This window comes from Mesorhizobium sp. RSR380A, assembly GCF_054719385.1.
Window position 1 is genome coordinate 4,522,289 of record NZ_JBTTIB010000001.1, and the last position, 110,371, is coordinate 4,632,659.

Here is a 110,371-nt window from a genome sequence, read left to right on the forward strand (position 1 = left end):
TGCGCGCTGACGCAGTATCTTGATGGGACAGCGCAGAAGGGGTGAGGTTGTTGAGAGGCCGGTGCGAGGCACCCCCCTCTGCCGTGCAGGGCAGAGGGGGGTGCCTCGCGCCAACCCCTCAATACGGGCTCGCTACATCCCCGGTCTCGACATACACCGCCTTCAGCTGCGAATAGAGCGCTAAAGCCGCCAGCGAGTTCTCGCGCCCGATGCCGGATTGCTTCACCCCGCCAAACGGAATTTCCACCGGCGTCAGATTGTAGGCGTTTATCCAGCAGGTGCCGGCCTGCAGTTCGGCGATCACCCTATGAGCGCGCTGCAGGTCGCGGGTGAAGACGCCGGCGGCGAGGCCGAATTCGGTGTCGTTGGCGCGGTCGATCACCTCGTCCTCGCCGTCGAACTTCAGCACGCTCATCACCGGCCCGAAAATCTCCTCGCGCGCAATGCGCATCTTATCGGTGACACCGGTGAACACGGTTGGTTCTACAAAGAAGCCGCCATCGAACCCTTGCAGCGACGGCACGTTGCCACCGCAGGCGAGCGTTGCTCCATCCTGCCTGCCGGCCGCGATGTAGGAAACGACCTTCTCCTGCTGCGCCTTGTTGACCAGCGGCCCCATCTGCGTCTCAGGATCGAGCGGATCGCCGATGCGGATCTTTTTCGTCCGCTCGACCAGCCGGTCGACGAAGCGGTCATGGATGCCGCTTTGTACGAAAACACGCGTGCCGTTGGAGCAGATCTGCCCGCTCGAATAGAAATTGCCGAGCATGGCGCCGCCGATGGCGTTTTCGAGATCGGCATCGTCGAACACGATCAGCGGCGACTTGCCGCCGAGTTCCATCGTCGCATGCTTCATCTTCGAACCGGCGAGCGACAGCACCTTGCGGCCGGTCGGCACCGAGCCGGTCACCGAAACCTTGGCAACGACATCATGGCCGACGAGGCCGGCGCCGACTTCGCCATAGCCTTGCACGACGTTGAACAGCCCGTCGGGCAGGCCCGCCTCTGAGTAGATCTCGGCCAGCGCCAGCGCCGACAGCGGCGTGTTCTCCGAAGGCTTGAATACCATGGCGTTGCCCATGGCGAGCGCCGGGGCGGATTTCCAGCCGGCGATCTGGATCGGATAGTTCCAGGCGCCGATGCCGACGCACACACCGAGCGCCTCGCGGCGCGTATAGGCAAAAGGTCCACCAAGATCGATCGCCTCGCCGTTGAAGGCGGCAACCGCGCCGCCGAAATATTCGAGGCAGTCGGCGGCCGATAGTGCATCCGCCACCAGCGTCTCCTGGATCGCTTTGCCCGTGTCGAGCGTCTCGATCCGCGCCAGATCGGCGTTGCGCGCGCGCAAAATGTCGGCGGCGCGGCGCAGGATGCGGCCACGCTCGACCGGCTTCATCCGCGCCCAGGCCGGTTGTGCGGCCCGCGCGGCTTCGATGGCGAGCTCCAGCACGTTCGGAGTCGCCGAATGCAAAGTGGCGATGACCTCACCGGTCGCCGGATAGATCACCGGCAGCGGCGCGCCGCCTTCGTCCTCGATGTAGCGGCCGTTGACATAGTGCGATGCCGTTGGCTGGGCGCGCATGCTGTTCTCCAGATGTATTCGCTATTGCGGAGCAGTCCGCCGGACAATGCCCTATCGATCCGCCACCTGCCAGCGCGGATTGATCCAGGGTTCCTGGTTGGATGGCGCCAGCGGCGTGCGGCCGAGAATGTGGTCGGAGGCCTTTTCGCCGGTCATGATCGAGGGCGCGTTGAGATTGCCATTGGTGACGCGCGGAAAGATCGAGGAGTCGGCGACCCGCAACCCGTCGATGCCGATGACGCGGCACTCCGGATCGACGACGCTCGTGATGTCATCGGCCCGACCCATCTTGCAGGTGCCGCACGGGTGATAGGCGCTCTCGGCATGATCCCGGATGAAGGCGTCGAGATCCTCGTCCGACTGGACATGCGAACCCGGCGAGATTTCCTTGCCGCGGAAGCCGTCAAAAGCCTTCTGGCCGAAGATCTCGCGGGTCAGCCGGATGCAGTGGCGGAACTCGGTCCAGTCGTCTGGATGCGACATGTAGTTGAAGCGGATGACCGGCGTCGCTTTCGGGTCGGGCGAGCGCAGCGTCACCGAACCGCGCGACTTCGACCGCATCGGCCCGACATGCGCCTGGAAGCCATGGGCCTTCGCCGCCGCCTTGCCGTCATAGCGCACCGCAGCCGGGATGAAGTGATACTGGATGTCGGGGTAGTCGACGCCGGCCTGCGAGCGCACGAAGGCTGCGGCCTCGAAATGGTTGGTGGCGCCGAGGCCGGTCTTGAAGAACAGCCACTGCGCCCCGATCAGCGCCTTGGAGAATGGGTTGAGAACCGAATTCAGCGTGATCGGCTGGGTCGATTCCTGCTGGATGTAGAGCTCCATATGATCCTGCAGATTGCGGCCGACACCGGGCCGGTCGGACACGACCTGGATGCCGTTCTCCTTGAGATGCGCGGCCGGGCCGATACCGGATAGCATCAGGATCTTGGGCGAATTGATCGATGATGCGGCAACGATCACCTCACGTCGCGCCTTAACGACCTGAATCTGTTTGTGAGCTTCGATCTCGACGCCGACAGCGCGCTGATTCTCGATGATCACACGACGGGCGAAGCCTTTGATCACGCTGACATTTTGCCGCTTGAGCGCCGGCTTCAGATAGGCTGATGCGGCCGACCAGCGGCGGCCGCCGCGTATGGTCTGCTCCATCGGCCCGAAGCCTTCCTGCTTCGAACCATTGTAGTCGTCGGTCAGTTCGAACCCGGCTTGGCGGCCGGCCTCGACAAAGGCGCCGTAGAGCGGATTCTTGCGCGGGCCACGCTGGACGTGCAGCGGGCCGCCGTGGCCGCGCCAGCCGTCCTCGCCGCCGTCACTGTCCTCCATGCGCTTGAAATAGGGCAGCACGTCGGCGAAGCCCCAGCCGGCCGCCCCCTGTTCGGCCCAGTGGTCGAAGTCGCGTGCGTGGCCCCTGACATATACCATGCCGTTGATCGAGGATGAGCCGCCGATCACCTTGCCCCGTGGCGTCGCCAGCACGCGGCCGCCGAGATGCGGCTCTGGTTCGCTGGCAAAGCCCCAGTCGTAAAGGCTCATGTTGAGCGGGATCGACAGCGCCGACGGCATCTGGATCAGCGGCCCGATATCGGTGCCGCCGAACTCGATGACGATGACCGAATGCTTGCCGTCTTCCGACAGCCGGTAGGCCATGGCCGAGCCGGCCGAGCCGGAGCCGATGATGACGAAATCTGCTTCAAGCATGGTTCACATGCGCCCATCGTTCATATGCGAAATAAAATCGGCGAGAGAGACATTGCCGCCGGTAGCCATGACCAGGACGGTTTTACCCGCCACATCCACCTTGCCGCCGAGCAGCGCCGCCAGCGACGCGGCGCCTGACGGCTCAAGCACCAACTTCATCCGCTCGAAGGCGATCTTCATCGCTTGCCTAACCGATTGGTCGTCGACGGTGATGCCGCGCACGCCGGCGGTCTTGACCGCCGCGAACGGCGCGTCGCCCGGCCGCCGCGACATCAGCCCGTCGCAAATCGATTTCGGCGCGATCGGCATGGTCTCGATGGCGCCATGCGCTAGCGATGAACCCATGCCGTTGAAGCCTTCCGGCTCGACGCCGATGATCTCGGTTCCCGGCGACAGATAGTGGAAGGCGAGCGACATGCCGCCGATCAGTCCGCCGCCGCCGACCGAGCAGAACAGAAGGTCGGCGCTGGCGTCCTTTGCCTCGAGTTGTTCGAGCGCTTCGAGCCCGGCGCCGGCCTGGCCGGCAACGATCTCCGGATCGTCGAATGGATGCAGCAACGCCAGCCGTTCGGTCTCGGCAATCTCGCGGGCCTTGGCGGCTGCGACCTCTTCACGGGCGCGCTCGCCATGATCGGTCAGCACGACGCGCGCGCCATAGCCTGCGGTCGCATCGCGCTTGGCGGCCGGCGCGTCGAGCGGCATGACGATGGTGACGGGAATGCCGAGCGCCTGGCCGGCGGCTGCCAACCCTTGCGCGAAATTGCCGGAGGAGTAGGCGACGACGCCTTTTATGGCCTCATCCGGCGACAGCCGCTTCAACCGCCAATAGGCGCCGCGCACCTTGAACGATCCCGCCCATTGCAGCGATTCCGGTTTGATGAAGACGCGGGCCGCACCCGTCTCCTTGGCCAAGGCTGTCGATTCCAGCAAAGGCGTGATCTGCGTCGCCTTCGACGTCACGGCATAGGCCTGTCTGAGGTGCTCGAGGGAGGGGACAATTGTCATCATTCGCCTCGCGGAAAGCGTTTCTGTTCCTCGAGATTGTCGAGGTTCATGTGGTTGCGCATGTAGCGTTCCGACGCCTTCTGCAGTGGCTGGAATTCCCAGGGGTAATGCGTGCCGTTGCGCAGCGCGGGATAGACCACCCAGCGCCGCGCCTGGCTGGTACGCACGGCGGCGTCGAAGGCGGCCATGTCCCAGCGCGCTCGTACGGCTCCCGTGAAGGCCGCCACCAGATCGGCATGCGCCGGATCGGTGGCACGATTGGTGCGTTCTTGCGGATCGGCTTCGAGATCGAACAGAAGCGGCGGGTCGATCTCGCAATGGATGAATTTGTAGCGGCCGTCGCGGATCGCCACCAACGGCGCGGTGGAGCCCTCGGCGGCATATTCCATCAGCACCGGCGCGCTGCGCGGCTCGCCATCAAGCAGCGGCAGCAGCGACTGCCCGTCGGTCCACGGTGCGATGGCGGAGATGTCGATGCCGGCGAGGTCGCACAATGTCGGCGTCACGTCGAGGTTGGAGACCGGCGCCTCGATCAGCCCTGCAGGAATGCCTTTGCCGGCGATCATCAAAGGTACTCGCGCCGAGCCCTCGAAGAAATTCATCTTGAACCACAGGCCGCGCTCGCCAAGCATGTCGCCGTGGTCGGAGCAGAACAGGATGATGGTGTCGTCCAGCATGCGCGTTCGCTCCAGCACTGACATCAGCTCGCCGACCTTGTCGTCGAGATAGGAGATGTTGGCGTAGTAGCCGCGCCGCGAGCGGCGGATCTGCTCCGGCGTGATGTTGAAACTGTCGTAGTCGCTGGCCCGGTAAAGCCGTTGCGAATGCGGGTCCTGATGGGCATAGGGGATGAATCCCACCTCCGGCTCAAGCGCCGGACAGTCTTCATAGAGATCCCAATATTGCCGCCGAGCGACATAGGGGTCGTGCGGATGGGTGAAGGAAACCGTCAGGCACCAGGGCCGGCTGGCCTCGTCCTCGGAGGTGCGGGCAAGATCGTAGAGTTTTTGCACCGCGTGGAAGGCGACCTCGTCGTCATACTCCATCTGGTTGGTGATCTCGGCAACGCCGGCGCCGGTGACCGAGCCCAGATTGTGATACCACCAGTCGATGCGCTCGCCGGGCTTGCGGTAATCCGGCGTCCAGCCGAAATCGGCGGGATAGATGTCGGTGGTCAGCCGCTCCTCGAAACCGTGCAACTGGTCCGGCCCGACGAAATGCATCTTGCCCGACAGGCAGGTGTAGTAGCCGGCGCTGCGCAGATGATGCGCATAGGTCGGGATCGAGGAAGCGAATTCGGCGGCGTTGTCATAGACCTGGGTGCGCGACGGCAATTGCCCGCTCATGAAAGCGGCGCGGCCCGGCGCGCAAAGCGGCGAGGCCGTGTAGTTGTTGCCGAAGCGCGCCGAGCGTGCGGCCAGCGCCTTGAGATGCGGCGCATACAGGAAGTCCGCCGGCCCGTCCGCAAACAGCGTGCCGTTGAGCTGATCGACCATGACGATCAGGATGTTGGGTCGCCTTGATATCACTGAGGCTGTCACTGTGTCTGTCGCCCGCCGAGTTTGATTTCGAGATAATCTTCGACCAGCGCGATCGCGGTTTGAGCATCCGGCACGCCGTCCTTCAGCGCGCGCCTGATGTACAGCCCGTCGATCATCGCCGCGACCGCTTCCGCCGCGCGGTCGGCTTCGTTGCGCGGCAGTATGCCGATCAGTCCGCTCATCAGGTTGGACTGTAGTCGCCGCGCATAGACCCTGAGCAGCCGGCGCAAGGCCGATGATTTCTGGGCCTCGACATAAAAGGCGAGCCAGGCGGCAATGGTTTCCGGTCGGAACTGGATGTCGGAGAAGTTGACGGCCACAACCGCCGAGACGCGTTCGCGCGGCGAGCCGGCCGATTGCAGGGCGCGCCGCATGTCGATGGTCAGCTCGGCCAGTATGTGCCGCATCGTCGCCAGAAGGAGCTCGTCCTTGGCGCCGAAATAATGATGGGCGAGGGCTGAGGATACACCGGCACGGCCGGCGATCTCCGACATGGTCACATCAAGCGAGCCGCGCTCGCCGATCGCCGAGATCGTCGCGTCGATGAGCGCCTTGCGGCGCAACGGTTCCATTCCGACTTTCGGCATTGGGAGATCCAGATCAAAACAGAGATTATTTTTTATTGACGGATCAATCAATAAAAAACTCGCGCTCGGATCAATCGATCGTGTCGCTCTGGCCCATCCCTTGGACTGGAAAACGGTTCACTGTTGAACAATATTAGAGGGTGATGCCGCGCTATGACATGTTAGGCTTGCGGCGAACGGAGGTTGCCATGACCGGATGCATCGTCGGCTGGGCGCATTCGCGCTTCGGCAAGCTTGAAGGCGAGACGCTCGAGGGCCTGATCACAAAGGTCGCGGTCGACGCGCTCGACCATGCCGGCATTGGCCCGGACGAGGTCGACGAGATCGTGCTCGGCCATTTCAACGCCGGCTTCTCCCCTCAGGATTTTACCGCCAGCCTGGTGCTGCAGGCCGATGACCGGCTGCGCTTCAAGCCGGCGACGCGGGTCGAGAACGCCTGCGCCACGGGTTCGGCAGCGGTCCGCCAAGGCATCCGCGCCATCGACGCCAATGCCGCCCGCATCGTGCTGGTGGTCGGTGCCGAGCAGATGACGACGACGCCCGGCCCCGAGATCGGCAAGAACCTGCTCAAGGCTTCCTATCTGCCGGAAGAGGGCGACACGCCGGCCGGTTTTGCCGGCGTCTTCGGCAAGATCGCACAGGCCTATTTCCAGCGTTATGGCGACCAGTCGGATGCGCTGGCGATGATCGCCGCCAAGAACCACAAGAACGGCGTCGACAATCCGTACGCGCAGATGCGCAAGGATTTCGGCTACGAATTCTGCCGCCAGGAAAGCGAGAAGAACCCCTTCGTCGCCGGTCCGCTGAAGCGCACCGACTGCTCCCTGGTTTCCGATGGCGCCGCCGCCCTTGTGCTGACCGACACCTCGACGGCGTTGAAGATGCGCCGCGCCGTCGCCTTCCGCGCCAACGAGCATGTCCAGGATTTCCTGCCGATGTCGAAGCGTGACATCCTGTCCTTCGAAGGCTGCGAGCAGGCCTGGAACCAGGCTTTGAAGAAGGCCGGCGTGACGCTCGACGACCTCTCCTTCGTCGAGACGCATGACTGCTTCACCATTGCCGAACTCATCGAATATGAGGCGATGGGCCTGGCCAAGCCGGGCGAGGGCGCCAGGCTGGCGCTGGACGGCACGACGGCAAAAGACGGCAGGCTCCCGGTCAATCCTTCGGGCGGGCTGAAGGCCAAGGGCCATCCGATCGGCGCCACCGGTGTGTCGATGCATGTACTGACCGCCATGCAGTTGACCGGCGAAGCAGACGGCATCCAGGTGCCGGACGCAAAGCTTGGCGGCATCTTCAACATGGGTGGCGCTGCCGTCGCCAACTACGTTTCCATCCTCGACCGGATCAGGTAGAAGCGGCCCGTATATTTCGGGGTGGTGATGACAAATCCGGTTCTGGTCGAAGTCTTGCGCGGCGCGATCGTCGAGAGCGCCCATCGCGGCGCTGTCGCAATCTTCGACGGTGACGGCAAGCCTGTCCTGGGGATCGGCGATACGGCGCGGCCGGTGTTTCCGCGCTCGGCGGTCAAGGCGATCCAGGCGCTGCCGCTGGTTGAAACGGGTGCCGCCGATGCGTACGGCTTCGGCGACCGCGAACTGGCGCTGGCCTGCGCTTCGCATTCGGGCGAACCCGCGCATGTCGAACTGGCGCAGGCGATGCTGGCCAAGGCCGGGCTCGACAAGTCGGCGCTGGAATGCGGCGCGCATTGGCCGTCGAGCCACGACGCGACGATCGCACTGGCCCGCACAGGCGTCTCGCCGAACGCACTGCACAACAATTGCTCGGGCAAGCATTCCGGATTTCTCTGCACCTGCGTGCACTCAGGGATTGCCCACCAAGGCTACGTCAAGGCAGGCCATGGTTTGCAGGAGATGGTGCGCGACGCCATGCAGGCGGTGACCGGCGCTGCCCACGATGCGGATCACCGGGCAACCGATGGCTGCTCGATCCCCACCTATGCCGTGCCGCTGAAAAGTTTTGCCCTTGGCTTTGCCCGCATGGCGACGGGCAGGAGCCTTGGCCCTGAGCGCGCCAAGGCGGCCAAACGCCTGCTGTCTGCCTGTATGGCCGAGCCTTTCCTGGTCGCCGGCACCGGCAAAGTGGATGTGGCGCTGATGCAGGCCGCGCCCGGCCGCATATTCGTCAAGACGGGCGCCGAGGGTGTCTATTGCGCTGCCGTTCCGGAGCTTGGCCTCGGCATCGCGCTAAAATGTGATGACGGCGCCGGCCGCGCCGCCGAGGTGATGATTGCCGCTGTGCTGGCAAAACTTCTCAGCGCCGACGGCGCACTGGAGGCGAACCTTCTGGAGCGGGCCAATCCGCCGATCGAAAGCCGCATCGGCGCCAAGGTCGGCTCGCTGCGGCCGACGACGGCGCTCAGCTGACCCTGTTTCGCTCGACCGTCAGATGCGCATAGCCGCTTACGCTTGACCGCGCGAGGTCGCCGGTCGCCGGTTCGGCCCAGCGCTGGCCGATGATGGCGCCGTTCTTGGCGCCGTCGATGACGTTGTCGGAAATGATGGCGTTCCCAGCGCCTTCTACCACAGTGACGGCGATGCCGGTTCCGGCCTGACGGATGATGTTTCCCGTCGCCACAACATTGCGCATATAAGCGCCCCAGCCGATCTGCATGCCGTAGAGCGGCGCGTTCTCGATGACATTGCCCGAGACGGTGGTGTCGGCCTCGACGCTGATACCGACGCCGAAGCCCGGCGCGTCGGCGGGGTAAGGGCCGGCGGTCGAGAGGTTGCGCACGATGTTGTTCGAGCAGACACCCATACGGCCGCCCTCGTTGAAATTGACGATCGAGATGCCGTTAGCGGCACCATCGACGATGTTGTTGCCGATGATGGCGCCTTCGAAGGAGAATTCGGAATAGAGCGCCGTTTCGCCCGACCGCGAGCAGGTGTTGCCGGTCATCTGCAGATTGCTGGAACTGTTGGCGCGGATTGCCGAGAAGGCGCAGTCCGAGACGATGTTGCCGGTGACCGAGACATTGCCGGCACGGAATGCGTTGATGCCATTGCCGTTCTGCCCGGTGCCGCCGCTGCGCGCGCCGATCCGCTGCACGCGGTTGCCGCTGACGATCGTGCCGTCCTCGGCCTGCTGCCAGCGATGGACAAGAATGCCGCCATTGCCACAGTCGGATACGGCATTATCGGATATCGCCAGGCCAGCGGCCTCGACGGAGTAGATGCCGGCGTCCGCAGCCCCCGAAATCTCGGAGCGCTCGACGCGGCCCGACGCATGCTCCAGCGCCAGCCCATGCTTGCAGCTGCCGGTGATCGTGCAATTGTCGATGACGAGATGGGCGACGCGGCGCAGGTCGAGCAGGCCTTGCGCATCGTCGGCCAGCCCGCCGTTGGCGCCGTCGAAGACCAATGCGGTGAACTCTATATGCTCGGCCTGTTCGGCCGTCAGCAAATGGCCATTGCCGCCATAGAGGATGCGCGAGGCGCCCGGCACGCCCGAAAGCCTGACGCGGGCGGGCAGGGTCAGGTTGGACACGACATAGGTGCCCGGCGGCAGGAACACCGGCGCATTGCGCTGGCTTGCCTCGGCTAGCATCCTGGCGAAGGCCCTGCTCTGGTCGTCCGGTGCGTCCGGCTCCACGCCAAGCTCGGCGGCATTGATCGAGCCAAGCGCTGCCGTCTTCGCCAAGGCGTTGTCCAACGAAAGGCCGAGCACCGCAAAGCCGACAGTCCCCTTGAGAAGCGTTCGTCTGTTCAACATCGGCACAGATCCCTGCGATGAAACGGTTCTTCGCAGGAATTGGGCCAGCCGCATAGGCTCCGCTCCGCCGTAGCCCGGTCAATGATCGGTCAGGCAACTGGCTTGTACAGTCGCCGAAGCGGGCCTAAGTTTATCCGATGAGCAGGGCTTTTACCCGCGAGGAAGACAGCGAAAACGCCATTGCCGGCATCGGCGAGCGGCCGATCAGCCAACACCGCAATCTGGTGACGGAGCGCGGCCTGGCGATGATCGAGGACAATCTGGCCGATCTGCGCGACATCTTGGCGAAAGCCGAGCGAAAAGCCGATCGCGAGCGCATTGCCGTTGTCTCGCGCGACCTGCGCTACTGGACAGCGCGCCGCGAAAGCGCCGAGCTTTCCGTGCCGGAACCGGGCAGCGATCAGGTGCGCTTCGGCATGGGTGTCACGCTGGAAGGCGATGACGGCAAGAAAGTGCACTGGAAGATAGTCGGCGAGGACGAGGCCGACCCCTCAAAGGGCAGCATCTCACACGTCTCGCCAATGGCCGTGGCGCTGTTCGGCAAGAAGGTCGGCGACGTCGCAAGCGTCAACGGCAAGGAATGGGAAATCCTCAAGCTGTCGGACGCCTGACGCCAGCTCACCCTATTTGCACAGCCAGCTTTCGCAACGCGGGCTCATACTTGTCCATGACATCGCGAGCAGCACGTATTTGCCGTTCGACGTCGTCACACGGCACCGGCCTTAGGATGATGCCGTCGTCGGTTTCGATGATCTGGAGTTCATCGCCCATTTGCAGGCCCAAGCTGTCGAGAGTTTCCCGCGGCAGGATTACAACGCCCGATCCGTCCTCAAGTCCGTGAATGATGGTGTTCATAGCTATACCATAGGTTGCGCCCGATATTGTAACGCAACTTTGATAAGCAGTGCAACTGTTTCAATCAGCTCGCCAGCAGCCGGTCCAGCAACCGATCCGCAGCCTCCGGGATAACCGTCCCTGGCGGGAAGATTTCCGCGGCACCCGCTTCCAGCACTGCGCCGTAATCCTGCGGCGGGATGACGCCGCCGGCGACGATCAGTATGTCGGCGTGGCCGAGCTTCTTCAGCGCGTCGCGTAGTTCGGGGATCAGTGTCAGGTGCCCCGCCGCCAGCGACGAGGCACCGATGATATGGACGTCCTGCGCGACCGCCAGTCTCGCGATCTCGTCGGGTGTCTGGAACATCGCGCCGACCGTGACGTCGAAGCCGAGATCGGCGAAGGCCGTGGCGATCACCTTCTGGCCACGGTCGTGGCCGTCCTGTCCCATCTTTGCGACCAGGATGCGCGGCTTGCCGCCGGACTTCTTCTCGAAAGCTTCGAGCTTCTCCAGCAATCGGTCGACCGTCAGATTGTCGCCAAGCGCATTGCGATAAACGCCGGAGATCGTTTGCACCGAGGCGACGTGACGGCCAAAGACCTTTTCGAGCGCCAGCGAGATCTCGCCGACCGTGGCATAGGCGCGCGCGGCGCGGATGGCAAATTCCAGCAGGTTTTCGTTACCCTGCGCAGCGCGGGTCAGCGCATCGAGCGCGCTCTCGACCGCGCCGACATTGCGCGTGCCTTTCAGGTTCTGCAGCTTCGACAATTGCCGGGCCTTGACCTCGGCATTGTCGATCTTCAGCACGTCGACGTCGATGTCGTTCTCGGGGCGATGCGCGTTTACGCCAACCAGTATCTGCTCGCCGGAATCGATACGCGCCTGCGTGCGCGCCGCCGCTTCCTCGATGCGCAGTTTTGGAATGCCCTGTTCGGTTGCCGCCGCCATGCCGCCAAGCGCCTCGACCTCTTCGATATGGGCGAGCGCACGCGCCGCCAGATCGTGCGTCAGCCGTTCAATATAGGCCGAGCCGCCCCACGGATCGATGATGCGGGTGGTACCGGATTCCTTCTGCAGGATCAGCTGCGTGTTGCGGGCGATGCGGGCCGAGTGGTCGGTCGGCAGCGCCATCGCCTCGTCGAAGGAGTTGGTGTGCAGCGACTGGGTGTGTCCCTGCGTCGCCGCCATCGCCTCGATCATGGTGCGGGTGATGTTGTTGTAGGGGTCCTGCGCCGTCAGCGACCAGCCGGAGGTCTGGCAATGGGTGCGCAGCGACAGCGAGCGTTCGTCCTTCGGTGCAAAATTCTTCTGCATCAGGGTCGCCCACAACAGGCGCGCCGCGCGGAGCTTGGCGATCTCCATGAAGAAGTTCATGCCGATCGCCCAGAAGAAGGAAAGCCGCGGGGCGAAACGGTCGATGTCGAGCCCGGCGGCGACGCCGGCGCGGGCATATTCGATGCCGTCGGCGATGGTGTAGGCGAGCTCCAGGTCCGCGGTCGCGCCGGCCTCCTGCATGTGATAGCCGGAGATCGAGATCGAATTGAACTTCGGCATGTGCTGGGAGGTATAGGAGAAGATGTCAGACACGATCCGCATCGAGGGCTTCGGCGGATAGATGTAGGTGTTGCGGACCATGAACTCCTTCAGAATGTCGTTCTGAATGGTGCCGGCGAGATCCTTCTGCGCAACGCCCTGTTCTTCGGCCGCAACGATATAGAGCGCCATGATCGGCAGCACCGCGCCATTCATGGTCATCGACACCGTCATTTCGTCGAGCGGGATGCCGTCGAACAATTGCCGCATGTCGAGGATGGAATCGATGGCCACGCCCGCCATGCCGACATCGCCTGATACACGCGGATGGTCGCTGTCATAGCCGCGATGGGTGGGCAGATCGAAGGCGACCGAAAGGCCCTTTTGGCCGGCGGCGAGATTGCGCCGGTAGAAGGCGTTGGATTCCTCGGCCGTCGAGAAGCCGGCATATTGCCGGATCGTCCACGGCTGCTGGACATACATGGTCGGGTAGGGACCGCGCACGAAGGGCGGCATTCCCGGATAGGTGTCGAGATGCGGCAGCCCCTTGAGATCGCCCTGGCTGTAGAGATGCTTGACGGCGATGCCCTCCGGCGTCAGTCGCTGGCCTTTGACCTCGACCGGCGCTCGCCGTGGAGCCGACCAGCCAATATGGCTGAAATCCGGGATCACTGTGCGGCCCCGATTGCCTGGTCGATGCGGACGGGAAACAGCGCCTCGCACACCGCCACGCCCTCTGTGAAAGGCGGCCGCCGCTCAGCCGCCAGCGTCTCGACCGGGGCATCGTTTTTCAGCGGGTAAAGCGTGGTGCCGATGATTGCCCGTTCACCCGACCGGTAGGCCCCGGCGCGGCGCTCGGATGCTGCCTTCACGCGCTTCTGGATATGCCCTTGCTGGAGGCTTGCCAGAACGCCGCCTTCCGCTTCGATCCGCTGGAACTCTTCCCACGCCGCTTCGCACAGGCCCAGGGTCACCGCCTCGACTGCGCCCGACCCAAATGCTGGGTCGGCGACATGGTCGATATGGCTTTCATTGGCCATGATCAACTGCGCATTGCGGGCGATGCGGCGGGCAAAGCCGGCCGGCAGCCCGAGGGCGATGGTGTGTGGCAGGATGGAGATCGAGTCCGCGCCGCCTGCTGCCGCTGCAAAGCTGGCGATGGTGGTGCGCAGGATGTTGGTTTCGGCATCCGCCGCCGTCATCATGCGGAACGACGTCTCGGCATGGATGTTGGCTGTCGATGCCGGGATGGAACAGGTTTCCTGGATACGTGCCCACAGCCTGCGCAACGCCCGGACCTTGGCCATGGACAGGAACTGGTCCTGGTCGACGCTCAGCGCAAAGCCGATATGGGGAGCGGCATAGACAAGCGGCTGGCGCGCATCCTCGAACATCCTGAGGTAGGACACGGCGGAAGCGAGCATGGTGCCGAGTTCCTGCGCCTCCGTGGCGCCGGCATTGTGGAACACCCGCCCGTCTGCCTCCAGCAGCACACCCGGCACGCCCAGCGAGAAGAAATGCGCCAGCGATTGCGGCATCGATGCCTGCAACGCCTCGATCGACATGCGCAGCCGGCCGGTTCCGGCAAAGATTGCCGCCGGGTCGATGCCGAAGGAAAGGTTCAGCTTTGCCGGGTCGGAGCGGCGCTTGCTCAGGAACGCCACCAGCCAGTCGGCAACGGCACGGCTCCAGGGATGGGCGTCGATGCGGATCTGCGTGCGGTTGAGCGGTACGCCGTCCAGCACCGTCTCCAGCGCCTGCGCCGTCCTCGGCAGGCCATAGCCGAACGCATTCGGAGCACCCTCGAAGACAAGCGACAATCCCGTCGCGCCTTGTGCCACATCGTCCAGGGCCTGCGCCTTGGCGCGGCCGATATCGGGATCGTCAATGCGCTGGCTGACAATCCAGGGCAATTTGGGGTTGGCGCGCACAAGCGGCTCGGCGCCGCCGGCGCGATCGTAGAGCGGTTCGATGCGAATCTGATCGTCAGTATGCGAGACCAGTTTTTCCTCGAAGGAGGCGCCGGCGAGCGCCTTTTCGGCCAAGGCCAGCCAACGCTGGCGCTCGACATCAGCGGGTTCGACAGTCCTGGTCAAGGCTCCGGCGCCCATCCATGTTCCTCGTTTTTATGCGGCCGCACCAGCGTCAGCCGTCCAGTCTACGGTTCCCTGCCAGATATCGCAATGCAATGCGCTTGCGCGGTTGGGATTCGCTTCCCTGACATAGGGCAGCCTGCGTGGACGAACCATGGAACGATTGCCAAACAGCGGCAAAATCCGCAAGTTCCAAAAACCGATTTGGAGGATTGGTTCAATTTAGACGATTGGCCCAATCTGGATGAATAGCCAACTGGATGGATAGCCCAATTGGAGAATAGCATTGTCGCTGCGCAATGGCCTGACTATACCCTGCGGCACGGCCACAGGCTTTTAACACATCAGTTTGCGGAGACATGGTCATATGGCTGACGACACCAGCATTTTCCTCGGCGCCAGCCGCAAGCCCGACGACAGCTATCAGCGCGCCGAACAGCTCTTGCTGCAATATGGGAACCGCCATGGCCTGATCACCGGCGCCACCGGCACCGGCAAGACAGTCAGCCTGCAGATCCTGGCCGAGGGGTTTTCCAATGCCGGCGTGCCTGTGTTCTGCGCCGATATCAAGGGCGACCTGTCCGGCATTGCCATGATGGGCAAGGCGCAGGATTTCCTGGTCAAGCGGGCCGAGCAGGTCAAGCTCGACCCTTATGACTTCCAGGAATTCCCGGTCATCTTCTGGGACCTGTTCGGCGAGCAGGGCCATCCGATCCGCGCCACCGTCTCGGAAATGGGGCCGCTGCTTCTGTCGCGGCTGATGAACCTCTCCGAAGCGCAGGAAGGCATCATGAACATCGCCTTCCGCATCGCCGATGAGGATGGCCTGCTGCTGCTCGACATGAAGGACCTGCAAGCGCTGCTGGCCAACATCGCAGCGCGCGCCGACGAGATCAGCTCGCGCTACGGCAATGTCACCAAGCCGTCGGTCGGCGCAATCCAGCGCACGCTTCTGGTGCTGGAACAGCAGGGCGCGGCGCATTTCTTCGGCGAACCGGCTTTGCGCATCGCCGACATCATGCGCACCACCCGCGACGGCCGCGGCGCCATCAGCGTGCTCGCTGCCGACAGGCTGATGATGAACCCCAGGCTCTACGCCACCTTCCTGCTCTGGCTGATGTCGGAACTGTTCGAGCAATTGCCCGAGGTCGGCGATCCCGAAAGGCCGAAGCTGGTGTTCTTCTTCGACGAGGCGCATCTGCTTTTCGACGAGGCGCCGAAGGTGCTGATCGACCGCGTCGAGCAGGTGGTTCGCTTGATCCGTTCGAAAGGCGTCGGCGTCTATTTCGTCACGCAGAACCCTTTGGACATCCCTGAAAAGGTTCTCGCCCAGCTCGGCAACCGTGTGCAGCACGCGCTGCGCGCCTATACGCCGCGTGAGCAGCAGGCGGTCAAGACCGCCGCCGACACCTTCCGGCCCAATCCCGATTTCGACTGCGCCACCGCCATCACCCAGCTCGGCACCGGCGAGGCGCTGGTCTCGACGCTGGAGGTCAAGGGCGTGCCGTCCATGGTGCAGCGGACATTGATCCGGCCGCCATCGTCCAGGCTTGGCCCGATCACGGCGGACGAGCGCCGCAAGCTGATCGACCAGAGCCCGGTCGCCGGCCAGTACGACCAGACCATCGACCGCGAATCGGCCTTCGAGATGCTGCAGAAGAAAGCCAGGGATGCGCAGGACGAGCAGGCGCAGCAGGCCGACAGCGGGCGCTCGCGCTGGACCACTCCGGGCTTCGGCAATGACGATCCGCCGCCGCAGCAATCAGGCGGTCGCCGCGCCCCGGCGCCGCGCCCGTCCAACCGCCAGACGGTGGCCGAAGCCGCGATCAAAGCGGTGGTGCGCTCGGTCGGCTCGTCGGTCGGCCGCGCGATCGTGCGCGGGATTCTGGGCAGCCTGTCCAGGGGGCGGTGAAAAGTGTCAGCCAGCCCGCCTCGGACATGATCAGCGGCCAGAACATCGCCATCGACGGCGGTTGGTAAGGGATGGCCGGCCTCCTGGAACTGCGCGACGACCGCGCCCGTCTGGTCCTGGCGCCGCAAAAGGGCGCAGGGATCGCCCGCTTCGACGCACTGGTCTGCGGCGCAACGGTGCCGCTGCTCCGCCCCGACGATGGCACCGGCGCCTCCGGCTGCCAGCTTCTGGTTCCCTGGTCGAACCGCATCTCAGGCGGCGGTTTCGCCTTCGACGGCCGCTTCCATGCGATCGAGCCGAACGTGCCGGGGGAGGCCTTTCCAATCCATGGCGACGGCTTCCAGAGGGAGTGGCGGATTGCCAGCCACAGCGCCACCGAGGCGGAACTGGTCCTCGACGCCGGTGAAATCGGCCCCTACCGATATAAGGCGCGGGTCGCCTATGCGCTGCATGACGGGGCCTTGCATGCCACGCTCACGGTGGAGAATCGCACCGGCATTCGCCTGCCTTACGGGCTCGGCTTTCATCCCTGGTTCCCGCGCAGCGTCGGAACGACGCTCGAGGCGAAGGCGGCGCGGGTCTGGCTGGAGGACAAGCATCATCTGCCGGTCGGCGTCGCGCCGGTGGCCGATTACCCCGCGTGGAATTTCTCGAACGCCTCCCTGCTGCCGCGAAGCTGGGTCAACAACGCCTTCGACGGCTGGGACCGCCGCGCCAGGATCACCCGGCCCGAGGACAGGATCGCCATCTCGCTCACCGCCTCGCCATTGCTCGACGTCTTCATCCTCTATTCGCCGTCGCAGGATGCCGATTTCTTCTGCTTCGAGCCGGTGTCGCATACCGTCGATGCGCATCACGGCAAAGGGCTGACCCCGCTTGAGCACGGCGCTACGCTGAGTGCAAGCATGCGCCTCGATTGGCGTTCCGCTGCTTCGCTCTGATGCGTCATGTGCACACCCACTCGCGGATCTTGCATTTTTGTCCGTTCCGCTCGCACGCCTGCAGTGTCAGGTCTTCGGCATCCCGGCGTGTTTGCGCCGTCTCGGCGCCCCAACTGGTCAGCCGCCCTTCCGGCTTCTCGCCTACGGCGAGGGCGCCGCAATGCTTATAGGGAAAGCCGGTATTGTCGTCATCGTCCCAATGGCGATGATTGCGGAATACGCTGACCACGGCGCAGCTGCCGCCGCCGGCGTTCTGGCAATGCTTCAGCGCGATGTCCATCGCCTCCTGCCGCTTGTCGGCGCCCCAAAAGAAGCCGTGCTTCTCGTCGGGGCTCGAATAGGCGATCGCCGCCCAGATGCCTCTCTCCTCCTGGGCCGGCGGCTCGGGCACGTCCACCGCCGGGGCGAGGTCCGCCGCGCCCAGCCGTCCGGCGCAAAGCAACAGCATGCCGATCGCCGCGATGGCGGAATTAACCCTCATTGTACGCCTCCTTGTTTACCTGCTGCCGAGGCCACGGAAATGACGACGCAGCTGTTGCCGGTTGGCAGCAGCATCGCGTTGCCCCCTCCATTGGCCAGTTCATAGACGCTGATTTGTCCAAGATTGTTGGCGAGCTTGCTGTCTTTCGGAAGCAGGGCCGGAACATCGGCGCAATTGGCCGCGAATGGCGCCACCCTGACCATCGTACCTTCGCAAACGGATGCGGTGGGTGCCGCGAACACCAGGCCTGCCGCCGGGCCGCTGTAGCCCTGTGTGGCGTAGTTCATGCCGACCAGGGCTTCCACGAGGTGTTTGTCGGGGGCCTCGTTGTTCCAGATCGACTGGACGCTGTACGTCGTGCCGGTTGTCAGCATCTGCCCAAGGGCTGGGAAAATGTTGGAACAAGACTGCAAGCCTGCCTCTTTGGCGTGTTGCAGAAATGGCGTCTCGGCCAGGGCCGGATTGGGCTGGTTGGTCTCCGCGACCGCCGGCTGCGGCAATAAATTGTGGAGCAGGTCGTAGCGCATGGCCGCGAAGCCGGCCGTGGCGACGACGGCAATGGCGAGCAACGAGAAGACAGCGGTCCTCGCGCGGTTTCGTTGCGGTCTGCTCCGGTCTTCGATGCCGACCCGGACAGCATCCTTTCCCTGGTTGCGGGACATTATCCGGTCATGGATCGATTGCTGGTTCATCGCGATTGCCTCGTCAATTGATCGCCGCAACGGCCGCGGCCAAGCCCTTGAGGGTCGCGGTTACGTTGATCGTCCTGCCATCCGTGGTCGGGAAGGAGATGACGGATGCCGCGGCCTTCGAAATCTGTTCGCGCATGATCGGACCAACCGGCAGCATGCCGACGCAGACGGCCTGATTGCATCCGTCGAGTTGAATTTTTATCGGCTCCTTGCGCCCCTCGAATGTCAGCGAGACAGGAGCGTCGCTCTTGGCGATCGGCGGGGCGCGCAAGATCATGTAGGGGTTGCCTTCCTTGGTGGCGGCAAGCGACCAGCTGAACGCAACCTGTCCTGCCTGATCCTCGATGATCTGGGTGACATTGCAGACCTTTTGGCGCGCCTTCAGGTTCTCGTCGCAGATCAGCGTCCAGTTCTCGAACGGACGGGTGGTCCGTTGATATTCGCCAAGCTTCGCATCCGCAGGGATCGCTACGTCGGAAGGTTTTACCCTGTAGTCGGAAGGGATCGCTTCCTGCCCGGCCGCTAACGAGCCGGACAGGAGCATTGACGTCATGGATATCGCGACAGCAAGGACTGCCTGCCTGATCATGGCCGGGCTCTAGTTCAGCGTAAGACTGACGCCCGCGCCGACACCCCAGTGTCCGCCTGCCGTCGTACCGGACAGGTTCGCTCGAACACGTCCTTCCTCGCTGGTGTAGCCGGCGCCGAAGGCCAGGGCGCCTTCACCGCGCCAATAGCCTCCGCCGGCGGCCACGCTCAGCTTGCCGGGACGATCGTCGTAGCGCAGCGAGCCGGCCGCCAAGCCGATTGCCGCAGCCTGGCGCGCCTCGCCCCTGACCTCTCCCATGTCCATGTTGAGCTGGCTGAGTTTGGAGTCCGCATACGCATTGGCTTGCTGCAGCGTGGTGGCCGCCACCTGGTTGGTGTAGTTCTTCGAATTGTCCAGGTTGAGCGCTAACCCGCTGTTGAACTGCTGAACATTGACCGCATCGGTGTTGGCAACGCCCGGCCCGACATTGTGGATGACCACCGGCGTGTTGGGATCGCCACCGGCAAGCGTTATCGAGTTGGACTTGTTGCCGTTCCCGTCCTTGTCGTACTGGACGGCGAACTGGTTGAGGTCGCCGACGCTACCCTGCATGGCTTCGACCGCCTGGTTGGTGGCGAAGAGCTGGCTGCCGTTGATGGCGTCGGTGGAGGTGCCGCTGATCCGGCCCGCCGCGACATTGGTGACGGTGCGCTCGTTGCCGACGGTGCCGACGCTGACCGTGCTCGTCGGAGCTGTTCCGGCGAAGGTATAGGCAACGCCGTTGATCGTAGTGCCGGTGGTGGCGACCGCCGCCGCCGTCGTCGAGCCCGCGCCGAGCGCGACGCTGCCCGGCTCGTTGGCCTTTGCGCCGGCGCCGAGCGCCACCGCCTGCGCTCCGTTGGTGGTCGCGTTGGTGCCGAGGGCGATGCTGTCGGCCTGGTTGACCGTCGAATTCTGGCCGATCGCGATGCCTCCCGGCGCCGTCTGCTGCACGATGGCGCCATTGCCGATGCCGATGCCATTGTCGCCATTGACGGTGGTGCGCGGACCGACCGCAACCGAATCGACGCCGACCGCAAGCGAATCCGCGGCCGTCGAATTGGCGTGGAAGTACAGGCTCCCCGTCACCGCGAACGAGCTCAGCGCGCCCTTCAACTGGCGAAGCGTGACCGCGTCCTGGTCCTGCGTGCCGTCGGCCACGTTGATGATCTGGCGATAGGAGGTGGAGGTGCCGACCGAGACGGCGCCGAGCAGGCTCATGTCCGCGGTGTTGTAGGGAATGAGGCCGGTGCCCGAGAGGATCGATCCCGATACGGGTGCGACCGCCCGATCCGAAACCGAGCCGGCGCCGAGCGCCACGCCGCCGATGACGCTGGCCTGGGTGTCGCGGCCGAGCGCCAGCGCATTGTCGGCGCTCGCGGTCGCCTGGTAGCCCAGGGCGGAAGAGCCGATCCCTTGCGCGAAGGAGTCCGCGACGGCAAGCGTCCTGTCGTTGGTGCGCACATAGCGGATGCCGTCGCCATTGGCGTCGGTGTAGGCCAGCGAGGTGTCGCCGGTAATATTGCTGATCGAATTGCCGAGATTGATGATGTCAGCAGTATTGGCAGCGATATCGGTGGTGTTCTGCGTCACCTGCTGGTTGGTCGCAAACAGCTGCGAGCCGTTGACCGCATCGGTCGAGGAGTTGCTCAACTGCCCGGCCGCGACGTTCTGGATCTGGCGTTCGGCGCCCACCGAGCCGACCGAGAATGCACCCGCGGGCGTCGCGCCGGCGAAGGTGTAGGCAACGCCGCCGATCGTGGTGCCGCCGACCGCCGTGGTCGCGGTCGACACCGCATTCGCGCCGATCGCCACGTCGCCGGCATTGTTGGCCACAGCATTCGGGCCGATGGCAACGGAATCCGTCCCCAGCGCCTGCGAATCCGCCAGCGTCGAATTGGCGTGGAAATACTTGATGCCGCCGCCCGTGCTGATGCTGTTGATCGTGTTGCCGAGATTGGTGATGTCGGCGGTGTTGGCGGCGATGTCGGTCGTATTCTGCGTCACCTGCTGGTTGGTGGCGAAGAGCTGCGAGCCGTTGATCGCGTCGGTCGACGAATTGCTGAGCCGGCCCGCCGCGACATTGGTGATGGTGCGTTCCGCGCCGACCGCGCCGACGCTGACGGTGCTTGCCGGCGTCGTGCCGGCGAAGTTGTAGGCGACGCCGCCGATCGTCGTGCCGGCGGTGCCGACCGCCGCGGCGGTTACCGAGCCCGAGCCGAGCGCCACGTCGCCGGCGTTGCTGGCGTTGGCGAGGGCGCCCAGCGCGATTGCATTCTGGGCGCCGGCATTCGCTCCTACGCCGAGAGCGGTCGCTTGAAAGGCGGTTGCAAACGCGTTCTGGCCGATCGCGGTGCTGGACGTGGCTGTGGCATTGGCGTTGGCACCGACGGCGGTGCTGTATTGGCCCGAGGCCTTGGAGATGTATCCCATCGCCGTTGCGTCAAGCGCCGATGCGACGGCGCCGCTGCCGAAGGCCGAGGCGTTGGCGTCGGAGGCGCTCGAATTGGTGCCGGCCGCGATGGCGTTTGTCCCCGTCGCGGTCGCGACTGGTCCGATAGCAACGGAGTCCGTGCCCGTTGCGGACGAGTCCGCCGCCGTCGAATTGGCGTGGAAATACTTGATGCCGCCACCGGTGCTGATGCTGTTGATCGTGTTGCCGAGATTGGTGATGTCGGCGGTGTTGGCGGCGATGGCCGTCGTGTTCTGCGTCACCTGCTGGTTGGTGGCGAAGAGCTGCGAGCCATTGATGGCGTCGGTCGACGAATTGCTGAGCCGGCCCGCCGCGACATTGGTGATGGTCCGCTCCGCGCCGAGCGCGCCGACGCTGACAGTGCTCGTCGGCGTCGTGCCGGCGAAGCTGTAGGCCGTGCCGCCGATCGTCGCGCCGCTGGTGCCGACCGCCGTCGCGGTCACCGAGCCCGAACCGAGCGCTACGTCGCCGGAGCTTGCCGTCGCCGTCGCGCCGTTGCCCAGCGCGACATTGCCGGCAAGGCCGGCTGCACCCGCCGTCGAGCCATTGCCCAGCGCCACGGAGCCTTGCCCGACGGCCTTGTTGTTGTTGCCGATGGCAACCGCGCCTGCGGCCTGGTTTGCGGCTGTGGCGGTTGCCGTGCCGTCGCTGTTGGCGATGTTGTTGGCGCCGCCGGTGAAGGCGCCGGTGCCGCTGGCATAGCTCGGATCGCCGATGGAGACCGCGCCGTTGCCGTAAGCCGTGTTGCCCGAACCGATGGAGACGGCCTTGCCGCCGGTTGCCACCGCATTGGTGCCCATGGCGACCGCTTCGGCCGAATCCGCCTTGGCGTTGTTGCCCACGGCGATGGCGCTCGTGGCGCTGGCGGTGGAGAGGGCGCCCAGCGCAACCGCATTCTGGGCGCCGGCATTCGCTCCTACGCCGAAAGCGGATGCTTGAACGCCGGTTGCAAACGCGTTCTGGCCGATCGCCGTGCTGGACGTGGCGGTGGCGTTTGCGTTGGCGCCGACGGCGGTGCTGTATTGGCCCGAGGCCTTGGATATGTACCCCATCGCCGTTGCGTCAAGCGCCGACGCGACGGCCTCACGTCCTACGGCAGCGGAATCAGCGCCGCTGGCGACAGATCCCCAGCCTGCGGCTGTCGCATAGTTGTTGCTGGCCGTGGAACTGGTGCCGAGGGCTGTGGAATTGCCTCCCGAAGCAACGGACAAGGTGCCCAAGGCATTGGCGCCTGCCCCGGTGGCACTGGCCTGGACGCCGAGGGCAACGGAATTGACACCGCTCGAGATCGTACCTTGGCCAAGTGCCATCGCTCCGCCTGTACCGGAGGCTGCCGCATTCAGGCCGATTGCGACGCCGTATTGGGTCGACGCACTGGCGTTGCTTCCCATCGCAACGGCATCGGCGGAAGATGCTTTCGCGGCGGTGCCGAGCGCGACGGCAGAAGCGCCGGAAGAGACCGAATTCGTGCCGATCGCGATGCTGTTGGGCAGTGCGGTGTTGGCCTGAACACCCGCCAGTGCGCCGACGCCGAATGCGATGGACTGGTTGCCCCAGGCACTGGCGGTGTTGCCCATCGCCGTTGCGCTCGTTCCGGTCGCTTTGGTCAGGACGCCTATGGCAACGGTGTTTTGCTGATTTGCCGTGACATCCGTACCAAGGGCGATGGCGCCCTGCGAGAGCGCGCCTGATCCCGCGAGGGTGCGCCCGCCAATGTTGATGGAGTTGATGCTGGTCGCGGTCGCCTGGAATCCAATGGCGACGGCATTCTGGTTGCTTGCGACAGCGCTGTTACCTTGGGCAATCGAATCCACGCCGGATGCCGTTGCCCGAACCCGAGCGCGGTGGCGCGCAATCCGGTCGCCCGGGTAACAGGGCCGATCGCGGTCGAGTTGACTCCGTCGGCACGCGCATTATTGCCAAAAGCGGCCGCGCTTGTGGTTGCAACCGAATTGACGCCAATAGCGCTTGCTGCGTCCCCGTTGGCCTTGGCGTTCCCGCCCACGGCGAGGGCATTGACGCCGGTTGCGCCTGCGAAGACACCTATGCCTATGGAATTGAGGCCATTGACACCCATCGCATAGCCGATGGCGATCGTGCCGTCGCCCGTTGCACTGTTGGAACTGCCCAACGCCACGCTGTTATTGCCATTCGTCGCGGCGCCGTTACCGATGGCGACGGCGTTGCCGCCGGTCGCCGAACCGCCGCCAGCCTGATATTGTGCCTGGGCCGGTGTGGCGAGGCCGAGCGCGGCGATCGCGGCCAGGCCGCCGAGCACGCTGGCCGGGCTCACGCCACAGGCCAGAGCCGAACGCACGCTGGTGCCGCTTCCCAATGTTCCCAGACCCATATTCTTGCGACCGAATCCAAGAACCCGGTGAGCCATGCGCAGCACCGCCATCAGGCGGCGCCGCACCGAGCGGCTGTCGGCCGCGCCCGCGATCCAGTTTCCGACAAAGCTTGAAGAAAGTTCGATCCTTCTCCGCCCCTCGACGCGTTTGGTCATGCTAGTTTTTCCTCGCAATTGCCGAGGCGCTCTGATGTGCCGCACCATTCGCCTCGGTGGCCAAAAAATCTTCGAAATTGCGCGTCTTCTCCCGCAACGAGAGACCGACCTTCGCGCCTTGTTTTTCAATCAGCTGATAGGCGCTCGCGACCCATGGCTGCGTCGGTTCTGGAACCGTATGCAGTGCAGCCTCCGTCCGTTCCGGCGGCAGGCTTACCGCCACCAGCGCGCGGCAGAGATCGAAATGAAATCCCGGATCGCCTTCACCACAAGCCGGAGAGGTCAGTCCAAGCACGAAACAGGCCAGGAGATGGTCGAGTTCCGCAGCGCTGATCCGGCTGGCGTATTGGCGTTGCAGTGCAGCCCAGGCCGCTTCGGCCTTAGGCGCGAAGACCTCGATTTCCGCGAATTGAATGTCCATGGGACAATCCGACATGCTGTATCATCTGGTTGCTCCCCCGCCCCAAATGACTTCCATCGCGACCATGAGCACATTCGCGGTGCAGGTATTTTGGAATAATCCGGAATCTTTGTAGGAAAATCCGGTATTTGGTCCCTGCGCGACGACTGTGACTGCTCTGCCACACAACCTTCGACTATACTGAAGATCAATCGAGGTATCGCCACGGACAATCATGCGCGCCGCAACAAGCGTTAACGTTGCAGCTTCACCTGCCTGGGGGTTCTGTTCCGGTATCTGGACATGGTGACTGTCAAGTGGCTCTGGTCCGAGAATCCACTGAGATGAGCGACTTCCGCAATCGACAGGTCGCTCTCGATGAGAAGTTTTTCGGCGAAATCGAGACGCAGCCGCAGCAGATATTTGTGCGGCGGCTCGCCAAAAGTCTTGGTGAATGCCAGGATGAAATGGCTCGGCGACAGGCCACAGAGTGCGGCCAGCTCGGCCACCGCGATCTTGCTGGAAAAATTTACCTCCAGGAATTCCCGCACCCGCCGGGCGCTGCGGTTCGACAGACCGCCCTTTGGGGCTTGTGGCAACTTTCGCGCTCCTGCGTAGTTCCGAAGCAAATGGACGCCGAACATGGTGACCAACGAATCGACATAGAAGTCGTTTGGAGTTTCCCGATCCGTCAGTTCCGCCTTTAGCAACTGCGCGAGTTGCAGCGCCTGGAAGTCGACGGTCCCGTACGGCGGCGGTTGAAGCTCGGCATGGCCGGTGTCGAATTCACGCGTTGCCAGCTCGAAGAGACTCTCGGGGGTGAGCGCCACGATTGCGCTTTCCGTGGTGGATGACCGGGTCACCTTGCCGCCGAGATCGGCTGGGACGACCATGATCATACCGACGTCGCCGTCGTATTCGTGGACTTTGTCGCTGCCCAGCGATGCCGCTATCCCTGGTGAGGGTGCAAGCAGAACCGAAGCGAAATGTTCCGCCGCTTTGAATGTGTGTGATCCCGGCCGATGAACGACATGAGCCGCGCCGCCTCGAAACGTGACCAGGTAGCGCCCCGCGCTTTCCGGAATTCCGTCGAAGATGCGACGATCCGCGCGCCGCCGCTCTGTCCCGGCGCTTTCCTGGACGTTGCCTCTATGTTGCATCTTCGTCTCTGCCACTGCTGCGCCGATCAATCCAATCCTGTGCTGTATCGAGGCGCCCAGAATTCACGTTTGCTCCTGGGCGTTCCTTCGAATCCTACAGATGCTGCTTTATATTGCAAAGAAGAATTTGAGCTCAAGCGAAAATTTTACCAGGATTTTGACTATAAATTTACAGGTTTGAATTTTTAGCCAAGGCTACCTGACTATTTTCCGATCTTATCTTACCATTTTTAGCCTAGTTATTGTGCATAGTGCGCCGTCACAATCCAGCGTTGTATTCTGAATATAGATCGCGCGGCCATTGACAGAGCTGGTCGACTATCTGTCATCGCCACGGACGATCCAGCAGCAGTTATCGCCCGAACCATGGCTTCTTTCCCTTGTGCTTCTTCATGGCGGTGGCCAAATGGCCTTGATCCGAAAATCCCGCGAGGTAGGCGACTTCGGCGATGGCGACCCTCCGGGAGCGATCCAGGGCTGCGGACAGAGCATATCCCGCTCCCCCGCATGGTTGCTCTTCTGGGATTGGCATTTTCGGGGATTGTGTCGAGGGCGTGCCGATCGACCCGATCGGCGCCTGCGCTGCGTTCCTGAACCTCGCCCGCATTTTTCATTCAGCCTTGCCTCAGCCGCTTTGCCAGCCCATCGAAATTCCGTGCCGTGCAAACAGCCAACCCGGAAATCCGGACGGTAATTTGTATCCCCCATAGTCCTGCCCAAAGGCAGCGTAGCGCATCCCGCGGATAGAAAAAACATTGTAGGTGAAGAAAAAAGTTCGCGCGAGAAAAACATGGCCTGGCTTGGCCGGCGCTACGGAATTATCCGGCTCACGCAGGCCTGCTAAAGATCGCCTCGGCGTTTCTCGTACAGATCCCAGGACAGCTCGACCATGGCCAGAAGAACGTCTTCCTGGCTCCACCCGGCGGCAACCGCCGCCTCGACAATTCCGCGGACGAGCGGCAGCAATTGCCGCTCGCATTCGGCCGACAGGTTGGCCTCGGCGCCGTCGGCAGGCGGACTATCGAAATCAAATCCCACCATCGGCGTTCCCCCGCCATCAATGATCTAATGAAATGTATGTCTCTGCAATCATACACCCGTCTAATATACATCAATCGGTAACGAAACACAGCAGCGTCGAGATTGACAGGGCATGGCCGCCCCGATTGCAGCGGCTCCATGGTTCGTCTGGACGTCTTTTTTGGCCTCCTGTTGCCGGCATTGCATATCTTGGATGCGAACCCCAGGCATTCGCGTAAAGCTATCGGAATCCTGGCGGGGGTTTGCCGCATGGAGCGGCGAACCTGCCGCTTCATGACATCGATGAAGTCGATCAGGTCACCGGGCCGAGCAGGACCGAGCCATCCGGCACCCCGCCATCGATCGGGATGGCTCTGCGGTTTGCGCCCGCCGCCATCGGCTGGCCGATGTCGGACGTCACGATGACCGGGCTCTTCGACGGCACGCGGTCGTAGAGGTCGATGATGTCCTGATTTATCAGGCGCACGCAGCCTGACGAGACGGATTTGCCGATCGAGTTCCATTCCGGCGAGCCATGCAGGCGGTAGAGCGTGTCGACGTTGTCGTGGAACAGGTAGAGCGCGCGGGCGCCGAGCGGGTTCTTGAGGCCGCCGGGCATGCCGCCGTTCTTGGCGCTGTATTCTTCCAGTTCAGGCTGGCGGGCAACCATCTCATCGGGCGGCGTCCATTTCGGCCATTTCTGCTTCCACTGGACGACGGCGTCTCCCGACCATTCGAAGCCGGCGCGGCCGAGGCCGACGCCGTAACGGATCGCCTGGCCGCCTTCGCGCACCAGATAGAGGAAATGGTTGGTCGTATCGACGATGATGGTGCCTGGCCGCTGGCCGGTCGGATCGGGAACGATCTGGCGCAGGAACTGCGGGTCCATCTTCTTGATCGGGATGGCCGGGAGCTCGAACCCGCTGTCGGAAATCGGGCCGTACATCGTCGCATAGTCGCCGAGCGGCGGCTCGTCATAGGTCGGCGGTGGCGGTTCGACCGGCGCCGGCGCCGGTCCGGTGGTGGTGCAGGCGGAGACCGCAATCGAAGCGGCGCCAAGGGCTGCAGCATTCAGAAAGCCGCGACGGCTCAGGCGATAGGGGTCGATTTCGGTCTTCAACATGGTTGCCTTTTTTAAGTCTCGAATCGCAAGAAAGCGTGAATGCCTTCAAGCGGCGCAGTGGTCGGCCTCCCCCAATGCCTGACGCGATAGGCGGTTCCGATTCTGGCCTGAGGGTGGACAAACAAAGGCGAAGCTGTGACCGCCCTGCCACTGTTGCTCGAAGGCAACAGAGTGATCAGCCGCCGGTCAGCAGGCCTTCAAGCGACGGCAGGATCAGCGCCGGCGGGAAATCCCGGTATTCCTCGGGCTGGTTGGCGCGGTTGATCCAGACGGTGCGAAAGCCGAATTTGGTGGCGCCGGCGATGTCCCAGCGGTTGGACGACTGGAACGAGACGGCGCCCGGATAGAGCCGCCAGCCCGTCGCCACCATGTCGTAGGTCGACGGGTCGGTCTTGAAGCGCCTGACGGCGTCGACCGAAAAGATATCGTCCAGCACCTGGTCGAGGGCGGCCGACTTGACCGCCGCTTCCAGCATCTCGGGCGAGCCGTTGGACAGGATTGCGAGCTTGGCGCCGGATGCTTTCAGTGCCTTCAGCACGGCCGGCACTTCCGGATAGCAGTCGAGCCGCCAATAGGCTTCGAGCAGCTTGGCCTTCATTCCCTTGTCGGCGGAGGGAACCTTGCGCAGGGCGAAATCGAGCGCCTGTTCGGTGAGCTGCCAGAAATCGGCATAGCCGCCCATCAGCGTGCGCACCCAGGAATATTCCAGCTGCTTGGCGCGCCAGATTTCCGAAAGCAGCGGGCCGTCGGGGCCGATCTCGCCGTCGTGACGGCGCACGGCGGCGTGCACGTCGAACAACGTGCCATAGGCGTCGAAAACGTAAGCCGCGTAATGCATGGCGACAGTTTTGAGGGCAGGCGGCGCAAGGTGCAAGCATCGATTGTAGTCTTGATCGCTTTCTTGGGGCGCTCTGGCCTCAACAAAAACCGCTCCATGCCGGTTGACGGCGCCGGTCAAAGCATCTTCCAATGCTTGGCACAGGCAGCTTTGAAGCGGAACCGAACAATGACACTGGCGACTGCGGCGCTATCGGCGACATGGACCTTCGTCGACGGCGACTGGTACGAAGGCAACGTCGCCATTCTGGGTCCGCGCAGCCACGCCATGTGGCTCGGCACCAGCGTCTTCGACGGCGCCCGCTGGTTCGAAGGCGTCGCCCCCGATCTCGAGCTGCATGCCGCTAGGGTGAACGCATCGGCGACCGCGCTCGGCCTCGCGCCGTCGATGAGCGCCGATGAGATTGTTGGACTGACCTGGGACGGGCTGAAGAAGTTCGACGGCAAGACAGCGGTCTACATCAGGCCGATGTACTGGGCCGAGCATGGCGGCTACATGGGCGTGCCGGCCGATCCGGCCTCGACCCGTTTCTGCCTCTGCCTCTACGAATCGCCGATGATCTCGCCGACCGGCTTTTCGATCACCGTGTCGCCGTTCCGGCGGCCGACCATCGAGACCATGCCGACCAATGCCAAGGCCGGCTGCCTCTATCCCAACAATGGCCGCGCCATCCTCGAAGCGAAGGGACGCGGCTTCGACAATGCGCTGGTGCTGGACATGCTGGGCAATGTCGCCGAGACCGGAACCTCGAACATCTTCCTGGTCAAGGACAGCCACGTGTTGACGCCGGCGCCCAACGGCACCTTCCTGTCCGGCATCACCCGCTCGCGCACCATGACGCTGCTTGGCGATTACGGCTTCAAGACCACGGAGAAGATGCTGTCGGTGCGCGACTTTCTCGAAGCCGACGAGATATTTTCGACCGGAAACCATTCCAAGGTCGTGCCGATCACCCGCATCGAGGAGCGCGATCTGCAGCCCGGGCCGGTGGCCAAGAAAGCGCGCGACCTTTATTGGGAGTGGGCGCATTCGACTTCCGCCGGTTGAGCCGCTAAAAGGCAATTGGCGCTTCATTCCGGAGTTGTTCCAGATCAATGCAGCCCTATCTTAATCCGGTATCCGCACCGGATTTTTCCATGAGGAGTATGACCGATGGCTTTTGAATTGCCCGCCTTGCCCTACGACTACGAGGCCTTGCAGCCTTACATGTCGAAGGAGACGCTGGAGTATCACCACGACAAGCACCACAAGGCCTATGTCGACAACGGCAACAAGCTGGCCGCCGAAGCGGGCCTTGGCGATCTGTCGGTCGAAGAGGTGGTCAAGCAGTCGTTCGGCAAGAATGCCGGCCTCTTCAACAACGCAGCCCAGCACTACAACCACATCCATTTCTGGAAGTGGATGAAGAAGGGCGGCGGCGGCAACAAGCTTCCGGGCGCCCTGCAGAAGGCTTTCGACGCCGACCTCGGCGGCTACGACAAGTTCAAGGCCGACTTCATCGCCGCCGGCACCACGCAGTTCGGTTCGGGCTGGGCCTGGGTCTCGGTCAAGGACGGCAAGCTGGCGATATCCAAGACGCCGAACGGCGAGAACCCGCTCGTCCATGGCGCATCGCCGATCCTTGGCGTCGATGTCTGGGAACATTCCTATTACATCGACTACCGCAACGCGCGGCCGAAATATCTCGAGGCCTTCGTCGACAGCCTCATCAACTGGGACCATGTCCTTGAAATGTACGAAGAGGCGAAAGCCTGATCGACCCAGAGAAGCCCCGGTACTCCGGGGCTTTTCTTTCTCAGCTGAAGCAGCAGGCACACAAAATTCGGCAGAATCCGGCCGGCGGACAGGGAATAATCCCGGCCCGCCCTCCGTTAACGTTAGGTCGCGACCCCTCATCATCCTGGAGCCAATTGAATGAGAAAGCTTGTTATCGCCATCTCTATGCTCAGCCTCGCCGCCTCGGCGGCTTTTGCCGACCCGATCCTCGACCGACAGGGACTGATGAAGGAACGCGGCAAGATTGTCGGCGGCCTGTCGAAAATCGCCAAGGGCGAGGCAGACTTCGATGCCGCCGCCGTGCTGACGGCGCTGCAGGCGCTGCAAGTCAATGCCGAGAAGTTCGATGTCGACGCGCTGTTCCCGGCCGGCAGCGACAGCGGTGATACCACCGCCTCGCCCAAAATCTGGGAAGACATGGCGGGCTTCAAATCGACCGAGGACAAGTACCTCGCCGACGTCAAGGCCGCAGTCGCCGCCGCACCCGCCGATGTCGATGCGCTGAAGGCGCAGATCGATACGCTCGGCAGTGATTGCGGCACCTGCCACAAGACCTATCGGGTGAAGAAGAGCTGATCCCGGGCAATGCCCTTGTGGAAAAAATTTGTCGGCGCCGCCCTTGTCCTGGGCGTCGTCGGTGCCGGCGCCGGCTGGTTCCTGTCGGCGCCGGTCAAGCTCGACACTGGCACCCTGGCGCAGCTCGGCCCCGGCGACGCCGCCAGGGGGAAGCGCATTTTCAATGCCGGCGGCTGCACCTCCTGTCACGCCAAGCCGGGCTCGCAAGGCGACGGCCGTTTGCAACTGGTCGGCGGCCTCGAGCTCAAGACGCCGTTCGGCACCTTCGTGCCGCCCAACATCTCGCAGGATCCCAAGGACGGCATCGGCGCCTGGACGGTCGAGGACCTTGCCAACGCCATGCTGAAGGGCGTGTCGCCGTCGGGCGAGCATTTCTATCCGGCCTTCCCCTACACATCCTACGCCCGCATGAAGCCGGCTGATATTGCCGATCTCTATGCGTTCCTGAAGACGCTGCCGGCGGTGGCCGGCAAGGCGCCGGACAATTCGCTGAGTTTCCCCTTCAACATCCGTCGCGGCCTCGGCCTGTGGAAGCGGCTCTATCTCAGCAAGGAGCCGGTGATTGCCTTTGCCGATGGCACGCCTGATCCGGTACTGGCCGGCCGCTATCTGGTCGAGGGACCCGGCCATTGCGGCGAATGCCACACGCCGCGCGACTTCACCGGCGCCACTAGGAAGAGCCAGTGGCTGGCTGGCGCGTCGGCAGCCGAAGGCAGCGGCGTCGTGCCGAACATCACATCGGGCGAGGGCGGGCTCGGTGACTGGTCGGAAGCCGACATCGCCAACTATCTCGAAACCGGTTTTACCCCTGATTTCGATTCGGTCGGCGGCGCCATGGTCGACGTGCAGCGCAACATGGCCGAACTGCCGCCGGAAGATCGCGCGGCAATAGCCGCCTATCTCAAGGCGGTGCCGCCGCATCCCAACGGCTACCCGGTGCGCAGCAAGCCGGCCAAGTGATCCCGGCCACAGGTGGCGATCTACAGGTGGCGATCGCCGAGGAAGTCGAAGCCCGTCTCGAAGAAATGGCTGTAATTGCAGGTCAGTTCCTCGCCGGGTGCGATGTCGCGCAAGGCATAGGTTTCCTCGGGCGAGGAGACGTCGCAATTCGGTTCGTCGTCATGGTTCATGTAGCGGGCGTCGTCGGCTTCGAAGACGATGTAGTGCGGATCCCGGCGGTCTGGATAGGAATAACGGTCGAGATAGTTCTTCACCGGGCCGCTCTCGCCTTCATAGGTCTCGACGTCGATGATCCGGTCGAATCTGGGGTCGAGCTTCCAGACCAGCGTGCCCTTGGCAATGTGGTTCCTGGCGAAAACACCGATGCCCTGGATCGGGGATTTCTCGAGATAGGTGTCGACGAGCAACATAGTGGCCCCTTTGCGTATGTCATGGTCTGGAAGGTGGCGCGCATTGGGTAGCGCGCAGCCATTGCAAATGCGAGTGAAAATGAGCAGCCCGGAATTCAAAAAGTGACGACCGGCGCGCCTCGACGGGCGCGCCTGGCGCTTCGACATCAGCGCTGCTGCAAGGCCAGACGGACGCCTAACGCGCAGTAGATGCCGCCAACCACCTTGCCTTGCCATTTCACCACCGACGGATTGCGGCGCAGGAACGTGCCGAGCCGGCCCGCACTCACGGCAAAGACGACTGTGCTGAAAAGGCCGAGCAGAACAAAGATTATGCCCAGCGTCATCAGCTGGAGCATCACCGATCCGTTTTCAGGCCGCACGAACTGGGGCAGGAAGGCGAGGAAGAAAAGCGCCGTCTTTGGGTTAAGCACTTCGGTCAGGACAGCTTGACGAAACGCCTTGCTGGCGGAGATCGCGAGTGCGCCGGCAGTAGGGTCGGCCGGTATTCTCTCGATGATTGCGCGGATGCCGAGGTAAACGAGATACGCCGCGCCGATATATTTTACGACGCTGAACAGCGTTGCCGAAGTGGCGATGATCGCCGAAATGCCGACCATCGCCATGATGGTATGGAACACATCGCCAGCCGCGACGCCCGCGCCCGTCGCGACGCCGACCCTGGTTCCGGAACTCGTCGCTCGCGTGACCGTCAAAAGCGTGGCTGGGCCTGGAATAAACACAAAGCCAAGCACAACCGCTATGTAAGCCGTCAAGGTGGATAGATCGATCATTGCGACGCCTCCGTTGCATTCTCAGCCTTGCCCGTAACCTCGGGTTCGGGCTTGGCCGTAACCTTGAGCGCGAAGGAGTAGGTATAGGCGATCTCCTCCAGCCTTGAAAAGCGGCCGGAGGCGCCGGCATGGCCGGAATCCATGTTGATCTTGAACAGCACCGGATTGTCGCCGCTCTTGCGCTCGCGCAGCCGCGCCACCCATTTGGCCGGCTCCCAATAGGTGACGCGCGGATCGGTGAGGCCGGCCAGCGCCAGGATCGGCGGGTAGTCGTGATCGGCGACATTGTCATAGGGTGAGTAGGCGGCGATCGTTTGGTAATCTTCCGCCGACGCGATCGGGTTGCCCCATTCCGGCCACTCCGGCGGCGTCAGCGGCAAGCTTGCGTCGAGCATCGTGGTCAGCACGTCGACAAAGGGGACCTCGGCAACGATGGCGCCGAAATTTTGCGGCGCCATGTTGGCGATCGCACCCATCAGCATGCCGCCGGCCGAGCCGCCTTGCGCGACGATGCGGTCGTGTTGGGTGTAACGCTCGGCGACGAGATGCTGCGCGACGGCGATGAAATCGGTGAACGTGTTCATCTTGTGCGCCCGTTTGCCGTCGTCATACCAGCCATAGCCCTTGTCCTTGCCGCCGCGGACATGGGCGATGGCAAAGACAAAGCCACGGTCGACCAGCGAGAACCAGTTGGTGTTGAACGCCGCCGGAATGGCAATGCCGTAAGAGCCGTAGCCGTAAAGCAGGCACGGTGCGGAGCCATCGAGCGGCGTGTCGCGGTGGTGCAGCAGCGAGACCGGCACCAGTTCGCCATCGGCGGCCGGCGCCATCAACCGGCGCGTGACATAATGATCCGGATTGTGACCGGACGGCACTTCCTGGGTCTTCAGCAGCACACGCTCGCGGCTGCGCATATTGTAGTCGAAGACCTGCGCCGGGGTCGTCATCGACGAATAGGTGAAGCGCATGATCTCGGTGTCGTATTCATAGGACCCCGACAGGCCGAGCGAGAACGCCTCTTCGTCGAACGAGATCAGATGCTCCTCGCTGCTGCGGCGATCGCGCACGACGATGCGCGGCAGCCCTTCCTTGCGTTCGAGCCTGACCATATGATCCCTGAAGCCGACCACCGACAGGATCAGCCGGCCTGGCTCGTGCGCCACCAGCTCTTCCCAATTGGCGCGAACCGGGTCATCAGCCGGCGCCGTCATGATCTTGAAGTCCTTGGCGCCGTCGGCATTGGTGAGGATGAAGAAGATGTCGCCGCCTTCTTCCAGATCATATTGCAGGCCGGTCTCGCGCTTTGCCACCAGCTTTGGCTCGGCGAAAGGCTCATCGGCGCGCATCAGGTGATATTCCGAGGTTTCGTGATCGTTGATCCCGATCATGATCCATTCGTTGGAGCGCGTGCCGCCGACATCCATGAAGAAGCCGGGATCGGTTTCCTCATAGGTCAGCCGGTCATTAAGTGGGCTGCCGCCGAGCGCGTGGAACAGCACCTTGGACGGACGATGATTGTCGTCGAGCCTTGTGTAGAAGAAACCGTCATCGGCGGCATTCCAGACGCCGCCACCACTGGTGGCCTCGATCTGGTCGCTCAGTTCCTTGCCGCTGGTGAGATCGCGCACGCGAAGTGTGAAGAATTCAGAGCCCTTGTCGTCGAACGCCCACAACAGCTTGCGGTGATCGGCCGAATGGTCGACGCCGCCGAGGCGGAAATAGGGCTTGCCCTCGGCTTCCGCGTCGCCATCGAGCAGGATCTGCTCATCGCCGCCATCGCGCGGCATGCGGAAATAGCGGGGCTGTTCGCCGCCAAGCTTGAAGGATGCGCCGTAAGCATAGGGGCCATCCTTCATCGGCACCGTCGAATCATCTTCCTTGATGCGCCCCTTCATCTCGCCGAACAGCTGCTTCCGAAGCTCTAGCGTATCGGCCATAAGCACTGCTTGATAGGCGTTTTCGGCTTCGAGATGGGCGCGGATGCGGCCCTCAAGCAGGGAAGGGTCCCTGAACATCGCCTGCCAGTTCTCGGCCCTCAGCCAGGCATAGTCATCTGTGCGGGTAATGCCGTGATGCGTGTCGAAGACGGGGTGTTTCTCGGGGCTCGGCGGGCTGGCGGTCGGAAAAGCTGAGGTCTTGGTCATTGCGTCTCACTGAAGAAATTACTTGAATGGCAAATGAACACGCCGATCAGCACGGGTTCAAGGGCCGGGATGTATTGGTTGCGGCGGGCTCGGGAGATGAGCCAAAAGGAGAGGATGATGAATTTCCATATCAACACCGCTGCGGCTCTCGCCGTCGTCGCTTCGACCGTTCTGGCTTTCACCGGCCAGTCTCATGCAACCGCGTTCGCCGCTTGGCAAGTGGCTGGCGTGCCGTTCGGCGACACGCTCAACGTTCGCAAATATCCGTCCGGCACCTCGCAGAAGCAGGCCGCCTATCCCAACGGGACGATCCTGCAGATGACCGGCAAGTGCACCGGCGGCTTGAATCTTCTGGAGATCGCCGGCCAGCCGCACTGGAAACAGAAACAGGCAATTCGCTATCAATGGTGTCAAGTTTGGCACGACCCGGCGCAAAATGGTGGTTTTGTTAGTGGCTGGGTCTATGGAAAATACCTCACGCCGTATTGAATCCGGTCAGACCGAAGATCTTCTTCGGCGGGTTTCGCCAACCCTTTGCAACTTGCGGTTTGGTACGAATCCGACAATCAGCTGCCCAAACCTTGAAGCATAGACCAAGCATCGCTGCCCACTTTATGAGTCCTTGCTGATTTTAGCGATGGCGTGACCTTACGTCATGCTAGTCCTGGTCCGACCAGAAAATATCGCGAAGTTACAGAGTGCACGAAAGATTGAAGCTGAAGAGCGACTATTCGATGAATATCGTTGAATATAGCGCAAGATGCGAATTGACTTACTTTGTCTGTGGGCTCATTAAGATGCCCGGACGCGAATCCATGAAGCTCTTCCCGCGTGAAATTCGCGCCATGCCCGATCTTCCAAAAAGGGCGCAAACAGAAACATCCTTCGTTGGGGCCTAAACCATGGATATCGTCGAAACACCTTCCAGAAATAGCGATGCGCTGATCGAACTGACCGCCGATGTGGTGGCAGCCTATGTCAGCAACAATCCCGTGCCGGTCGGCGAACTGCCGAACCTTATCGCTGATGTCCATGCCGCTCTCGGGCGCGTGGGCGGAGCAAGCGAACAGCCTCCGGCCGACAAGCAGAAGCCTGCGGTAAACCCGAAGCGCTCTGTCCACGACGACTACATCGTCTGCCTTGAAGATGGCAAGAAGTTTAAGTCGCTGAAGCGTCACTTGATGACCCACTACGGTCTGACGCCCGATGAATACCGCGAGAAGTGGAATCTCGACGCCAGCTATCCGATGGTTGCCCCTAACTATGCCGCTGCCCGTTCGCAGCTGGCCAAGAAGATGGGCCTCGGCCGCAAGCGCAAGGGGCGGTAACACCGCTCCAAATGGACAAGATCAACGGCGCCCCTTACGGCGCCGTTTTTGTTTCTAGAACAATTCCAGGAAAACTGCCGAGCGCTTTCTCTTGGGAATTGCGTCGAAAGAAGAGAAGATAGAGCAATCAAGCAGTCTGCTTGAGAGCCATCTCGGCGTCGCGCTTGATGCGCTTGACCATCGAGCGCAGGCCATTGGCCCGCTGCGGCGACAGATGTTCGTCGAGGCCAAGCGACCTCAGCGTCGCCTCTGCGTCCGTTTCAAGGATCTGGCTGGCAGTCCGTCCCGAAAACAGCGCCAGCATGATGGCGACCAGACCGCGCACGATATGAGCGTCTGAATCGCCTGTGAAGGTGATGACCGGATCGGCGCCCGGCGCTCGGCTCGTGGTCAGCCAGACCTGGCTGACGCAGCCCGGCACCTTGTTGGCGGCGTTGCGTTCGGCGTCGGGAAATGGCGGCAGCGCTTCGCCGAGCTCGATGACATAGCGATAGCGGTCTTCCCACTCGTCGAGCAGGGAGAAGTCGTCGCGGATCGTCTGGATCGTCGTGGCCATTGCTCGGGATATAGTCATCCGCAGCTGCGGCGTCACGGAAAAAGAAGAAAAGCACCGCAGGCATCGAGAGGTCCGACCGGCCTGCGGTGTCGCTGTAGATACAGCTGAAACGGTGTTTAGTTCTTCGCCACCAGCTTGGCAGGTATGTTGACTGTCGCCGGCAGCACGATGTCCTTGGCGACGCTGCCGGTGGCCAGCGATGTATCGGGCGAGGTCTCGGCGCTCTTGTCGTCCAGCATGGCGGCGGCGATCTTGGCGGTTTCCTTGGCCCGGGCGCTGATCGTGTGCATCGCCGACTTGCCGGTTTCGCAGACGTCCGGCTTACGCTCGCAAATGCCGGCGATGTCGCCGACCGCTTCGCGCGCCGCAAAAAGCGCCTGGAACGGCCCGACGCTCTCGCGGCCATCCTCGTCGGGGCCGACGGTCAGCGGCAGCGCCAGCAACACCAGCGAAAACCAGAACGCCATTCTTATCAAAAAGCCCATCGATCTGCCCTCTCGTCCAATGACCGGATCATGCGTCCATGCGCAATGACCTCTTTATATCAGCGACAATGGCACATGAAGCGCAAAGGACGGCTTTCCTGCTCAGTGAAAATTTTCCTCAAATTTTAGGCAAATTCGAAGCGAGGCGTTTTGCAGTGCATTAGCCTCAAATGACGACAATTTTCTTAACCTTGCAGTAACCATCTAAGCGATTGTTGCGCATGGATATCTTCAGAAGAGCAGGCATGCCGGCTCAGGGTTTCGCAGCCACGGGCACGCCCTTTGCACATAACGCTCCGTTTACTATGGCTACAAATGGCGGTGCATTCCGGTGCCGGCGCTCCAATTTTTGCCGCAGCGCGCTCGTTGTTCCGGTCAGCCTTATTCATTCCTTAAACGCTGGATGCGAGTTTCAAACAAGCAAAAGCGACCTGCAAAGCAGGGGCAGTCACGACCGGGTGCGAGTGCGTTGAGTTTGACAACTGCCAGATATATTGAACTGCCTGGCGCGCTGGCGGCCGGTTGCGAACGCATGGTCCATCCGGCCATCATCGGCCAGGGCGATCGCCTGCGCCAGCGCCGGTTCATCGGCATCATGCTTGCCGCTCCGTTCTTCGCCGCCGGTGCGGCGGTGACACTGGTCACCTCGGGCATGGGCGCCGCCGTCACTGTCGCAACCATTTTCGCCGCCTTCGGTCTTTGCTGGTTCGCCGCCTTGCTGGTGGCGGCGTCGGGCAAGATGACGCTGGCAGCCCAGGTTGCCCTTGCCGCCGGCGGTCTTGCGCTTGCCGGCGCCGTCGCGGCAGCAGGCGGCCTGGCGTCGCCGGTTGCGCTGCTGGCCCTGGCACTGCCATTCGAGGCCTGGTGGATCGGCGGTTCAAAGCGCGCGGCTCTTTGGGGCGGCCTCTCAGCTTTGGCCGCAATGCTGCTGCAGCCCTTTGTCGGCTCTGTCGTCCCGCTCGGCGGGGCGCAAGTCGCGGCGTGGCACTGGCTGCTGCCGCTCGCCTGGGGCCTAATGCTGGTACCCCGGCTCGCAGCCCTCGGCGATGCCGCACGCGCGCAGCCCGCGCTGCTTCCAAACGACCGCCTTGAAGACATGATCGACGCCGTTGTCCTGCATGTCGCCCGGCATGGCGAGGTCCTGGATGCCTCGGCCAAGGCGCGCACCATCCTGAAGCTGCCCCCGGAACTGCTTTTCGGCGCCGGGCTGTTCGACCGCATCCACCTGTCCGATCGCGTCGCTTATCTCAGCGCGCTTGCCGACATGCGCGATGGCGCCTTGGCGCGCCGGCTCGATCTTCGGGTTAGGCTGCCGCAGGACGGCAGCGCCTCGACGGCCGACAATTACCGGCCATTTCAGCTCGAACTGATGCGCGCCGAAGAGCAGCAGGAGACCTTCACTCTGCTGCTGCGCGAGAACGACGAGACTGCCGAATTGCGCGACGAGCTTGCTGCCGCCACTGAGGCCGCAGCGTCGGCCGAGGTGGCGAAGGGCCGCTTCCTGGCGGTCGTCAGCCATGAGCTTCGGACGCCGCTCAACGCCATCATCGGTTTTTCCGACATGCTGCTGCATGAGATGTTCGGCGGCTTCAAGGACCCGCGCCAGAAGGAGTATGTCAGCCTGGTGAAGGAGTCGGGTCAGCATCTGCTTGCCGTCGTCACCTCCATCCTTGATGTCTCGAGGATCGAGGCCGGCGCCTACGCGACCGAGCCCGAGCCGTTCCGCTTTATCGAAGCGGTCGAGATGTGCCAGTCGATGATGCAGCTGCAGGCCAATGCCAAGAACATCGGTCTCCAGGCGCAGATTGCGCCGGACGCCGGCGAGATCAATGCCGACCGTCGTGCCGTGCAGCAGATCCTGATCAACCTCGTCTCCAATGCGGTCAAGTTCACGCCCGATGGCGGCAATGTCGTCGTCGGCGCCAAGCGGATCGGCTCGCGGCTGCATTTCTGGGTCAGGGACACCGGCATCGGCATCGCCGAGGAAGATTTTGTCAATCTCGGCAAGCCGTTCATGCAGATCCAGAACGACTATACGCGCCGCTTCGAGGGCACCGGGCTCGGCCTGTCGCTGGTCAAGGGCCTGGTGGCGCTGCACGACGGCACGATGTCGATCGAAAGCATGCCGGGCGAGGGGACGACGGTCACGATCAGCCTGCCGGTGAACGGGCCGAAGAGGAGCGCGACCGACAGGAACGGCGTGCTGCCGATGCCCGCGACCAGGACGAAAGGCGACGCGAAAGGGGACAGGAATGGCTCGCTCCGCAAAACAGCCTAAGGCGGTCAAGCGCCGCAGCGGCGCGTTCGAGGCCGGCGCGATTGCGCTCGGCGGCGCGATCTCGCGCAATCCGGTCCTGGTCGGCGGGTCGACCGCCTTCCTGGTGACGCTGTTCTACGTTTCCGCCAACGCGCTGTGGTACCAGCCGTTTCCGCATGCCGGCGCCTTCTTCGCCACCCGCAGCATCGAGGGTTTTCCGCACCCCGGCGCGGACGAACCCGAAACCACCATCAACATCCTGCGGCCCGGCCCGGCACCGGTCAAAAGCGACCCGACCGTCGAGCAGGTCCAGGGCATCCTGAAGGATCTCGATTTCTACACGGGAACGGTCGACGGCATTTCCGGGCCGAATACCCAAAAGGCGATCCAGGCATACCAGCAGAAGGTTGGCCTGCCGGCGTCCGGCGAGATCGATGCTGTGCTGCTCGACCAGCTCGGCGCCAAGCAGACCACGGCTGGCATCCCGCATCCTGTGCCGAGGCCCGTGGATATGGCCGCTGCTCCCGTCGCCGCGCCCGAGGCCGCGCCTGCGCCCATCCCGGTTTCCGCGTCGGTATCCGCCCAGGCGCCCGATGCCCGCATCGTCAAGATCCAGGCCGGCCTGAAGGCATTCGGCAATGACGACATGCAGCTCGACGGCGTCGTCGGCGCCCGCACCAAGGCGGCGATCAAGGAATTCCAGTCGCTGTTCGGCCTGCCGGAAACGGGCGAGCCCGACGAGGTCGTCTACGTCAAGATGCGCGAGATCGGCCTGACCAATTGAGTGGTCAAGACGACCGCTCGCGGATAGACGAAAATCCGGCTAAGACGCCGCGCATGTCCTCCGGAGCCTCGTCATGCGCGTAACCACCGAGTTTTGGGTGTCGGCCCTGCTGCGCCGTGTCTTCGGCGCCGGCGGCTTTGCGGCCGTCGTCAAGCGTGGCGCGACCGAGGCCGGCGCTGTCTTCGTGCTCTCCCGCGGCAGGCTGGGCGACGTCTCCCTGTTCGGCCCGGCGCCGCAGACGAGCTACGATTCGGACAAACCGGATGATCGCTTTTTCACGCTGCTCGGCGCCGGCGACGATGCCGCCGCGCTTGACGCCAGGCTTGAGCGGGAGAAAAAATTCGATCCCGACATCTGGGTGGTCGAGATCGAGGCCGGAACGGTTTCCGTCGAGGAGCTTCTCTCCGTCAAGACGCCTTGAGGCTGGCCCCTAAGCTGGCTTTGTCGACGTCCGGCGCTTGGTCGCCATTCGCGGCGACAGGGGTGTTGCCGCGCACCGCTCGCGACAATGTTTCGGCCTTCCAGCCGCGCACCTTGTCGAGCGCCGCCTCGTGATGCAGCAGCCGGTAGCGGTCGAGGAAGATGCGGATCGCCTGCGGGTGCGGAAACTCCCGGGGGTACACCGCGACCACGATCAGGAATGCCCTGTCCTCACTGAGGTCGAGCGCCCGCAGCGCGGCGAGCAGCGAGACATAGCTCGAATGCTTGGTCAGCGACCGCGCCGTGGAGAAGTCGATATCGAGCGCGTCGGCAAGCGCGGTCTGGAAGAAGGCGGCGTTGCCGGTCAGCGCCGTCTCGCGCAGCTTGCTGTAAGTTGCTGAGCCGGCGAAGGGATTGACCGATGTCGCCTCGCCCTCGGCGAGCATCATCGAGCGCAGGCGGCGCCTGGCGGTTTCGGCGGCGCTGCCGGGCAGTTTTGGTGCGCTGGGAGCGGCGGCAGCGGCTTCGGCGTCGGCGCCCGCCACGTCGGCGATCGGCTCGGGCTGCCGCACGCGCACCAGGGTCGGCTTTTCCAGCGCCTTGATCAACTGCGCGATGGTCGGGTTCAAATCCTTGCGGCGGGCAATGGCGCGCGCATGCGGCAGGCCGTGGCGGCCGATCAGCGCGATCAGGTCGATATCGCCCAGCGCCCGCGAACGGACCAGCAAGGGCGCGCAGACATCGACCGGCTCCTCGCAAAGCCGCCGCACCAGGGCGGCCGGCGCATATTCGCATTCGGACAGGGCGGCGGCGACATAGCGGCGCGATTCGACCGGCACGCTGTCGAACAGCGGCAGCGTCAGATCCTCGAGCTGGGCGATCTCGCGGCGCGACGGGCGGGTCAGCGAGCAGAACGCCGACACGGCGGCGCGAAACAGCCTTTCGGCTTTTCCCGATTCCGTCCGTATGGCGATTTGCCTGAAATCCGAAGCTGACACGGAAGATACGCCCGATACTCGACACAACCCGGACCATGCTCAACCGCAACTGTGTCGGTTTCGCGCAAGGCCTGGAACAAACATCAAATTAGCCGCGATCCGTTAGCGCTCCGTTAACCCTCTGCCGGCCTTAATCACATTTGGAGGCGTTGCGTTGTGCTCCGGGGCAACCGAGAGGAATACGCGAACCATGGGCATGGTACTGTCTTTCGTGCCGCGATCGGCACCAGTCAATCGAGCAGTTCAGGACACCGGTACGCCGGCGGCGGTGATCATTTTTCCCGGCGTCCGCTACGAGCATCGGCCATTGGCGGGCCAGGCGCGACCGGCGGACCAGCCGGGCACACCACGGACGCCTGTTCCGCACCACTGAATTTGCTGGTCGTCGGGCTGAGGTCAGTAGTCCTGCAGTTCGCAGGAGCTCTGGTCCAGGAACTGCGACACAACCGGCTTCCAGCTGTCGTCAGGCACGAAGGCGCGGATGACGAAGATGCCTTCCTCGATCGGCGCCTCGACGAAGATCGCCCCTTGCAGGTCTTCGGGAAGCTCCCTACGCACGTCGATCATCTGTGCCGGCGTCAGCACCACGGTGTCCAGCTTGTTGCCGGTCGCCGTGCGGTCGTTGAATGAATAGAAGTTGTGGCCGTTGCGGTCATAGACCGACACCGACCAGAACGGCACGCTGCCCGGCGCCTTGATCCGCACCATGCCTTCGGCAAGGTCGAAGCGGCAGGCGGCGGCGTAAAACAGCGGATCCACCGACTTCACCACCGGCGCGCCGCCCGCCTCGGCATCCAGCCTGGTCATCTTGTAGAGGTCGGACGCCATCGCCAGCCGTGACCAGGCATCGCGCTCGGTAAATTCCGGCACCAGCAAAAGCACCACGATGTGGATGATGCCGGCGCCGACCAGGCCGAGCAGGATGGCGTGCAGCAACCTACGCATTGCAGCCAGCCTTGACGATCCGGGGCAGCGACACGTCGGAAAGGCCGGTGCTTGAGGCAATCGGCGTGTCGTAGAAGGTGAGCACGAAATACATCCGACCAGAACCTTCGGTCAGAAGCCAATTGCCGGGGGCCGGACGGTTGCCGACGGCAATGATCACCGAATTGTCGGGCTGACGCAGCACTTGGTAGGATTGCAGCGCCGCCAGCCTTGGCTTGCCGGTGTCGACCACGCCGAGCGATTGATCCGCGGCATAGAGCGTCCAGAACCGGGCGGTGGGGAAACTGCCCTCGATCCTGTAGTCGCATTGCCGCTGAAGCTCATCGCCGGCCGCATCGCGTTCGGCGATGAAGGACAAGCCCTCGGCCTTGCCGAGCGCCAGCACGCCCTCGCGCGCCACGCGCGCCTTCGAATAGGGGTCGGCATCTTGCGTGCCGATCTCGGGGAAGGCGGTCCATTGGCCGATGCTGATCGCGCCGACGCCGCTCTGCGCCTGCAGCGCATACCAGACGCTGCCGCCGCCGAGGCCGATGGCTATGGCAAGCGAAAGCAGCGTGAAAAAGGCGGTCTTGAGCATGAAGAACCGGGACGAGAGAATTATCGTTCGGGGATATAGCGGGGCAGGCCGCAGAGCAAGCAGCGCTGTGGAATCAAAGCGCCGACAGGGTCTCCGGTGTCTGCGGCGAGCCGAGCACGGGCGCGGCCTGGAACACCTTGGTCATCTCGCGCAGCGTCTGTGTCGTGCGGCTGGACAGCACCGCCGGGCGCTCGGCCGCGGCATCGGCGGCTGCCTGATCGGCATTTTTCTTCTCCGCTTCCTCGGCCTTGGCCGCGATCTCTTCGTCGACGAAGGGCTTGTCGAGGCCGGGGATCGGCTTCAGGTCGATATTCTGGTGCGCGTAGACCATCAGCCGCTGCCACACCATCGCCGGCAGCGTGCCTCCGGTCATGTTGCGGGTCGGGGTGAAGTCGTCATTGCCGAGCCAGACGGCAGCCGTGTAATTGCCGGTGAAGCCGACGAACCAGGCGTCGCGATAGGATTGCGTCGTCCCCGTCTTGCCGGCGACGACGATGTTGGGCAGCTGCGCGCGCCGCGCGGTGCCGATCGCCGGCACCGCAGCCAGCATGGTGTTCATGTATTTCAGAGCCTGTTCCGACAGAACCCGATGCGGCGCCGGCGCATCCTTGGCAAAGTCGTAGACGACGTCGCCGGTGCGGGTGACGAGCTGGGTGATGCCGTGCCGCGAGCCGGCGAAGCCGTTCTGCGCGAACACACTGTAGCCCGTCGCCTGGTCCATGACCGTCATGCCCGATGTGCCGAGCACCATGGTCTTGTGCGACTCCAGCGGCGATTCCACGCCGAATGATTCGGCCATCGCCTTGATCGGGCCGATGCCGAGATAGTCCTTGGCCAGCCGTACCGGCACGGTGTTGATCGATTTGGCGATCGCCGTGATCAGCGTCACATTGCCGGCCGAGCCGCCATTGTAATTGTGCGGTGACCAGCCGCCCCAGCTGATCGGCCCGCCTGAGACGACGGAGTCCGGGGTGAACCCGTGCTCCATGGCGGTGGCGTAGACGTAAGGTTTGAACGAGGAGCCGGTCTGGCGCAGCGCCTTGGTGGCGCGGTTGAACTGGCTTGCGCCATAGTCGCGGCCGCCGACAATGGCCCGCACCGCGCCATTGGTCTCGATCACTACAACGGCGCCCTCGGTGACGTTGTATTCCTTGCCGAACTGGCGGAGATGGAATTCGACGGATTCCTCCGCCGCTTTCTGGATGTTGGCGTCGAAAGTGGTGTGGGCGACCAGCGAATGCTGGCCGGGCTTGGCGATCTTCTTGACCTCATCGAAGGCCCAGTCGAGGTAATAGTCCGGGCTCTTCTGCTCGCCGCGGTCGACGATCTCGGCCGGATGCAGCCTTGCCTGCAGCACCTGGCCTTCGGTCATGAAACCGGAATCGACGAGGTTCGACAGCACCACATTGGCGCGAGCACGGGCGGCGGGCAGGTTGATGTGCGGGGCGTATTTGGTCGGCGCCTTGAACAGGCCGGCCAGCATCGCCGCCTCGGCGAGGTTCAGATCCTTGACGCTCTTGCCGAAATAGAAATCCGCCGCCGCCTCGATGCCGAACGTGCCGCCGCCCATATAGGCGCGGTCGAGATAGAGCTGCAGGATCTCCTTCTTCGACAGATTGGCCTCCAGCCACAGCGACAGGAAGGCTTCCTTGATCTTGCGCTGGAAGGTACGCTCATTCGACAGGAACAGGTTCTTGGCCAGCTGCTGGGTGATGCTGGAGCCGCCCTGGACGACGGAATTGGCCCGCACATTCTCGAAGATGGCGCGCGACAGGCCGAGCACGTCGATGCCGTAGTGCTCGAAGAAGCGCCGGTCCTCGGTCGCCAGCACCGCTTTGATGACATGGTCCGGCATCTCGTCGACAGGCACGGAATCGCGCTGGATGATGCCGCGCTGGCCAATCTCGTTGCCGTAGCGGTCGAGGAAGGTGACGGCGAAATCGCCCTGACTGCGCCAGTCGCCGGTGGTGATCTGGAAGGCCGGCATCGCGAGTGCGAGCAGCACGACGACGCCGCCGGCGCCCATCGTAAAACCTTCGCTCAGCACCTCGATGAGGCCGCGTCGCCAGCCGGTGACTCGGAAGCGCCGCGAAAAAATGGTTGCCGATTCCCAGAACTGGCCGGCCTTGAAGCCGATTTCGTAGAGCGAGGAATCGATCCACGCGTCCACCGCCAGCAGTGCGGCGGCGATCGGACCTCTTCGTCTTGGACGTCGTTCTAAAGGACTGGCCATTCCCGAAACTCACCCAACCCACCTGAGAACCGCAAGCGGGCAATTTCAGGGCGGGCATACCCGGCGAAGACTATTCTTCCATTTCAGCCCGGCTCACAAGGGCAGCCAGGCCACACCGCACGGTTTGTTGAGCGCCGCCCGCATCGTGACGCTGGAGTTCTGCTCCGTCGATGCCGACGCCAGTGGCTTCGAGCCAGACTGGCACAAGGGCCGGCGGGTCGGATTCGTCACCTCAGGCGGCTATGGCTACACAATAGGCAAAAGCGTCGCGCTGGCGTTGCTGGACGACGAATTCGCCGGGGAGGGGACCGCGCTTTGGGTGCACATTGTCGGCGGCGTCGAGCGGCCGGCGCGAATTATTCCGGCTCGCCATACGGCCCGAGGGCAGGCGATGCGGCAATGAGGAGTTTTGGCCATGGTCGATGACATCATAAGGGAGACCAGGCGCGAGCGCCGGCGCGGGCACACCGGCGTGGCCGGCAGCGGGTCAAGCCGCCACCCGAACTATCGCTCGCTCAAAAACCCGTTCCTGCCGCAGCCGGTGTTTTCGGACGACCAGGTCGCGGCCATCCACGGCACGGCGTTGCGCGTGCTGGAAGAGCTCGGCATCAAGGTGCTGCCGCCGGAGGCACGGGCGATCTACGCCAAAGCCGGTGCGCTGGTCGATGAGGACAGCCAGATGGTGCGCATCGGCCGCGATATCGTCACCGCCGCACTGGCCTCGGCGCCGAAATCCATCCGGGCGCTGGCGGGCAACCGTAGCCGCGATCTCATGCTGGAGCTCGGCTCGATGACGTTCCTCGCCGGGGCCGGGGCGCCCAACGTCACCGATCTCGAACGCGGACGGCGTCCGGGCACGCTCGCCGCTTTCGAAGAACTGACCAAGCTTGTTCAGAATTTCGATGTGCTGCATATGCTCGGCCCCTGGATCGAGCCGCAGGATGTCGACAACCATTTGCGCCACTATGCCGTCAACCGTGCGCAGCTGACCCTGTCGGACAAGTTTCCCTTCGTCTTCGCCCGTGGCACGCCGCAGGTCGAGGACGGGTTCGAGATGATCCGGTTGGCGCGCGGCCTCTCGCAGGACGAGTTCCTTGCCGGCGTCCATTGCTATACCGTCATCAACACCAATTCGCCGCGCCAGCTCGATATCCCGATGGCGCAGGGCATCATCGACTTCGCCAAGGCCGGCCAGGTGTCCATCATCACGCCCTTCTGCCTGGCCGGCGCCATGGCGCCGATCACCGTCGCCGGCGCATTGACGCTGCAGCATGCCGAGGCGCTGGCTGGTCTCGCGCTGGCGCAGATGGTGCGGCCGGGCGCACCGGTGGTTTACGGATCCTTCTCCTCCAATGTCGACATGAAGTCCGGCGCACCGGCCTTCGGCACGCCCGAGCACGTCAAGGCGACGCTGGGCGCCGGTCAGCTGGCCCGCTTCACCGGCCTGCCTTGGCGGTCCGGCGGCGGCAGTGCGGCCAACATTTCCGATGTGCAGGCGGCGCACGAGACGCAGTTCGCGCTGTGGGGCTCGGTGCTTGCCGGCGCCACCGTCTGCATCCATGCCGCGGGCTGGCTGGAGGGTGGCCTCAGCGTCTCCTACGAGAAGCTGATCACCGATGTCGAGGCATTGCAGACGGTTGCCGAACTCTGCGCTAGGACCCCCGGCGACGAGGATTCTATCGGCTTCGAGGCGATCGCCGAAGTCCAGCCGGGCGGGCATTTCTTCTCCGCCGGCCACACCATGACGCGCTACCGCACCGCCTTCTACGAGCCGCTGGTCGCCGACTGGTCGAATTTCGGCAGCTGGACGCAGTCCGGTTCGAAGTCGGCCACCGAGCGCGCCACCGGCATCTGGAAGCGGACGCTGGCCGAGTTCCAGCCGCCGGCGTCGGCCGTTGCCACATCCGATGTGCTCGACGAGTTCATTGCCCGCCGCACCGAAGAGGGCGGAGCGTTGCCGATGTCGTGAGGTTGGCAGCCGTCACATCGGCCGCTTGTCGCCGGTCTTCGACGGCTCGCGGCCAATCGGCCCGGCATCGGCCTGCGTGTGCTTGTCGGCGGCGATCCGGCGGATGCGATCGAAGCGGCTCTCCTCCGCCGGCTTGGTCGCGGATACAGCGTTTGGCTTCGGGGCAAATGTGATCATCTGTCGATCTCCCTGTCGTTGCTGACTGGTCTTGACTGACTGACGGAAATTCCTGGCTCGCCGGGGAAATGTCCCCGGCAGCCTGTTCTGATTTATGCCCGCCCAGATTCCCAGGCGGGCAATTTTCGGGCGATGGTCAGTAGCCGCCCATGCCGCCACCGCCGCCCGCAGGCGCCGCATCCTTGGCCGGAACGTCGGTGATCATCGCTTCGGCGGTGATCAGAAGCGCTGCAATCGAGCCGGCATCCTGCAGTGCGGTGCGCACCACTTTCGCCGGATCGACGATGCCCGCCTTGATCATGTCGACATAGACCTCGTTCTGGGCATCAAAGCCCTGATTGTGGTCCTTGCTGTCGGACAGCCTGCCGACGACGATCGAGCCTTCGACACCGGAATTCTCGGCGATCTGGCGGATCGGCGCTTCCAGCGCCCTGAGCACGATCGAAATGCCGGCGGTCACATCGTCATTGGCGCCGGTCAGGCCGGCCAGAGCCGATCTTGCGCGCAGAAGCGCCACGCCACCGCCGGGCACGATGCCTTCTTCCACCGCCGCGCGCGTCGCATTCAGCGCGTCGTCGATGCGGTCCTTCTTTTCCTTCACTTCAGACTCGGTGACGCCGCCGACGCGGATCACGGCGACGCCGCCGGCGAGCTTGGCCAGCCGCTCCTGCAGCTTCTCCTTGTCGTAGTCGGACGTGGTCTCCTCGATCTGGCCCTTGATCTGCGCGATGCGCGCCTGGATGGTCGCCTTGGTGCCGGCGCCGTCGATGATCGTGGTGGTGTCCTTCTCGATCAGTACGCGCTTGGCGCGGCCAAGCATCTCGATGGTGACGTTTTCGAGCTTGATGCCGAGATCCTCGGAAATCATCTGGCCCGATGTCAGCACGGCGATGTCTTCCAGCATCGCCTTGCGGCGATCGCCGAAGCCCGGCGCCTTGACGGCCGCGACCTTGAGGCCGCCGCGCAGCTTGTTGACGACCAGCGTCGCCAGTGCTTCGCCTTCGACGTCTTCCGAGATGATCAGCAACGGCCTGCCGCTCTGCACCACTGCTTCGAGGATCGGCAGCATCGCCTGCAGATTGCCGAGCTTCTTCTCGTGGATGAGCACGTAAGGCTCTTCCAGTTCGACGCGCATCTTGTCGGCATTGGTGACGAAATAGGGTGAGAGATAGCCGCGGTCGAACTGCATGCCTTCGACGACGTCGAGTTCGGTGTCGGCGGTCTTGGCCTCCTCGACGGTGATGACGCCGTCATTGCCGACCTTGTCCATCGCCTTGGCGATCATGGCGCCGACGCTGGCATCGCCATTGGCGGCGATGGTGCCGACCTGCGCGATCTCGGCCGACGACTTGACCTTCTTGGCCTTCGCCTTGATGTCCTTGACCACGGCGGCGACAGCCTGGTCGATGCCACGCTTGAGGTCCATCGGGTTCATGCCCGCGGCAACCAGCTTGGCGCCTTCGCGCAGGATCGATGCGGCCAGCACCGTGGCGGTGGTGGTGCCGTCACCGGCGAGGTCGTTGGTCTTCGAAGCCACTTCGCGCACCATCTGCGCGCCCATGTTCTCGAACTTGTCAGCAAGCTCGATTTCCTTGGCCACCGTCACACCGTCCTTGGTGATGCGCGGCGCGCCATAGGCCTTGTCGATGATGACGTTGCGGCCCTTGGGGCCGAGCGTGACCTTCACCGCATTGGTGAGGATCTCGACGCCGCGCAGCATGCGGTCGCGCGCGTCGGTGGCGAATTTGATTTCCTTGGCAGACATTTTTTTCAATCCCGTTGGTGTGGTGAAGCAAGCGGCTCGCCGGAGCCTGGCAAAGCCAGGCCGGTCAGGCAGCCTTCTTGGCTTTGACGCTCTTCTCGGTGACGACCGTCCCGCTCTTGCCGATAGCGGCCGTCTCGCTCTTGCCGATGACGCCCATAATGTCGGCTTCCTTCATGATCAGCAGGTCCTCGCCGTCGATCTTGACCTCGGTGCCCGACCATTTGCCGAACAGGATGAAGTCGCCGGCCTTGACGTCGAGCGGAACAAGCGCGCCGTTTTCGTCGCGTGCGCCCGGCCCAACGGCGATGACTTCGCCTTCCTGCGGCTTTTCCTTGGCATTGTCGGGAATGATGATGCCGCCCTTGGATTTGACATCGCCTTCGGCGCGCCGGATGACGACGCGGTCGTGGAGTGGCCGAAACTTCATGAGAACTTCTTTCTGGGGCCGGCATAGGCGACCGCGCCGTTCTTATAGGCGTGTTGGCACTCGATAGATAGGAGTGCCAAAAATTATTCGTGGCCAAAATTAAATATTAAAAAGTATTATGATGTCTGCAGGGTTCGAAACGTCGCGAGGCGCCTAGATATTTCAAAAAATTGAATTTCGAGGCAAAAGTGACTATTTATATCGTAAGTTCGATTTCACAATTTCAGGCACGAAGGAGATTTAGGCGATGGCCGAAGGCAATCAGAGCATCATGGAAAAAGCTGAAGCCCGCTTCATGGACAAGCAGAAGAAGACGGCCGAGCGCAACAAGGCAACCTCCGACTACATGTCCGAAGCGAGGGCCAGGGAGATCAAGACGGCAAGGCTCAGGGAATTGCGCCTGGCCAAGGAAGAGGCCGACCGCGTCGCGGAAGCCTTGAACCCGACACCGAAGAAGAAGCGGGCTACCGTCAAGAAAGCCGCCGCCGCCCCGAAGGGGGGCACGTCATGAGCCTGACATTCCCCAATCCAAGCCGCTTCTATGACGAGGCCGGCAAGCGCATCCGCTTTGTCGGCCATGACGGCATGTTCCAGATTTCCTTCTCTGTCGCCGCCGATGCCCTCTCGAAGGCGCCATCAGGGACGGCGACCGCGGAAGCCACCTATCTGGCGGCCTTCGATACCGCGTCCAGCTCCATCCATGACATTGCCAGCAAGGCCTACGCCCGCACCCGCAAGAGCATTTATGTGCTCACAGCGGCGGATTTCGGCTAGCGCGCGTTCGTCTTGCATCAGAGTGGCTGAGATCAGCGTGCGTCAGGACTTGCGGTCGGCTTTTGCCCGCCGCTTGACGTCCCGGCTGTTCAGGCGGTCGGCCATCGCTTCCGCATCGCGCAAATTCATGGCCACCATTACCTGTTGCTTAAGCTCGACAGGCTGGCCGGTGAAGATGTCGAAGATAGTCCAGCTCTCGGGCTCGTCCATGCGCAACGCGTAGCGGTTTGCCATATCGGCATCAGGCCCTTGACATGAAAAATGCCGCCGCCAGGATCAGGATTGTCCAGGCCACCACCGACAGCTTCAAGGCCAGGCCGCCATGCATTGAAAGTATCTCGCGCATGCGCAGGGCCACGGTCCTCTTCGACAGGGCGGGTGCTGCCGCAATCGCGACCGGGGGCTTGACGCCAAGCTTTCCAAAGGCCGGCAGCAGCGGTGGCGTTCGCATGAAATGACCTCGAATTGCCGGAGAAAACAGGGCTCCTCATAACACCCTTCTTGAAACTCCCCGCATGCCAAATAGAACCCGGTCCGTGAAAGGGCCATGCCGCCCGATTCGCCGCCTTCCATCAGGCGGATCGTCATCTGGCGCAATCCGTGCAACGCGGTTAGGTTGCGCGCGAAACTGAGGTTGTTCAAAGCGTGACAGGCGAACGGAGACGACGATGACGGCGCCCGGCGATTTGCTGCAAGCCTTGTTCATGAGATTGAAGAGCGATGCCTCGCTGACGGCGCTGCTCGGCGGCGCCGGGTTGCGCGAGCAGGCGGCCGACAGTGCCGCCTTCCCTTATGTGACCTATGGCAGGACCAGCGCATTCGATCTGGACACCGGCGCCGACAATGATGACGACCAGCTCATCACGCTGCATGTCTGGTCGAAGGCGCAAGGCGAGGCCGAGACGCGTCTGATTATGGACAGCATCCGGGCGCGCCTTGACGGCGCCGCTTTCGCCACCGGCTCGCGCGACCAGACCCGCCTGTCGCTGGAGTTCGCCGAGGCCCGCTACGACGAGGACCTGGCGCTCTACCACGGGGTGCTGCGGATACGCGCTCTCACCGAACAAAGTGATTGAAGCAACCTAGATCTGCGCCTGGATCTCGGCCTTGTCGATGACTGACCACACCTCGCGGATGCGACCCTCTCCGAATTCGTAGAAAACATTCTCAGCGAACGACACGCGCTTGCCGTTCACCGGCAGGCCGAACAGCACGCCCTTGGGATGACAGTCGAAATGCAGGCGCGCCGCCACGCGCGGCGGCTGGCAGACCAGCAGTTCGATGTTGAAGCGGAGGTCGGGAATCGCCTCGAAATCGCCTTCGAGCATACGGCGATAACCCGACAGGCCGAGCAATTCGCCATTGTGCTGCACCTCGTCGCCGACAAAGTCTCCAAGTTTCGCCCAGTCCTGGGCATTCAGGCAAGCGATATAGCCCCGGTAAAGGTCGGCAAGGTCTTTATCCGTCATGGCGCACTCCGATGATTTGGCGTTTCCCGCGCTATTTAGGGCGGCCCTTCAGAATGGTCTCGCCTTGACCTGTTCCCAATCTGGCTGCGAATTGAGAACCTGCGCGCAAACACCATAGCCGCGCAGCCGGTTTTCCGGTTATGAATCCATTGCCCGGTCTGAGGGACTGGGCGGTAGGATCGCATTCATTCGTTGCGCGCGCAGGGGGTATTGCGGGGATGGATTTTCACCCGTTCACCGTTCATTTCACGTTCAGCACAGTTGCGTTACAACGCCGACCATGAAAACGCTTCGCTCTCATGTCAGAACCGCGATACTGGCGCTCACAGCGGCCGGCCTGTTGGCGTCGCAAGCGACGCCGGCAGCCGCGGCGGATTGCTACGCGATCGGCCAGCAGGTTGCCGAGCAGAATGGCGGCACGCTGGCCAAGGCTTCGCAGACGACGCGTGGCGGCCAGGAGGTCTGCGTCATCGTCGTGCTTGTGCCGGGCAAGGACGGCCAGCGTCCGCGCCGCTCCGAGATCGTCGTCCCGGCGAACTGATCCAATCTTCCCCCTTGCAGGGCTCGTTTCCCAGACCACCGGAATCGGCCTATATCTGACACATCAACAGGCCTGACCGATCATGCGCGTACTCGTCGTCGAAGATGACAAGGATCTCAACCGGCAGCTGGCCGACGCGCTGGTCGATGCCGGCTATGTGGTCGACCGCTCCTATGACGGCGAGGAGGGGCATTTCCTCGGCGACACCGAGCCCTACGATGCCGTCGTGCTCGACATAGGCCTGCCGCAGATGGACGGCATCAGCGTCGTCGAGCGCTGGCGCCGCAACGGCCGCAAGATGCCGGTGCTGATCCTGACAGCGCGCGACCGCTGGAGCGACAAGGTGTCGGGCATCGATGCCGGCGCCGACGACTATGTCACCAAGCCGTTCCACATCGAGGAGGTGCTGGCCAGGGTGAGGGCGCTGATCCGCCGCGCCGCCGGCCATGCCTCGTCCGAGCTCACTTGCGGGCCGCTGCGCCTCGACACCAAGGCCTCCAAGGCCGATGTCAACGGCGTGCCGCTGAAGCTGACCTCGCATGAGTTCCGCCTGCTGGCGTATCTAATGCACCATATGGGCGAGGTGGTGTCGCGCACCGAGCTGGTCGAGCATCTCTACGACCAGGATTTCGACCGCGATTCCAACACCATCGAGGTCTTTGTCGGCCGGCTGCGCAAGAAGATGGGCATCGACATGATCGAAACCGTGCGCGGCATGGGCTATCGCATGCGTGAGCCGGAGGCGTAAGGCGGAACCGCTCCCCATACCAGCAAGGAAGCCTTTTTCGGCGCGGCTCTGGCCTCGCTCGCTGGCCTTCCGCGTCATCGGCTTTTCCACGATCTGGGCGATCCTCACCCTGATCGTCATCTTCACTCTGATCACCACGCTCTACCGCCAGGCCAGCGAGCGCGGCTTCGACAGCCTGCTGTCGGCGCATCTGTTCAATTTGATCGGCTCCGTCGGCGTTTCCGAAACCGGCCAGCTCACCGGCGCTCCCGACCTTGGCGACCTGCGCTTCTCGGAGCCGAATTCGGGCTGGTACTGGTCGGTGGAGCCGGCTTCCGAAGGCGTGCACGGCAACCTTCATTCGTCCTCGATGACCACGACGATCCCGTCGCCGACCGTTGCCGAGGTGCCTTTCAATTCCAGTTTCCAGCGCAGCTATTCCACCGACGGCATCGGTGACGAGGAACTGCAAGTGTTCGAAAGCGAATTCGTCCTCGATGCCAAGAACCGCGCCGCGCGCTTCCGCGTGATGGGCAACAAGACCGAGCTCGAGCACGAGATCGCCACCTTCCAGGGCCGCCTGTTGACCTATCTCAGCCTGTTCGGCGTCGGCATGATCGCCATCAATGCGATCGCTATCCTGCTCGGCCTCCAGCCCTTGCGCCGGGTTCGCAACGCGCTTGCCCAGGTGCGCGAAGGCACGGCGCAGCGGCTCGATGGCCGGTTTCCCGCCGAGATCGAGCCGCTCGCCAACGAAACCAATGCGCTGATCGAAAACAACAAGCGCATCGTCGAGCGCTCGCGTACGCAGGTCGGCAACCTTGCCCATTCGCTGAAGACGCCGCTCGCCGTGCTGATCAATGAGGGCCGGGCTCTAGGCGGCGCCAAGGGCCAGCTCATCGCCGACCAGGCGGCGTCGATGCAGAAACAGGTCGACCACTACCTGCAGCGGGCACGGGTCGCGGCGCAGCGCGACAGCGTCGTCTACCGCACGCCGGTGACGCCGCTGGTGCAGCGCATGGTGCGCGTGCTGCAAAAACTCAAGCCTGATGTCAGCCTGTCGCTTACGCTGCTGGCGGCCGACATCGTCTTTGCTGGCGAGCGCGAGGATTTGGAGGAACTGCTCGGCAACCTTCTCGACAATGCGATGAAATGGGCGAAGAGCACTGTTGCCGTATCCGTCACGCCGGCCGCAGCCGGCCTGTTCGAGCTATCGATCGAGGATGACGGTCCCGGCATCCCCGAGGACAAGGCCCGCGATGTCTTGAAACGCGGCCGGCGCCTCGACGAGACAAAGCCGGGAACCGGGCTCGGACTTGCCATCGTTGCCGACCTCGTCAACGAGTATGGCGGGGCGCTGGCGCTGGAACGCTCCACGATGGGCGGGCTGAAGGCGGTTGTGCGCTTGCGGAGCTTGCAATGATGTACTGCCCAGGGCCAATCGACACGGCCGAATGCCTGTGTTATGGCGGCCCCTCGATTGCACAAAAGCCGTTAAAAACGGCCAAATTTCCGACAAATGTCAATAGTATGACGTCCTGACGCCCCCGATGACGCGGCCCCCAGCGCATCCCGTTCAAGAAAACCGGTTGTTGGCATGAAGATTCGCGTTGCGCTCGTTTCCGCACTGCTCGCTCTTTCCGGCTGCGGAACGCTGGGCAAGGGCAGTGGCCCGGATATCTCCATCACCAATCCGCCCGCGTCACCTCCCTCGGGTGCCAAGGTCGCGACGACGATCATCTCGGCCATGGCTGGCGGGCTCGTCGGCGGGTCGATCGGCAGCGGCCTGACCAGCACCGAGAAGCGCAAGGCGCTCGAGGCGGAGTACAAGGCGCTCGAATATACCGCGAGCGGCCAGAAGGTGACCTGGAAGGGCGACAGTTCGGCCCATTCCGGCGAAGTCGTCGCGGCCCAGCCCTACCGCGTCGGCTCGCAGGATTGCCGCCAGTACACCCATACGGTGTTTACCGGCACGGCCGGCCAGACCGCGCGGGGCACCGCATGCCGCAACGCCGACGGCAGCTGGACGCCGCTGACCTGAACATTGGGCCGGGGTCGGAATCCCGTCAAAGCGTCGCAGCACCCTCATGTTGTGAGAGCAGGGCTCTCGCTCTATTGGAAGAACCATGCTGTTCTGGGTCATAGCCGCAATCCTCACGCTAGGCGCAAGCCTGACGGTGCTGCTGCCGCTGACCAGTGGCGGCAAGGACGCTCCGACCAGCAGCGACCACGACCTCGAAGTCTATCGCGACCAACTGGCCGAGCTTGAGCGTGACGCCGCGCGCGGGCTGATCCAGCCGGCGGAAGCCGAGGAGGCGCGCGCCGAAATCGCCCGCCGCATCCTTCGCCTGGGAGATGTTGGTCAAGCCAATGTCGGTCAAGCCGATGCGCCTGGCACGCGGCAGCCGTCAAAGGCGGCAAGGCTGGTGGCAACGGCTGCGGTACTGGCGGTCCCTCTGCTCAGCTGGGGCCTTTACAGCCAGCTCGGCTCGCCGGATCTGCCGTCGCAGCCGCTTGCCGAACGGCTGGCCAAGAATCCGGCCGATAGTTCGGTCGACGAGTTGGTGGCGCGCGCCGAGGCTCATCTTGCCGCCAACCCTGGCGATGGACGCGGCTGGGACGTGCTCGCCCCGATCTATCTGCGCCTGCTGCGCTTTCCCGATGCCGTGACCGCCTATCGCAATGCCATCCGCCTCGATGGCGACACGGCCGCCCGCGAGGCCGGCCTCGGCGAAGCGATTGCCAATGCGGCCGGCGGCATCGTTTCGGCCCATGCGCAATCCGCTTTCGAACAGGCGCTAAAACTCGACCCGGGAAACGCGAAAGCCTCGTTCTATTTGGCGATGGCGCTGGCCCAGGAAGGCCGCATACCCGAGGCAACCACGGCTTGGCAGAAAATGCTCGATTCCCTGCCGCAGGATTCGCCATGGCGCGGAGCTGTCCAACAGGCACTGGCCGAGGCCGCCAACCGCAGCGTCGCGTCAGGAGAGCCCGCCAAAGGCCCCGACGCCGCAGCCGTCGATGCCGCCTCGTCGATGGCGCCGCGGGACAGGCAGGCCATGATCGAAACCATGGTCGCCGGCCTCGACGAAAAATTGCGGCAAAATCCGCGCGACACGGAAGGATGGATGCGGCTCATTCGTTCCTATGTTGTGCTGGGCAAGGCTGACCAGGCGCGCGACGCGCTGCATCGCGGTATCGCCGTGTTTGGCGCCGACAGTGAGGAAGCGAAGAAATTCACCGCCTTTGCCGCCTCGCTCGGCCTGACGGCGACGGAGTAGGACATGACGCGCAAGCAGAAGCGATTGTCGGTGATTGTCGGAGGTCTTGCCTTCCTCGGCGCCGCCACCGGGCTGACCTTCTATGCGTTGGGCCAGAAGGCCTCCTATTTCTATATGCCCGCCGATCTGACCACCGCCAGCTTGCAGCCGGGACAGCGCATCAGGCTCGGCGGCCTCGTCGAAAAGGGCACGGTCGTGCGCGGGCAGGGCGCGACGGTTGCGTTCTCGGTCACCGACACGCACAAATCGGTCAAGGTCAGCTATACCGGCATCCTGCCCGATCTGTTCCGCGAGGAGCAGGGCGTCATCACCGAAGGCAGCTTTGGCGCCGACGGCGTTTTCGTCGCCGACAGCGTGCTGGCCAAGCATGACGAGCGCTACATGCCCAAGGAAGTCGCTGACGGGCTGAAGGCCAAGGGCGTGTGGCAAGAGAGCAAGAGCCAGTAATGGTTGAGACCGGACACTTCGCGCTCGTCCTCGCCTTTGTGCTGTCGCTGGTGCAGACGCTGGTGCCGCTGATCGGCGCCCGTACCGGCAACCAGAGGCTGATGGCTGTCGGCGGTCCCGTCACGGTCACAGGCTTCGCGCTCACGGCGCTGTCGTTCGCAGCACTCGCCGGCGCCTATGCAAGTTCCGATTTCTCGGTGGCGAGCGTGTGGGAAAACTCGCATTCGCTGCAGCCGCTGATCTACAAGATCACCGGAACCTGGGGCAATCACGAAGGCTCGATGCTGCTCTGGGTGCTGATCCTGACCTTCTTCGGTGCGCTGGTCGCTGTCTTCGGCTCCAACCTTCCGGCGACGCTGCGCGCCAATGTGCTGGCCGTGCAGGGGGCTATCGGCGCCACCTTCTTCCTGTTCATCCTGACGACATCCAATCCGTTCACCCGGCTCAATCCGGCACCGATCGAGGGCCGCGATCTCAACCCGGTCCTGCAGGATCTCGGCCTCGCCATCCATCCGCCGCTGCTCTATCTCGGCTATGTCGGGTTTTCTATCTGCTTTTCCTTCTCGGTCGCCGCCCTCATCGAAGGCCGCATCGATGCCTCCTGGGCGCGCTGGGTGCGGCCGTGGACGCTGGTCGCCTGGATGTTCCTCACCGGCGGCATCGCGATGGGCTCCTACTGGGCCTATTACGAGCTCGGCTGGGGCGGCTTCTGGTTCTGGGATCCGGTCGAAAACGCCTCCTTTATGCCGTGGCTGGCCGGCACGGCTCTTCTGCATTCGGCGATCGTCATGGAGAAGCGTTCGGCGCTCAAGATCTGGACGCTGCTGCTTGCCATCCTCACCTTCTCGCTGTCGCTGCTCGGCACCTTCCTGGTGCGCTCCGGCGTGCTGACCTCGGTGCATGCTTTCGCCACCGATCCGACCCGCGGCATCTTCATCCTGTGCATTTTGACGCTGTTCATCGGCGGCTCGCTGGCCCTGTTTGCGCTGCGCGCCTCGCGGCTGACGGCCGGCGGCCTGTTCCACCCGATCTCGCGCGAAGGCGCACTCGTCCTCAACAATCTGTTCCTGACCACAGCCACGGCCACCGTGCTGGTCGGCACACTTTATCCGCTCGCGGTCGAGGCGCTTTCGGCCGGCAAGATCTCGGTCGGCGCCCCCTTCTTCAACCTGACATTCGGCCCACTGATGGTGCCGCTGCTAGTCGTGGTTCCTTTCGGACCATTGCTCGCCTGGAAGCGCGGTGACCTCTATGCCGTCGCCCAGCGCCTGATGGCGGCTTTCGGCGCCGCTCTCCTGGCGATGCTGGTCACCGGGCTGTTCATCGACGGCGCGTCGGTGTTCGCCGCCCTTGGTGTCGGCCTCGCCTGCTGGCTGGTCTGCGGCGCGCTCACCGACCTCGCCGTCAAGTCCGGCTTTGGCAATGTGTCGCCCGCCATCATGCTGCGCCGTTTCGCCGGCCTGCCGCGTTCGGTGTTCGGCACTGCACTTGCCCATCTCGGCCTCGGGCTGACGACGCTCGGCATTGTCGGCACGCTGTGCTTCGGCACCGAAAGGATACTGTCGATGCATGCCGGCGAGAGCGTCGAACTCTCCGGCCACACGCTGCGTTTCGACGGCCTCTTCCCGGCGCAGGGTCCGAACTACAGCGAGCAGCGCGGCCGCTTTTCCCTGATCGGCGCCGATGGCGGCGTTTCAGCCGAAATCACCTCGGCAAAGCGCTTCTTTCCGGTGCGGCAGACGACGACGACCGAATCCGGCATCGAGACGATCGGCTTCAGCCAGCTCTATCTGTCGCTGGGCGATGAAGGCACCGATGGATCCGTCGTGGTGCGCCTGTGGTGGAAGCCGCTGGTGACGCTGATCTGGGGCGGAGCTCTGGTGATGATGGCGGGAGCCGCAATGTCGCTGCTCGACCGTCGCCTGCGGGTTGGCGCACCCTCGCGCCGCCGCAAGCAGGCAGCCTCCATGCCGTCGGCAGGCGCGCCGTGAGCACCAGGTTCTCGTTGGCCTCGCTCACCCTGCTTCTGGCGCTGCTGTTTGCCGGCGCGGCGCAAGCGGTGAAACCGGACGAGGTTCTCACCCATCCGGCGCTCGAGGCGAGGGCGCGGCTACTGTCGGAAGGCCTGCGCTGCATGGTCTGCCAGAACCAGTCCATCGACGAATCCGATGCAGACCTCGCCCGCGACCTGCGCATCCTGGTGCGCCAGCGCCTGGTTGCCGGCGATACCGACCAGCAGGTGATGGACTATATCGTGTCGCGCTACGGCGAGTTCGTGCTGTTGAAGCCGCGCTTCAGCCCGCGCAACGCCTTGCTTTGGGGCACGCCGGTGCTTCTGCTTCTAGTCGGCGGCATTTTCATTGTGCTGACCACACGCTCCTGCCGCTCGTTGGCAACCAAGGCGCTGAGCGCCGAGGAACAGGCGGCGCTGGACAAGATGCTGAGCGACTAGCTCGGCCATTCCTCCAAAGGCCAGTCCCGCGACGTGTGGATGGCGCGCAGGATAACAATGCTCTGACGGCCGGCGATCAGGCGCAATTCATAGGCAATGATGTAGGGCAGGCGGCCGATGGGCTTCTCATAAGTGCCTGTTACCCGGCCAGGTCGGCCCGTCGCCATATCACCAAGGCCCCGGCCCGGATACGGTCCGCGAGGCGTCGGGCGGCGGCAGGATTGTCCTGAGCGATAAAGGCAACTTGCTGCGTGAGATCGTCCAGCGCTTTTCGCGACCAGGTGACGAACAGCTTCACGCCTTGCCTGCGCGCCTGGCTTTCGCTGCTTCGATCACCGCGTCGAGCTCCGCCATGGCGTCGTCGTGGGGCACGACACGGCCAGCCTCTGCGTCGGCCATGCCACGTTTTATGCCTTCGATGATATCCAGCTCGCGATCGACATAGGCTGAGACCGCCTCGGCGGCGAGGAACGATTTACTACGCCTGGTATCGGTAGCGATCTGCTCCAGCTTCAGCTTGGTCTCGGACGAGACTCGAATGGTCATGGTGGTGCTTGCTGTCATTGTGAAAGCCTTGTGCTGAGTTGTGTACGCCATAGGGCAGCAGGCGAGCGCAACCAAGCGATTTGTGCGACCGCCCAACATTACAAAACTTTCATGCACCGGAAATGGCGCCGTAATGTGCGCCTCTCTATTTCTCTTGTCCGAGGATGCTCTGCCTGAGCCGCATCCAGTGAAAAGAGGATATGAGACCCATGACTATCGCCCCCAACCCATATTCCCGGACCCGCAAGCGCCTGTTGGCCGCCGCCGCTTCGCTGGCCATTGCCGGCGGCATCGGTTTCGGCGCCGTTGCCACTGGTACAGCTCCCGTTCTGGCCGACGCCGTGCGGGTCGAAGCGCCCCAGGTGCCGGGCTTTGCCGATGTCGTCGAGCGCGTTTCGCCGGCCGTGGTCAGCGTCAAGGTCAAGGCCAAGATCGAGCCTGCCGCCGATGACGGCTCCGACCAGTCCGACGATCCGGACGGCATGAACAACCTGCCCGACAATCCGCAGCTGCGCCAGTTCTTCAAGCAATTCCGCGGCTTTGGCGATCAGAACGGCCATGACGGCGGCAATCGTCGCTTCAGCCACCGCGACCATAACAACGACCAGCCGCGTCCGGTGGCGCAGGGTTCTGGCTTCTTCATCTCCGATGACGGCTATCTCGTCACCAACAACCATGTCGTCGAGGAAGGCTCCGCCTTCACAGTGGTGATGAATGACGGCAAGGAGCTTGACGCCAAGCTGATCGGCACCGATCCGCGCACCGATCTGGCGGTGCTCAAGGTCGATGGCGTCGGCAAGTTCACCTATGTCGATTTCGCCGACGATTCCAAGGTTCGCGTCGGCGACTGGGTGGTGGCCGTCGGCAATCCGTTCGGCCTCGGCGGCACCGTCACCGCCGGCATCGTCTCGGCCCGTGGCCGTGATATCGGCGCCGGTCCCTATGATGACTTCATCCAGATCGACGCTTCGGTCAACCGCGGCAATTCGGGCGGCCCGACCTTCAACCTCAACGGCCAGGTCGTCGGCATCAACACCGCGATCTTCTCGCCGTCGGGCGGAAGCGTCGGCATCGCCTTCGACATTCCGGCCTCGACCGCCAAGCAGGTGGTGCAGGATCTGATGAAGAGCGGCTCGGTGCAGCGTGGCTGGCTCGGCGTCGAAATCCAGCCGGTTACATCGGACATCGCCGAATCGCTGGGCCTGAAGTCGCAGAACGGGGCTCTGGTTTCGGGCGCCCAGGACGGTGGCCCCGGCAAGAAGGCCGGCATCACCGCCGGTGACGTGATCACCCAGGTCGAAGGCAAGGACGTCGCATCGCCGAAGGAACTGGCTCGTCTGATCGGCGCGTACCCACCCGGCAAGTCGGTCGACGTCACGGTGTGGCGCGACGGCAAGAGCCAGACCATCAAGGTCGATCTCGGCACGTTGCCATCCACTGACAAGCAGGCCTCGGCCGACCCGCAGCAGCCCGCGGCACCGGCAAAGCCCGCCGCGCTGGCCGATCTCGGCCTCACCGTCACCAAGTCGGAAAACGGCAAGGGCCTGGTGGTGACCGATGTCGATCCCGACAGCGATGCCGCCGACCGCGGCATCCAGCCCGGCGATGTCATCACCTCGGTCAATTCGACGGAGGTGAACGGCACCGAAGACGTCGCCAAGGCGATGGCCGATGCGGTCAAGTCCGGCCGCAAGGCGGTGCTGATGCAGATCACCCGCGACGATTCAAACCGCTTCGTCGCGCTGCCAGTCGCCAAAGGCTGACATCACACAGTTTCCAGTGCGGCGGTTTCAACACCCCCGAGCCGCCGCACGGGAAGCAAGGGGCCGAACGCGTTAGTCAGTCATCGTGTTCTGCCCCCGGCGGCAGCGGGCCCCCATCGCCCGCTGCCGCTCTAACATCGAAGCATGTCGCCCAAAAGTGCACGGCGGTTTTTGCAAAACGACATGCTTGAACGAAAGCTTTTGCGCTCATGGCGGCCCCTCAATCTTCCGGCGAAATCGCGTATAACGGCTCTATGAAGATTCTCGTCATAGAAGACGATCGCGAGGCGGCCGACTATATGCAGAAGGCCTTTGCCGAGGCTGGGCACACCGCCCATGTCGCCGGCGACGGCGAAACCGGCTTTGCGCTGGCCGATGCCGGCGACTATGACGTGATGGTCGTCGATCGCATGATGCCACGCCGCGACGGGCTCTCCGTCATTGCCGGCCTGCGCTCGCGCGGCAACACCACGCCGGTGCTGATCCTGTCGGCGCTGGGCGAAGTCGATGACCGCGTCACCGGTCTGCGCGCCGGCGGGGACGACTATCTGACCAAGCCCTATGCATTTTCCGAATTGCTCGCCCGCGTCGAGGTGCTGAACCGCCGCGCCAGCGCCAGGGAGGCCGAAACCGTCTACAGGGTCGGCGATCTCGAGCTTGACCGGCTGTCCCATTCGGTCAAGCGCGCGGCGCGCGAGATCACGCTGCAGCCGCGCGAATTCCGCCTGCTCGAATATCTGATGCGCCATGCCGGCCAGGTGGTGACGCGCACCATGCTGCTCGAAAATGTCTGGGACTATCATTTCGATCCGCAGACCAACGTCATCGACGTTCACGTCTCGCGCCTGCGTGGCAAGATCGAGAAGGGTTTCGACAAGCCGATCCTGCATACGGTTCGCGGCGCCGGCTATATGCTGAAGAGCGGCTAGAGCATGATCCCAAAAAGTAGGTACCGGTTTTTGGAGAAGATCATGCTCCAACAAAGGGGTAGGTCATGATGAGATTTCAGCCAAATCTCATCATGAGCTAGAACTCGATGGCCCTTTCCCTGCCGGCCATCATGAGGACGACGGCGGCGCGGCTTTCAGCGCTTTATTTCCTGCTTTTCGCGCTATGTGCCGTGTTGCTGGTCTTCTACATGACGTCGTTGTCGGCCCGCATGCTGACCGGCCAGACCCAGCAGACCATCAATGACGAGGTGCTCGGCCTCGCCCGTGCCTATCAGAGCGGCGGCCTGCCGCGGCTGGTGCGCGTCGTCGAGCAGCGCTCGCGCCAGCCCGGCGCCAACCTCTATCTCATTGCCGATGTCAACGGCCAGATCCTCACCGGCAACGTGCAGAGCCTGGCACCGGGGGTGCTCGAGACCGATGGCTGGACGACCGAACCCTTCTCCTATCGCCGTTTCGGCGAAGGTGAGCTTGAACGGCAGCGCAACCAGGCTTCTGACCCGAATGGCGCGCAGCCCGGCGAGACCGAAATTCAGTCCGAGGGCGAGAAGGGCCACAACGCCATCGCGCTGGTGCTGCGGCTGCCCAACCAGATGATCATGCTGGTCGGCCGCGATCTCGGCGAGCCCGAGCGCTTCCGCGCCGTCGTCCGCCGCGCCCTGATGCTGGCGCTGGGCATGATGGGCCTGGGCGGGCTGCTGATCTGGTTCCTTGTCGGCCGCGCCGCGCTGAAGCGCATCGACAGCGTCTCGGAGGCAAGCCGCCGCATCATGGGCGGCGATCTCACGGGACGGCTGCCGGTGACCGGCGCCGGCGATGAGTTCGACCGCCTGTCGGAAAACCTCAACACCATGCTGGCCAGGATAGCGACGCTCAACGAAGGGCTGAAGCAGGTCTCCGATAACATCGCCCATGATTTGAAGACGCCGCTGACCAGACTGCGCAACCGCGCCGAGGCGACACTTTCGGGCAAGCACAAGACCACCGACTACCGGCAGGCGCTGGAAGGCACCATCGCCGAATCCGACCAGCTGATAAAAACCTTCAACGCCATCCTGATGATCTCCAGGCTGGAGGCCGGCTATTCCTCGGAGAGCACCAGCAAGGTCGATCTCGCCGCAGCGGTGCATGACGTTGTCGAGCTTTATGAGCCGGTGGCGGAGGAGGCTGGCGTGGTGCTTGAAACTGCCGCGGACGGGATTTTTTCCGTCGATGGCAACCGCGAGCTGATCGGCCAGGCACTGTCGAACATCGTCGACAACGCCATCAAATACTCGACCGATGCGACGGAAAAGCCTGCCGTGCGCGTAGCCCTGCAGCGCGTCGGTCACGAAATCCGCCTTTCCGTTTCCGACAATGGCCATGGCATCCCCGATGACGCCGACCGCGCCAGGGCGACCGAGCGCTTCGTGCGGCTGGAAAAGAGCCGCTCCCAGCCGGGATCAGGCCTTGGTCTCAGCCTCGCCAAGGCGATCATGACTTTTCACAATGGCCGGCTTGAACTTCTGCCTGCCAATCCCGGATTGTCCGTTATCATGAGCTTCCCGGCGCGGGAGGACCATTGATGGCGGTGAGGATGGCTGCGAAACGGATCGAGACCGAATGGCGCCTGCAACTGGCGGCGCAGCTCGCGCCGCTGGATGAGACCCGCGCCCGGCGTGAACTGTCGGAGATCGCTGGCGATGCCAAGGACGAGAACCTGCCGCGTCTGGCGAAATTCCTAGGGGGCAAGGGCGCCGCACAGGAGTTTCTCGCTGCCGTCTTCGATCTCTCGCCCTTCCTCCGCGATGTCGCGCGCCGCCGGCCGCAAATCCTCGACGCGCTGTTCGATGACGGTGTCGAGGCCAGGCTGACCAGCATTGCCGAAGCGATCGGCAAGGCCGCCTTTGCCGAGACCGTTTCCGAATCCAGCCTGATGATGGAACTCAGGCAGTGGAAGGGTGAAGCTCACTTCCTGATCGCACTTGCAGACCTCTCCGGCGAGGCCGATACCGCGCTGACGGTAAGGCGCCTCAGCAATCTCGCCGATGCCTGCACCTGTGCGGCGGTCGACTTCCTGCTGCGCGAGGCGCACAGCCAAGGCAAGCTCAAATTGCCCGATCCCGAAAATCCGTCACGGCAATCCGGCTGGATCGTGCTCGGCATGGGCAAGCTTGGCGCGCATGAACTGAATTTCTCCTCCGACATCGACCTCGTCGTCTTCTTCGATCCGGATGCGCCGGCGATCGTCGATCCGCTCGAGGCCACAGAGCTGTTTGCGCGCCTGACCCGCAGGCTGGTCCGCATCCTGCAGGACCGCACCGGGCACGGCTATGTCTTCCGCACCGATTTGAGGCTTCGTCCCGATCCAGGCTCGACGCCGCTGGCGATCCCGGTCGAGGCAGCACTTCGCTACTATGAGGCGCGCGGCCAGAACTGGGAGCGCGCCGCCATGATCAAGGCGCGTCCCGTGGCCGGCGATCTCGATGCCGGGGACGCGTTCCTGCGGGAATTGCAGCCCTATGTCTGGCGCAAATACATGGACTATGCGGCGATCGCCGACGTTCATTCGATCAAGCGCCAGATCCATGCCCACAAGGGTCATGGCGAGATCGCGGTCAAAGGACACAACGTCAAGCTCGGCCGCGGCGGCATTCGCGAAATCGAGTTCTTCGTCCAGACCCAGCAACTGATCGCCGGCGGCCGTTTTCCGGAGCTGCGCGGCCGCGAGACGGTGCCGATGCTGGGTGCGCTGGCGGCGCGCAACTGGATCACCGCCGATGCACGCGACGCGCTCACGCAGCAATATTGGTTTCTGCGCCGCGTCGAACACGCCATCCAGATGGTCGCCGACGAGCAGACGCATATTCTGCCCGACGATGATGAAGGGCTGGAACGCATCGCCCATATGCTGGGCTTTGCCGATGCCGCCAGATTTGCCGAAACCTTTCGCGCGGCTTTGCATGAGGTCGAGCGCCATTACGCCGCGCTGTTCGAGACCGCGCCTGAATTGTCGGCCGGCGTCGGCAATCTGGTCTTCACCGGCGATGTCGACGATCCCGACACGCTGCAGACCTTGCACGGCCTTGGCTTCCAGCGGCCAAGCGACATCTGCCGCGTGATTCGAGGCTGGCATTTCGGCCGCTACCGCGTCACCCAGTCTGCGGAAGCGCGCGAGCGGCTGACCGAACTGACGCCGGCGCTGCTCAAAGCCTTCGGCCAGACGCGCCGGGCCGACGAGGCGCTGGTTCGCTTCGACGAATTCCTCGCCGGCCTGCCCGCCGGCATCCAGCTGTTTTCGCTGCTGCAGTCGAATCCCGCCCTGCTGAAACTAATGGCGACGATCATGGGCGCCGCGCCTCGGCTGGCGGCAATCATCACAAGGCGCCCGCATGTCTTCGACGGTCTGCTCGACCCGGCGCTGCTCGCCGAACTGCCCAACCGCGCCTATCTCTCAGCGCGGTTGGCCGCTTTCATCGAAGGCGACCGGGCTTATGAGGACGTGCTCGACCGTTTGCGCATCTTTGCCTCCGAGCAGAAATTCCTGATCGGTGTCAGGCTGCTCGCCGGCTCGATCGACCCGGCGCGCGCCGGCCGCGCCTTTTCCGATCTCGCCGACCTCACCATCGACGCCGCATTGCAGGCGGTGACCACCGAAGTCGCGCTGCGTCATGGCCGCATCGCCGGCGGCACCGTGTCGCTGCTCGGCATGGGCAAACTCGGCAGCCGCGAGCTCACCGCCGGCTCCGATGTCGACCTCATTCTGCTCTACGACCACGACGCGAATGCCGACGAGTCCGACGGCGACAAGCCGCTCGCACCATCGCACTACTATACCAGGATGACGCAGCGGCTGATCGCGGCTGTCTCGGCGCCGACCGCCGAAGGCGTTCTCTACGAGCTCGACCTGCGCTTGCGGCCATCCGGCAACAAGGGGCCGGTGGCCACCCACATCGATGCCTTCAAGAAATACCAGCGCCAGGAGGCCTGGACCTGGGAGCACATGGCGCTGGCCCGGGCGCGCGCCATCGGCGGCGACGCGGCCCTTTGCGCCGAGGTCGAGGCCGAGGTGGCGGCACTTCTGGCCTTGCCGCGCGACGCCGCCAAGGTGAGGGCGGAGGCATCCGAGATGCGCGCGCTGATCGAGAAGGAAAAATCGCCGCGCGATCTCTGGGACATCAAGCTCATCTCCGGCGGCCTCATCGACCTCGAATTCATCGCGCAGGTGGCGGTTATAACCGGGCAGGTCAAAGCCGGCCGCAGGGTGACCGCGACCGGCGAAATTCTGGCGCATCTGTCGCCGGATTTCGCCGAGGCTGACGTCAGGCAGCAGCTTTGCGAAGCCTACCAGCTCTATCTGGCGCTGACCCAGATGACGCGGCTTTGCCTCACCGGCGCATTCGAACGCGATGACGTTCCGCCGGGACTGTCGGATCTGCTTCTGGCGGTGACTGACCTGCCGGATTTCGGTGTGCTGGAAGCACACCTCAAGGAGACGTCGCAAAAGGTCAGAAAGGATTTCGACCTTTTGCTTCGTACGAAACGGTTGTGAGGGCGTGAAGCGCTGGCGGCTGTTTCGGATCGCATCGGGGGTGACGATGCAACAGGAGAATACCCATGAGAAAGACAACCGGACTTGCCCTTGCCTTCGTCGCGCTTGCCGGCGCCGTTGGCACCACCGCCTATGCCGAGAACAATGCCAGCGCCAGAATGCGCGAGGGCGCGATGATGCGCCTCGACAAGGCGATGAAGGATTCCAACGGCACCATCAGCTTCGACCAGTTTTCCGACGCCATGAACGCGCGGCTGAAGAAGCTGGTCGCCGACAATGGCGGCAAGCTGACCGTTGCCCAGCTCGCCGACGCGCTGGAAAAGGCGCGGTTCGAGGAAATGGCCAAGCGCATCGTCGCCCGCTACGACACCAAGGGCGACGGCACGCTGACCACGGACGACATCACCGGGCGTGAGAAGAAGGTGTTCGCCATGCTCGACCGCAACAATGACGGCAAGATCGAGCGCAACGAACTACCAAAGAACGGCCGCATGGGCCGCCACCACCAATGGGACGGCGGCGACGACAGCATGGAGTGAATGGCGATATGTCTCCGGCGGCGAAAGCCGCCGGAGCCCTTACATGACCGCGCCTACCCAGTCCTTGAACGCAGCGGAGAGCACCGCTCGCATTGGCGGGCCGTCAGGCCGCCGCCTTCACCGCCGGTTGCGCCTTCTTCACCGGGATGCGCACCGACACGATCGTGCCGACGCCTTCGGTCGAGCGGATTTTCAGCGCTCCTCCTTGCAACTCGGCCAGCGAGCGCGAGATGGCAAGGCCGAGGCCGGAACCGGCGTGGTTCTTCGAAAACTGGTTCTGCACCTGTTCGAAGGGGCGGCCAAGCTTGCTCAGTGCCTCCTTCGGAATGCCGCAGCCATTGTCCTCGATGGTCAGCACCAGCGCGCCTGACGTGTTGCGGGCGCGCACCGAGATATGGCCGCCCTGGCCGGTGAACTTCACCGCATTCGACAGAAGGTTGATGGCGATCTGCTTGATCGCCCGGCGGTCGGCGAACAGCGTCATCGTATCGGCGATGCGGGTTTCGACCGTGATCGATTTCTCCGCCGCCTGCAGCGAGATTACCCGCACCGTCTCGCGGATCAGCGGGCAGAGATCGATTTCCTCGCGGTCCATCGAGAACTGGCCGGCCTCGATCTTCGACATGTCGAGTATGTCGTTGATGACGCCCAGCAGATATTTGCCGCTGCCGTTGATGTCGTTGGCATATTCCTCGTAGCGCGGCGAACCGAGCGGCCCGAACAGGCCTTGTTCCATCAGTTCGGAGAACCCGATGATGGCGTTGAGCGGCGTGCGCAGCTCGTGCGACATGTTGGCCAGGAATTCGGATTTGGCCCGATTGGCGGCCTCGGCGCGCTCGGTTTCCTTCATATATTCGCGGTTGAGCTCGACCAGTTCCTTGGCGCGCTCTTCCTCGGCCCGGCGGGCGAGGCTGAGGTCGTGGATGGTCGCCATCAGCCGGCGCTCGCTGTCGACCAGCTTTTCCTGGTGCAGCTTGATCTGGGTGATGTCGGAGCCGACGGAGACCGTGCCGCCGTCCCGGGTCCTCAGTTCGTTGACCTGCAGCCAGCGGCCGTCGGAGAGCTGCCGCTCGAAGGTTGCGCCCCCTTGCGGCCCGTTGGTGTTGGCCAGCCGCCGTTCAGAGGCGAAGGCCAGCATGCGCTCTTCAAGCACGGCGCGCGCAGCGCCCGGCATGACGTCGCGGTCTGACAGGCCGTTGTCCTTCTGGTATTTGGAATTGCACATGATCAGGCGCTGGGCGGCATCCCACAGCACGAAGGATTCGTTGATGTTTTCGATCGCGGTCCGCAGGCGCAGGTCGGCCGCCTCCGAGCGCAGCGCCAGATGCCGCTGCTCGGTGACGTCGACGGCAATGCCGATCAGCTGGATCTCAGGCGCTTCCGGGTCGATCACCTGGGCCCTGGCGCGCATCCACACCCACTGGCCCTCGGCGTGACGCATCCGGAACACCTGGTCGATATGGTCGATCTCGCGCTCGACGATTTTGTTGGCGAGCTCGAACAGGTCGCCGTCTTCGGGGTGGATGATGTCGTCGACCTCGCCGAACGACAGCATCGAGTTGCAGGGCTCGTAGCCCAGCATGTCGTACATCGAGCGCGACCAGTACATCTTGCCGCGCACCATGTCCCAGTCCCACAGGCCGCAGCGACCGCGCACCAGCGCCATGTCGATGCGCTGATGGGCTTCGAGATAGATGCGGTCGGCTGTCTGGGCGCGCGATGCCTGGCCGAAATAGGCGTAGAGGATGATGATCAGCACGCCGGCTGTCAGCACAAACAGCGTGACGTTGAGCGAGACGGTCTTGCGCCAGTTGTCGAACACTGCTTCCTGCGGCACCAGCACGGCGGCGGCGTTCTTGCGGTCCCGGGTCAGGCTCACCGCCGCGTACCAGTCCTGGCCGCCGATGCTGACATCCATGACCCCGGCGCGGTCGCCGAACATGAACAGCGGCTGGCCGTCCAGCACCAGGCTGTCCAGCGATCGACCTTGCCAGCCGGTCGACAGCGGCGAGACGGCAATGATCTTGAAGGCGCTGTCGGTGATCACAAGCACATGGCTTCTGCCCATGGCGCCCTGGCGGCTCGTGCTTTCCAGAAGATCAATTGCACCGCTGGATGCCGCGGTCGGGTCGGCCGAGATTGCGTTCGCCATCTGGCCGGCGGCGAGACCCAGCACCGCCTTGCCGTCGCGCTCGGCCTCGTCGCGCTCGTTCATCAGCGACAGCACGCGCAGTGCGGCGATGACGATCAGGAAGATGATGATGAGAGCCGGTATCGAACGGCGCAGAAGGGGTTCGGCAGCCAGGAGCCGCCGGTAGGCTGGTTCAGCGATGAGCCGCGTATTGCCGGCGAGGCCGTCGCCTCGCGCCTTGCGCCGCTCAAAAGCCGTCCCTTCGGGCGCGCCCCACGCGTCCGCCTTGGCCATAAATGGCACTCCCCGAATTTCCGTACGCTTGACGATCCGGCAACACCGCACATCCGAATCGTCTGTAAAGAATCAAAGGTGATTCGCCTTGTCCAGAGGCGCGGCCGAAAAACATTAAAAATTGATTGAAATAACGCTGAAATCCCTCCCTTGAGGGCATAGGCGCTAAGATAGCTTTGGCATGGACTGAAACTTGCGCTTTCGTGGTGGTTCGCGCCAGCGATATCGCAAGGCATGGAGATTTTGGCGCAGGGCCGCCAAGGAAGGTTGAGTAAAGATGGTCGCGATCAGAGAGGCGACGATCTGGCGGGTGGCGCGCCACAGCAGCGGGCGCCCGTCGCTCAAGGGGGAGAGACACCCAACTCCTGCGAGAGGGGTTCGGTCACGAGCGCGATGAGGAAGTGTGCAAGGATCCAAGGCCTTGCGATCCTTGGGTCTTTGGCGGGAGGAGAGCGCAGCCCGATCAGGCTCTTCAGGCGCTTGAAGGCGAGTTCGATGCGCCAGCGCATGCGGTAGAGCTTGAGGACCGTATCGGCGGGAAACTCCTCCCGGTCAAGCGAGGTCACAAGCAGGACGAAGCCGGCCGCAATCAGCGTCTGCGGTTGAACCTTGTTGCCCTTGGCCCTGGCTTCCTTGTTGATTTTGCGCCGCGCTTCTTGTGCCGCGGCCTCGGATTTGCGCAAGGCGATCAGGCGCATCTTCACAGGCTCGCCCTTCTTGAGTGCCAGCCGGGCAGGCGTTTCGCAGACTTCCTCCCGGCAGCTCTCCAGGTAGCCGATGAGATCGAACGCCCTGCCGTTGGCGTCGAGCCATCGCGCGTTTTTCCACGACGCGCGCACAACAACATCGCCGCCTTGCGCCATCACCTTGGCGATCCGCTCGGCCTGCAGATAGGCGCGGTCACCGATGCGGATCTCGCCCGCCACCACCGGCACGCGGTCGATCAGCTCGGCCTCGCTCTGGTCGGTGATCTCGATGAAGTCGAACTGCTCGCGCTCAAGCTCAAAGGCGCAGTGCATGCGCCAAAGACCATTGTTCTTCTTCTCATACGCACCGGCCTTGGCAACCGCTGTCGCATCGAGGATGCGGATCAGTCGGCCTTTGGCCAAACCTGCATCCTCGCGCTTCAAAAGGTGCCCAATCAACTGCTGCAGCCATGGTCCTGCATTGCGCAGCCGGCCAAGCAACGCCACGTCCGAAATGTCGGCTATCCCGCTCGCCGCCGCCCAGGCCACGACGCCCCGCATGCCAACCTTGCCAAGGCAGTAAGCCAGTGTCAGGCGCAACAGGTCGCTCGCCGACCTGACGCCGCGCGGGCGCAGGAACGCCTTCGTCTCGCGGGCACTTGCTGCGATCAACTCTTCGCCGCCCAGAAGCTCAATCGTCTCGGCCCAGCCGTCATCAACAAGCGATTCGTGTGTCATCGCAGTGTAGAATCACACCCGATTCCGCAGGGCAATACCTATCTTAGCGCCTATGCCCTTGAGGGGAGGGTGGCCCGAAGGGCCGGGTGGGGTCCTCGGCGAAGCGCTCGACTCTCTCAATCACGGTCGAAGTTGGTCGAGGTCGCGCACTGCCGCAACGACCCCACCCGTCCATCCGCCTTCGGCGGCTGTCCACCGTCCCCTCAAGGGGGAGGGATCAGGCCAGCGTTCGCTCCACAATGTCCCGCAAATCCGCCGACAGGTTCTCGGCACCGGCGATGGCCAGCAGCGCTTCCCTGGCCTTGGCTTGCCTGCCCGGCTCCAGCGAGCGCCACGAGCGCAGCGCTGTCGCCAGCCTGGCCGCCACTTGCGGATTGCGTTTTTCAACCTCGAGTACGGTCTGGGTAAAAAACCGGTAGCCTTCGCCATCGGCGCGGTGGAAGCCGGTCTGGTTGGCGCTGGCGAATGTGCCGACCAGCGAGCGCACCCGGTTCGGATTGGCCATCGAGAAAGCTGCGTGACCAGTCAGCTCGCGTACCGTGTCGACTGTCCGGCGTCCCGGCACGCTGGCCTGGATCTGGAACCATTTGTCCATGACCAGCGGATCGGCGCCATAACGCGCCTCGAAATCGGCCAGCGCCTTGATCGCCTCCGGCGAACCGTCATGGCGGTGCGCAAGGACGGTCAGCGCTGCGGCGCGGTCGGTCATGTTGGTCGCGGTTTCGAAATGCCGGGCGGCGAGCGCAGCACCTTTCGGCAGCAGCGAGAGGTAGTCGAGCAGGATGTTGCGCAGCGCGCGGCGTCCCGCACTTGCCGCGTCGGGGCTGAACGGCCCGTCGCCGGCGAGGCGGCCGTATAGGTCGGTGAACGTTTGCTGATTGGCGCGCGCGATTGCCAGCGCCAACGCCTCGCGAGCGGCAAAGATGGCGTCGGGATCGATGTTCGTGCCGATGTCGCGGGCAATGTCGGCCTCGCCCGGAAGTGACAGCGCCAGCGCCCGGTAGGCAGGTTCCAGGGTCTCGTCGCCGGCGATCTTGCCGGCAAGTCCGGTCAGCCTGGCGGTGAAAGCCGGCTTCGCGCCGCCGAGGATCTGGCGGAAGGCCGCTATCAGCGCATCGGTGAGCAGCGTGTTGAACGCCTGCCAGCGCGCGAAGGCATCGCTGTCATGGCCGGCGAGGAAGAACTGGTCGTCGGCCTTCTGCTCGACCGAAAGTGTGATCGGCGCCGAAAAGCCGCGATTGAGCGACACCGCCGGCCGCTCGGCGACGCCTGAGAAGCGCACCATATGTCGGCGCTTGCGGATATGGATGACACCGTCTTCGACGGTGGCGCCTTCGACGCCGCCATAGGCGACCGGTTCGCCGCCGGCGCCGACCAAGCCGAAGGCGAGCGGAATGTGCATCAGGCGCTTGCGGCTCTCCGACGGTGTCGGCGGCACCGACTGCTCGATCTCGAGGGTAAACTCGCGCGTCGCCGGATTGTGCGTCGAACTGACGGTCAGGTTCGGGGTGCCCGCCTGGTGATACCAGAGCGCGAACTGAGACAGGTCGCGCCCGGAGGCGTCCTCGAACACCTTCAGGAAGTCCTCGATCGTCGCGGCCTCGCCATCATGGCGCTCGAAATAGAGGTCCATGCCGGCGCGGAAAGCCTCGGCCCCGAGAATCGTGCGGATCATGCGCACGACTTCCGAGCCTTTTTCGTAGACCGTCGCCGTGTAGAAATTGTTGATCTCGCGGTAGCGGCGCGGCCGTACCGGATGCGCCAGCGGTCCCTGGTCCTCGGGGAACTGGTGCGCCCTAAGCGTGCGCACTTCGGCGATGCGCTTGACCGCACGCGAGCGCTGGTCGGCGGAGAATTCATGGTCGCGAAAGACCGTCAGCCCTTCCTTAAGGCAGAGTTGGAACCAGTCGCGGCAGGTGATCCTGTTGCCGGTCCAGTTGTGGAAATACTCATGCGCGATGATCGCCTCGATATTGGCGAAATCGGCATCGGTGGCGGTTTCCCGGTCGGCCAGCACATACTTGTCGTTGAAGATATTGAGGCCCTTGTTCTCCATGGCCCCCATGTTGAAGTCGGAAACGGCGACGATGTTGAAGACGTCGAGGTCGTATTCGCGGCCGAAGGCCTGCTCGTCCCATTGCATCGAGCGCTTCAGCGCGTCCATGGCGTAGCCGGCAAGCCCCTCCTTGCCTGGCTCGACATAGATGCCGAGTTCGACCTCGCGCCCGGACATGGTGACGAAACTGTCCGCAACCTTGCCGAGATTGCCGGCCACGAGCGCAAACAGATAGGACGGCTTGGGGAAGGGGTCGTCCCAGACTGCAAAGTGCCAGCCGTCGGCAAGCGCGCCGCTTTCGACCGGATTGCCGTTGGAAAGCAACAGCGGCGCTTCGTCCAACCTTGCCTCGATACGCACGGTATAGACCGACAGGATGTCGGGGCGGTCGAGGAAATAGGTGATGCGGCGAAAGCCCTCGGCCTCGCATTGCGTGCAATAGACATTGCTGGAGCGGTAGAGGCCCATCAGCGCCTCATTGCTGGCCGGCGCGATCTCGGTCTCGAGCAGCAGCTGGAAACGGGCCGGCGGCCTCAAAATGGTCAGCTGGTCCGGCGTGGCGAGATACTCGGCCGGGGCAAGCTCGCGACCGTCGATGGCAATGCGCTTGAGCACCAGCCCGTCGCCGTCCAGCACCAGCGACGTCGAGACGGCGGCGCCATCGCGGCGTTCGATCGTCAGCACTGCGGTGACACGCGTTGCGTCTGGCGAAAGGCGGAAGGTGAGGCCGGTTTGCGGGATGGAAAAGTCGTTGGGGCGGTAGTCTTCGAGCTTGAAGACCTGGCCGGTATCGGTTCGCATTCCCTTGGGTTTCCCTGTCGCTATCGGAGCCGCTGACGTGTCCTGGCCCATTAAATCTAAAGTTGCGCGCTCTTTACACGAAACGGTCACTCGACAAAACTGCGCCAATGCCTATTTCGGGGCGTTCCCCTTCCGCCATTATCGTGAGGCCTTGATGACCGTCGTCACATCGAAGTTCGGCATGGGCGCCTGTTTACCGCGTCGTTCGACGCGCATCTCAGCGGAGATCCGGGAAGCAACAAAACAGTGAAAGCCGGGCCTGGAGACGAAGCGGGCGGGAAACTGTCCGATCATCCCGGCGCGCATCGGCCCAAAAATCAATGTCGATTTTTGGAAAGCACGATGCGCAGATTTAAAGTGTCAGAGCGTCCTTTACGCGTCGAAGACGACGCGCGGCGCTCTAATGTTCTCACCGGGATCATGCTCAAGGTCATGTCGGTGGCGGTCTTTGTCGGCATGCAAACCTGCATCAAGGCCGCCGGCACTTTGCCGGCCGGCCAGATCGTCTTCTTCCGCTCCTTCTTCGCCATCTTCCCGATCATCGTCTTCCTGGCCTTCACGAGAAAACTGGGCACGGCGTTTGCCACCAAACGCCCGCTGAACCACATCGCACGTGGTGTCGTCGGCGTCTGCGCCATGGGGCTCGGCTTCTTTGCGCTGACCCGGCTGCCGCTGCCGGAAGCGATCACGCTGAACTATGCCCAGCCTTTGCTGGTGGTGGTGTTCTCCTCGCTATTCCTCGGCGAAGCCATTCGCGTCTATCGCTGGAGCGCGGTTGCGGTCGGTCTGGTCGGCGTGCTGATCATCTCCTGGCCGGAGCTGACGCTGCTCACGTCGGGCGTCGCGCTCGGCGACCAGGAGGTGCTGGGCGTCATCGCTGCTCTTGTTTCTGCAGCAATCTCCGCCAATGCCATCCTGCTCGTGCGCAATCTTGTCCAGACTGAACGAACAGCGACCATCGTGTTGTGGTTCTCGGCGACGGCGAGTGTCATGGCGCTGCTTACGCTGCCCTTCGGCTGGCAGGCGCTGACGCCGCTGCAGGCCGGTCTGCTGGTCGCAGCAGGGTTCTGTGGCGGGCTGGCGCAGATTTTGATGACGGCGGCGTACCGCCATGCCGAAGCTTCGGTGGTGGCGCCGTTCGAATACACCTCGATGATCCTCGGCGTCGTCGTCGGCTATTTCGCCTTTGGCGATATCGCCACCATCAACACGCTCGTCGGCGGTGTGATCGTCGTTGCCGCCGGCATGTTCATCATCTGGCGCGAGCGCCAACTCGGCCTGGAACGCACCCGAACGCGCAAGGCAGCGCCACCACAGGGGTGAGGAGGTCCGCGGGGTTGCTCAGCTGGCTTCCGCACGTTCCTTCGCCAGCCGCACCAGCACCGCTCGCGTCTGCTCGTCGGCCGGGAAGAAAGACTCGATCGCCAGTTCCGACAGCGTCACGTCAAGCGGCGTGCCGAAGACGGTGATGGTGCTGATGAAGGACAGCACCTGGTCGCCATGCGCCAGCCGCAGCGGATGGACGATGCCGTTGGGCTCGACCGGCACCGGCCGCGCACCCTTGAGCCCGGACGGATAGGTTCGCAATTCGCGCTCCAGCTCGACCAGGACGGGATCGCCGGCGGCATCGTTCTGGTGTTTCAGCCGCTCCAGCAGATGCGCCCGCCATTCCGCGAGATTGACGATGCGCGGTGCGATGCCGTTCGGGTGCAGGCTGAGGCGCAGCACATTGACCGGCGGCTGGAGCAGCGACGGCTCGGCAACATCGGCCAGAAACGGGCCGATGGCGGCATTGGCGGAAATCAGGTTCCAGTGCCGGTCGACGGCGAGGGCGGGGAACGGCTCATGCCCTTTGAGCACGCTCTCGACCGCGGCAAGCGCCGGCGCCAGCGTCGTATCTGTGAGTGGCCGCTCGCTGAAGCTCGGGGCAAAGCCGGCAGCCAGCAACAGCTGATTACGCTGCCGCAGCGGAATCTCAAGCTGCTCGGCCAGATGCAGCACCATCTCGCGCGAGGGCGCGGTGCGGCCGCTTTCGACGAAGGAGAGATGACGCTGGGAAATCTCAGCCTCCATTGCGAGATCAAGCTGGCTCATGCGCCGGCGCGTGCGCCATTCGCGGATCAGGCTGCCGGCGGAGGTTTGGGCTGTTGTCATGGGGGATGAGTAGGCCGGGGAGAGGCGTATTTCAATTACCTGGGAGGTCATTGGCGCGGTTCTCCCTTCTCCCCCTGTGGGAGAAGGTGGCCGAGCGAAGCTCGGTCGGATGAGGGGTGTTCCAGGGAACGCCAACGTCTCACTCCGCTGGAACACCCCTCATCCGTCTCGGCGCTGCGCGCCGATCCACCTTCCCCCACAAGGGTGGAAGGAAGAGGCGCGCTTCACCCCACCTCCCGCAACTTCGCCTTCACCTCGAGAAAATCCCGCCAGGCCAGCTTCTTGTGCGCAGGGGTCCGCAAGAGATAGGCCGGATGCAGCGTCGGCATCGCCGGAATGGCGACACCGGAAGCCGTGGTGTGGACGCGCCAATTGCCGCGCAGGCGCAGGATGCCCTCGGTCGTGTTGAGCAAGGTTTTGGCTGATGGGCCACCGAGATTGACCAGCACCTTCGGATTGACCAGCTCTATCTGCCGCTCGATGAAGGGACGGCAGATTTCGGTCTCGTGCGGCGTCGGCGTGCGGTTGCCGGGTGGCCGCCAGGGAATGACGTTGGCGATATAGACCGAAGTCCGGTCAAGCCCGATCGCAGCCAGCATGCGGTCGAGCAGCCGGCCCGAGCGGCCGACGAAGGGCAGGCCCTCAATATCCTCGTCGCGGCCGGGCGCCTCGCCGACCAACATCACCAAACCTTCCGGATTGCCGTCGGCAAAGACCAGGTTCTTGGCGGTGAATTTGAGGTTGCAGCCATCGAACGACGCCATGTGCTGGCGCAGTTCGTCGAGCGTCGAGGCACTTGCCGCCATTTGCCGGGCCAGGGCCGCCTGTGCCTCGTCGGGCACCGTCGCCATGGCCGGAACGGAACGCGCCGGCGCGTCCGGCACCCGGCTTGCGTCCAGCCCGGGGCTGGCGGCGGCTTGTTCCGGAAACTTGTTTTCGCGAGGCGGCGCGGCAGGCGCCGTTGTGCGCTCGGGGCGCTTCGGTGCTGCCCCGGCAAACCGGTTCACCGGCGCGTCCTCCAACGCTTCGTCGACACCGGCAGAGGCGTAGAAGGCGAGCAACTCGGCCAGGTCGGATCGGTTGTTGGGGGAGGCGGCAGTCATGCCGGGCACATTCGTCCGCCGAGAGACGATTTGCAAGGTTGGGCGGTTAGTAATCTCCCCCTTAAGGAGGGAGATTACGCGCTCGTCGGCTTTCGCCAATCACGAAGGGCATTTCGTGGCGATTTTCACGGCGTCTGCCGCTTACCCCGTCGGTATCCGCGGATCCTGCACCAGATAGAACGTCCAGCGCGGCGTGTAGTCGGTGATCAGAAACTCGAAGCGTCCCCTCTTCAGCGGGTCGATCTGTCCACTCTTGAACAAGAGCCGGTCATAGGGTTCGAAATCGCGGTCGAAATCGGCGTACGCGCTCGACAGGATGTTGTCGGGCGTCTTGTTGCGCTGGTCGAAGGACAGGCCGTCGCCGAACACGCTCGGCTGGTTGAGTATCTCCTGCAGCTCGAACTGGAATTCGACCCAGGCCTGGCCGCTGTTGTTGAGCACCTCGATACGCATGTACAGGATGCCGTTGGCGAATTCGCCGTTGGTGCTGAACGGCTGGATCGGTTTGGTGGTGCGGATGGTGAGCGTCACCGGCGTCGACGAATTCAGCTCCTCGGAGATGACCAACGGATCTTCCTTGGTGCCGGTGCCCGAGGCGCCGGTGATGTGGAAACCGCCAAGCTCGTCGGAAAAGGAATAGGCGCCGGTCGCCCACACCTTCACCGGCTCGGCCTGAGCGCGAACCGGCGTAAGCATTGAAAGGGCGAGAAGGATCGCTCGGCACGTCCGGCCGGGCGGAAGGGGGAAGCGCGTCAATGAATAGCCGGACGGCGTGCGCATGGAAATAAGTATGGCCGATAAGAGAGCCGTCGAACAATTAAAATATGGGACGCTGAGCGCGGCCGCGCGCAAAACGCTTGCGGCAGAGTTGTCATCCGCGACTTTTTGTCGAAATCGGCATTGTCACGTCAGCGCCGGTTTCCTGTCGCGGATTGATGCGCTATGCAGCGCAGGAGCCAGCAAAATGCCGGAAACGGTTGGCCAGTGCGGAGGGGTTGATGAGCGAGATCGAACGCGAGAGCATGGAATTCGACGTGGTCATCGTCGGGGCCGGCCCGGCGGGCCTTGCCGCAGCGATCCGTCTCAAGCAGGTCAATCCCGAGCTTTCCGTCGTGGTGTTGGAAAAGGGCGGCGAGGTTGGTGCACACATTCTGTCAGGCGCCGTCGTCGATCCAATAGGCATCGACCGCCTGTTGCCGGGCTGGCGCGAGGAAGATGGCCATCCCTTCAAGACGCCGGTTACGGCCGACGATTTCCTGGTGCTCGGCCCCGCCGGCTCGTTCCGTCTGCCCAATATACTGATGCCGCCGCTGATGAACAATCACGGCAACTACATCGTCTCGCTCGGCAATGTCTGCCGCTGGCTGGCAACCAAGGCTGAAGCGCTAGGCGTCGAAATCTATCCGGGCTTTGCTGCCGTCAGCCTCGTCTACAACGATGCCGGCGCCGTCACGGGCGTCGTCACCGGCGACATGGGCGTCGAAAAAGACGGCACACATGGCCCGGGCTTTGCGCCGGGCATGGCGCTGATGGGCAAATACGTGCTGATCGGCGAGGGCGCGCGCGGTTCGCTGTCCAAGCAGCTGATCGCAAAATACAAACTGTCCGACGGGCGTGAGCCCGGCAAATACGGCATCGGCCTCAAGGAGCTGTGGCAGGTCAAGCCCGAGAACCACCGGCCGGGCCTGGTGCAGCACTCCTTCGGCTGGCCGCTCGACCTGAAGACAGGCGGCGGCTCCTTCCTCTACCACCTCGAGGATAACCAGGTCGCGGTCGGCTTCGTCCTGCATCTCAACTACAAGAACCCCTGGCTGTCGCCCTTCGAGGAATTCCAACGGTTCAAGACGCATCCGGCGATATCGCGCACCTTCGAGGGCGCCAAGCGCATCGGCTATGGCGCGCGCGCCATTACCGAAGGCGGCTGGCAGTCGGTGCCGAAACTCTCCTTCCCCGGCGGCGCGCTGATGGGGTGTGCGGCGGGCTTCGTCAACGTGCCGCGCATCAAGGGTTCGCACAATGCGGTGCTGTCCGGCATGCTGGCGGCCGAGCATGTCGCGCAAGCGATCGGCTCCGGCCGCGCCAATGACGAACTGTCGTCTTATGAGGACGCCTGGCGCGCGACCGATATCGGCAAGGATTTGAAGAAGGTCCGCAACGTCAAGCCGCTCTGGTCGCGCTTCGGCACCATTATCGGCGTCGGCCTCGGTGGTCTCGACATGTGGCTGAACACGCTGTTCGGCTTCTCGCCCTTCGGCACGCTGAAACATGGCAAGGCCGATTATGCCACGCTTGAGCCCGCGGCCAAGCACAAGAAGATCGCCTATCCCAAAGCGGACGGCGTGCTGACCTTCGACCGCCTGTCCTCGGTGTTCCTGTCCAACACCAATCACGAGGAAAACGAGCCGGTGCATCTCATCGTCGGCGACATGGAGTTGCAGAAGCGTTCCGAGCATGATGTCTTTGCCGGGCCTTCGACCCGCTATTGCCCGGCCGGTGTTTACGAATGGGTCGACAAGGACGGCAACGCCGCCGCCGATCCGTCTGCCAAGGATGTGCGCTTCGTCATCAACGCGCAGAACTGCGTGCACTGCAAGACCTGCGACATCAAGGATCCCAACCAGAACATCAACTGGGTGCCGCCACGAGGCGGCGAAGGCCCGGTCTATCAGGGCATGTGAGCCCCACCGACCGGGGCCGTCTCGACCAGCAAAAATGGCGGCGATGGCCGGGTTTACCAAGGCATGTAAGGCGCTCGGCGCCAAAGATTGTTGAAACCGTCGTCTGCTTGTGGTCTCATTGCCGCGTCCATGGGGAAAATGGCATGCGCGTGTTGGTCTTGTTTTGCGTCGCCGTCATAAGCGCGGCCTGCGGCGTCGTCGGGACGGCGTCGGCGGGGGTGAAAACCGTCGTCAAGACGCGAACCTATGACATCACCGGCACGACAGGTGCCGGTCTGGTTATCGCCATGAACCGCAGGGGCCCCAAGCACGGTTTCATGACCCACGCCATCGCGCAGACAAGCTACACCGCCGACTGGAGCCTGGACGTGGGTCAGGTCAACGGCGTCTGCCGCCTGCGCCAGGCCAATGGAACGCTCAACATCGCCTACACCTACCCGCGCGTCGCCTCGGCCGTCACGCCGGCGCTGCGCAAACGCTGGAACCGGTTTTTCACAGGCGTTCTCGCTCATGAAGGAACCCATGGCCGTATCGCCGGGCAGATGATGCAGGCTGCCGAGCGGTCGGTTCGCGGCCTGAAATTTGCCAACGATCCGCAATGCAACAAAACGCGCGTCGAAGCCACGCGGCGCTTGCAAGCCACTTCCAAGCTCTATGAGGCAAAACAGATCGCGTTCGACGCGCGCGAGCACAGTGAAGGCGGCCATGTCGAGCGCATCATCGAGGCCTTGGTAGGCTTGTGAAACCGTAAGCCCCGTGGCGTACGATCTAGCCGCCCATGCTGGGCTGGATCAGCGACACAGTCGCGGTAGAATCCTCGTCGACCGGCTTGGTCTCGTCGCGCATCAATGAAAATTCCACCATCACCGGCAGATGGTCGGAGCCGGTCTCTTCCATCTGCGTCGACGACAGGATGGTCACCCCGCCCTTCGAAAACACCTGGTCGATCGGCAGGCCCGCATAGCGCCGCAGGAAATCGGGCAGGGTCCGGTGGATCCAGGTCGGTCCGGCCGACGGCATCACGGTCAGTCCGCCGAGCGAGGCAACGCGCCGTACCGCGGCGCTCCACGGCACGGCATTGCAGTCGCCGGCCATGATCGCCGTCTCGCCGAGCGAGGTGAGCGTCTCGGTCAACTCGCCGATCTGCCAGTATTGTTCCTTCGGCCACGGCCAGCTCAAATGGATCGCCGCGACATCGACCGGAGTGCCGCCGAAATCGACGGTGGCGGCCGCCATCGCGCCGCGCGGTTCGCAATGCGGCTCGGTGCCGGCCGCAAAGGGTCGCCGGGACAAAAGCGCCACGCCCCACACGCCGTCGGGATGGGCGCACAGGATGCGATAGGGATAGGCGTTCTGGATATAGCTGAGTTCGGTCGCCCACATGGCCGATACTTCGTCGAGCGTGATCACGTCTGGGTTGGTCCTGCCGATCAGCGAAAGAACCTTCTTGGGTGTCGGATTGTTGAAACGCAGGTTCATCTGCAGCAGCCGGTAGACCGGTTCGTTGCCGGGCGCGGCGTCATTGGCGGCCCGCACCGGCCACAGGCGCGGCAAGGTGCTCAACGTGCTGGCGAAGGCGGCCACGGCCAGCAGCAGGCCCACGCCCGCCTGCAGGCGAAACGAGGTGGCGAGCAGCGGCAGCGCAATCAGCCCCATCAGCACGGCAAAATGGATGCGGAAATGGGCGAAGGAATCGAAGGCCGGATGCAGTGCGCCAAAGAACCCGGCTACAAGCGCGGCCGAGAGGCCGAGCATTGCCAGGAACGCCATTGAAGCCATCATCTTTCGCACGCGTGCCATCAGACCGGGTTTTGCCCATAGACCGGGTAATACATTGCCGAGGTATCAGGCCTTTATCGGCTGAAATGCGGCCCAATCAAGATGACGAAACGCCTCGCGGCAAACATTTACGGCAAGCCGGTCTACTGAAAGGCCGTCTCCGAAAAGCTTCTCAGCTTGCGCGAATGCAACCGTTCCATCGGCATTTCCGCCAGCTTCTCCATCGCCTTGATGCCGATGGTCAGATGCTGCGCCACTTGCCGCTTGTAGAATTCGGTCGCCATGCCGGGCAGCTTCAACTCGCCATGCAGCGGCTTGTCGGAGACGCAAAGCAGCGTGCCGTAGGGCACGCGGAAGCGGAAGCCATTGGCGGCGATCGTGGCCGATTCCATATCGAGCGCGATGGCGCGCGACTGCGACAGCCGCTGCACCGGTCCGCGCTGGTCGCGCAGTTCCCAGTTGCGGTTGTCGATGGTGGCGACGGTGCCGGTGCGCATGATGCGCTTGAGATCGTAGCCGGAAAGTCCGGTGACTTCGGCGACCGCCTCCTGCAGCGCCACCTGGATCTCGGCCAGCGGCGGTATCGGCACCCACACCGGCAGGTCATCGTCCAGCACATGGTCTTCCCGGACATAGGCATGCGCCAGCACATAGTCGCCCAGCGCCTGAGTGTTGCGCAGGCCGGCGCAATGGCCGAGCATCAGCCATGCATGTGGCCGCAGCACCGCGACATGGTCGGTGATCGTCTTGGCGTTGGACGGGCCGACGCCGATGTTGACCATGGTGATGCCGCCATGGTTCGGCTTCTTCAGATGATAGGCTGGCATCTGAGGCAGGCGCGGCGCCGCCACGCCTTCGCTGGGCGCGTTTTGCCCTGCCTTGGTGATGACATTGCCCGGTTCGACGAATTCGGTATAGCCGTGGCCGCCTTCAGCCATCTGGGCCCGCGCGCGGGCGACGAACTCGTCGATGTAGAACTGGTAGTTGGTGAACAGCACGAAGTTCTGGAAATGCTGCGGGCTGGTCGCGGTGTAGTGCGTCATGCGGTGCAGCGAATAGTCGATGCGCTGCGCCGTGAACGGCGCCAGCGGCCTTGGTTCGCCGAACGCGACCTCGAAGGTGCCGTTGGCGATCTGGTCGTCGGTGCCGTCGAGATCCGGCACGTCGAACAGGTCGCGGATCGGCCGTTTGATGCGGTCGGCGGCGGCGCCATCGACATGGGTTCCTTCAAGGAACGCGAAATGCAGCGGGATCGGCGTGGTCGATTCCGAAACCGTTACCGGCACGCCGTGATTGCGCATGATCAGGCGAAGCTGCTCTACGAGATAGCGTTCGAACAGCACCGGCTGGGTGATGGTGGTCGAGAAATGCCCGGGGGTCGGCATGTGGCCGTAGGCCTGGCGCGAGTCGATCTGGGTGAACGAATTGGTGGTGACGCCGATCTCCGGGTAGAAGGCGCGGTAGCGCTTGCTTTCGTCGCCGCCGGCGGCAAGCGTGGCAAAGGAGTCGCGCAGAAACTTGGTGTTGCGGTCGTAGAGCACCTGCAAGGCGGCCACGGCCTTTTTGGCGTCGTCGAAGCTCTGCTTGCCGAAAGGCTCCGGCATGACGACCGATTCGATAGCTTGTGGGTAGATTCGCTTTTCCATGGCTCAATATAGAGACTTGAGGCCGCACTTGGGAGGGGAGGGTGGCCGCCAAGTGGTCGATTTATTCGTCCACGCCCAAGGTGTGCTGAGATTCAGGTAAGGCTGAGCCGGAGTCGAGGACGGGCGCGAAGCGACCAAACTGGTTGGCTTCGAGAACCGGAGCGGAGCGTACTCGAAGCATGTGAGCACCAAGGCCGCCACTTGCAGGCCAGCATCACCTTAATACCGGCACACCTTACCCGCGCTGCAGACTGACCAGCAAGACAAAGCCGACGCCATGCTTCTTCGTCGCCGGCGCGTCGATCGTCGTGTCGGCATTGGCCCGCATCATCGGCATGGCCAGGACCGGCGCCGACAACACGACCAGAACGAGCGCCGCCCGCGGCAGGAGCCGAAGGGTCTGGAGGGCGTTGATGGCGATGCGGTTCATGGCTTTTGCTTTTCTGTTTGGATCTATGTCTTTGTCGTCTCAGGGGCGAAAATGGTTCATGCAATCGAATTGGCAGGAATTAGCTGCATCCCAGGAACGGGCCGGGCGGCCGGCTTCGGCCACGAGGATGGCGAAGAGCATCCCGAACAGGCTCATCAACAGGCAGACGATGGTGAAGCGGCGAGCGAGCATTTGCGTAGTGTCTCCTTGAACACGCCATCAAAATGCCCTGATGCGACTGAACCGGCGCTGATGCCGACGTTCATCTGCGGTTCAAAGTGATTGACGAGGTCTTAGAGAGCGTCGGTTCGGGTTTGCGCCGCCGCAAACGGCACGGTCGTCGCTATGGCGCGGACCGTCCTGCAAAAGAAAACGGGGCCTGTGAAGGCCCCGTTGGTCAACTCAAAGCAGCAAGATCAGAGCTTGTGCCAGGTCTGGCTCTTGCAGATCAGCCCGCCGAGCACGCAGCCGCTCATCTTGAGCGAGGTGCCCGACAGTGTTGCCTTGCCCGAATAGGTCTTGTCGTTTGCCGGATCGGTGATGTTGCCGGCATATTTGTTGGCCCCGGCCGCCTTGAGCGAACCGATGGTCTTCCCGGCATATTTGCCGGTCTTCAGGGTGATGGAGAATGAACCGCTGCCGCCGATAACTGCTGTGTCGCCGGCTTGTGTCTTCCAATTGCCTTCGATCGGATCGGCCCAAGCCGCACCAGCCATCATCACGGCGGCCGCCAGGGCCAAGCTCACTTTGCGAAACATATCTGTCCTCCCTGGTTTAGATGGGGCAGCCGCCTCTCTGCCCCTTACGCAAACGTAAGCTAATCCAGCTCCTGGCAAAACAAAAGCGTACCGCCACGGAAGGTTTCGCAATTTTCATGCGGGGTCGGGAGAGCGCAGTCCGTGAAAATGAAACGATCGAGGCGTTGGCTTTGGTTTGCGTGGTTAGCAGAGTGTTGATCGGCGCCTCGCAAATTTTCGTCAAATCATTCGAGAAACCCCGGGATTGCTGACTTTGTATCCTTAACGAATTTCCGCGTTTACCTCTTGTTTTAGCTTTGTTTTCTCCAAATTAAGCACGCCATTTAACGACGGATTCAAGGCTCGGCCTCATTCTCGGAAGCATCGAAAGAGCGGCTCCCCAGGGAACACCGGGGGACAGAAGAGGCCCGCTCTCGGGAGCCAGACAGGGGACTAAAATGGCACGTTTTGAAATGCTTGAAGCCGGCTTCGGCGCCATGGGGGCAACTGCCCAGGCCGACATTCTTTTCGAACTGGGCATGATGTATGCGACCGGCCGCGATTGCGAGACCGATGTCGTTGCCGCCCACAAATGGTTCAACATCGCCGCCATCAAGGGCTCGGTCCGCGCCGCGGAACTGCGCTCGGAACTGTCGGCCGCAATGTCCAAGGTCGAGATCGCCAAGGCGCTGCGCGAAGCCCGCGAATGGATGACGATGCACTGAGATCGCGAGCAGATTATCGCAGGCAGATTATCGAAAACAGGGAAGCCCCGGGATCAAGACCGCAAAGACGGTCGGAACCGGTGAAACGACAAGGCCGCGACAAGACGGCCGACCATGAAAGAACAAGAACGCGGCAGGCCGGCACGGTCCAGTCGTGCACAATGGGGACGGCGGGCAGGTTTTCGTGGCGCGGGGGCGCATGGGGACTGCTACGAGCAAAAGCCACGACCGGCCGGAACAGGCTGGCGTGGCTTTTTGCGTTGATGAGGCCCAATCGAGCGGCGCCGATGCGCCTAGACAGGCCCAATGAAGGATGAAATTGTCCCGCCTTCGGAAAGAAGCGCGGCCAGAGCGGCTGCGCGAGTGTGGGAGGAGTTCTATCACCATGAAAAAAACGGGTATTTTGAGCGCGGCCGTATTTGGCCTGATGATGAGCGCGCCGGTTGCCTTTGCCGATGACATCACCATTTCGGTGGTCGGCCCGATGACCGGACAGCTCGCCACGATCGGCGATCAGTTCAAGCAGGGCGCAACGGCAGCCGCCGATGCGATCAACGCCGCCGGCGGTGTCAACGGCTCCATGATCAAGCTCGACATCGAGGACGACCAGTGCGATCCCAAGCAGGCGGTTTCTGTGGCCAACCGGATCGTTGCCAACAGCGTCAAGTTTATTGACGGCCATGCCTGTTCAGGTTCGAGCATCCCGGCTTCCGCTGTCTACGCCGAGGCCGGCGCGCTGATGATGAGCCCGGCCTCTTCAAATCCCGAGCTGACCGATGCCGCCGCCAAGGCCGGCTGGCCGACGATCATGCGTCTCTATACGCGTGACGACGCGCAGGGCGCCTTCATCGGCCCGTGGATCGCCAAGAAATATGCCGGCAAGAATGTCGTTATCCTGCATGACAAGAGCGCCTACGGTCAGGGCGTTGCCGATGCCGTGAAGGCGACGATGAATGCCGGTGGCCTCAAGGAGATCGACTATGAAGGCATCAATGCCGGCGAGAAGGATTATTCGGCTCTCGTCACCAAGCTGAAGGACCTCAAGGCCGACGTTGTCTATTTCGGCGGCTATCACCCGGAAGCCGGGCTTATCCTGCGTCAGTCGGCCGAGCAGAGCGTCAAGTTCCAGCTGATCATGCCGGACTCGATCGCCTCGCCAGAATTCTGGCAGGTCGCCGGCCCCGCCGGTGAAGGCACCCTGTTCGTCTTCCCGTCGGACCCGCAGGCCAAGCCGGAAGCCAAGGAGGCCATCGCCAAGATCAAGGCGGGCGGCTTCGTGCCGGAAGGCTTTACGCTGTTCTCCTACGCCGTCGTTCAGGCGTTTGCAGAGGGCGTCAAGCGCGCCGGAACGGACGATCCGGTCAAGGTAGCCGAAGCGCTGAAGAACGGCACGCCCTTCAGCACCGTGGTCGGCGACGTGACCTTCGACGAGAAGGGCGATCTGAAGAACGCCAGCTACGACATCAACCAGTGGCACGACGGCAAATACGCACCGATCGCGCAGTAAGCGGCCGCGTACTCATGGAAATGGCCGGGCTTGTCCCGGCCATTTTTTGTTCAAGCCTCCAGCCGGCTATGAAGCCTCTTCAACGAACCGCACCAGCACCGTTCCGTCGGTGACCTGCGCGCCCTCTGTGGCGATCTCGGCGATCACGCCGTCATGGCTGGCCGCGATCGTATGCTCCATCTTCATCGCTTCCAGGATCAGTAGCGGCTGGCCCTTGATCACCGTTTCGCCCTTTGCCGCGCGCACCAGCTTGACCATGCCCGGCATCGGCGCGCGCAGGCTGCCGGAAGCGGCGGCCGCCTCGTCGGTTCGCGCCAGCGGATCCGGGACGAGGAAACTGTAGCCGACCGCGCCTTCGAACACGGTGACGTGGCCTGGCCAGCGGGCAAGGCGAGGGGCGGCGCGAAGATCATGCGAATTGACGCTGTCATAGGGCGCGTCCAGCGCCACCTCGAAGCGCCCGTCCGGCCGCACTGAAACACGCGCCAGTATATCGTCCTCGCCATGGCGCAGGCGCGTGCGGCGCGCAATGCTGTGGAAATGCGTATAGCCGGCAAGCGACGACCACGGATCGTTCGACGGCGGCAAGGCACCGGCGCCCGCCGCGGCAAGGGCCGCCGCGGCAACGATCTCGCTGCGCGGCGGGGCGACCGCGGTCAGCGCTTCCTGATGCCTGCCGATCAGGCCGGTATCGACATCACCGGCCGAAAAATCGGCGTCCGCGGCAAGTGCCGCGAGAAACGCGGTGTTGACGGTCGAGCCGGCAATCTCGGTCTGCGACAACGCAGTCCCGAGCGCATCGAGCGCCGCCTGCCTGTCCTTGGCGTGGACGACCAGCTTGGCGATCATCGGATCGTAGAAGGGCGAGATCGCATCGCCGGCCCGCACGCCGGTCTCGATGCGCATGCTGGCGCCTTCGGGCGCGTTGTCGGGAAACGCCAGGTGATGCAGCGTGCCGGTCGCCGGCAGAAACCCTTTCGCCGCGTCCTCGGCATAGATGCGCGCCTCGAAGGCGTGGCCGGAAAGCGTGATTTCGCTCTGCGTCTTCGGCAGCTTTTCGCCGGCGGCTACCCGCAACTGCCACTCGACCAGGTCGGTGCCGGTGACCATTTCGGTGACGGGATGCTCGACCTGCAGGCGGGTGTTCATTTCCATGAACCAGAAGCGGTCGGCCTTCAGCCCTTGCGAGGCATCGACGATGAATTCGATGGTGCCGGCGCCGGAATAGCTGATCGCCTTGGCGGCCTTGACCGCCGCTTCCGTCATCGCCTCGCGCAGCGCCAGCGTCATGCCGGGCGCCGGCGCTTCCTCGATCACCTTCTGGTGGCGGCGCTGCGCCGAGCAGTCGCGCTCGTAGAGATGCACGGCATTGCCAAAATTGTCGCCGAACACCTGGACCTCGATGTGGCGCGGCTTGTCGACGTATTTTTCGACCAGCACGCGATCGTCGCCGAACGCGGCCTTGGCCTCGCGCCGTGCGCCTGACAGCGCTTCCGAAAAATCTTCGGGATGTTCGACGCGGCGCATGCCCTTGCCGCCGCCGCCGGCGCGCGCCTTGATCAGCACGGGATAGCCGATCTCACGCGCCTTGGACGCCAGCAGCACGATCTCCTGCGCCTCGCCATGATAGCCCGGCACCACCGGCACGCCGGCCTTTTCCATCAGCCGCTTGGCCGCATCCTTCAGCCCCATGGCGCGGATCGAGGCGGCCGACGGGCCGATGAATGTGAGCCCCGCCGCCACCACCAGGTCGACGAAATCGGGGTTTTCCGAGAGGAAGCCGTAGCCGGGGTGAATTGCTTCGGCGCCGGTCGCCAGCGCCGCCGCAACAATCTTGTCGCCGCGCAGATAGCTTTCGCCGACCGGCGAGGAACCGATACTCACTGCCTCGTCGGCCATTTTGACATGCAGGGCCTTGGCGTCCGCGTCGGAATAGACGGCAACGGTGCGAACTCCCATCTTCCTGGCCGTGCGTATCACCCGGCAGGCGATCTCGCCGCGATTGGCGATCAGGATCTTGGCGAACATGGAGCCTCCAGAGTTTGTCTCGGGCGGCGCCGGTCTGGCAGGAATGAGCCTATTTCGAAGCCGCGATTTTGCAGCCGCCGCTCGCGGTCTGAACCTTCCACTTTTTCAGGCCAACCTGACAGCTTCGCAACGCCAACTCTTCCGCGGCCTTCTGAGATGGCGCGTTCAGCCGCGCACCGCAGATGATGTAAAGATCGTCGACGCGCGAGTAGAATGTGGTCGCGTAGGCCGAGTGGCCACTCGCCGCGACATAGGCGTTGTACGACTTCGTGCAGGGCTCCTTTGGATTCAGTGACAACGGAGGCCAGAATCGGGTGTCTCCCTTGCTGCCCGCCAGCGATCCAGCCGCCCCGATACCGGGTGCCGTAAATACGAGCAGGCCGGCAAGCATCGATACAGTAATTCGTTTGATGCGTGTCGATTTCATCTTGCGCCGCCCATTTGAAAAATGCCCAAGCCGATGCTTGTCGGCCTACTTCGATGCCGCAACTTCGCAGCCAGCCCCTGTAATGACCTTGTAATGGCTGCGGGCAGACTCGCAGGATTTCATCGCCCGTTCTTCGGCAGCCTTCTGTGACGGTGCATTCAAGCCCGAGCCGCAGATGATGTACAACGAACGGATCCGGGCATAGGGCGTGGTCGCATAGGCCGAATGGCCGCCGGCGGCCACATAGGCGTTGTAAGCCATGGTGCACTGGTCTTTCGGGCTTTTCGGCAAATACGGATAGAAATGGATGTCGCCTTTGCTTCCCGCCAGCGATGCCGCGGCGCCAACGCCGGGTACCGCAAATATAAGCAAGACTGCAAGTACCGACGCAGTCGTTTTTCCCGAATATTTCGGCCTCATCTTTACCCCATCCCCGTTGCCCAATGCGGGATGAACAATAGCGTCTATTCTCCAGTGCCGCCAGCCTGCTCACCGAAAATTGCTTTTGCGTAGGTGGAGGAACCATCTTATCCATGCAGACTAGCATCCTCCAATGGCAGCAACGGCTTGTCGGTATAGTTGAGCTGTTGGCTCGTCGAAGCAGCAGAAAATAACTGTTTCGGGCGTTGAGTTCTGTCCGACGAAGGTACCTGCGATGCCAACGGCGATCTGCGTCGCCTCATTTTTCGGATAGCGGTACATGCCGGTGGAGATCGCCGGAAATGCCACAGTCCGGCAATCCCTGGCGGCGGCGATTTCGAGCGATCTGATATAGCAGGAGGCGAGCAGCCCGGCTTCGCCTTTGCCGCCGCCTTGCCAGACAGGTCCGACCGTGTGGATGATGTAACGTGCCGGCAGCCTGTAGCCCTTGGTAAGCTTTGCTTCGCCGACCTTGCAGCCGTTCAGCATCCGGCATTCGAATTCGAGCTCCGGGCCGGCGGCGCGGTGAATGGCGCCGTCGACGCCGCCGCCGCCCAGTAGCGAGGAATTGGCGGCGTTGACGATGGCATCGACCGCAAGCCTGGTGATGTCGCCGGTGTGGACATGTATCCGTTCGCCGAACTTGCTCATCCTACATCCTGAACACGCCGAACTTCGTTTCCTCGATGTCGGCGTTGAGCGCGGCCGACAGGCTGAGCGCCAGCACCTCGCGCGTTTTCGCCGGGTCGATGATGCCGTCGTCCCACAGCCGCGCCGAGGAGTAGAGCGGGTGGCCCTCATGCTCGTATTTCATCAGGATCGGCTTTTTGAATTTCGCTTCCTCCTCAGTGCTCCATTCACCACCCTTGCGCTCGATGCCCTCGCGCTTGACCACCGCCAGCACGGTCGCCGCCTGTTCGCCGCCCATCACCGAAATGCGCGCGTTCGGCCACATCCACAGGAAGCGCGGCGAGTAGGCGCGGCCGCACATGCCGTAATTGCCGGCGCCGAACGACCCGCCGATGATCATCGTCACCTTCGGCACCTTGGCGGTGGCGACCGCCATCACCAGCTTGGCGCCGTCCTTGGCGATGCCGCCGGCCTCGTATTTTCGCCCGACCATGAAGCCGGTGATGTTCTGCAGGAAGATCAGCGGGATCTTGCGCTGGCAGCACAGTTCGATGAAATGCGCGCCCTTCACAGCACTTTCGGAAAACAGCACGCCATTGTTGGCAACGATGCCGACCGGCATGCCCTGCAGATGGGCAAAGCCGGTGACCAGCGTGGTGCCGTAATTCTGTTTGAACTCGTCGAACTCGGAGCCGTCGACGACGCGCGCGATCACCTCGCGCACATCATAGGGCTGGCGCAGATCCGTCGGCACGATGCCGTAGAGTTCACGCGGATCGTGAAGCGGCGGCGTGGGTTCCTGTAAGCTCAGGCTTACGGTCTTGCGCCGGTTGAGGTTTTTGACGATGCGCCGGCAGATGGCCAGCGCATGTTCGTCGTCCAGCGCATAGTGGTCGGCGACACCGGACAGCCTGGTGTGCACGTCGGCGCCGCCAAGCTCCTCGGCGCTGACATCTTCACCCGTAGCCGCCTTCACCAGAGGCGGGCCGCCGAGAAAAATGGTCGCCTGGTTGCGCACCATGATCGTCTCGTCCGACATTGCCGGCACATAGGCGCCGCCCGCAGTACATGAGCCCATGACGCAGGCGATCTGCGGAATGCCGGCCGCCGACATGTTGGCCTGGTTGTAGAAGATGCGGCCGAAATGCTCGCGATCGGGAAACACCTCGTCCTGATTGGGCAGGTTGGCGCCGCCGCTGTCGACCAGATAGACGCAAGGTAGATTGTTTTGCAGCGCGATCTCCTGTGCGCGCAAATGCTTCTTCACCGTGAGCGGATAATAGGTGCCGCCCTTCACCGTGGCGTCGTTGACCACGACCATCACCTCGGTGCCTTCGACACGGCCGACGCCGGCGACGAGGCCGGCCGAGGAAATCTCCTCGCCATACATGGACCATGCCGCGAACTGGCCGATCTCGAGGAAAGGCGAGCCGGTGTCGAGCAACTGCGCCAGCCGCTCGCGCGGCAACAGCTTGCCGCGCGAAACATGACGCTCGCGCGCCTCCTCCGAGCCACCGCGCTCGACGCTTGCCGCCTTGTCCGCAATGTCGGAAACCAGAGCCCGCATGCGCTCGGTGTTGGCGCGAAAGGCTTCGGAGGAAGGGGAGATCTGGGTTTGAAGTACGGCCATGCTAAACCCCTTCCGCCATGATCTCGCGCCCGATCAGCCAGCGGCGGATCTCGCTGGTGCCGGCGCCGATCTCGTAGAGCTTGGCGTCGCGCAACAGCCGGCCGGTCGGATACTCGTTGGTATAGCCGTTGCCGCCAAGCAGCTGGATGGCGTCGAGCGCCATCAGCGTCGCTTTTTCGGCGGCAAACAGCACGCAGCCAGCGGCATCCTTGCGTGTCGTCTGGCCGCGATCGCAGGCAGCCGCGACGGCATAAACGTAAGCGCGCGCGGCGTTCATCGTCGAATACATGTCGGCAAGTTTGCCCTGCACGAGCTGGAACTCGCCGATCGGCTGGCCGAACTGCTTGCGCTCATGCACATAGGGGACGGCAACGTCGAGACAGGCCGCCATGAGCCCGAGCGGTCCGCCGGCGAGCACGGTGCGCTCGTAGTCGAGGCCCGACATCAGGACCTCGACGCCGCGGCCCTCCTCATGCAGCACATTGTCATAGGGCACCTCGACATTGTCGAACACCAGTTCGCCGGTGTTGGAGCCGCGCATGCCGAGCTTGTCGAGCTTTGGCGATGCCGAGAAGCCGGCCATCGTCTTTTCGACGATGAAGGCGGTGATGCCGCGCGATTTCCGCTCCGGATCGGTCTTGGCGTAGACCACCAGCGTTTCGGCGTCGGGGCCGTTGGTGATCCACATTTTCGAGCCGTTGAGCACATAGCGGTCGTTGCGCTTTTCGGCGCGCAGCTTGAGCGAGACGACGTCGGAGCCGGCGCCCGATTCCGACATGGCCAGCGCACCTGCCCTTTCGCCCGAGCACAATGCCGGCAGGAATTTCTCCTTCTGAGCCGGCGTCGCCCAGCGGTTGATCTGGTTGACGCAGAGGTTCGAATGGGCGCCGTAGGAGAGACCAACCGAGCCCGAGGCGCGCGAAATCTCTTCCACCGCAATGACGTGGGCAAGATAGCCCATGCCGCTGCCGCCGAAGTCGGGATCGGCGGTGATGCCGAGAAGGCCGAGCGCGCCGAGCTCTTTCCACAGATGCGTGGGGAATTGATTGCTGCGGTCGATCTCGGCGGCGATCGGCGCTATTTTCTCCTGGGCAAAGCGGCGCACCAGATCGCGCAGCGCCTCGATGTCCTCGTCATGCCCGAAGCTGAGTGTGTTCGTGTACATGCCGTTCCTCCTGCCGCATGACCCCGAAAATCAACTTTGATTTCCGGAAAGGATCATGCGCGAAATCAAAATGCTACAGCGTCCTTTGCGCGTCCGAAGGGACGCGCGGCGCTGTAAGTCTTGCCGTCGATCTTCGCGCCAACCAGGCGCATTGTCATTGAAAGATATGTCGCCGTGACTTCAGCCATCGACAGCCGCTCGCCCGGCCGGAACCAGACGATGACGCCGGTCATCATCTGGATCAGGGCCATGGCAGTGAGCCCGGTGTCATCGACACTGAAGGCGCCGGCCTCCGCGCCGTCGCGCAGGATGGCGCGCAACTCCTTCTCATAGGCGGTGCGCATGCGCAGTATCTCCGTCAGCCGGTCATGCGACAGGCTGCGCAATTCCATATTCGAGACATGGGTGGAGTGGCGGCGCTCGATGTGGAAAGCGATGTGGTTTTCGACATAGGCGGCAAGCCGCGTTGCCGGATCGGCGGCGTCGGGGCGTGCGGCGTCCCACGCTTCGATCAGCTCTTCCATATGTTCGCGCATCAGCGTGAACAGCAGGTCTTCCTTGGTCGGAAAATAGCGGTAGAGCGCGGCGGCCTGGACGCCGACCTCGGCGGCAAGCTGCCGCATCGACATTGCCTCGTAGCCGAAGCGGGCGATCAGGCTGACCGCTGCCTCGCGGACGGCCGCTTCAGTTTTTTCGCCGTCGGATCCCGTTGTGCGTGCCATGAACGTCTCCCCGATACTTAATAATAAAACGAACGTTCAATTAATTCAAGAGGCAATAAAGTGGTTCCGTCTAGACGATGATCCGAAAGTCGATGGGCGCCTCCAGGAGTTCGAATTCCTCGGTCTCGACCTTCGAAACCGAAGCTCCCCTTGGCCCTTGCCGGAGCTGTTCGATCATTGTGGAAACCGCAGCATCGGCACCGGCAATCCAGGCCGTCACCGTGCCGTCTCGTTCATTGCGTACCCAACCTACGAGGCCAAGCTCTATCGCTTCGCCTCGCGCCCACATCCGGTAGCCGACGCCTTGCACCTTGCCATGCACGCGCGCCTGCACCGCCTTTTGCCGGTCGTTATCTCCCATGCTCAAGAACTGGCGCGGGATCGGACGAAAGCAACAGCCTTGAACGGTTGGATTGTTGTTGGATCGACGGAAGCCGGGGACCCGGCTGATTCTGTCTTGGCCTTTGGCGGCATTGGCAGGCCGTGTCGCGACGGCAATCGGCCGGGCTAATTTCCCCGCGCAGCGGCGAGCGCGCCGGGCAGTTCCTCGACAAAGATGTCGAGCTCATGATCGAGGCCGACGCTGACCCTTATGCAACGGTCGAGCCCTGGCGCCATCGGTTTGCGAATGAACACGTCGCGCGACAAAAGATTTTGCAGCACTTTCAGCGCGAAGGCGCCGTCCTTGCCGCAATCGATGGTGACGAAATTGGTCGCCGATGGCAGCGGCTTCAGCCCGTTCGTCTCGGCAATCCCGGCTATACGTGTGCGTCCGGCAGCGACTCGCGCCACCACGCTGTGCAGCCAGTCCTGGTCGGCCAGCGCCTCGACGCCGGCGATCTGCGCCATGCGGCTGACGCCGTAATGGTTGCGGATCTTCTCGAAGTCGCGGATCACCTCACCCTCCGCCACCGCATAGCCGCAGCGAATGCCAGCCAGCCCATAGGCCTTGGAGAAGGTGCGCATGCGGATGACGTTGGGCCGCGTGACATCGATCGGCGGCAGCGCCGAGGCCGGCCCCAATTCGCCATAGGCCTCGTCGAGCACCAGCATGGTGGTTTCCGGCAGGGCTTCAATGAAGGCGATGATCTCGCTTGCATCCCACCAGCTGCCCATCGGATTGTCGGGATTGGAGAGATAGACCAGCGGCGCCTTTTCCCGGACGACGGCCTTGAGCAGGCCGTCCAGACTTTCCATGTCGTTCTCGTAAGGCACCGTGACCAGCCGGCCGCCGACGCCGGCAATGTGGAAATTGAACGTCGGATAGGCGCCGAGCGAGGTGACCACCGCGTCGCCAGGCGCGACATACATGCGCGCCACCAGGGTAAGCAGCCCGTCTATGCCTTCGCCGACCACGACGTTTTCGGCGCCGATGCCGAGATGGGCGGCCGCAGCCTGCTTCAGCTCGTAATTGTCGGGATCGCAATACATCCACTGGTCACGCGCGACGCTCTCCATGCGCTCGATAACGCGCGGCGAAGGCCCGAAACTGCTTTCATTGGCGCCGATGCGGGCGCGAAAAGCACGTCCGCGCTCGCGCTCCTGCGCTTCCGGTCCGACAAACGGCACCGTCGAGGGAAGCGCGCCGACAAGCGGCGTGAGGGCAGGGCGCTGGCGCATGGCAAAGGCTCACGAGAAGATGGGCCTTCTTGCTAGCGTGCCGGATGGGACGGCGCAAGTTCTGGCGCGGTTGGAAATAGCGGCCATGACACCGGGATGAAATCGGCGCGGGTGGCCACGCTCTACGACCTGACTGCCGGTAGGCCGCAACATTTTGGAGGCAGCACTGCAGCCAATGACTATGGCGATGGATGCTTCAAAAAGAAAAACCCGGCGGTTGCCCGCCGGGTTCGATTTTCAGCCAGGTTCTGCCTGTTAGAACGAGCGCTGGAAGCGGAGGAGACCGCCGATGCTGCTCTTCTTGTCGGCATTGGTAAAGTTGGAGAAGTTGGCGTCGTCGAACTTGCCTGCGTTGAGGTAGTCGACTTCGGCCGTGACCGTGAAGCCGGGAACAACGTCGTAGGCGATGTTCGCGGCGACGCCGAGGTTCTTCCACTCGTCATACGAGACCTGGGCATTAAACGAGGTCTTCTCGTTTATGGTGTAGGTGCCGCCACCCCAGAATGCCCAGTTGCCGCCCCACTGCTTGTAGAAGCCACGGCCGCCAGCGTCGATCGCATAGCTCGAGTCCGTCAAATTGTCGTCGGTGCCGTAGCCGCCCATGATGAACAGCGACAGGTTCTGCATCGGGGTGATGTCCAAACGCACCTTGCCGGCGACTTCTTCATAGTTGCTGTCGTACGCGACGACGCCGGTGATGGCGCCCCAGCCCTGCGTGTACTTCAAGCCGCCGACGACATGCGGAACGTAGCTGTCGATGGTGTCGAAGCCCGAGCCTTCTTCGAGAGAGACCACGGCCGAGAAGCCGTTGCCCGCATCGAAGTAGTACTGGACGACGTTGGTGTCGAAGTCGCCGTAGGGAACGAGCGTATCCTGAAGGACGTTGCCGGCGTAGCCGATGAACGTGTCGAAGGCCGATTCGTCCTTACCGACGCGCAGGCCACCGAGCTGGATCCAGGCGAAGTTCAGCGAAACGTTCTTGTTGCCGGCAGGGTTGGAGTTGAACTCGTCTGCTTCCGTTGCCGGATCGTCTGCCGACGGATAGCCGTTACGATTGCCGAAGTTGAAGCGGGTCTCGGTGTAGGTCTTCAAGGTGCCGAGTTCGGTTTCCTGGCCGGTCCAGGTCTTCAGCGTGAAGCGGGCGTTCTTGTAGAAGGTGTCCTGCTCGTCGCCATCCTTATGGTCGAAGGACCTCGCACCGTCGAACGAGCCGACGTCGCCGGCGCCGATGTCGTAGCGGACATAGCCGCCGATGCGCAGGCAGGTTTCGGTGCCGGGGATGTAGAAGTAGCCGGCGCCGTAGACGTCGCAGATCTTGACGTATTCAGCCGGTTCCGGCTCGGCGACGACGACGGCGTCGGCGGCGCGCGCACCGGAAACTGCGATCAAGGCCGCAGCGGAGCCGAGGAGAAGGCTCTTAATGTTCATTTTCTGACCTCCAGTCAAAAGTTAAAAAACGGGTCTGGGTATTCTTTGCTGAAGGACAGCGTTCCCTGCCCCATCCCCACTACCGAAAAAGATGCGCACCGCGCCGCTCCTTCGAAATCGACATTACCCATGAGGCGGCGGCGTTCAACCATGATCGTACCGGCGAAAGGGCTGTGCGGGCGCTATCCCGATGCGTTGTTGCACAAATGACACGATTTGGCCTCAGTCAGAAAGCTCTCATTAACCATCGAAGGGCCGCAAGCCTTTGCCGCAGCGCAGGAATGCGGCCGAATCCGGCGAGGAACGGCCGAGATTGCGGCCATGTCGCCGAGTCGCCAGCCAGGTAACTGCCGCAGAATCGCCGCATGCAAAAGGCTGCGCTGCGGCCGAATCCGGAATTTTCAGAGATAATGGCGCCGGCTTGTTGATTGTGCCGGCGCTTTTCTTTATCCAGCGGCGCAACGGAGAGGTGGCCGAGTGGTCGAAGGCGCTCCCCTGCTAAGGGAGTAGAGGTCAAAAGCTTCTCGTGGGTTCGAATCCCATCCTCTCCGCCATCCTGCTTCGCTCTTCGAGCTTCGCAGGACAAGCCCAACCCTCAGCGCGAAGCAGGATGGCGGAGAGGATGCCCTCCGAAGCCTTGGCGTAGGAGGGCCGGACCGTGTGGTGTGCTACGTGCCGCACAGCGTAAGCCCAGAGAACCCCTTGCAAAATTCGATTGGCAGTCCTGCTTCGCTCTTCGAGCTTCGCAGGACAAGCCCAACCCTCAGCGCGAAGCAGGAAGGCGGAGAGGATGCCCTCCGAAGCCTTGGCGTAGGAGGGCCGGACCGTGTGGTGTGCTACGTGCCGCACAGCGTAAGACCAGAGAATCCCTTGCAAAATTCGATTGGCAGTCCTGCTTCGCTCTTCGAGCTTCGCAGGACAAGCCCACCTCAGCGCGAAGCAGGATGGCGGAGAGGATGCCCTCCGACACCCGGCAAAGGAGAGCAGCTCATGTGGTATGTGTATCTTCTGGAGAGTGCGGCTGCCGAAGGCGAACGCTATATCGGCATAACGACGGACCTGAAACGACGGCTTGTCGAGCACAATGCGGGGAAATCCAGCCATACATCCAAGTTTCTGCCGTGGCGGATCGTCACCTATATGGCCTTTTCGAACCAGGCCAAGGCAGCTTCATTCGAGCGCTATCTCAAATCCGGTTCAGGGCATGCTTTCGCCAACAAGCGCCTGTGGTGATGGCCGCATCACCTGCCGCAAAGGTCCATCTTTTCAATAAACTTCAACAATAACAATTGGTTACAGCGAAAACGCTTGTCGCCGGCTTCACTATCTTGTTCGATCCTGACTGGAGGTCAGAAAATGAACATTAAGAGCCTTCTTCTCGGCTCCGCTGCGGCCCTGATCGCAGTTTCCGGTGCGCGCGCCGCCGACGCCGTCGTCGTCGCCGAGCCGGAACCGGCTGAATACGTCAAGATTTGCGACGTTTACGGCTCGGGCTACTTCTACATTCCCGGCACCGAAACCTGCCTGCGCATCGGCGGCTATGTCCGTTACGACATCGGTGGCGGCGACGTCGGTTCGTTCGACGGTGCGACGTCCGCCGACGTTGAGGATGGTGGCAGCAACGACACCTGGTACAAAAAGGCCCGTTTCTCGCTGAAGACCTGGACCGGCCAGGAAACCGAACTCGGCACCTTGAAGACCTACACCGAGACCCGCTTCAACTTCCAGAATAACAACCGTGATGCGGGCGCACTCGTTGATCCCGATGGCGCGGGTCCGCTCCCCGCGAGCAACGCCGTCAATCCTGCTGGCAACACCGGTGCTTCGCTGAACTTCGCCTGGATCCAGCTCGGTGGCCTGCGCGTCGGTAAGGACGAATCGGCCTTCAATACGTTCATCGGCTACGCCGGCAACGTCATCCAGGATACGCTCGTTCCCTACGGCGACTTCGACACCAATGTCATCCAGTACTACTTCGACGCGGGCAACGGCTTCTCGGCCGTGATCTCTCTCGAAGAAGGCTCGGGCGGCGGCACTGCTGGTCTCTACGGCGTGGGCACGATCGACAGCTACGTTCCGCATGTCGTCGGCGGTCTGAAGTACACGCAGGGCTGGGGCGCCATCACCGGCGTCATTGCTTACGACAGCAACTATGAAGAAGTCGCCGGCAAGGTGCGTTTGGACATCACCCCGATGCAGAACCTGTCGCTCTTCATCATGGGCGGCTACGGCACCGACGACAATTACACGGACGGGACCTACGCGTTCCCGGCCGGCGGTCGCGGCTTCTACAAGCAGTGGGACGGCAACTGGGCAGTCTGGGGCGGTGGCACCTACACCATCAACGAGAAGACCTCGTTCAACGCCCAGGTTTCGTATGACGAAGGTGAGAACCTCGCCATCGCCGCGAACATCGCCTACGACGTTGTCCCGGGCTTCACGGTCACGGCCGAAGTTGACTACGTCAATGCAGGGAGCATCGACGAAGCCGATGGCCTGAACCACAACTGGACCGGCATTTCTGATGGCGGCGACGACGCCATCGGCGGCATGCTCCGCTTCCAGCGCTCGTTCTAAGGGTTGGCTTTAGACAAATGAATACCAGCCCGGGCGCGTCAACGCCCGGGCTGTTTTGTTTCGTGACTGGGTCAAGACAAGCAGAAGGAACAGGGGGAATCGGCAGCTGAACAGTCCGTAGGGTGAGTTCGTGGGATCCGCTGATGGGCGGATGAATTCACAACTGCGTGATTAAATCTCTTGAAAGGACGCTTCCAAGCGGGTAGGTCTGACTCTATCCACTCGGGGGTGTGGCAATTTATGACCATCGACGCGATACAAGAGGGCGACCCCTCCGAACATTTCTCAATGTTCTCTTCTCAAACTGCGAAGATAAGATACAGCTACAACAAGATCAGAGAAGTAAAGTCGCACCGGGTCGGAGAGCTTTTTTCAGCGTACCGAGACATACTCTGGGATGATGGGCGACATAAATACAATGTCAGCTCCTTCATCGGCGAAATAGACGAGATTCTCCTCGGAGAACGGTTCAGCGCCTTTGACCAGAGCACCCTGGACAGTCTTATCGGCACCTTGCGCCAGCGCGGCAACAGCAACGCAACCATCAATCGAAAGATGGCTGCCCTCAGCAAACTGCTGCGCAAGGCTTACAAGATGGGGGATATCCACAGCCTGCCCGAGTTCCGCCGCCAGAAGGAGCGGGCGGGACGGATTCGTTTCCTCGAAAGGGACGAAGAAGCAAGGCTGTTCGCCGCCATCAGGACCCGCAGCGAGGATGCCTACCGTCTTTCGTGCTTTCTCGTGGACACCGGATGCCGTCTCGGCGAGGCGCTCGGGCTGATCTGGAACGACATCCAGGAACATCGCGTCTCGTTCTGGATCACCAAATCCGGCCGCAGCCGCACCATCCCGATGACCGAGCGGGTCAAGGAGGTCATCAAACTGCCCCCGTCAGAGGGCCGCCGGCCCAAGGGCCCGTTCACCAAACTCAGCCAGGCACAGTTTCGCGCCATCTGGAACGATGCCAAGGCTGAAGTCGGTCTCGGCGCCGACGACCAGGTGGTGCCGCACATCTTGCGTCACACCTGCGCCTCACGTCTGGTCCAGGGCGGCATCGACATCCGCCGCGTGCAGATGTGGCTTGGCCACCAGACGCTTTCGATGACCATGCGCTACGCACATCTGGCGACCAACGATCTCGACGGCTGCGTCGTCGTGCTGGAGACACCACGCGGCGAAGGGCTGTCCGGCGATGGAAAAAGCTCGGCCTTCGCATCGCCGCTGACCACGGCCTCAGTGCCAGCGCCTGCTCAAAAAAGCAAAGCGGCAGCGGCGAAGGCACCCAAGGCGCCCCGGAAAAGCTCGAAAGCCAAATAGTTACCCAAGGCTTTCATATACTACCACGACAACCCCAGGATCAGATTTGATCTTGGGGTTTACTATTCCTGGGCCGTATTTAGTACTCCATCCAGGAAGGCCGCGATAGCGCCCGGCAGGTTGCCTGTCTCCAGGAAGGGGGCATGACCCTGGCCCTCGACGGCGATCGCTTCCATGCCGGGATGACGCTTTTGCATCTCCTCGAGTGTGTCGGCCGACAATAGTTTCGAGTTGGCGCCCCGAATGGCAAGCAAAGGTATGGCCGCCAGCGCCTCGAACTGTGGCCACAACTCCGGCAACGGCTTGCTGAGGTCGAGGCCCGCCAACGTCTCGACCAGCTGGGTGTCGAAATCCGGCAGCAGGAGGCCTTCGTCCGTCTCGCGGTAGAGGGCCGACACCATCCGCTCCCAATCCCCCTCGGTCAGAGCGGGAAAATCCGCGCCGTGCGCGACGCGTTGCGCATCGATCGCCTCAGCGCGGCTCTTCGGTTTCGGTGCCGGGTCGAGATGGGTTTGGATATGGGCGAGCCCCGCGGCCTCGATCACCGGTCCGATGTCGTTGAGCACAATGGCTTTCAGCGCGGCTGGCCGCAGCGCGCCGAGCACGTGGATGATCAGCCCGCCGCGCGATGTACCGATAAAGGCCGCTTCCTCGACCTTCAGGGCGGCCAGTCCGGCGAGAACATCGCCGGCCTCGATGCCGATAGTGTAATGGCTGATATCAGGGTCGTGAGCGGACTGGCCGCGGCCACGGTAGTCGAAGGCGATGACCTTGCGCGGATTGTCGGTCCGCTGCGACAGATAAAGCGCCAACTCATGAAAGTCGCGGGCGTTGCGGGTCAGGCCGGGCAGGCAGACCACCGGCCAGGTTCCCGAGTTTGTCTCACCGTAGATGCGAGCGTGAAGTCTGAGGCCGTCCGGCGCTGTGTAGAAGAAATCGGAAAAGCCGTCGTGGTTTGGCATGCGGACTCGATTCCTCACCATTGTCGGATCGCCTGCGACTGCTATAGGCGAGCACCGAAGCGGTCAAATGGAGGGCGCGACGCAAAAGCGGTTGTGTGCGTCAAGTTCTGCAAAATGGGGCAGCCATGATGCTGGTCATGCGGCTTGGCGCAGAGCGAGCTTCTTGTGCTCGCGCAGGTCGTCCATGTTGATGTATCGGTTGGCCTCCATCCAGTTTTCATTGGTCTCGACGGCCAACGCCCTGACCAGGCGCAGGCAGCTTTCGGTGTTGGGGAAGATGCGCACGACATAGGTGCGCCGGCGGATTTCCTCGTTGAGCCGCTCCAGCATGTTGGTGGATTTGAGATGCTTGTGGTGCTGTCTCGGCAGCCTGAAGAAGGTCAGGGTTTGTTCGATGGCATCCTCGGCCCAGCCTGTCAGGCGCGGATAGCGGGCCGACCATTTGGCAAGCCATGCGGCAAGATCAGCCCTGGCCTCTGCGAGATCGCGCCGGTCGTAGAGCCAGCGCAATTCCTGCAGGCAGTCGTCGCCGTGGTTCCTCGGCAGATGATCGAGCGCGTTCCTGAGGAAGTGCACGTAGCAGCGTTGCCAGGCGGCTTCGGGGATCACCTCGCCGATCGCTGCCACCAGGCCGGCGTGATCGTCGGACACAACCAACTCGACGCCCTTGAGGCCGCGCGCCTTGAGGCCGACGAGGAAGTCCCTCCAGGCCGAGCGGCTCTCGCGATTGGCCATCTCCACGGCCAGGATCTGGCGCCTTCCGTCCCAGTCGATACCGACCGCGATCAGCACCGCCTGGCTCATGACAACACCGGCTTCACGCACCTTCTCGTAGCGCGCATCGAGGATGAGGTAAGGAAACGGCTCTTGAAGGGGGCGCCTGGCAAAGGCAGCGAGGCTCTCGTCCAGCCGCTTGTTGATGGCCGAGATCGACGAGGCCGAGAAGGCATGGCCGCACAGTTCTTCCGTGATCGCCTTCACCTTGCGGGTCGACACGCCCTGGACATACATCTCCGCCAGTGTCGCCACCAAGGCCCGCTCGGAACGCTGGTAGCGCTCGAACAGCTCGGTGGAGAAGCGCCCGGCCCGGTCCTGCGGAACCCGCAGCTCGAGCTTGCCGACCCGCGTCACAAGGGTGCGGCCGTAATAGCCCGAGCGATAGCCAAGCCGTTCGGGCGTGCGCTCGCTCTTCGAGGCACCCAGCGCCTCGTCCATCTCGGCCTCAAGCACCTCCTGCATCACCGCACGGAGCACCTCGTGCAATCCATCCGGGTTCGAAAGCAAAATGTCTTTGACGGCAGCGCTGGCGGTCTTAACTTCAGTCTTGGTCATGGCGGCGTTCCTTCGCGGGAATCAGGTGACGTGAACAATCACCAGCCTGCCATGACCGCCCCCTCTCAGCGAATTTGCAGAACTCTCAGCACACTACCCGCAAAAGCTGCCGATCTCCCCCCTTGCGGGGGAGATGGCCGGCAGGCCAGAGGGGGGTGTGAAGGATCGCCGAGCTTTGGATAGCTGGCTTTCTACTGAGCCATTGAATTGGCTGAGAGGCCGAGGGACAGCACCCCCTCTGCCTTGCCAGGCATCTCCCCCGCAAGGGGGGAGATCGGCAGCTTTGATGAAGGTGGCTGTCGAGCCTCAACCCCTTCCGTTCACCAAATCCCCAACGATATCGCACTTCCCCGAAATACGCATCTTGTAGACCTCGTAATTCTCCATCACGCGCTGCACGTAACTTCTTGTTTCGGTGTAGGGAATTCGCTCGATCCAGTCGACGACGGCGTCGATGCCCTTGCCGCGCGGGTCGCCGTACTTGGCTACCCATTGGCTGGCGCGGTTGGGGCCGGCATTGTAGCCGGCGAAGGTCAGCACATAGGAGCCGCCGAAGCGGTCGAGCTGCTCGCCGAGGAAGGCAGCCCCCAACGTCGCATTGTAGCCGGCATCGCTGGTCAGCCGATCCTGGGAAAAGCTCAGTCCTGCCTTCTTCGCCAATTGCTTGGCGGTGCCCGGCATCAGCTGCAGCAGGCCGCGCGCGCCGGCGCTGGAGACGGCGCCGACATTGAATTCGCTTTCCTGGCGGGCGATCGCGTAGGCCAGCGCCTTGCCCGAGCCGGAAATGTCGGCGGTGTCGGGAATGACGCCCAGCGGATGCGACAGCGCGCCGACATCGATGCCGCGCGCGCCGGCGATCTTGCCGATCTTCAGCGCCATGAAATGATTGCCCTGCTTTTCCGCCAGCAAGGCAAGCAGCGCCAGCTCGCCGGGGCTGGTCAACTGCCCGGCGAGGTCGCGGTAAAGCGTCTCGGCATAGCGGTCGTAGCCCGCCTCCTGCAGCCGCTTGATGGCGCTGACGGCTTCGCGGCCGTCAAAGCTTTGGCGGTCGACAGTGCTTGGCTCGGGATAGGCGATGTTCAGCGTGCGCAAGCCAACCCGTTCCGCCGCCAACTGCCCGTAGAAAGTGGTGCCATAGGCTGCCGCCTTGGTGAAATAATCCTTCGCATTGCCGGGACCGCCGACTTCCGCCGCGCGGCCAAGCCAGTAATAGGCGCGTGACAGCGACATCGGTCCCTGCGCGAGATCGGCGATGCGGGCAAAATGGGTCGAGGCCGTCGCAGGATCGTTGAGGCCGCGCAACGCATACCAGCCGGCGTGGAATTCGGCCTCGGCGGCGCTGGCGGGGCTTTCGGCGGCATGCGCGGCAACGATCTTGTAGGCGGTCTTCCAGTCGCCCTGGTCGACCAGTGCGCGCGACAGCACGCGGCGCTCGACCCACCAGGCATCGGGATCGACCAGCGCGTCGCGGCTCGTTGGCGCTTTCATCATCACCGCGGCGGCGTCCGCAAAGTTCCGCTGCTTGCGCAGATATTCGGCTTGCGCGAAGAAATAGCCGGCCGATTGCTGCGCGGCAGGCACCGCTTTCAACAGCTTGGCCGCGTTCTTGTCGCCACGCGAGGCGGCGGCCCAGGCATCGGCCAGCGATTGCGCGCCGGCAAGTGCTGCGACCCGCACGGCCGAATTCTCCCGGTCGGCATAAAACATCCGTTCCATGCGGAAACGATGGTCGGCAGCCGGAATGATGGCGCCAAACTCCTTGCTGACGGCCGCCTCGTCCCTGGCTTCCAGCTTCTCGGTGCGCCAGAATGGCGACAGCACGGAAAGCGCAGCCTTGGTGTTGCCAAGAGCTACATAAGAACGGGCAAGGATGACCACGCCTTGAAAGGTCAGCGGCTGGCTGCCGTCAAAGGCTTTCACCACGGTCTGCGGCGAGGGGTTTTCGCGACAAAGCGCGCGCTCGCTGTTCTTGCGCAGAGCGATGGTGCCCGGCCAATTCGGCAACATCTTTGCGGTATCGGCAATCTCGCTGCTCGGCACACGGTCGCCGCCATAGAGCGCGATCGCCCAGGCCAGGATATGGCGGTCCAGCGAACTGGCCGGCAATGTTTCGCGCACCGCTCGTGCCGCGGCGATATCGCCGGTCGCCAACGCGTCGAGACTGCCTTTCAACACGGCGATATTGGCAGAGGGCGCATCGGTCTGCGCTCTGTCTTGCATGTCAGGCATCGGGATCGATGAGGTCGTCTGCTCGTCGACGCTCTCGTTTGCCGCCGTCCCCACTATCAGCAGGGCAACGGCGCCAAGCAATATGAAGCGGAGTGGCCGACCGGCCGGCATGATCCTGATCTTTCCCTGTTGCGGCACTTTAGATGGCAAGCCCAGGTGCCCGAGAGCCTAGACTTAGGTCGTGAAGAGCCCGTAAACAAAGGGTTATCGAGGCCGTTCGAATTGGGCTTGCTGGCACCATCGGCATGCTTGCCGCGCAACAGTGTCGAGACTATGGTGCGCGGCTTCGCTTTCGGCTAGAAGGCGCCCGATGCAGTCGCCCAAAAGTGGGAACCGGTTTTGGGACGACGACATGCATAAACAAACAAGTTCCAAGGAGTTGGACGACATGCTGAGAGGCTCGCTTACTGCGCTCGTGACACCGTTCGAAAAGACCGGGCGTTTCGACGAGAAAGCCTTTCGCGCCTTCGTCGAATGGCAACTTGGCGAGGGCACGACGGGCCTCGTCCCGGTCGGCACCACCGGCGAGTCGCCGACGCTGTCGCATGACGAGCATCGCCATGTCGTCAAGGTCTGCATCGAGGTGGCCAAGGGGCGCGCTCCGGTCGTGGCCGGCGCCGGCTCCAACAACACCGCGGAAGCGGTCGGTCTGGTGCAATATGCCGAGCAGGCGGGCGCCGACGCCGCTCTGGTGGTCACGCCTTATTACAACAAGCCAACACAGCGCGGCTTGTACGAGCATTTCGCCGCCGTCGCCAGGGCGACCAAGCTGCCGATCATCATCTACAACATCCCGCCGCGCTCGGTGATCGACATGATGCCGGAGACGATGGGCAAGCTGGCGCACGACTTCAAGAACATCGTCGGCGTCAAGGATGCCACCGGCAAGGTCGAGCGCGTGTCCGAACAGCGCGCTACCTGCGGCAAGGATTTCATCCAGCTTTCAGGGGAGGATGCCTCGGCGCTCGGCTTCAACGCCCATGGCGGCGTCGGCTGCATCTCGGTGACGTCGAATGTCGCGCCGCGGCTGTGCGCCGAATTCCAGGAAGCCACACTGTCCGGTGACAGCGCCAAGGCGCTGGAATTGCAGGACCGTCTGCTGCCGCTGCACAAGGCGATCTTCCTTGAGCCCGGCCTGTGCGGCGTCAAATACGCGCTGTCGAAGATTGGCAAGGTCGAGAACGTGGTGCGCTCGCCGCTGGTGACCATCGAGGCGTCGACCGCCGAGAAGATCGATGCGGCGATGAAGCACGCCGGCTTGATAAATTAAGGATGAGGCGCCACCTCTCCGCATCATGAACCAGGTCAGAAAAGCCGATCCCAACAACAAGACCGTTGCGGAAAACCGCAAGGCGCGGTTTTCCTATGAGGTGCTCGACACCGTCGAGGCCGGCCTGGTGCTGACCGGCACCGAGGTCAAATCGCTGCGCCAGGGCCAGGCCAACATCCAGGACAGCTACGCCTCGGTCGAGGGTGGCGAGATCTGGCTGATCAATTCCTATCTGCCGGAATATCTGCAGGCCAACCGCTTCAACCACGAGCCCAGGCGGCGCCGCAAGCTGCTGCTCAACAAGCGCGAGATGGCAAAACTCGCGCAGAGCATCGACCGCGAAGGCATGACGCTGGTGCCGCTGAAAATCTACTTCAACGACCAGGGCCGTGCCAAGCTGCTCCTCGCCGTCGGCCGCGGCAAGAAACTGCACGACAAGCGCGAGAGCGAAAAGCAGCGCGACTGGTCGCGCGAAAAGGGCCGGCTCATGAAGGAACGGGGCTAAGAACCTCGAGCCACAGCCCCAGAAAAGCCACATCGGCTTTCAAGTTTCCAGCGACATACGATGGGGAAAGGCTTGAAGAACCGGATCATTCTCTGGGGTGCGGCCAGTCTGGTCTTCGCCGGCATCGTCGCCGCAGGTGGCATCTTCTATTTCCGGACGTTCTCGCCGGATCGTGACAGCTATCCGGTCAGGGGTATCGACGTTTCCCATCATCAGGGTGAGATCGACTGGCGGCGCGTTGCCGCCGACGATGTCGCCTTCGCTGTCATCAAGGCGACCGAGGGCGGCGACCATGTCGACGATGCCTTCGCCAAAAACCTGCGCGAGGCGCGCGCGGCCGGACTTGCCGTCGGCGCCTATCACTTCTTCACCTTCTGCCGGCCGGGCGCCGACCAGGCGAAAAATTTCATCGCGGTGGTGCCGCACGACCAGCCGCTGCTGCCGCCGGTCGTCGACATCGAATTCGGCGGCAACTGCCCCCAACGCCCGTCGCCGGAGCAGCTGAGCGCGGAACTCCAGGCCTTCCTCGGACCGGTTGAAGCTGCGTTCGGCAAGCCGGCGATCATCTACCTGACCGACGAGGCTGAGGACGCCTATGCCGGACAGATGGCTGTGCGGCAGCGCTGGCTGCGCTCGCTGGCGTTCAAGCCGAGCGAGGACGGCTGGATTTACTGGCAGTACCACAATATGGGCCGTGTCGACGGGATCGAGGGCGATGTCGATCTCAACGTCCTGCAGGGTGGGCAGCAAACGCTGGCCGAGCTATTTGCTGCGCCCGCATCGCTCTCTTCGCAAAAGCCTCCATCGCCTTGAACGAATCAGCTGGCCTTGAGTTTGGCATCCGCAGTCTTACGCAGGCTTGGGAACAGGCCTGGAAAGAGCCGAAAAAGCCATCCCCGCGGCCATGATCAGTACGGCGGCGAACTGGGCGCCGGTCGGCGTCTCGCCGAGCACCGTCATCGCGATCAGCACGGTTGCGATCGGCACGCATGGCATGAACAGCGATGCCGCCTGCGACCCCAGCTGCCGGACGATATAGGTGTACAGGAACATGGCGGCCGCACCTGCCAAAAACCCTTGAATGACGATCTGGCTGGCAATCTCGGCCACTGATGCCGCGCGGAGGCCGCTTGGGGCAAAGAAATAGAGCAACGGCAGCGGCACGCATGACAGCAGCACCACCGTTGCGGTCGCCGCAACCGGATCGACGCGCCAGCGCCGCACGAGAACGGCATAGGTGGCAAACATCGCGCCGGATCCGACGAACAGAAGATCGCCGAAGAGGACATCCTTCATGCCGCCGCCAGTGCGCACGGGTGCAATGAACAGGATCAGCCCGGCGATGATGGCTGCGACGCCGATGGTTCGCTGGCGCGAGGTTTTCTCCCTCGTGGCGATGCGCGACAGCACGAATGAGAAGAACACGATCGAGGCAGGGCAAAGTGCGGCACCATGCGCTGCCGGCGCATAGGTCAGTCCCCAATTGATGATGATAGGGTAGGGCAGTCCGGCCAGTGCCGCCAGCGTCAAGGCACGCCTCCAGCCCAATGCCTTGCCAGTCGCCCGGCCGTTTCTCCAGACGACCAGCAGCATGACCATGCCGGCGCCGGCAAAGCGCAACGTTGCCAAATCGGTCGCGGTCAGATGTTCCCGCAGGCTGAAGCGGGCGGCGACGAACTGCACGGCGTAGATGCCGATCATGGCCAGGCCAGCAAGGATTGCCGGCTTCGTGTTTCGGTCCTCTGTCACGCGCATTCTTGTCCCGCTCGATCCTGCCAGCGGAAGGGTACTTCCTCCAGACGGCTTTCGTTGAAAACGCAGCCTATTGTCGAAAATGGTGCGTCAAAATATGCTGTTTTCGCAATGTGGAAGTGAAAGTCACGCGATATGGGCGCTGCAAACGTGAATCATGAATCCGATCAGCTCGACGCCATCGATCGCAGCCTGCTTCGGTTGCTGCAGGAGGACGGGCGTCGCACGACGCTTGACCTAGCAGCCCGTGTCGGCCTGTCGCCGACCGGCACCAGCCAGCGCGTGAAGCGCCTTTTCCGTGAGGGTTTCATCACCGCGGTCCGGGCCGTGCTCAATCCGCAAAAGATCGGCCGCGGCACGCTCGTCTTCATCGAAGTCAGGCTCGACCAGGCGGCGCCGCATGTGTTCGACCGTTTCGCCGAAGAGGTAGCAAAGGCCCCCGAAGTGCTGGAGTGCCATATGGTCGTGGGCGGCTTCGACTATCTGGTGAAAGCGCGCATTTCGGAAATGGCCGCCTATCAGGATTTTTTGAAGCGCGTGATCCTGCCGCTGCCGGGTGTCAGGGAAACGCACACCTATGCGTCGA

Annotated in this window: 104 protein-coding genes, 1 tRNA gene and 4 pseudogenes (2 of these 109 cut by a window edge); 47 read left to right on the forward strand and 62 right to left on the reverse strand. The window is 63.2% G+C overall.

Annotation, left to right across the window (positions count from 1 at the left end; genetic code table 11):
• Positions 1 to 45 carry the 3' end of a mannose-1-phosphate guanylyltransferase/mannose-6-phosphate isomerase gene (locus ACYG9Z_RS21665; RefSeq protein ID WP_023670740.1) on the forward strand. 2,193 nt of this gene lie to the left of the window's left edge, so the window shows 45 of its 2,238 coding nt (coding positions 2,194-2,238); the start codon falls outside the window, past its left edge; the stop codon is at positions 43 to 45.
• A gap of 73 nt (positions 46 to 118) precedes the next feature.
• Here the strand turns inward: ACYG9Z_RS21665 and betB are convergent, their stop codons facing one another.
• The 5 genes from betB to betI are packed head-to-tail and all read right to left on the reverse strand — an operon-like array spanning position 119 to position 6,419.
• Positions 119 to 1,582 carry a betaine-aldehyde dehydrogenase gene (betB, locus tag ACYG9Z_RS21670; protein ID WP_023709830.1) on the reverse strand — a complete coding sequence of 488 codons (1,464 nt, stop codon included), beginning with the start codon at positions 1,580 to 1,582 and terminating at the stop codon, positions 119 to 121.
• A 51-nt stretch (positions 1,583 to 1,633) separates the two neighbouring features.
• Positions 1,634 to 3,286, reverse strand: a complete 1,653-nt coding sequence (gene betA, locus ACYG9Z_RS21675) for a choline dehydrogenase (protein ID WP_023752767.1) — start codon at positions 3,284 to 3,286, stop codon at positions 1,634 to 1,636.
• Between the two features lie 3 nt (positions 3,287 to 3,289).
• Entirely contained in the window at positions 3,290 to 4,294 is a 1,005-nt protein-coding gene (locus ACYG9Z_RS21680; RefSeq protein ID WP_023752766.1) for a threonine/serine dehydratase, read from the reverse strand.
• Positions 4,291 to 5,820, reverse strand: coding sequence for a choline-sulfatase (gene betC / locus ACYG9Z_RS21685; protein ID WP_023752765.1), 1,530 nt, complete (start codon positions 5,818 to 5,820; stop codon positions 4,291 to 4,293). The genes ACYG9Z_RS21680 and betC overlap by 4 nt, the downstream gene beginning before the upstream one ends.
• Before the next feature lie 8 nt (positions 5,821 to 5,828).
• Positions 5,829 to 6,419, reverse strand: coding sequence for a choline-binding transcriptional repressor BetI (betI, locus tag ACYG9Z_RS21690; RefSeq protein ID WP_023752764.1), 591 nt, complete (start codon positions 6,417 to 6,419; stop codon positions 5,829 to 5,831).
• Between the two features lie 188 nt (positions 6,420 to 6,607).
• Here betI and ACYG9Z_RS21695 point away from each other — a divergent pair, with 188 nt between their 5' ends.
• Together ACYG9Z_RS21695 and ACYG9Z_RS21700 are read left to right on the forward strand one after the other, a co-directional pair.
• Positions 6,608 to 7,774 carry an acetyl-CoA acetyltransferase gene (locus ACYG9Z_RS21695; protein WP_023752763.1) on the forward strand — a complete coding sequence of 389 codons (1,167 nt, stop codon included), beginning with the start codon at positions 6,608 to 6,610 and terminating at the stop codon, positions 7,772 to 7,774.
• A gap of 27 nt (positions 7,775 to 7,801) precedes the next feature.
• On the forward strand, positions 7,802 to 8,806 hold the full coding sequence (locus ACYG9Z_RS21700; RefSeq protein ID WP_023752762.1) for an asparaginase: 1,005 nt from the start codon (positions 7,802 to 7,804) through the stop codon (positions 8,804 to 8,806).
• Here ACYG9Z_RS21700 and ACYG9Z_RS21705 read toward each other — a convergent pair.
• Positions 8,799 to 10,154, reverse strand: coding sequence for a TIGR03808 family TAT-translocated repetitive protein (locus tag ACYG9Z_RS21705; protein ID WP_023752761.1), 1,356 nt, complete (start codon positions 10,152 to 10,154; stop codon positions 8,799 to 8,801). The two genes, ACYG9Z_RS21700 and ACYG9Z_RS21705, sit on opposite strands and share 8 nt — an antisense overlap.
• Positions 10,155 to 10,291: 137 nt before the next feature.
• Here ACYG9Z_RS21705 and greA point away from each other — a divergent pair, with 137 nt between their 5' ends.
• Positions 10,292 to 10,765, forward strand: a complete 474-nt coding sequence (gene greA, locus ACYG9Z_RS21710; RefSeq protein ID WP_023742677.1) for a transcription elongation factor GreA — start codon at positions 10,292 to 10,294, stop codon at positions 10,763 to 10,765.
• Positions 10,766 to 10,772: 7 nt separating this feature from the next.
• On the opposite strand, the gene ACYG9Z_RS21715 is transcribed toward greA, so the two are convergent.
• The 3 genes from ACYG9Z_RS21715 to ACYG9Z_RS21725 all read right to left on the reverse strand — a co-directional run bounded on the left by ACYG9Z_RS21715 (position 10,773) and on the right by ACYG9Z_RS21725 (position 14,633).
• Positions 10,773 to 11,009, reverse strand: a complete 237-nt coding sequence (locus ACYG9Z_RS21715; protein ID WP_023742676.1) for an AbrB/MazE/SpoVT family DNA-binding domain-containing protein — start codon at positions 11,007 to 11,009, stop codon at positions 10,773 to 10,775.
• Positions 11,010 to 11,073: 64 nt separating this feature from the next.
• Positions 11,074 to 13,194, reverse strand: a complete 2,121-nt coding sequence (scpA, locus tag ACYG9Z_RS21720) for a methylmalonyl-CoA mutase (RefSeq protein WP_023752760.1) — start codon at positions 13,192 to 13,194, stop codon at positions 11,074 to 11,076.
• Positions 13,191 to 14,633 carry a methylmalonyl-CoA mutase subunit beta gene (locus tag ACYG9Z_RS21725; protein WP_023752759.1) on the reverse strand — a complete coding sequence of 481 codons (1,443 nt, stop codon included), beginning with the start codon at positions 14,631 to 14,633 and terminating at the stop codon, positions 13,191 to 13,193. The genes scpA and ACYG9Z_RS21725 overlap by 4 nt, the downstream gene beginning before the upstream one ends.
• 349 nt (positions 14,634 to 14,982) lie before the next feature.
• On the opposite strand from ACYG9Z_RS21725, the gene ACYG9Z_RS21730 reads away from it, so the two are divergent.
• Both ACYG9Z_RS21730 and ACYG9Z_RS21735 read left to right on the forward strand, forming a co-directional pair.
• The gene (locus ACYG9Z_RS21730) at positions 14,983 to 16,527 is read left to right on the forward strand and encodes a helicase HerA-like C-terminal domain-containing protein (protein ID WP_023752758.1); all 1,545 of its coding nucleotides are present in this window, start codon (positions 14,983 to 14,985) and stop codon (positions 16,525 to 16,527) included.
• 71 nt (positions 16,528 to 16,598) lie between these two features.
• Positions 16,599 to 17,468, forward strand: coding sequence for an aldose 1-epimerase (locus ACYG9Z_RS21735; protein WP_023752757.1), 870 nt, complete (start codon positions 16,599 to 16,601; stop codon positions 17,466 to 17,468).
• A gap of 4 nt (positions 17,469 to 17,472) precedes the next feature.
• Here the strand turns inward: ACYG9Z_RS21735 and ACYG9Z_RS21740 are convergent, their stop codons facing one another.
• From ACYG9Z_RS21740 to ACYG9Z_RS21790, 11 genes and pseudogenes are all read right to left on the reverse strand, one after another.
• Positions 17,473 to 17,949, reverse strand: a complete 477-nt coding sequence (locus ACYG9Z_RS21740) for a DUF4189 domain-containing protein (protein WP_023752756.1) — start codon at positions 17,947 to 17,949, stop codon at positions 17,473 to 17,475.
• The gene (locus ACYG9Z_RS21745; protein ID WP_023727661.1) at positions 17,946 to 18,641 is read right to left on the reverse strand and encodes a hypothetical protein; all 696 of its coding nucleotides are present in this window, start codon (positions 18,639 to 18,641) and stop codon (positions 17,946 to 17,948) included. Before ACYG9Z_RS21745 ends, ACYG9Z_RS21740 begins: the two co-directional genes overlap by 4 nt.
• A gap of 13 nt (positions 18,642 to 18,654) precedes the next feature.
• Positions 18,655 to 19,230 (reverse strand): invasion associated locus B family protein, encoded by a 576-nt coding sequence (locus ACYG9Z_RS21750; protein ID WP_023684559.1) that lies wholly within the window; start codon positions 19,228 to 19,230, stop codon positions 18,655 to 18,657.
• A 9-nt stretch (positions 19,231 to 19,239) separates the two neighbouring features.
• Positions 19,240 to 21,756, reverse strand: a pseudogene (locus ACYG9Z_RS21755) (YadA-like family protein); the annotation flags it as partial.
• A gap of 180 nt (positions 21,757 to 21,936) precedes the next feature.
• A pseudogene (locus ACYG9Z_RS21760) lies at positions 21,937 to 23,496 on the reverse strand (YadA family autotransporter adhesin); the annotation flags it as partial.
• 50 nt (positions 23,497 to 23,546) lie between these two features.
• Positions 23,547 to 24,236 (reverse strand): annotated as a pseudogene (locus ACYG9Z_RS21765) (hypothetical protein); the annotation flags it as partial.
• A complete protein-coding gene (locus ACYG9Z_RS21770) occupies positions 24,190 to 24,609 on the reverse strand; it encodes a hypothetical protein (protein WP_023687221.1) in 420 nt (139 codons plus the stop codon). The pseudogene ACYG9Z_RS21765 and the gene ACYG9Z_RS21770, both read right to left, overlap by 47 nt.
• A gap of 233 nt (positions 24,610 to 24,842) precedes the next feature.
• On the reverse strand, positions 24,843 to 25,778 hold the full coding sequence (locus ACYG9Z_RS21775) for a helix-turn-helix domain-containing protein (RefSeq protein WP_023752755.1): 936 nt from the start codon (positions 25,776 to 25,778) through the stop codon (positions 24,843 to 24,845).
• 810 nt (positions 25,779 to 26,588) lie between these two features.
• Positions 26,589 to 26,789, reverse strand: coding sequence for a hypothetical protein (locus tag ACYG9Z_RS21780; RefSeq protein WP_023684556.1), 201 nt, complete (start codon positions 26,787 to 26,789; stop codon positions 26,589 to 26,591).
• 292 nt (positions 26,790 to 27,081) lie between these two features.
• A complete protein-coding gene (locus ACYG9Z_RS21785; RefSeq protein ID WP_023735542.1) occupies positions 27,082 to 27,891 on the reverse strand; it encodes a L,D-transpeptidase in 810 nt (269 codons plus the stop codon).
• 175 nt (positions 27,892 to 28,066) lie between these two features.
• Positions 28,067 to 28,729, reverse strand: coding sequence for a haloacid dehalogenase type II (locus tag ACYG9Z_RS21790; protein WP_023735541.1), 663 nt, complete (start codon positions 28,727 to 28,729; stop codon positions 28,067 to 28,069).
• Positions 28,730 to 28,897: 168 nt separating this feature from the next.
• Between ACYG9Z_RS21790 and ACYG9Z_RS21795 the strand changes: the two genes are divergently transcribed.
• The 4 genes from ACYG9Z_RS21795 (at position 28,898) to ACYG9Z_RS21810 (ending at position 32,041) form a co-directional block, all read left to right on the forward strand.
• Positions 28,898 to 29,776 carry a branched-chain amino acid aminotransferase gene (locus tag ACYG9Z_RS21795; protein WP_023752754.1) on the forward strand — a complete coding sequence of 293 codons (879 nt, stop codon included), beginning with the start codon at positions 28,898 to 28,900 and terminating at the stop codon, positions 29,774 to 29,776.
• Positions 29,777 to 29,881: 105 nt separating this feature from the next.
• On the forward strand, positions 29,882 to 30,484 hold the full coding sequence (locus ACYG9Z_RS21800) for a superoxide dismutase (RefSeq protein WP_023673687.1): 603 nt from the start codon (positions 29,882 to 29,884) through the stop codon (positions 30,482 to 30,484).
• Between the two features lie 159 nt (positions 30,485 to 30,643).
• Positions 30,644 to 31,081, forward strand: a complete 438-nt coding sequence (locus tag ACYG9Z_RS21805; protein WP_023687226.1) for a c-type cytochrome — start codon at positions 30,644 to 30,646, stop codon at positions 31,079 to 31,081.
• A gap of 9 nt (positions 31,082 to 31,090) precedes the next feature.
• Positions 31,091 to 32,041, forward strand: a complete 951-nt coding sequence (locus tag ACYG9Z_RS21810) for a cytochrome c (protein ID WP_023752753.1) — start codon at positions 31,091 to 31,093, stop codon at positions 32,039 to 32,041.
• Between the two features lie 20 nt (positions 32,042 to 32,061).
• Here the strand turns inward: ACYG9Z_RS21810 and ACYG9Z_RS21815 are convergent, their stop codons facing one another.
• The 3 genes from ACYG9Z_RS21815 to ACYG9Z_RS21825 form a co-directional block, all read right to left on the reverse strand.
• Positions 32,062 to 32,451 (reverse strand): SET domain-containing protein, encoded by a 390-nt coding sequence (locus ACYG9Z_RS21815; protein ID WP_023752752.1) that lies wholly within the window; start codon positions 32,449 to 32,451, stop codon positions 32,062 to 32,064.
• Between the two features lie 146 nt (positions 32,452 to 32,597).
• Positions 32,598 to 33,224 carry a LysE family translocator gene (locus ACYG9Z_RS21820; RefSeq protein ID WP_023702202.1) on the reverse strand — a complete coding sequence of 209 codons (627 nt, stop codon included), beginning with the start codon at positions 33,222 to 33,224 and terminating at the stop codon, positions 32,598 to 32,600.
• Positions 33,221 to 35,368, reverse strand: coding sequence for a S9 family peptidase (locus tag ACYG9Z_RS21825; RefSeq protein WP_023752751.1), 2,148 nt, complete (start codon positions 35,366 to 35,368; stop codon positions 33,221 to 33,223). The genes ACYG9Z_RS21820 and ACYG9Z_RS21825 overlap by 4 nt, the downstream gene beginning before the upstream one ends.
• 114 nt (positions 35,369 to 35,482) lie before the next feature.
• Between ACYG9Z_RS21825 and ACYG9Z_RS21830 the strand changes: the two genes are divergently transcribed.
• Together ACYG9Z_RS21830 and ACYG9Z_RS21835 are read left to right on the forward strand one after the other, a co-directional pair.
• Complete coding sequence (locus tag ACYG9Z_RS21830) at positions 35,483 to 35,857, forward strand: SH3 domain-containing protein (protein WP_023702200.1); 375 nt, start codon at positions 35,483 to 35,485, stop codon at positions 35,855 to 35,857.
• Positions 35,858 to 36,270: 413 nt separating this feature from the next.
• Positions 36,271 to 36,696, forward strand: coding sequence for a Ros/MucR family transcriptional regulator (locus ACYG9Z_RS21835; RefSeq protein ID WP_023673680.1), 426 nt, complete (start codon positions 36,271 to 36,273; stop codon positions 36,694 to 36,696).
• Between the two features lie 127 nt (positions 36,697 to 36,823).
• Here ACYG9Z_RS21835 and ACYG9Z_RS21840 read toward each other — a convergent pair whose 3' ends face one another.
• The gene (locus ACYG9Z_RS21840) at positions 36,824 to 37,252 is read right to left on the reverse strand and encodes a SufE family protein (protein ID WP_023684547.1); all 429 of its coding nucleotides are present in this window, start codon (positions 37,250 to 37,252) and stop codon (positions 36,824 to 36,826) included.
• Positions 37,253 to 37,368: 116 nt separating this feature from the next.
• Positions 37,369 to 37,737, reverse strand: a complete 369-nt coding sequence (locus ACYG9Z_RS21845) for a DUF5330 domain-containing protein (RefSeq protein ID WP_023684546.1) — start codon at positions 37,735 to 37,737, stop codon at positions 37,369 to 37,371.
• Between the two features lie 532 nt (positions 37,738 to 38,269).
• On the opposite strand from ACYG9Z_RS21845, the gene ACYG9Z_RS21850 reads away from it, so the two are divergent.
• From ACYG9Z_RS21850 to ACYG9Z_RS21860, 3 genes are all read left to right on the forward strand, one after another.
• Complete coding sequence (locus tag ACYG9Z_RS21850; protein ID WP_023752750.1) at positions 38,270 to 40,015, forward strand: sensor histidine kinase; 1,746 nt, start codon at positions 38,270 to 38,272, stop codon at positions 40,013 to 40,015.
• Positions 39,990 to 40,778 carry a peptidoglycan-binding domain-containing protein gene (locus ACYG9Z_RS21855; protein WP_023705444.1) on the forward strand — a complete coding sequence of 263 codons (789 nt, stop codon included), beginning with the start codon at positions 39,990 to 39,992 and terminating at the stop codon, positions 40,776 to 40,778. Before ACYG9Z_RS21850 ends, ACYG9Z_RS21855 begins: the two co-directional genes overlap by 26 nt.
• 73 nt (positions 40,779 to 40,851) lie before the next feature.
• Positions 40,852 to 41,199, forward strand: coding sequence for a DUF1491 family protein (locus ACYG9Z_RS21860; protein ID WP_023698568.1), 348 nt, complete (start codon positions 40,852 to 40,854; stop codon positions 41,197 to 41,199).
• On the opposite strand, the gene ACYG9Z_RS21865 is transcribed toward ACYG9Z_RS21860, so the two are convergent.
• The 4 genes from ACYG9Z_RS21865 to ACYG9Z_RS21880 form a co-directional block, all read right to left on the reverse strand.
• Positions 41,186 to 42,196 (reverse strand): DUF2336 domain-containing protein, encoded by a 1,011-nt coding sequence (locus tag ACYG9Z_RS21865; RefSeq protein ID WP_023687233.1) that lies wholly within the window; start codon positions 42,194 to 42,196, stop codon positions 41,186 to 41,188. The genes ACYG9Z_RS21860 and ACYG9Z_RS21865 overlap by 14 nt on opposite strands.
• 396 nt (positions 42,197 to 42,592) lie before the next feature.
• On the reverse strand, positions 42,593 to 43,141 hold the full coding sequence (locus ACYG9Z_RS21870) for a DUF1254 domain-containing protein (RefSeq protein ID WP_023705443.1): 549 nt from the start codon (positions 43,139 to 43,141) through the stop codon (positions 42,593 to 42,595).
• Positions 43,134 to 43,718, reverse strand: coding sequence for a DUF1214 domain-containing protein (locus tag ACYG9Z_RS21875; protein WP_023752749.1), 585 nt, complete (start codon positions 43,716 to 43,718; stop codon positions 43,134 to 43,136). The genes ACYG9Z_RS21870 and ACYG9Z_RS21875 overlap by 8 nt, the downstream gene beginning before the upstream one ends.
• A gap of 73 nt (positions 43,719 to 43,791) precedes the next feature.
• On the reverse strand, positions 43,792 to 45,951 hold the full coding sequence (locus ACYG9Z_RS21880; protein WP_023752748.1) for a transglycosylase domain-containing protein: 2,160 nt from the start codon (positions 45,949 to 45,951) through the stop codon (positions 43,792 to 43,794).
• A 127-nt stretch (positions 45,952 to 46,078) separates the two neighbouring features.
• Here ACYG9Z_RS21880 and ACYG9Z_RS21885 point away from each other — a divergent pair, with 127 nt between their 5' ends.
• A complete protein-coding gene (locus ACYG9Z_RS21885; protein ID WP_031244206.1) occupies positions 46,079 to 46,354 on the forward strand; it encodes a glycine cleavage T C-terminal barrel domain-containing protein in 276 nt (91 codons plus the stop codon).
• A 12-nt stretch (positions 46,355 to 46,366) separates the two neighbouring features.
• Positions 46,367 to 47,920 (forward strand): trimethylamine methyltransferase family protein, encoded by a 1,554-nt coding sequence (locus ACYG9Z_RS21890; RefSeq protein ID WP_023752746.1) that lies wholly within the window; start codon positions 46,367 to 46,369, stop codon positions 47,918 to 47,920.
• 12 nt (positions 47,921 to 47,932) lie between these two features.
• Here ACYG9Z_RS21890 and ACYG9Z_RS21895 read toward each other — a convergent pair whose 3' ends face one another.
• The 3 genes from ACYG9Z_RS21895 to ACYG9Z_RS21905 all read right to left on the reverse strand — a co-directional run bounded on the left by ACYG9Z_RS21895 (position 47,933) and on the right by ACYG9Z_RS21905 (position 50,289).
• Positions 47,933 to 48,097: a hypothetical protein gene (locus tag ACYG9Z_RS21895; protein ID WP_023698576.1), complete on the reverse strand. Its 165-nt coding sequence runs from the start codon at positions 48,095 to 48,097 to the stop codon at positions 47,933 to 47,935.
• A 136-nt stretch (positions 48,098 to 48,233) separates the two neighbouring features.
• A complete protein-coding gene (groL, locus tag ACYG9Z_RS21900) occupies positions 48,234 to 49,862 on the reverse strand; it encodes a chaperonin GroEL (protein WP_023684537.1) in 1,629 nt (542 codons plus the stop codon).
• 64 nt (positions 49,863 to 49,926) lie between these two features.
• Entirely contained in the window at positions 49,927 to 50,289 is a 363-nt protein-coding gene (locus ACYG9Z_RS21905) for a co-chaperone GroES (protein WP_023727642.1), read from the reverse strand.
• A 247-nt stretch (positions 50,290 to 50,536) separates the two neighbouring features.
• Between ACYG9Z_RS21905 and ACYG9Z_RS21910 the strand changes: the two genes are divergently transcribed.
• A complete protein-coding gene (locus tag ACYG9Z_RS21910) occupies positions 50,537 to 50,800 on the forward strand; it encodes a hypothetical protein (protein ID WP_023670169.1) in 264 nt (87 codons plus the stop codon).
• Positions 50,797 to 51,063, forward strand: coding sequence for a DUF1488 family protein (locus ACYG9Z_RS21915; protein WP_023670170.1), 267 nt, complete (start codon positions 50,797 to 50,799; stop codon positions 51,061 to 51,063). The genes ACYG9Z_RS21910 and ACYG9Z_RS21915 overlap by 4 nt, the downstream gene beginning before the upstream one ends.
• Before the next feature lie 42 nt (positions 51,064 to 51,105).
• On the opposite strand, the gene ACYG9Z_RS21920 is transcribed toward ACYG9Z_RS21915, so the two are convergent.
• Both ACYG9Z_RS21920 and ACYG9Z_RS21925 read right to left on the reverse strand, forming a co-directional pair.
• On the reverse strand, positions 51,106 to 51,297 hold the full coding sequence (locus ACYG9Z_RS21920) for a hypothetical protein (protein ID WP_023670171.1): 192 nt from the start codon (positions 51,295 to 51,297) through the stop codon (positions 51,106 to 51,108).
• Between the two features lie 7 nt (positions 51,298 to 51,304).
• On the reverse strand, positions 51,305 to 51,514 hold the full coding sequence (locus ACYG9Z_RS21925) for a hypothetical protein (protein ID WP_023670172.1): 210 nt from the start codon (positions 51,512 to 51,514) through the stop codon (positions 51,305 to 51,307).
• A 217-nt stretch (positions 51,515 to 51,731) separates the two neighbouring features.
• Here ACYG9Z_RS21925 and ACYG9Z_RS21930 point away from each other — a divergent pair, with 217 nt between their 5' ends.
• Positions 51,732 to 52,139: a DUF3168 domain-containing protein gene (locus ACYG9Z_RS21930; RefSeq protein WP_023670173.1), complete on the forward strand. Its 408-nt coding sequence runs from the start codon at positions 51,732 to 51,734 to the stop codon at positions 52,137 to 52,139.
• Between the two features lie 6 nt (positions 52,140 to 52,145).
• Here the strand turns inward: ACYG9Z_RS21930 and ACYG9Z_RS21935 are convergent, their stop codons facing one another.
• A complete protein-coding gene (locus tag ACYG9Z_RS21935; protein WP_023752745.1) occupies positions 52,146 to 52,532 on the reverse strand; it encodes an ester cyclase in 387 nt (128 codons plus the stop codon).
• A gap of 280 nt (positions 52,533 to 52,812) precedes the next feature.
• On the opposite strand from ACYG9Z_RS21935, the gene ACYG9Z_RS21940 reads away from it, so the two are divergent.
• The 8 genes from ACYG9Z_RS21940 (at position 52,813) to ACYG9Z_RS21975 (ending at position 59,980) form a co-directional block, all read left to right on the forward strand.
• Positions 52,813 to 53,073, forward strand: a complete 261-nt coding sequence (locus ACYG9Z_RS21940; protein ID WP_023670174.1) for a hypothetical protein — start codon at positions 52,813 to 52,815, stop codon at positions 53,071 to 53,073.
• 82 nt (positions 53,074 to 53,155) lie between these two features.
• Positions 53,156 to 53,821, forward strand: a complete 666-nt coding sequence (locus tag ACYG9Z_RS21945) for a response regulator transcription factor (protein WP_023670175.1) — start codon at positions 53,156 to 53,158, stop codon at positions 53,819 to 53,821.
• Positions 53,805 to 55,223 (forward strand): ATP-binding protein, encoded by a 1,419-nt coding sequence (locus ACYG9Z_RS21950; RefSeq protein WP_023692813.1) that lies wholly within the window; start codon positions 53,805 to 53,807, stop codon positions 55,221 to 55,223. The genes ACYG9Z_RS21945 and ACYG9Z_RS21950 overlap by 17 nt, the downstream gene beginning before the upstream one ends.
• A gap of 174 nt (positions 55,224 to 55,397) precedes the next feature.
• Positions 55,398 to 55,841 carry a hypothetical protein gene (locus tag ACYG9Z_RS21955; protein ID WP_023752744.1) on the forward strand — a complete coding sequence of 148 codons (444 nt, stop codon included), beginning with the start codon at positions 55,398 to 55,400 and terminating at the stop codon, positions 55,839 to 55,841.
• An 85-nt stretch (positions 55,842 to 55,926) separates the two neighbouring features.
• Complete coding sequence (ccmI, locus tag ACYG9Z_RS21960; protein ID WP_023752743.1) at positions 55,927 to 57,081, forward strand: c-type cytochrome biogenesis protein CcmI; 1,155 nt, start codon at positions 55,927 to 55,929, stop codon at positions 57,079 to 57,081.
• Between the two features lie 3 nt (positions 57,082 to 57,084).
• Positions 57,085 to 57,528: a cytochrome c maturation protein CcmE gene (gene ccmE, locus ACYG9Z_RS21965; protein ID WP_023670179.1), complete on the forward strand. Its 444-nt coding sequence runs from the start codon at positions 57,085 to 57,087 to the stop codon at positions 57,526 to 57,528.
• Positions 57,528 to 59,519: a heme lyase CcmF/NrfE family subunit gene (locus tag ACYG9Z_RS21970; RefSeq protein WP_023752742.1), complete on the forward strand. Its 1,992-nt coding sequence runs from the start codon at positions 57,528 to 57,530 to the stop codon at positions 59,517 to 59,519. The genes ccmE and ACYG9Z_RS21970 overlap by 1 nt, the downstream gene beginning before the upstream one ends.
• Positions 59,516 to 59,980 carry a cytochrome c-type biogenesis protein gene (locus ACYG9Z_RS21975; protein WP_023752741.1) on the forward strand — a complete coding sequence of 155 codons (465 nt, stop codon included), beginning with the start codon at positions 59,516 to 59,518 and terminating at the stop codon, positions 59,978 to 59,980. The genes ACYG9Z_RS21970 and ACYG9Z_RS21975 overlap by 4 nt, the downstream gene beginning before the upstream one ends.
• Here ACYG9Z_RS21975 and ACYG9Z_RS21980 read toward each other — a convergent pair.
• Together ACYG9Z_RS21980 and ACYG9Z_RS21985 are read right to left on the reverse strand one after the other, a co-directional pair.
• Positions 59,977 to 60,278 (reverse strand): annotated as a pseudogene (locus ACYG9Z_RS21980) (type II toxin-antitoxin system RelE/ParE family toxin). The gene ACYG9Z_RS21975 and the pseudogene ACYG9Z_RS21980 sit on opposite strands and share 4 nt — an antisense overlap.
• The gene (locus ACYG9Z_RS21985) at positions 60,275 to 60,544 is read right to left on the reverse strand and encodes a CopG family ribbon-helix-helix protein (protein ID WP_023684527.1); all 270 of its coding nucleotides are present in this window, start codon (positions 60,542 to 60,544) and stop codon (positions 60,275 to 60,277) included. The pseudogene ACYG9Z_RS21980 and the gene ACYG9Z_RS21985 overlap by 4 nt, the downstream one beginning before the upstream one ends.
• A gap of 191 nt (positions 60,545 to 60,735) precedes the next feature.
• Between ACYG9Z_RS21985 and ACYG9Z_RS21990 the strand changes: the two genes are divergently transcribed.
• The 5 genes from ACYG9Z_RS21990 (at position 60,736) to ACYG9Z_RS22010 (ending at position 68,306) form a co-directional block, all read left to right on the forward strand.
• A complete protein-coding gene (locus ACYG9Z_RS21990) occupies positions 60,736 to 62,289 on the forward strand; it encodes a Do family serine endopeptidase (protein WP_023752740.1) in 1,554 nt (517 codons plus the stop codon).
• Between the two features lie 254 nt (positions 62,290 to 62,543).
• On the forward strand, positions 62,544 to 63,218 hold the full coding sequence (locus ACYG9Z_RS21995; RefSeq protein ID WP_023670185.1) for a response regulator transcription factor: 675 nt from the start codon (positions 62,544 to 62,546) through the stop codon (positions 63,216 to 63,218).
• Positions 63,219 to 63,325: 107 nt separating this feature from the next.
• Complete coding sequence (locus ACYG9Z_RS22000) at positions 63,326 to 64,801, forward strand: sensor histidine kinase (RefSeq protein ID WP_023752739.1); 1,476 nt, start codon at positions 63,326 to 63,328, stop codon at positions 64,799 to 64,801.
• The gene (locus ACYG9Z_RS22005; RefSeq protein WP_031244204.1) at positions 64,801 to 67,767 is read left to right on the forward strand and encodes a bifunctional [glutamine synthetase] adenylyltransferase/[glutamine synthetase]-adenylyl-L-tyrosine phosphorylase; all 2,967 of its coding nucleotides are present in this window, start codon (positions 64,801 to 64,803) and stop codon (positions 67,765 to 67,767) included. The genes ACYG9Z_RS22000 and ACYG9Z_RS22005 overlap by 1 nt, the downstream gene beginning before the upstream one ends.
• A gap of 65 nt (positions 67,768 to 67,832) precedes the next feature.
• Positions 67,833 to 68,306, forward strand: coding sequence for an EF-hand domain-containing protein (locus tag ACYG9Z_RS22010; RefSeq protein WP_023705425.1), 474 nt, complete (start codon positions 67,833 to 67,835; stop codon positions 68,304 to 68,306).
• A 103-nt stretch (positions 68,307 to 68,409) separates the two neighbouring features.
• Here ACYG9Z_RS22010 and ACYG9Z_RS22015 read toward each other — a convergent pair whose 3' ends face one another.
• From ACYG9Z_RS22015 to pepN, 3 genes are all read right to left on the reverse strand, one after another.
• Positions 68,410 to 70,731, reverse strand: coding sequence for a PAS domain-containing sensor histidine kinase (locus tag ACYG9Z_RS22015; protein WP_023752737.1), 2,322 nt, complete (start codon positions 70,729 to 70,731; stop codon positions 68,410 to 68,412).
• Positions 70,732 to 71,072: 341 nt separating this feature from the next.
• Positions 71,073 to 72,155 (reverse strand): transposase, encoded by a 1,083-nt coding sequence (locus ACYG9Z_RS22020; RefSeq protein ID WP_023752993.1) that lies wholly within the window; start codon positions 72,153 to 72,155, stop codon positions 71,073 to 71,075.
• A 217-nt stretch (positions 72,156 to 72,372) separates the two neighbouring features.
• On the reverse strand, positions 72,373 to 75,012 hold the full coding sequence (pepN, locus tag ACYG9Z_RS22025; RefSeq protein WP_023732017.1) for an aminopeptidase N: 2,640 nt from the start codon (positions 75,010 to 75,012) through the stop codon (positions 72,373 to 72,375).
• Positions 75,013 to 75,049: 37 nt separating this feature from the next.
• Between pepN and ACYG9Z_RS22030 the strand changes: the two genes are divergently transcribed.
• The gene (locus tag ACYG9Z_RS22030; RefSeq protein WP_155921555.1) at positions 75,050 to 75,262 is read left to right on the forward strand and encodes a hypothetical protein; all 213 of its coding nucleotides are present in this window, start codon (positions 75,050 to 75,052) and stop codon (positions 75,260 to 75,262) included.
• A 170-nt stretch (positions 75,263 to 75,432) separates the two neighbouring features.
• Positions 75,433 to 76,335: a DMT family transporter gene (locus ACYG9Z_RS22035; RefSeq protein WP_023698591.1), complete on the forward strand. Its 903-nt coding sequence runs from the start codon at positions 75,433 to 75,435 to the stop codon at positions 76,333 to 76,335.
• Positions 76,336 to 76,353: 18 nt separating this feature from the next.
• Here the strand turns inward: ACYG9Z_RS22035 and ACYG9Z_RS22040 are convergent, their stop codons facing one another.
• The 3 genes from ACYG9Z_RS22040 to ACYG9Z_RS22050 all read right to left on the reverse strand — a co-directional run bounded on the left by ACYG9Z_RS22040 (position 76,354) and on the right by ACYG9Z_RS22050 (position 78,965).
• Complete coding sequence (locus ACYG9Z_RS22040; RefSeq protein ID WP_023698592.1) at positions 76,354 to 77,166, reverse strand: helix-turn-helix domain-containing protein; 813 nt, start codon at positions 77,164 to 77,166, stop codon at positions 76,354 to 76,356.
• Positions 77,167 to 77,390: 224 nt separating this feature from the next.
• Entirely contained in the window at positions 77,391 to 78,269 is an 879-nt protein-coding gene (locus ACYG9Z_RS22045) for a uracil-DNA glycosylase (protein ID WP_023684518.1), read from the reverse strand.
• A 141-nt stretch (positions 78,270 to 78,410) separates the two neighbouring features.
• On the reverse strand, positions 78,411 to 78,965 hold the full coding sequence (locus ACYG9Z_RS22050; protein ID WP_023698594.1) for a hypothetical protein: 555 nt from the start codon (positions 78,963 to 78,965) through the stop codon (positions 78,411 to 78,413).
• 302 nt (positions 78,966 to 79,267) lie between these two features.
• On the opposite strand from ACYG9Z_RS22050, the gene ACYG9Z_RS22055 reads away from it, so the two are divergent.
• Both ACYG9Z_RS22055 and ACYG9Z_RS22060 read left to right on the forward strand, forming a co-directional pair.
• Entirely contained in the window at positions 79,268 to 80,947 is a 1,680-nt protein-coding gene (locus ACYG9Z_RS22055; RefSeq protein WP_023698595.1) for an electron transfer flavoprotein-ubiquinone oxidoreductase, read from the forward strand.
• Between the two features lie 143 nt (positions 80,948 to 81,090).
• Complete coding sequence (locus ACYG9Z_RS22060) at positions 81,091 to 81,690, forward strand: DUF922 domain-containing protein (protein ID WP_023692824.1); 600 nt, start codon at positions 81,091 to 81,093, stop codon at positions 81,688 to 81,690.
• A gap of 25 nt (positions 81,691 to 81,715) precedes the next feature.
• On the opposite strand, the gene ACYG9Z_RS22065 is transcribed toward ACYG9Z_RS22060, so the two are convergent.
• From ACYG9Z_RS22065 to ACYG9Z_RS22085, 5 genes are all read right to left on the reverse strand, one after another.
• Positions 81,716 to 82,729: an endonuclease/exonuclease/phosphatase family protein gene (locus tag ACYG9Z_RS22065; RefSeq protein WP_156929813.1), complete on the reverse strand. Its 1,014-nt coding sequence runs from the start codon at positions 82,727 to 82,729 to the stop codon at positions 81,716 to 81,718.
• Positions 82,730 to 82,869: 140 nt separating this feature from the next.
• Positions 82,870 to 84,330, reverse strand: a complete 1,461-nt coding sequence (locus tag ACYG9Z_RS22070) for an AMP nucleosidase (protein WP_023731828.1) — start codon at positions 84,328 to 84,330, stop codon at positions 82,870 to 82,872.
• Positions 84,331 to 84,607: 277 nt separating this feature from the next.
• Positions 84,608 to 84,802, reverse strand: a complete 195-nt coding sequence (locus ACYG9Z_RS22075) for a hypothetical protein (RefSeq protein WP_023670200.1) — start codon at positions 84,800 to 84,802, stop codon at positions 84,608 to 84,610.
• A 39-nt stretch (positions 84,803 to 84,841) separates the two neighbouring features.
• The gene (locus tag ACYG9Z_RS22080) at positions 84,842 to 84,994 is read right to left on the reverse strand and encodes a hypothetical protein (RefSeq protein ID WP_023752992.1); all 153 of its coding nucleotides are present in this window, start codon (positions 84,992 to 84,994) and stop codon (positions 84,842 to 84,844) included.
• A gap of 224 nt (positions 84,995 to 85,218) precedes the next feature.
• Positions 85,219 to 85,560, reverse strand: coding sequence for a DUF2147 domain-containing protein (locus tag ACYG9Z_RS22085; RefSeq protein ID WP_023687258.1), 342 nt, complete (start codon positions 85,558 to 85,560; stop codon positions 85,219 to 85,221).
• Positions 85,561 to 85,997: 437 nt separating this feature from the next.
• On the opposite strand from ACYG9Z_RS22085, the gene ACYG9Z_RS22090 reads away from it, so the two are divergent.
• On the forward strand, positions 85,998 to 86,264 hold the full coding sequence (locus ACYG9Z_RS22090) for an SEL1-like repeat protein (RefSeq protein WP_006199745.1): 267 nt from the start codon (positions 85,998 to 86,000) through the stop codon (positions 86,262 to 86,264).
• Between the two features lie 385 nt (positions 86,265 to 86,649).
• A complete protein-coding gene (locus tag ACYG9Z_RS22095) occupies positions 86,650 to 87,771 on the forward strand; it encodes an ABC transporter substrate-binding protein (protein ID WP_023687260.1) in 1,122 nt (373 codons plus the stop codon).
• 66 nt (positions 87,772 to 87,837) lie between these two features.
• On the opposite strand, the gene ACYG9Z_RS22100 is transcribed toward ACYG9Z_RS22095, so the two are convergent.
• The 10 genes from ACYG9Z_RS22100 to ACYG9Z_RS22145 form a co-directional block, all read right to left on the reverse strand.
• Positions 87,838 to 89,799: an acetyl/propionyl/methylcrotonyl-CoA carboxylase subunit alpha gene (locus ACYG9Z_RS22100; RefSeq protein ID WP_023752990.1), complete on the reverse strand. Its 1,962-nt coding sequence runs from the start codon at positions 89,797 to 89,799 to the stop codon at positions 87,838 to 87,840.
• Between the two features lie 49 nt (positions 89,800 to 89,848).
• Positions 89,849 to 90,226: a hypothetical protein gene (locus ACYG9Z_RS22105; RefSeq protein ID WP_023684512.1), complete on the reverse strand. Its 378-nt coding sequence runs from the start codon at positions 90,224 to 90,226 to the stop codon at positions 89,849 to 89,851.
• A gap of 45 nt (positions 90,227 to 90,271) precedes the next feature.
• Positions 90,272 to 90,646 (reverse strand): hypothetical protein, encoded by a 375-nt coding sequence (locus tag ACYG9Z_RS22110; RefSeq protein WP_023670207.1) that lies wholly within the window; start codon positions 90,644 to 90,646, stop codon positions 90,272 to 90,274.
• A 120-nt stretch (positions 90,647 to 90,766) separates the two neighbouring features.
• Positions 90,767 to 91,297 (reverse strand): O-acetyl-ADP-ribose deacetylase, encoded by a 531-nt coding sequence (locus tag ACYG9Z_RS22115; protein ID WP_023752989.1) that lies wholly within the window; start codon positions 91,295 to 91,297, stop codon positions 90,767 to 90,769.
• A 1-nt stretch (position 91,298) separates the two neighbouring features.
• Positions 91,299 to 92,906, reverse strand: coding sequence for a carboxyl transferase domain-containing protein (locus ACYG9Z_RS22120; protein WP_023752988.1), 1,608 nt, complete (start codon positions 92,904 to 92,906; stop codon positions 91,299 to 91,301).
• A gap of 1 nt (position 92,907) precedes the next feature.
• Positions 92,908 to 94,071, reverse strand: coding sequence for an isovaleryl-CoA dehydrogenase (locus ACYG9Z_RS22125; protein ID WP_023752987.1), 1,164 nt, complete (start codon positions 94,069 to 94,071; stop codon positions 92,908 to 92,910).
• 65 nt (positions 94,072 to 94,136) lie between these two features.
• On the reverse strand, positions 94,137 to 94,793 hold the full coding sequence (locus tag ACYG9Z_RS22130) for a TetR/AcrR family transcriptional regulator (RefSeq protein ID WP_023752986.1): 657 nt from the start codon (positions 94,791 to 94,793) through the stop codon (positions 94,137 to 94,139).
• Positions 94,794 to 94,863: 70 nt separating this feature from the next.
• Positions 94,864 to 95,154 carry an acylphosphatase gene (locus tag ACYG9Z_RS22135; protein WP_023752985.1) on the reverse strand — a complete coding sequence of 97 codons (291 nt, stop codon included), beginning with the start codon at positions 95,152 to 95,154 and terminating at the stop codon, positions 94,864 to 94,866.
• Between the two features lie 146 nt (positions 95,155 to 95,300).
• Positions 95,301 to 96,413, reverse strand: coding sequence for a pyridoxal phosphate-dependent aminotransferase (locus ACYG9Z_RS22140; protein WP_023752984.1), 1,113 nt, complete (start codon positions 96,411 to 96,413; stop codon positions 95,301 to 95,303).
• Positions 96,414 to 96,668: 255 nt separating this feature from the next.
• A complete protein-coding gene (locus tag ACYG9Z_RS22145; protein WP_460222847.1) occupies positions 96,669 to 97,841 on the reverse strand; it encodes a porin in 1,173 nt (390 codons plus the stop codon).
• A gap of 463 nt (positions 97,842 to 98,304) precedes the next feature.
• On the opposite strand from ACYG9Z_RS22145, the gene ACYG9Z_RS22150 reads away from it, so the two are divergent.
• From ACYG9Z_RS22150 to ACYG9Z_RS22165, 4 genes are all read left to right on the forward strand, one after another.
• Positions 98,305 to 98,395, forward strand: a tRNA-Ser gene (locus ACYG9Z_RS22150).
• A 436-nt stretch (positions 98,396 to 98,831) separates the two neighbouring features.
• Positions 98,832 to 99,074, forward strand: a complete 243-nt coding sequence (locus ACYG9Z_RS22155; RefSeq protein WP_023699414.1) for a GIY-YIG nuclease family protein — start codon at positions 98,832 to 98,834, stop codon at positions 99,072 to 99,074.
• Positions 99,075 to 99,197: 123 nt separating this feature from the next.
• Positions 99,198 to 100,418, forward strand: a complete 1,221-nt coding sequence (locus ACYG9Z_RS22160; RefSeq protein WP_353029525.1) for a porin — start codon at positions 99,198 to 99,200, stop codon at positions 100,416 to 100,418.
• A 240-nt stretch (positions 100,419 to 100,658) separates the two neighbouring features.
• Positions 100,659 to 101,735, forward strand: coding sequence for a tyrosine-type recombinase/integrase (locus ACYG9Z_RS22165; protein ID WP_023752980.1), 1,077 nt, complete (start codon positions 100,659 to 100,661; stop codon positions 101,733 to 101,735).
• 62 nt (positions 101,736 to 101,797) lie between these two features.
• Here the strand turns inward: ACYG9Z_RS22165 and ACYG9Z_RS22170 are convergent, their stop codons facing one another.
• From ACYG9Z_RS22170 to ACYG9Z_RS22180, 3 genes are all read right to left on the reverse strand, one after another.
• Complete coding sequence (locus tag ACYG9Z_RS22170; RefSeq protein WP_023752979.1) at positions 101,798 to 102,697, reverse strand: alpha/beta fold hydrolase; 900 nt, start codon at positions 102,695 to 102,697, stop codon at positions 101,798 to 101,800.
• A gap of 135 nt (positions 102,698 to 102,832) precedes the next feature.
• The gene (locus ACYG9Z_RS22175) at positions 102,833 to 104,029 is read right to left on the reverse strand and encodes an IS256 family transposase (protein WP_460222848.1); all 1,197 of its coding nucleotides are present in this window, start codon (positions 104,027 to 104,029) and stop codon (positions 102,833 to 102,835) included.
• Positions 104,030 to 104,335: 306 nt separating this feature from the next.
• Positions 104,336 to 106,369 carry a lytic transglycosylase domain-containing protein gene (locus tag ACYG9Z_RS22180; protein ID WP_023753077.1) on the reverse strand — a complete coding sequence of 678 codons (2,034 nt, stop codon included), beginning with the start codon at positions 106,367 to 106,369 and terminating at the stop codon, positions 104,336 to 104,338.
• A gap of 277 nt (positions 106,370 to 106,646) precedes the next feature.
• Here ACYG9Z_RS22180 and dapA point away from each other — a divergent pair, with 277 nt between their 5' ends.
• The 3 genes from dapA (at position 106,647) to ACYG9Z_RS22195 (ending at position 108,846) form a co-directional block, all read left to right on the forward strand.
• Positions 106,647 to 107,528: a 4-hydroxy-tetrahydrodipicolinate synthase gene (gene dapA / locus ACYG9Z_RS22185; RefSeq protein ID WP_031244267.1), complete on the forward strand. Its 882-nt coding sequence runs from the start codon at positions 106,647 to 106,649 to the stop codon at positions 107,526 to 107,528.
• A gap of 25 nt (positions 107,529 to 107,553) precedes the next feature.
• Positions 107,554 to 108,033: an SsrA-binding protein SmpB gene (gene smpB / locus ACYG9Z_RS22190; RefSeq protein WP_023687280.1), complete on the forward strand. Its 480-nt coding sequence runs from the start codon at positions 107,554 to 107,556 to the stop codon at positions 108,031 to 108,033.
• A gap of 72 nt (positions 108,034 to 108,105) precedes the next feature.
• The gene (locus ACYG9Z_RS22195) at positions 108,106 to 108,846 is read left to right on the forward strand and encodes a glycoside hydrolase family 25 protein (protein WP_023705404.1); all 741 of its coding nucleotides are present in this window, start codon (positions 108,106 to 108,108) and stop codon (positions 108,844 to 108,846) included.
• A gap of 36 nt (positions 108,847 to 108,882) precedes the next feature.
• On the opposite strand, the gene ACYG9Z_RS22200 is transcribed toward ACYG9Z_RS22195, so the two are convergent.
• Complete coding sequence (locus ACYG9Z_RS22200) at positions 108,883 to 109,788, reverse strand: DMT family transporter (RefSeq protein ID WP_023705403.1); 906 nt, start codon at positions 109,786 to 109,788, stop codon at positions 108,883 to 108,885.
• A 132-nt stretch (positions 109,789 to 109,920) separates the two neighbouring features.
• On the opposite strand from ACYG9Z_RS22200, the gene ACYG9Z_RS22205 reads away from it, so the two are divergent.
• On the forward strand, positions 109,921 to 110,371 hold the 5' portion of the coding sequence (locus tag ACYG9Z_RS22205) for an Lrp/AsnC family transcriptional regulator (protein ID WP_023753080.1). Its footprint extends 38 nt past the window's final position; the window shows 451 of its 489 coding nt (coding positions 1-451); the start codon lies at positions 109,921 to 109,923; the stop codon falls past the right edge of the window.

Excerpts from the sequence above, each read along its gene's own strand:
- ACYG9Z_RS22125 (WP_023752987.1), bottom strand. The coding sequence starts at position 94,071 with ATGTACACGAACACACTCAGCTTCGGGCATGACGAGGACATCGAGGCG.
- ACYG9Z_RS21740 (WP_023752756.1), bottom strand. The coding sequence starts at position 17,949 with ATGAGGGTTAATTCCGCCATCGCGGCGATCGGCATGCTGTTGCTTTGC.
- ACYG9Z_RS21955 (WP_023752744.1), top strand. The coding sequence starts at position 55,398 with ATGAAGATTCGCGTTGCGCTCGTTTCCGCACTGCTCGCTCTTTCCGGC.
- ACYG9Z_RS21790 (WP_023735541.1), bottom strand. The coding sequence starts at position 28,729 with ATGCATTACGCGGCTTACGTTTTCGACGCCTATGGCACGTTGTTCGAC.
- ACYG9Z_RS21845 (WP_023684546.1), bottom strand. The coding sequence starts at position 37,737 with ATGGGCTTTTTGATAAGAATGGCGTTCTGGTTTTCGCTGGTGTTGCTG.
- ACYG9Z_RS22165 (WP_023752980.1), top strand. The coding sequence starts at position 100,659 with ATGACCATCGACGCGATACAAGAGGGCGACCCCTCCGAACATTTCTCA.
- ACYG9Z_RS22120 (WP_023752988.1), bottom strand. The coding sequence starts at position 92,906 with ATGGCCGTACTTCAAACCCAGATCTCCCCTTCCTCCGAAGCCTTTCGC.
- ACYG9Z_RS21935 (WP_023752745.1), bottom strand. The coding sequence starts at position 52,532 with ATGACGGATAAAGACCTTGCCGACCTTTACCGGGGCTATATCGCTTGC.
- betA (WP_023752767.1), bottom strand. The coding sequence starts at position 3,286 with ATGCTTGAAGCAGATTTCGTCATCATCGGCTCCGGCTCGGCCGGCTCG.
- ACYG9Z_RS21750 (WP_023684559.1), bottom strand. The coding sequence starts at position 19,230 with ATGATCAGGCAGGCAGTCCTTGCTGTCGCGATATCCATGACGTCAATG.
- ACYG9Z_RS22005 (WP_031244204.1), top strand. The coding sequence starts at position 64,801 with ATGGCGGTGAGGATGGCTGCGAAACGGATCGAGACCGAATGGCGCCTG.
- ACYG9Z_RS22045 (WP_023684518.1), bottom strand. The coding sequence starts at position 78,269 with ATGACTGCCGCCTCCCCCAACAACCGATCCGACCTGGCCGAGTTGCTC.
- ACYG9Z_RS22000 (WP_023752739.1), top strand. The coding sequence starts at position 63,326 with ATGGCCCTTTCCCTGCCGGCCATCATGAGGACGACGGCGGCGCGGCTT.
- betI (WP_023752764.1), bottom strand. The coding sequence starts at position 6,419 with ATGCCGAAAGTCGGAATGGAACCGTTGCGCCGCAAGGCGCTCATCGAC.
- ACYG9Z_RS22115 (WP_023752989.1), bottom strand. The coding sequence starts at position 91,297 with ATGAGCAAGTTCGGCGAACGGATACATGTCCACACCGGCGACATCACC.
- ACYG9Z_RS21920 (WP_023670171.1), bottom strand. The coding sequence starts at position 51,297 with ATGGCAAACCGCTACGCGTTGCGCATGGACGAGCCCGAGAGCTGGACT.
- betB (WP_023709830.1), bottom strand. The coding sequence starts at position 1,582 with ATGCGCGCCCAGCCAACGGCATCGCACTATGTCAACGGCCGCTACATC.
- ACYG9Z_RS21770 (WP_023687221.1), bottom strand. The coding sequence starts at position 24,609 with ATGGACATTCAATTCGCGGAAATCGAGGTCTTCGCGCCTAAGGCCGAA.
- ACYG9Z_RS21990 (WP_023752740.1), top strand. The coding sequence starts at position 60,736 with ATGACTATCGCCCCCAACCCATATTCCCGGACCCGCAAGCGCCTGTTG.
- ACYG9Z_RS21800 (WP_023673687.1), top strand. The coding sequence starts at position 29,882 with ATGGCTTTTGAATTGCCCGCCTTGCCCTACGACTACGAGGCCTTGCAG.
- ACYG9Z_RS21795 (WP_023752754.1), top strand. The coding sequence starts at position 28,898 with ATGACACTGGCGACTGCGGCGCTATCGGCGACATGGACCTTCGTCGAC.
- ACYG9Z_RS22070 (WP_023731828.1), bottom strand. The coding sequence starts at position 84,330 with ATGCCGGAGCCTTTCGGCAAGCAGAGCTTCGACGACGCCAAAAAGGCC.
- ACYG9Z_RS22130 (WP_023752986.1), bottom strand. The coding sequence starts at position 94,793 with ATGGCACGCACAACGGGATCCGACGGCGAAAAAACTGAAGCGGCCGTC.
- ACYG9Z_RS22135 (WP_023752985.1), bottom strand. The coding sequence starts at position 95,154 with ATGGGAGATAACGACCGGCAAAAGGCGGTGCAGGCGCGCGTGCATGGC.
- ACYG9Z_RS21785 (WP_023735542.1), bottom strand. The coding sequence starts at position 27,891 with ATGTTGAAGACCGAAATCGACCCCTATCGCCTGAGCCGTCGCGGCTTT.
- ACYG9Z_RS22035 (WP_023698591.1), top strand. The coding sequence starts at position 75,433 with ATGCTCAAGGTCATGTCGGTGGCGGTCTTTGTCGGCATGCAAACCTGC.
- ACYG9Z_RS22075 (WP_023670200.1), bottom strand. The coding sequence starts at position 84,802 with ATGAACCGCATCGCCATCAACGCCCTCCAGACCCTTCGGCTCCTGCCG.
- ACYG9Z_RS21825 (WP_023752751.1), bottom strand. The coding sequence starts at position 35,368 with ATGACCAAGACCTCAGCTTTTCCGACCGCCAGCCCGCCGAGCCCCGAG.
- ACYG9Z_RS21695 (WP_023752763.1), top strand. The coding sequence starts at position 6,608 with ATGACCGGATGCATCGTCGGCTGGGCGCATTCGCGCTTCGGCAAGCTT.
- ACYG9Z_RS21805 (WP_023687226.1), top strand. The coding sequence starts at position 30,644 with ATGAGAAAGCTTGTTATCGCCATCTCTATGCTCAGCCTCGCCGCCTCG.
- smpB (WP_023687280.1), top strand. The coding sequence starts at position 107,554 with ATGAACCAGGTCAGAAAAGCCGATCCCAACAACAAGACCGTTGCGGAA.
- pepN (WP_023732017.1), bottom strand. The coding sequence starts at position 75,012 with ATGCGAACCGATACCGGCCAGGTCTTCAAGCTCGAAGACTACCGCCCC.
- ACYG9Z_RS22010 (WP_023705425.1), top strand. The coding sequence starts at position 67,833 with ATGAGAAAGACAACCGGACTTGCCCTTGCCTTCGTCGCGCTTGCCGGC.
- ACYG9Z_RS22090 (WP_006199745.1), top strand. The coding sequence starts at position 85,998 with ATGGCACGTTTTGAAATGCTTGAAGCCGGCTTCGGCGCCATGGGGGCA.
- ACYG9Z_RS21810 (WP_023752753.1), top strand. The coding sequence starts at position 31,091 with ATGCCCTTGTGGAAAAAATTTGTCGGCGCCGCCCTTGTCCTGGGCGTC.
- ACYG9Z_RS22175 (WP_460222848.1), bottom strand. The coding sequence starts at position 104,029 with ATGACCAAGACTGAAGTTAAGACCGCCAGCGCTGCCGTCAAAGACATT.
- ACYG9Z_RS22160 (WP_353029525.1), top strand. The coding sequence starts at position 99,198 with ATGAACATTAAGAGCCTTCTTCTCGGCTCCGCTGCGGCCCTGATCGCA.
- ACYG9Z_RS22055 (WP_023698595.1), top strand. The coding sequence starts at position 79,268 with ATGAGCGAGATCGAACGCGAGAGCATGGAATTCGACGTGGTCATCGTC.
- ACYG9Z_RS21780 (WP_023684556.1), bottom strand. The coding sequence starts at position 26,789 with ATGGTGGGATTTGATTTCGATAGTCCGCCTGCCGACGGCGCCGAGGCC.
- ACYG9Z_RS22170 (WP_023752979.1), bottom strand. The coding sequence starts at position 102,697 with ATGCCAAACCACGACGGCTTTTCCGATTTCTTCTACACAGCGCCGGAC.
- ACYG9Z_RS22020 (WP_023752993.1), bottom strand. The coding sequence starts at position 72,155 with ATGACACACGAATCGCTTGTTGATGACGGCTGGGCCGAGACGATTGAG.
- ACYG9Z_RS22095 (WP_023687260.1), top strand. The coding sequence starts at position 86,650 with ATGAAAAAAACGGGTATTTTGAGCGCGGCCGTATTTGGCCTGATGATG.
- ACYG9Z_RS22140 (WP_023752984.1), bottom strand. The coding sequence starts at position 96,413 with ATGCGCCAGCGCCCTGCCCTCACGCCGCTTGTCGGCGCGCTTCCCTCG.
- ACYG9Z_RS21890 (WP_023752746.1), top strand. The coding sequence starts at position 46,367 with ATGGTCGATGACATCATAAGGGAGACCAGGCGCGAGCGCCGGCGCGGG.
- ACYG9Z_RS22050 (WP_023698594.1), bottom strand. The coding sequence starts at position 78,965 with ATGCTTACGCCGGTTCGCGCTCAGGCCGAGCCGGTGAAGGTGTGGGCG.
- ACYG9Z_RS22145 (WP_460222847.1), bottom strand. The coding sequence starts at position 97,841 with ATGAACATTAAGAGCCTTCTCCTCGGCTCCGCTGCGGCCTTGATCGCA.
- ACYG9Z_RS21745 (WP_023727661.1), bottom strand. The coding sequence starts at position 18,641 with ATGAACCAGCAATCGATCCATGACCGGATAATGTCCCGCAACCAGGGA.
- ACYG9Z_RS22080 (WP_023752992.1), bottom strand. The coding sequence starts at position 84,994 with ATGCTCGCTCGCCGCTTCACCATCGTCTGCCTGTTGATGAGCCTGTTC.
- ACYG9Z_RS21730 (WP_023752758.1), top strand. The coding sequence starts at position 14,983 with ATGGCTGACGACACCAGCATTTTCCTCGGCGCCAGCCGCAAGCCCGAC.
- ACYG9Z_RS21855 (WP_023705444.1), top strand. The coding sequence starts at position 39,990 with ATGGCTCGCTCCGCAAAACAGCCTAAGGCGGTCAAGCGCCGCAGCGGC.
- ACYG9Z_RS22040 (WP_023698592.1), bottom strand. The coding sequence starts at position 77,166 with ATGACAACAGCCCAAACCTCCGCCGGCAGCCTGATCCGCGAATGGCGC.
- greA (WP_023742677.1), top strand. The coding sequence starts at position 10,292 with ATGAGCAGGGCTTTTACCCGCGAGGAAGACAGCGAAAACGCCATTGCC.
- ACYG9Z_RS21735 (WP_023752757.1), top strand. The coding sequence starts at position 16,599 with ATGGCCGGCCTCCTGGAACTGCGCGACGACCGCGCCCGTCTGGTCCTG.
- ACYG9Z_RS21830 (WP_023702200.1), top strand. The coding sequence starts at position 35,483 with ATGATGAATTTCCATATCAACACCGCTGCGGCTCTCGCCGTCGTCGCT.
- ACYG9Z_RS21940 (WP_023670174.1), top strand. The coding sequence starts at position 52,813 with ATGAAAACGCTTCGCTCTCATGTCAGAACCGCGATACTGGCGCTCACA.
- ACYG9Z_RS21715 (WP_023742676.1), bottom strand. The coding sequence starts at position 11,009 with ATGAACACCATCATTCACGGACTTGAGGACGGATCGGGCGTTGTAATC.
- ccmI (WP_023752743.1), top strand. The coding sequence starts at position 55,927 with ATGCTGTTCTGGGTCATAGCCGCAATCCTCACGCTAGGCGCAAGCCTG.
- ACYG9Z_RS21910 (WP_023670169.1), top strand. The coding sequence starts at position 50,537 with ATGGCCGAAGGCAATCAGAGCATCATGGAAAAAGCTGAAGCCCGCTTC.
- ACYG9Z_RS22085 (WP_023687258.1), bottom strand. The coding sequence starts at position 85,560 with ATGTTTCGCAAAGTGAGCTTGGCCCTGGCGGCCGCCGTGATGATGGCT.
- ACYG9Z_RS21985 (WP_023684527.1), bottom strand. The coding sequence starts at position 60,544 with ATGACAGCAAGCACCACCATGACCATTCGAGTCTCGTCCGAGACCAAG.
- ACYG9Z_RS21840 (WP_023684547.1), bottom strand. The coding sequence starts at position 37,252 with ATGGCCACGACGATCCAGACGATCCGCGACGACTTCTCCCTGCTCGAC.
- ACYG9Z_RS21850 (WP_023752750.1), top strand. The coding sequence starts at position 38,270 with ATGGTCCATCCGGCCATCATCGGCCAGGGCGATCGCCTGCGCCAGCGC.
- ACYG9Z_RS21820 (WP_023702202.1), bottom strand. The coding sequence starts at position 33,224 with ATGATCGATCTATCCACCTTGACGGCTTACATAGCGGTTGTGCTTGGC.
- ACYG9Z_RS22100 (WP_023752990.1), bottom strand. The coding sequence starts at position 89,799 with ATGTTCGCCAAGATCCTGATCGCCAATCGCGGCGAGATCGCCTGCCGG.
- ACYG9Z_RS21925 (WP_023670172.1), bottom strand. The coding sequence starts at position 51,514 with ATGCGAACGCCACCGCTGCTGCCGGCCTTTGGAAAGCTTGGCGTCAAG.
- ACYG9Z_RS21860 (WP_023698568.1), top strand. The coding sequence starts at position 40,852 with ATGCGCGTAACCACCGAGTTTTGGGTGTCGGCCCTGCTGCGCCGTGTC.
- ACYG9Z_RS21725 (WP_023752759.1), bottom strand. The coding sequence starts at position 14,633 with ATGGGCGCCGGAGCCTTGACCAGGACTGTCGAACCCGCTGATGTCGAG.
- ACYG9Z_RS21995 (WP_023670185.1), top strand. The coding sequence starts at position 62,544 with ATGAAGATTCTCGTCATAGAAGACGATCGCGAGGCGGCCGACTATATG.
- ccmE (WP_023670179.1), top strand. The coding sequence starts at position 57,085 with ATGACGCGCAAGCAGAAGCGATTGTCGGTGATTGTCGGAGGTCTTGCC.
- ACYG9Z_RS22015 (WP_023752737.1), bottom strand. The coding sequence starts at position 70,731 with ATGGCCAAGGCGGACGCGTGGGGCGCGCCCGAAGGGACGGCTTTTGAG.
- ACYG9Z_RS21880 (WP_023752748.1), bottom strand. The coding sequence starts at position 45,951 with ATGGCCAGTCCTTTAGAACGACGTCCAAGACGAAGAGGTCCGATCGCC.
- ACYG9Z_RS21905 (WP_023727642.1), bottom strand. The coding sequence starts at position 50,289 with ATGAAGTTTCGGCCACTCCACGACCGCGTCGTCATCCGGCGCGCCGAA.
- dapA (WP_031244267.1), top strand. The coding sequence starts at position 106,647 with ATGCTGAGAGGCTCGCTTACTGCGCTCGTGACACCGTTCGAAAAGACC.
- ACYG9Z_RS22110 (WP_023670207.1), bottom strand. The coding sequence starts at position 90,646 with ATGAGGCCGAAATATTCGGGAAAAACGACTGCGTCGGTACTTGCAGTC.
- ACYG9Z_RS21945 (WP_023670175.1), top strand. The coding sequence starts at position 53,156 with ATGCGCGTACTCGTCGTCGAAGATGACAAGGATCTCAACCGGCAGCTG.
- ACYG9Z_RS21915 (WP_023670170.1), top strand. The coding sequence starts at position 50,797 with ATGAGCCTGACATTCCCCAATCCAAGCCGCTTCTATGACGAGGCCGGC.
- ACYG9Z_RS21835 (WP_023673680.1), top strand. The coding sequence starts at position 36,271 with ATGGATATCGTCGAAACACCTTCCAGAAATAGCGATGCGCTGATCGAA.
- ACYG9Z_RS22105 (WP_023684512.1), bottom strand. The coding sequence starts at position 90,226 with ATGAAATCGACACGCATCAAACGAATTACTGTATCGATGCTTGCCGGC.
- ACYG9Z_RS21700 (WP_023752762.1), top strand. The coding sequence starts at position 7,802 with ATGACAAATCCGGTTCTGGTCGAAGTCTTGCGCGGCGCGATCGTCGAG.
- groL (WP_023684537.1), bottom strand. The coding sequence starts at position 49,862 with ATGTCTGCCAAGGAAATCAAATTCGCCACCGACGCGCGCGACCGCATG.
- ACYG9Z_RS21970 (WP_023752742.1), top strand. The coding sequence starts at position 57,528 with ATGGTTGAGACCGGACACTTCGCGCTCGTCCTCGCCTTTGTGCTGTCG.
- ACYG9Z_RS21815 (WP_023752752.1), bottom strand. The coding sequence starts at position 32,451 with ATGTTGCTCGTCGACACCTATCTCGAGAAATCCCCGATCCAGGGCATC.
- ACYG9Z_RS22060 (WP_023692824.1), top strand. The coding sequence starts at position 81,091 with ATGCGCGTGTTGGTCTTGTTTTGCGTCGCCGTCATAAGCGCGGCCTGC.
- ACYG9Z_RS22155 (WP_023699414.1), top strand. The coding sequence starts at position 98,832 with ATGTGGTATGTGTATCTTCTGGAGAGTGCGGCTGCCGAAGGCGAACGC.
- ACYG9Z_RS21870 (WP_023705443.1), bottom strand. The coding sequence starts at position 43,141 with ATGCGTAGGTTGCTGCACGCCATCCTGCTCGGCCTGGTCGGCGCCGGC.
- ACYG9Z_RS22180 (WP_023753077.1), bottom strand. The coding sequence starts at position 106,369 with ATGCCGGCCGGTCGGCCACTCCGCTTCATATTGCTTGGCGCCGTTGCC.
- ACYG9Z_RS21895 (WP_023698576.1), bottom strand. The coding sequence starts at position 48,097 with ATGATCACATTTGCCCCGAAGCCAAACGCTGTATCCGCGACCAAGCCG.
- ACYG9Z_RS22200 (WP_023705403.1), bottom strand. The coding sequence starts at position 109,788 with ATGCGCGTGACAGAGGACCGAAACACGAAGCCGGCAATCCTTGCTGGC.
- ACYG9Z_RS21680 (WP_023752766.1), bottom strand. The coding sequence starts at position 4,294 with ATGATGACAATTGTCCCCTCCCTCGAGCACCTCAGACAGGCCTATGCC.
- ACYG9Z_RS21875 (WP_023752749.1), bottom strand. The coding sequence starts at position 43,718 with ATGCTCAAGACCGCCTTTTTCACGCTGCTTTCGCTTGCCATAGCCATC.
- ACYG9Z_RS21705 (WP_023752761.1), bottom strand. The coding sequence starts at position 10,154 with ATGTTGAACAGACGAACGCTTCTCAAGGGGACTGTCGGCTTTGCGGTG.
- ACYG9Z_RS22065 (WP_156929813.1), bottom strand. The coding sequence starts at position 82,729 with ATGATGGCTTCAATGGCGTTCCTGGCAATGCTCGGCCTCTCGGCCGCG.
- ACYG9Z_RS21930 (WP_023670173.1), top strand. The coding sequence starts at position 51,732 with ATGACGGCGCCCGGCGATTTGCTGCAAGCCTTGTTCATGAGATTGAAG.